This is a genomic window from Silicimonas lutimaris (genome assembly GCF_047314965.1).
GTDB lineage: Bacteria > Pseudomonadota > Alphaproteobacteria > Rhodobacterales > Rhodobacteraceae > JAVJUV01.
Genome location: NZ_JBLBVK010000051.1, coordinates 1 through 111,462, shown reverse-complemented (window position 1 = coordinate 111,462; position 111,462 = coordinate 1). Strand labels below are relative to the sequence as shown.

At 60.7% G+C, this 111,462-nt stretch carries 107 protein-coding genes, 2 tRNA genes, 1 pseudogene and 1 riboswitch (1 of these 111 only partly in view); of the genes and pseudogenes, 62 read left to right on the top strand and 48 right to left on the bottom strand.

Annotated features, from left to right (window positions below; genetic code table 11):
* The 9 genes from ACKLNI_RS12820 to ACKLNI_RS12780 form a co-directional block, all read left to right on the top strand.
* On the top strand, positions 1-440 hold the 3' portion of the coding sequence (locus tag ACKLNI_RS12820) for a threonine/serine dehydratase (RefSeq protein ID WP_413719470.1). The gene continues 484 nt to the left of window position 1, outside the view; 440 of the gene's 924 nt are visible here — the last part of the coding sequence; the start codon falls outside the window, past its left edge; the stop codon is at positions 438-440.
* 63 nt (positions 441-503) lie between these two features.
* Entirely contained in the window at positions 504-1,331 is an 828-nt protein-coding gene (dapD, locus tag ACKLNI_RS12815; RefSeq protein WP_413719469.1) for a 2,3,4,5-tetrahydropyridine-2,6-dicarboxylate N-succinyltransferase, read from the top strand.
* Between the two features lie 81 nt (positions 1,332-1,412).
* Entirely contained in the window at positions 1,413-1,760 is a 348-nt protein-coding gene (locus tag ACKLNI_RS12810) for a hypothetical protein (RefSeq protein WP_413719468.1), read from the top strand.
* A complete protein-coding gene (locus tag ACKLNI_RS12805) occupies positions 1,757-2,392 on the top strand; it encodes an HAD hydrolase-like protein (protein WP_413719467.1) in 636 nt (211 codons plus the stop codon). The genes ACKLNI_RS12810 and ACKLNI_RS12805 overlap by 4 nt, the downstream gene beginning before the upstream one ends.
* 40 nt (positions 2,393-2,432) lie before the next feature.
* Positions 2,433-3,578 (top strand): succinyl-diaminopimelate desuccinylase, encoded by a 1,146-nt coding sequence (gene dapE, locus ACKLNI_RS12800; RefSeq protein ID WP_413719466.1) that lies wholly within the window; start codon positions 2,433-2,435, stop codon positions 3,576-3,578.
* A complete protein-coding gene (locus ACKLNI_RS12795) occupies positions 3,575-3,988 on the top strand; it encodes a GNAT family N-acetyltransferase (protein WP_413719465.1) in 414 nt (137 codons plus the stop codon). Before dapE ends, ACKLNI_RS12795 begins: the two co-directional genes overlap by 4 nt.
* 20 nt (positions 3,989-4,008) lie before the next feature.
* A complete protein-coding gene (locus ACKLNI_RS12790; protein WP_413719548.1) occupies positions 4,009-4,563 on the top strand; it encodes a TIGR04282 family arsenosugar biosynthesis glycosyltransferase in 555 nt (184 codons plus the stop codon).
* Positions 4,564-4,782: 219 nt separating this feature from the next.
* Positions 4,783-7,038: a ribonuclease R gene (gene rnr, locus ACKLNI_RS12785; protein ID WP_413719464.1), complete on the top strand. Its 2,256-nt coding sequence runs from the start codon at positions 4,783-4,785 to the stop codon at positions 7,036-7,038.
* A gap of 97 nt (positions 7,039-7,135) precedes the next feature.
* Positions 7,136-8,395, top strand: coding sequence for a lytic murein transglycosylase (locus tag ACKLNI_RS12780; protein WP_413719463.1), 1,260 nt, complete (start codon positions 7,136-7,138; stop codon positions 8,393-8,395).
* A gap of 19 nt (positions 8,396-8,414) precedes the next feature.
* On the opposite strand, the gene ACKLNI_RS12775 is transcribed toward ACKLNI_RS12780, so the two are convergent.
* On the bottom strand, positions 8,415-8,987 hold the full coding sequence (locus ACKLNI_RS12775; RefSeq protein WP_413719462.1) for a DNA-3-methyladenine glycosylase I: 573 nt from the start codon (positions 8,985-8,987) through the stop codon (positions 8,415-8,417).
* 302 nt (positions 8,988-9,289) lie between these two features.
* Between ACKLNI_RS12775 and ACKLNI_RS12770 the strand changes: the two genes are divergently transcribed.
* On the top strand, positions 9,290-10,225 hold the full coding sequence (locus ACKLNI_RS12770) for a transferrin-binding protein-like solute binding protein (RefSeq protein ID WP_413719461.1): 936 nt from the start codon (positions 9,290-9,292) through the stop codon (positions 10,223-10,225).
* 10 nt (positions 10,226-10,235) lie between these two features.
* Here the strand turns inward: ACKLNI_RS12770 and ACKLNI_RS12765 are convergent, their stop codons facing one another.
* From ACKLNI_RS12765 to ACKLNI_RS12735, 7 genes are all read right to left on the bottom strand, one after another.
* The gene (locus ACKLNI_RS12765) at positions 10,236-10,946 is read right to left on the bottom strand and encodes a DUF4386 domain-containing protein (protein ID WP_413719460.1); all 711 of its coding nucleotides are present in this window, start codon (positions 10,944-10,946) and stop codon (positions 10,236-10,238) included.
* Positions 10,947-11,067: 121 nt separating this feature from the next.
* The gene (locus tag ACKLNI_RS12760) at positions 11,068-14,220 is read right to left on the bottom strand and encodes an error-prone DNA polymerase (protein ID WP_413719459.1); all 3,153 of its coding nucleotides are present in this window, start codon (positions 14,218-14,220) and stop codon (positions 11,068-11,070) included.
* A gap of 419 nt (positions 14,221-14,639) precedes the next feature.
* Positions 14,640-15,116, bottom strand: coding sequence for a hypothetical protein (locus ACKLNI_RS12755; protein WP_413719458.1), 477 nt, complete (start codon positions 15,114-15,116; stop codon positions 14,640-14,642).
* Positions 15,113-15,586: an RNA pyrophosphohydrolase gene (locus tag ACKLNI_RS12750; protein ID WP_413719457.1), complete on the bottom strand. Its 474-nt coding sequence runs from the start codon at positions 15,584-15,586 to the stop codon at positions 15,113-15,115. Before ACKLNI_RS12750 ends, ACKLNI_RS12755 begins: the two co-directional genes overlap by 4 nt.
* A gap of 74 nt (positions 15,587-15,660) precedes the next feature.
* Positions 15,661-16,347: an EI24 domain-containing protein gene (locus ACKLNI_RS12745; protein WP_413719456.1), complete on the bottom strand. Its 687-nt coding sequence runs from the start codon at positions 16,345-16,347 to the stop codon at positions 15,661-15,663.
* A complete protein-coding gene (locus ACKLNI_RS12740) occupies positions 16,344-16,922 on the bottom strand; it encodes a nitroreductase family protein (RefSeq protein WP_413719455.1) in 579 nt (192 codons plus the stop codon). The genes ACKLNI_RS12745 and ACKLNI_RS12740 overlap by 4 nt, the downstream gene beginning before the upstream one ends.
* A 67-nt stretch (positions 16,923-16,989) precedes the next feature.
* The gene (locus ACKLNI_RS12735; protein ID WP_413719454.1) at positions 16,990-18,090 is read right to left on the bottom strand and encodes a class II histone deacetylase; all 1,101 of its coding nucleotides are present in this window, start codon (positions 18,088-18,090) and stop codon (positions 16,990-16,992) included.
* 30 nt (positions 18,091-18,120) lie between these two features.
* On the opposite strand from ACKLNI_RS12735, the gene ACKLNI_RS12730 reads away from it, so the two are divergent.
* Complete coding sequence (locus ACKLNI_RS12730; protein ID WP_413719453.1) at positions 18,121-18,369, top strand: DUF167 domain-containing protein; 249 nt, start codon at positions 18,121-18,123, stop codon at positions 18,367-18,369.
* Positions 18,370-18,436: 67 nt separating this feature from the next.
* Here ACKLNI_RS12730 and arsB read toward each other — a convergent pair whose 3' ends face one another.
* From arsB to ACKLNI_RS12715, 3 genes are read right to left on the bottom strand one after another with little or no spacing between them, the layout of a single operon-like run.
* Positions 18,437-19,444 carry an ACR3 family arsenite efflux transporter gene (gene arsB / locus ACKLNI_RS12725; protein ID WP_413719452.1) on the bottom strand — a complete coding sequence of 336 codons (1,008 nt, stop codon included), beginning with the start codon at positions 19,442-19,444 and terminating at the stop codon, positions 18,437-18,439.
* A 17-nt stretch (positions 19,445-19,461) separates the two neighbouring features.
* On the bottom strand, positions 19,462-20,253 hold the full coding sequence (gene trpA / locus ACKLNI_RS12720; protein ID WP_413719451.1) for a tryptophan synthase subunit alpha: 792 nt from the start codon (positions 20,251-20,253) through the stop codon (positions 19,462-19,464).
* 54 nt (positions 20,254-20,307) lie between these two features.
* A complete protein-coding gene (locus ACKLNI_RS12715; RefSeq protein WP_413719450.1) occupies positions 20,308-20,982 on the bottom strand; it encodes an SDR family NAD(P)-dependent oxidoreductase in 675 nt (224 codons plus the stop codon).
* Positions 20,983-21,080: 98 nt separating this feature from the next.
* Here ACKLNI_RS12715 and ACKLNI_RS12710 point away from each other — a divergent pair, with 98 nt between their 5' ends.
* The 4 genes from ACKLNI_RS12710 to ychF all read left to right on the top strand — a co-directional run bounded on the left by ACKLNI_RS12710 (position 21,081) and on the right by ychF (position 23,960).
* Positions 21,081-21,290: a hypothetical protein gene (locus ACKLNI_RS12710; protein ID WP_413719449.1), complete on the top strand. Its 210-nt coding sequence runs from the start codon at positions 21,081-21,083 to the stop codon at positions 21,288-21,290.
* Between the two features lie 48 nt (positions 21,291-21,338).
* The gene (locus tag ACKLNI_RS12705) at positions 21,339-21,500 is read left to right on the top strand and encodes a hypothetical protein (protein ID WP_413719448.1); all 162 of its coding nucleotides are present in this window, start codon (positions 21,339-21,341) and stop codon (positions 21,498-21,500) included.
* A 71-nt stretch (positions 21,501-21,571) separates the two neighbouring features.
* Complete coding sequence (locus tag ACKLNI_RS12700) at positions 21,572-22,792, top strand: DEAD/DEAH box helicase (RefSeq protein ID WP_413719447.1); 1,221 nt, start codon at positions 21,572-21,574, stop codon at positions 22,790-22,792.
* 70 nt (positions 22,793-22,862) lie between these two features.
* Complete coding sequence (gene ychF, locus ACKLNI_RS12695; RefSeq protein WP_413719446.1) at positions 22,863-23,960, top strand: redox-regulated ATPase YchF; 1,098 nt, start codon at positions 22,863-22,865, stop codon at positions 23,958-23,960.
* Between the two features lie 63 nt (positions 23,961-24,023).
* Here ychF and ACKLNI_RS12690 read toward each other — a convergent pair whose 3' ends face one another.
* Positions 24,024-24,401: a hypothetical protein gene (locus tag ACKLNI_RS12690; RefSeq protein ID WP_413719445.1), complete on the bottom strand. Its 378-nt coding sequence runs from the start codon at positions 24,399-24,401 to the stop codon at positions 24,024-24,026.
* 474 nt (positions 24,402-24,875) lie between these two features.
* On the opposite strand from ACKLNI_RS12690, the gene ACKLNI_RS12685 reads away from it, so the two are divergent.
* From ACKLNI_RS12685 to ACKLNI_RS12670, 3 genes and pseudogenes are all read left to right on the top strand, one after another.
* A tRNA-Ser gene (locus tag ACKLNI_RS12685) sits at positions 24,876-24,965 on the top strand.
* A 400-nt stretch (positions 24,966-25,365) separates the two neighbouring features.
* Positions 25,366-26,074 (top strand): annotated as a pseudogene (locus ACKLNI_RS21360) (IS6 family transposase).
* Positions 26,075-26,392: 318 nt separating this feature from the next.
* Entirely contained in the window at positions 26,393-27,391 is a 999-nt protein-coding gene (locus ACKLNI_RS12670) for a LacI family DNA-binding transcriptional regulator (RefSeq protein WP_413719442.1), read from the top strand.
* Between the two features lie 42 nt (positions 27,392-27,433).
* Here the strand turns inward: ACKLNI_RS12670 and ACKLNI_RS12665 are convergent, their stop codons facing one another.
* The 3 genes from ACKLNI_RS12665 to ACKLNI_RS12655 are packed head-to-tail and all read right to left on the bottom strand — an operon-like array spanning position 27,434 to position 30,596.
* Positions 27,434-28,567: a Gfo/Idh/MocA family protein gene (locus ACKLNI_RS12665; RefSeq protein WP_413719441.1), complete on the bottom strand. Its 1,134-nt coding sequence runs from the start codon at positions 28,565-28,567 to the stop codon at positions 27,434-27,436.
* A 12-nt stretch (positions 28,568-28,579) separates the two neighbouring features.
* Positions 28,580-29,473 (bottom strand): TIM barrel protein, encoded by an 894-nt coding sequence (locus tag ACKLNI_RS12660; RefSeq protein ID WP_413719440.1) that lies wholly within the window; start codon positions 29,471-29,473, stop codon positions 28,580-28,582.
* Positions 29,474-29,492: 19 nt separating this feature from the next.
* Positions 29,493-30,596, bottom strand: a complete 1,104-nt coding sequence (locus ACKLNI_RS12655) for a Gfo/Idh/MocA family protein (protein ID WP_413719439.1) — start codon at positions 30,594-30,596, stop codon at positions 29,493-29,495.
* Between the two features lie 124 nt (positions 30,597-30,720).
* Here ACKLNI_RS12655 and iolD point away from each other — a divergent pair, with 124 nt between their 5' ends.
* From iolD to ACKLNI_RS12630, 5 genes are all read left to right on the top strand, one after another.
* Positions 30,721-32,586, top strand: a complete 1,866-nt coding sequence (gene iolD / locus ACKLNI_RS12650) for a 3D-(3,5/4)-trihydroxycyclohexane-1,2-dione acylhydrolase (decyclizing) (RefSeq protein WP_413719438.1) — start codon at positions 30,721-30,723, stop codon at positions 32,584-32,586.
* Positions 32,586-33,566, top strand: coding sequence for a 5-dehydro-2-deoxygluconokinase (iolC, locus tag ACKLNI_RS12645; protein WP_413719437.1), 981 nt, complete (start codon positions 32,586-32,588; stop codon positions 33,564-33,566). Before iolD ends, iolC begins: the two co-directional genes overlap by 1 nt.
* A 12-nt stretch (positions 33,567-33,578) precedes the next feature.
* Complete coding sequence (locus ACKLNI_RS12640; RefSeq protein ID WP_413719436.1) at positions 33,579-34,436, top strand: 5-deoxy-glucuronate isomerase; 858 nt, start codon at positions 33,579-33,581, stop codon at positions 34,434-34,436.
* The gene (locus tag ACKLNI_RS12635; RefSeq protein WP_413719435.1) at positions 34,433-35,263 is read left to right on the top strand and encodes a class II fructose-bisphosphate aldolase; all 831 of its coding nucleotides are present in this window, start codon (positions 34,433-34,435) and stop codon (positions 35,261-35,263) included. Before ACKLNI_RS12640 ends, ACKLNI_RS12635 begins: the two co-directional genes overlap by 4 nt.
* A gap of 289 nt (positions 35,264-35,552) precedes the next feature.
* Positions 35,553-36,575, top strand: coding sequence for an aspartate-semialdehyde dehydrogenase (locus ACKLNI_RS12630; protein ID WP_413719434.1), 1,023 nt, complete (start codon positions 35,553-35,555; stop codon positions 36,573-36,575).
* Between the two features lie 107 nt (positions 36,576-36,682).
* On the opposite strand, the gene ACKLNI_RS12625 is transcribed toward ACKLNI_RS12630, so the two are convergent.
* The 4 genes from ACKLNI_RS12625 to ACKLNI_RS12610 form a co-directional block, all read right to left on the bottom strand.
* Positions 36,683-37,027 (bottom strand): hypothetical protein, encoded by a 345-nt coding sequence (locus ACKLNI_RS12625; protein ID WP_413719433.1) that lies wholly within the window; start codon positions 37,025-37,027, stop codon positions 36,683-36,685.
* A 363-nt stretch (positions 37,028-37,390) separates the two neighbouring features.
* Positions 37,391-37,702: a P-II family nitrogen regulator gene (locus tag ACKLNI_RS12620; protein WP_413719432.1), complete on the bottom strand. Its 312-nt coding sequence runs from the start codon at positions 37,700-37,702 to the stop codon at positions 37,391-37,393.
* Positions 37,703-37,706: 4 nt separating this feature from the next.
* Positions 37,707-38,684 carry a sodium-dependent bicarbonate transport family permease gene (locus ACKLNI_RS12615; RefSeq protein WP_413719431.1) on the bottom strand — a complete coding sequence of 326 codons (978 nt, stop codon included), beginning with the start codon at positions 38,682-38,684 and terminating at the stop codon, positions 37,707-37,709.
* Between the two features lie 20 nt (positions 38,685-38,704).
* The gene (locus ACKLNI_RS12610; protein WP_413719430.1) at positions 38,705-39,355 is read right to left on the bottom strand and encodes a carbonic anhydrase; all 651 of its coding nucleotides are present in this window, start codon (positions 39,353-39,355) and stop codon (positions 38,705-38,707) included.
* Positions 39,356-39,467: 112 nt separating this feature from the next.
* Here ACKLNI_RS12610 and ACKLNI_RS12605 point away from each other — a divergent pair, with 112 nt between their 5' ends.
* The 3 genes from ACKLNI_RS12605 (at position 39,468) to ACKLNI_RS12595 (ending at position 42,158) form a co-directional block, all read left to right on the top strand.
* Positions 39,468-39,854, top strand: coding sequence for a hypothetical protein (locus tag ACKLNI_RS12605; protein WP_413719429.1), 387 nt, complete (start codon positions 39,468-39,470; stop codon positions 39,852-39,854).
* 73 nt (positions 39,855-39,927) lie between these two features.
* Positions 39,928-41,313 carry a leucyl aminopeptidase family protein gene (locus tag ACKLNI_RS12600; RefSeq protein WP_413719428.1) on the top strand — a complete coding sequence of 462 codons (1,386 nt, stop codon included), beginning with the start codon at positions 39,928-39,930 and terminating at the stop codon, positions 41,311-41,313.
* Entirely contained in the window at positions 41,310-42,158 is an 849-nt protein-coding gene (locus ACKLNI_RS12595) for a C40 family peptidase (RefSeq protein ID WP_413719427.1), read from the top strand. Before ACKLNI_RS12600 ends, ACKLNI_RS12595 begins: the two co-directional genes overlap by 4 nt.
* A gap of 33 nt (positions 42,159-42,191) precedes the next feature.
* On the opposite strand, the gene ACKLNI_RS12590 is transcribed toward ACKLNI_RS12595, so the two are convergent.
* Entirely contained in the window at positions 42,192-42,539 is a 348-nt protein-coding gene (locus ACKLNI_RS12590) for a DUF2794 domain-containing protein (protein WP_413719426.1), read from the bottom strand.
* Positions 42,540-42,870: 331 nt separating this feature from the next.
* Between ACKLNI_RS12590 and ACKLNI_RS12585 the strand changes: the two genes are divergently transcribed.
* Positions 42,871-43,749 (top strand): S-methyl-5'-thioadenosine phosphorylase, encoded by an 879-nt coding sequence (locus tag ACKLNI_RS12585; protein ID WP_413719425.1) that lies wholly within the window; start codon positions 42,871-42,873, stop codon positions 43,747-43,749.
* On the opposite strand, the gene ACKLNI_RS12580 is transcribed toward ACKLNI_RS12585, so the two are convergent.
* Positions 43,746-44,381: a DsbA family protein gene (locus ACKLNI_RS12580; protein WP_413719424.1), complete on the bottom strand. Its 636-nt coding sequence runs from the start codon at positions 44,379-44,381 to the stop codon at positions 43,746-43,748. The genes ACKLNI_RS12585 and ACKLNI_RS12580 overlap by 4 nt on opposite strands.
* Before the next feature lie 163 nt (positions 44,382-44,544).
* On the opposite strand from ACKLNI_RS12580, the gene ACKLNI_RS12575 reads away from it, so the two are divergent.
* The 8 genes from ACKLNI_RS12575 to ACKLNI_RS12540 all read left to right on the top strand — a co-directional run bounded on the left by ACKLNI_RS12575 (position 44,545) and on the right by ACKLNI_RS12540 (position 52,113).
* A complete protein-coding gene (locus ACKLNI_RS12575; protein WP_413719423.1) occupies positions 44,545-45,087 on the top strand; it encodes an adenine phosphoribosyltransferase in 543 nt (180 codons plus the stop codon).
* A 311-nt stretch (positions 45,088-45,398) separates the two neighbouring features.
* Positions 45,399-46,805: a 3-isopropylmalate dehydratase large subunit gene (leuC, locus tag ACKLNI_RS12570; protein WP_413719422.1), complete on the top strand. Its 1,407-nt coding sequence runs from the start codon at positions 45,399-45,401 to the stop codon at positions 46,803-46,805.
* Entirely contained in the window at positions 46,805-47,413 is a 609-nt protein-coding gene (gene leuD, locus ACKLNI_RS12565) for a 3-isopropylmalate dehydratase small subunit (protein ID WP_413719421.1), read from the top strand. The genes leuC and leuD overlap by 1 nt, the downstream gene beginning before the upstream one ends.
* 356 nt (positions 47,414-47,769) lie before the next feature.
* Positions 47,770-48,498: a hypothetical protein gene (locus ACKLNI_RS12560; RefSeq protein WP_413719420.1), complete on the top strand. Its 729-nt coding sequence runs from the start codon at positions 47,770-47,772 to the stop codon at positions 48,496-48,498.
* Between the two features lie 98 nt (positions 48,499-48,596).
* A complete protein-coding gene (locus ACKLNI_RS12555; protein WP_413719419.1) occupies positions 48,597-49,553 on the top strand; it encodes an endonuclease/exonuclease/phosphatase family protein in 957 nt (318 codons plus the stop codon).
* A 288-nt stretch (positions 49,554-49,841) separates the two neighbouring features.
* Complete coding sequence (gene leuB, locus ACKLNI_RS12550; RefSeq protein ID WP_413719418.1) at positions 49,842-50,948, top strand: 3-isopropylmalate dehydrogenase; 1,107 nt, start codon at positions 49,842-49,844, stop codon at positions 50,946-50,948.
* Positions 50,949-51,017: 69 nt separating this feature from the next.
* Positions 51,018-52,022, top strand: a complete 1,005-nt coding sequence (locus ACKLNI_RS12545) for a DMT family transporter (RefSeq protein WP_413719417.1) — start codon at positions 51,018-51,020, stop codon at positions 52,020-52,022.
* Positions 52,023-52,036: 14 nt separating this feature from the next.
* Positions 52,037-52,113, top strand: a tRNA-Pro gene (locus ACKLNI_RS12540).
* A 148-nt stretch (positions 52,114-52,261) separates the two neighbouring features.
* Here ACKLNI_RS12540 and ACKLNI_RS12535 read toward each other — a convergent pair.
* The 6 genes from ACKLNI_RS12535 to ACKLNI_RS12510 form a co-directional block, all read right to left on the bottom strand.
* The gene (locus tag ACKLNI_RS12535) at positions 52,262-53,965 is read right to left on the bottom strand and encodes a thiamine pyrophosphate-binding protein (protein ID WP_413719416.1); all 1,704 of its coding nucleotides are present in this window, start codon (positions 53,963-53,965) and stop codon (positions 52,262-52,264) included.
* A gap of 255 nt (positions 53,966-54,220) precedes the next feature.
* The gene (locus tag ACKLNI_RS12530) at positions 54,221-54,664 is read right to left on the bottom strand and encodes a hypothetical protein (protein WP_413719415.1); all 444 of its coding nucleotides are present in this window, start codon (positions 54,662-54,664) and stop codon (positions 54,221-54,223) included.
* Entirely contained in the window at positions 54,654-55,898 is a 1,245-nt protein-coding gene (locus tag ACKLNI_RS12525) for an agmatinase family protein (RefSeq protein ID WP_413719414.1), read from the bottom strand. The genes ACKLNI_RS12530 and ACKLNI_RS12525 overlap by 11 nt, the downstream gene beginning before the upstream one ends.
* Complete coding sequence (locus ACKLNI_RS12520; protein WP_413719413.1) at positions 55,879-56,646, bottom strand: ATP-binding cassette domain-containing protein; 768 nt, start codon at positions 56,644-56,646, stop codon at positions 55,879-55,881. The genes ACKLNI_RS12525 and ACKLNI_RS12520 overlap by 20 nt, the downstream gene beginning before the upstream one ends.
* The gene (locus ACKLNI_RS12515) at positions 56,643-57,455 is read right to left on the bottom strand and encodes an ABC transporter permease (protein ID WP_413719412.1); all 813 of its coding nucleotides are present in this window, start codon (positions 57,453-57,455) and stop codon (positions 56,643-56,645) included. The genes ACKLNI_RS12520 and ACKLNI_RS12515 overlap by 4 nt, the downstream gene beginning before the upstream one ends.
* Before the next feature lie 25 nt (positions 57,456-57,480).
* On the bottom strand, positions 57,481-58,539 hold the full coding sequence (locus tag ACKLNI_RS12510; RefSeq protein WP_413719411.1) for a putative urea ABC transporter substrate-binding protein: 1,059 nt from the start codon (positions 58,537-58,539) through the stop codon (positions 57,481-57,483).
* A 92-nt stretch (positions 58,540-58,631) separates the two neighbouring features.
* Positions 58,632-58,745: riboswitch (guanidine-I (ykkC/yxkD leader) on the bottom strand.
* 160 nt (positions 58,746-58,905) lie between these two features.
* On the opposite strand from ACKLNI_RS12510, the gene ACKLNI_RS12505 reads away from it, so the two are divergent.
* Positions 58,906-59,106, top strand: coding sequence for a hypothetical protein (locus tag ACKLNI_RS12505; protein WP_413719410.1), 201 nt, complete (start codon positions 58,906-58,908; stop codon positions 59,104-59,106).
* Here ACKLNI_RS12505 and ACKLNI_RS12500 read toward each other — a convergent pair whose 3' ends face one another.
* Positions 59,107-60,273, bottom strand: coding sequence for a cation:proton antiporter (locus tag ACKLNI_RS12500; protein ID WP_413719409.1), 1,167 nt, complete (start codon positions 60,271-60,273; stop codon positions 59,107-59,109).
* A 131-nt stretch (positions 60,274-60,404) separates the two neighbouring features.
* On the opposite strand from ACKLNI_RS12500, the gene cueR reads away from it, so the two are divergent.
* On the top strand, positions 60,405-60,797 hold the full coding sequence (cueR, locus tag ACKLNI_RS12495; RefSeq protein WP_413719408.1) for a Cu(I)-responsive transcriptional regulator: 393 nt from the start codon (positions 60,405-60,407) through the stop codon (positions 60,795-60,797).
* A 9-nt stretch (positions 60,798-60,806) separates the two neighbouring features.
* Here cueR and ACKLNI_RS12490 read toward each other — a convergent pair whose 3' ends face one another.
* From ACKLNI_RS12490 to ACKLNI_RS12460, 7 genes are all read right to left on the bottom strand, one after another.
* The gene (locus tag ACKLNI_RS12490) at positions 60,807-61,985 is read right to left on the bottom strand and encodes an ABC transporter permease (RefSeq protein WP_413719407.1); all 1,179 of its coding nucleotides are present in this window, start codon (positions 61,983-61,985) and stop codon (positions 60,807-60,809) included.
* 3 nt (positions 61,986-61,988) lie between these two features.
* Positions 61,989-63,656 (bottom strand): ABC transporter permease, encoded by a 1,668-nt coding sequence (locus tag ACKLNI_RS12485; RefSeq protein ID WP_413719406.1) that lies wholly within the window; start codon positions 63,654-63,656, stop codon positions 61,989-61,991.
* Between the two features lie 128 nt (positions 63,657-63,784).
* Positions 63,785-64,879, bottom strand: coding sequence for an extracellular solute-binding protein (locus ACKLNI_RS12480; RefSeq protein ID WP_413719405.1), 1,095 nt, complete (start codon positions 64,877-64,879; stop codon positions 63,785-63,787).
* A gap of 116 nt (positions 64,880-64,995) precedes the next feature.
* Positions 64,996-66,087: an ABC transporter ATP-binding protein gene (locus tag ACKLNI_RS12475; RefSeq protein WP_413719404.1), complete on the bottom strand. Its 1,092-nt coding sequence runs from the start codon at positions 66,085-66,087 to the stop codon at positions 64,996-64,998.
* Positions 66,088-66,219: 132 nt separating this feature from the next.
* Complete coding sequence (locus tag ACKLNI_RS12470) at positions 66,220-66,936, bottom strand: maleate cis-trans isomerase family protein (RefSeq protein WP_413719403.1); 717 nt, start codon at positions 66,934-66,936, stop codon at positions 66,220-66,222.
* A complete protein-coding gene (locus ACKLNI_RS12465) occupies positions 66,933-68,075 on the bottom strand; it encodes a M24 family metallopeptidase (protein ID WP_413719402.1) in 1,143 nt (380 codons plus the stop codon). Before ACKLNI_RS12465 ends, ACKLNI_RS12470 begins: the two co-directional genes overlap by 4 nt.
* Positions 68,072-69,115, bottom strand: a complete 1,044-nt coding sequence (locus ACKLNI_RS12460; protein ID WP_413719401.1) for a pyridoxal-phosphate dependent enzyme — start codon at positions 69,113-69,115, stop codon at positions 68,072-68,074. Before ACKLNI_RS12460 ends, ACKLNI_RS12465 begins: the two co-directional genes overlap by 4 nt.
* A gap of 75 nt (positions 69,116-69,190) precedes the next feature.
* Here ACKLNI_RS12460 and ACKLNI_RS12455 point away from each other — a divergent pair, with 75 nt between their 5' ends.
* Positions 69,191-70,375, top strand: coding sequence for a M24 family metallopeptidase (locus ACKLNI_RS12455; RefSeq protein ID WP_413719400.1), 1,185 nt, complete (start codon positions 69,191-69,193; stop codon positions 70,373-70,375).
* On the opposite strand, the gene ACKLNI_RS12450 is transcribed toward ACKLNI_RS12455, so the two are convergent.
* Positions 70,372-71,217 (bottom strand): urea carboxylase-associated family protein, encoded by an 846-nt coding sequence (locus ACKLNI_RS12450; RefSeq protein WP_413719399.1) that lies wholly within the window; start codon positions 71,215-71,217, stop codon positions 70,372-70,374. The genes ACKLNI_RS12455 and ACKLNI_RS12450 overlap by 4 nt on opposite strands.
* A gap of 14 nt (positions 71,218-71,231) precedes the next feature.
* The gene (argE, locus tag ACKLNI_RS12445) at positions 71,232-72,398 is read right to left on the bottom strand and encodes an acetylornithine deacetylase (protein ID WP_413719398.1); all 1,167 of its coding nucleotides are present in this window, start codon (positions 72,396-72,398) and stop codon (positions 71,232-71,234) included.
* A 187-nt stretch (positions 72,399-72,585) separates the two neighbouring features.
* Here argE and eutB point away from each other — a divergent pair, with 187 nt between their 5' ends.
* The 3 genes from eutB (at position 72,586) to ACKLNI_RS12430 (ending at position 76,136) form a co-directional block, all read left to right on the top strand.
* The gene (gene eutB, locus ACKLNI_RS12440; RefSeq protein WP_413719397.1) at positions 72,586-73,590 is read left to right on the top strand and encodes a hydroxyectoine utilization dehydratase EutB; all 1,005 of its coding nucleotides are present in this window, start codon (positions 72,586-72,588) and stop codon (positions 73,588-73,590) included.
* On the top strand, positions 73,580-74,566 hold the full coding sequence (locus ACKLNI_RS12435; protein ID WP_413719396.1) for a cyclodeaminase: 987 nt from the start codon (positions 73,580-73,582) through the stop codon (positions 74,564-74,566). Before eutB ends, ACKLNI_RS12435 begins: the two co-directional genes overlap by 11 nt.
* A 199-nt stretch (positions 74,567-74,765) precedes the next feature.
* Positions 74,766-76,136 carry an aminotransferase class III-fold pyridoxal phosphate-dependent enzyme gene (locus ACKLNI_RS12430; RefSeq protein WP_413719395.1) on the top strand — a complete coding sequence of 457 codons (1,371 nt, stop codon included), beginning with the start codon at positions 74,766-74,768 and terminating at the stop codon, positions 76,134-76,136.
* Positions 76,137-76,172: 36 nt separating this feature from the next.
* On the opposite strand, the gene ACKLNI_RS12425 is transcribed toward ACKLNI_RS12430, so the two are convergent.
* The 3 genes from ACKLNI_RS12425 to ACKLNI_RS12415 form a co-directional block, all read right to left on the bottom strand.
* Positions 76,173-77,375, bottom strand: a complete 1,203-nt coding sequence (locus tag ACKLNI_RS12425; RefSeq protein ID WP_413719394.1) for a M24 family metallopeptidase — start codon at positions 77,373-77,375, stop codon at positions 76,173-76,175.
* Positions 77,376-77,566: 191 nt separating this feature from the next.
* Positions 77,567-78,385, bottom strand: coding sequence for a phytanoyl-CoA dioxygenase family protein (locus tag ACKLNI_RS12420; protein WP_413719393.1), 819 nt, complete (start codon positions 78,383-78,385; stop codon positions 77,567-77,569).
* Between the two features lie 85 nt (positions 78,386-78,470).
* A complete protein-coding gene (locus ACKLNI_RS12415; protein ID WP_413719392.1) occupies positions 78,471-78,821 on the bottom strand; it encodes a hypothetical protein in 351 nt (116 codons plus the stop codon).
* A gap of 139 nt (positions 78,822-78,960) precedes the next feature.
* On the opposite strand from ACKLNI_RS12415, the gene ppsA reads away from it, so the two are divergent.
* Positions 78,961-81,345: a phosphoenolpyruvate synthase gene (ppsA, locus tag ACKLNI_RS12410; RefSeq protein WP_413719391.1), complete on the top strand. Its 2,385-nt coding sequence runs from the start codon at positions 78,961-78,963 to the stop codon at positions 81,343-81,345.
* 15 nt (positions 81,346-81,360) lie between these two features.
* Here the strand turns inward: ppsA and ACKLNI_RS12405 are convergent, their stop codons facing one another.
* The 3 genes from ACKLNI_RS12405 to ACKLNI_RS12395 form a co-directional block, all read right to left on the bottom strand.
* Entirely contained in the window at positions 81,361-81,777 is a 417-nt protein-coding gene (locus tag ACKLNI_RS12405; RefSeq protein WP_413719390.1) for a VOC family protein, read from the bottom strand.
* A 48-nt stretch (positions 81,778-81,825) separates the two neighbouring features.
* A complete protein-coding gene (locus tag ACKLNI_RS12400) occupies positions 81,826-82,602 on the bottom strand; it encodes an SDR family oxidoreductase (RefSeq protein WP_413719389.1) in 777 nt (258 codons plus the stop codon).
* Positions 82,603-82,796: 194 nt separating this feature from the next.
* Entirely contained in the window at positions 82,797-83,228 is a 432-nt protein-coding gene (locus ACKLNI_RS12395; protein WP_413719388.1) for a hypothetical protein, read from the bottom strand.
* A 297-nt stretch (positions 83,229-83,525) separates the two neighbouring features.
* Here ACKLNI_RS12395 and atpD point away from each other — a divergent pair, with 297 nt between their 5' ends.
* From atpD to ACKLNI_RS12350, 9 genes are all read left to right on the top strand, one after another.
* Positions 83,526-84,929: a F0F1 ATP synthase subunit beta gene (gene atpD, locus ACKLNI_RS12390; RefSeq protein WP_413719387.1), complete on the top strand. Its 1,404-nt coding sequence runs from the start codon at positions 83,526-83,528 to the stop codon at positions 84,927-84,929.
* Entirely contained in the window at positions 84,919-85,311 is a 393-nt protein-coding gene (locus tag ACKLNI_RS12385; RefSeq protein ID WP_413719386.1) for a F0F1 ATP synthase subunit epsilon, read from the top strand. Before atpD ends, ACKLNI_RS12385 begins: the two co-directional genes overlap by 11 nt.
* Complete coding sequence (locus ACKLNI_RS12380; RefSeq protein WP_413719385.1) at positions 85,308-85,598, top strand: AtpZ/AtpI family protein; 291 nt, start codon at positions 85,308-85,310, stop codon at positions 85,596-85,598. Before ACKLNI_RS12385 ends, ACKLNI_RS12380 begins: the two co-directional genes overlap by 4 nt.
* Positions 85,599-85,748: 150 nt before the next feature.
* Entirely contained in the window at positions 85,749-86,048 is a 300-nt protein-coding gene (locus ACKLNI_RS12375) for an N-ATPase subunit AtpR (protein WP_413719384.1), read from the top strand.
* The gene (locus tag ACKLNI_RS12370) at positions 86,039-86,752 is read left to right on the top strand and encodes a F0F1 ATP synthase subunit A (protein WP_413719383.1); all 714 of its coding nucleotides are present in this window, start codon (positions 86,039-86,041) and stop codon (positions 86,750-86,752) included. Before ACKLNI_RS12375 ends, ACKLNI_RS12370 begins: the two co-directional genes overlap by 10 nt.
* A 2-nt stretch (positions 86,753-86,754) precedes the next feature.
* A complete protein-coding gene (locus ACKLNI_RS12365; RefSeq protein ID WP_413719382.1) occupies positions 86,755-87,033 on the top strand; it encodes a F0F1 ATP synthase subunit C in 279 nt (92 codons plus the stop codon).
* A 4-nt stretch (positions 87,034-87,037) separates the two neighbouring features.
* The gene (locus ACKLNI_RS12360; RefSeq protein ID WP_413719381.1) at positions 87,038-87,853 is read left to right on the top strand and encodes a F0F1 ATP synthase subunit B family protein; all 816 of its coding nucleotides are present in this window, start codon (positions 87,038-87,040) and stop codon (positions 87,851-87,853) included.
* A complete protein-coding gene (locus ACKLNI_RS12355) occupies positions 87,850-89,382 on the top strand; it encodes an alternate F1F0 ATPase, F1 subunit alpha (RefSeq protein ID WP_413719380.1) in 1,533 nt (510 codons plus the stop codon). The genes ACKLNI_RS12360 and ACKLNI_RS12355 overlap by 4 nt, the downstream gene beginning before the upstream one ends.
* Positions 89,369-90,253 (top strand): F0F1 ATP synthase subunit gamma, encoded by an 885-nt coding sequence (locus tag ACKLNI_RS12350; RefSeq protein ID WP_413719379.1) that lies wholly within the window; start codon positions 89,369-89,371, stop codon positions 90,251-90,253. Before ACKLNI_RS12355 ends, ACKLNI_RS12350 begins: the two co-directional genes overlap by 14 nt.
* 20 nt (positions 90,254-90,273) lie before the next feature.
* On the opposite strand, the gene ACKLNI_RS12345 is transcribed toward ACKLNI_RS12350, so the two are convergent.
* Positions 90,274-92,136 carry a PHA/PHB synthase family protein gene (locus ACKLNI_RS12345; protein WP_413719378.1) on the bottom strand — a complete coding sequence of 621 codons (1,863 nt, stop codon included), beginning with the start codon at positions 92,134-92,136 and terminating at the stop codon, positions 90,274-90,276.
* A gap of 299 nt (positions 92,137-92,435) precedes the next feature.
* Between ACKLNI_RS12345 and ACKLNI_RS12340 the strand changes: the two genes are divergently transcribed.
* The 11 genes from ACKLNI_RS12340 to ACKLNI_RS12290 all read left to right on the top strand — a co-directional run bounded on the left by ACKLNI_RS12340 (position 92,436) and on the right by ACKLNI_RS12290 (position 106,016).
* The gene (locus ACKLNI_RS12340; protein ID WP_413719377.1) at positions 92,436-93,407 is read left to right on the top strand and encodes an efflux RND transporter periplasmic adaptor subunit; all 972 of its coding nucleotides are present in this window, start codon (positions 92,436-92,438) and stop codon (positions 93,405-93,407) included.
* Positions 93,400-96,621 (top strand): efflux RND transporter permease subunit, encoded by a 3,222-nt coding sequence (locus ACKLNI_RS12335; RefSeq protein WP_413719376.1) that lies wholly within the window; start codon positions 93,400-93,402, stop codon positions 96,619-96,621. Before ACKLNI_RS12340 ends, ACKLNI_RS12335 begins: the two co-directional genes overlap by 8 nt.
* A gap of 264 nt (positions 96,622-96,885) precedes the next feature.
* A complete protein-coding gene (locus ACKLNI_RS12330; RefSeq protein ID WP_413719375.1) occupies positions 96,886-97,917 on the top strand; it encodes a LacI family DNA-binding transcriptional regulator in 1,032 nt (343 codons plus the stop codon).
* A gap of 88 nt (positions 97,918-98,005) precedes the next feature.
* Entirely contained in the window at positions 98,006-99,307 is a 1,302-nt protein-coding gene (locus tag ACKLNI_RS12325; protein WP_413719374.1) for an ABC transporter substrate-binding protein, read from the top strand.
* Positions 99,308-99,428: 121 nt separating this feature from the next.
* On the top strand, positions 99,429-100,298 hold the full coding sequence (locus ACKLNI_RS12320; RefSeq protein ID WP_413719373.1) for a carbohydrate ABC transporter permease: 870 nt from the start codon (positions 99,429-99,431) through the stop codon (positions 100,296-100,298).
* A 12-nt stretch (positions 100,299-100,310) separates the two neighbouring features.
* On the top strand, positions 100,311-101,141 hold the full coding sequence (locus tag ACKLNI_RS12315) for a carbohydrate ABC transporter permease (protein ID WP_413719372.1): 831 nt from the start codon (positions 100,311-100,313) through the stop codon (positions 101,139-101,141).
* 10 nt (positions 101,142-101,151) lie between these two features.
* On the top strand, positions 101,152-102,156 hold the full coding sequence (locus ACKLNI_RS12310; protein ID WP_413719371.1) for an ABC transporter ATP-binding protein: 1,005 nt from the start codon (positions 101,152-101,154) through the stop codon (positions 102,154-102,156).
* Positions 102,153-102,926: an L-iditol 2-dehydrogenase gene (locus ACKLNI_RS12305; protein WP_413719370.1), complete on the top strand. Its 774-nt coding sequence runs from the start codon at positions 102,153-102,155 to the stop codon at positions 102,924-102,926. The genes ACKLNI_RS12310 and ACKLNI_RS12305 overlap by 4 nt, the downstream gene beginning before the upstream one ends.
* The gene (locus ACKLNI_RS12300) at positions 102,926-104,392 is read left to right on the top strand and encodes a mannitol dehydrogenase family protein (protein WP_413719369.1); all 1,467 of its coding nucleotides are present in this window, start codon (positions 102,926-102,928) and stop codon (positions 104,390-104,392) included. Before ACKLNI_RS12305 ends, ACKLNI_RS12300 begins: the two co-directional genes overlap by 1 nt.
* Positions 104,393-104,490: 98 nt before the next feature.
* Positions 104,491-105,144 (top strand): nucleoside/nucleotide kinase family protein, encoded by a 654-nt coding sequence (locus tag ACKLNI_RS12295; RefSeq protein ID WP_413719368.1) that lies wholly within the window; start codon positions 104,491-104,493, stop codon positions 105,142-105,144.
* Positions 105,057-106,016 carry an IS481 family transposase gene (locus ACKLNI_RS12290; RefSeq protein ID WP_413719367.1) on the top strand — a complete coding sequence of 320 codons (960 nt, stop codon included), beginning with the start codon at positions 105,057-105,059 and terminating at the stop codon, positions 106,014-106,016. Before ACKLNI_RS12295 ends, ACKLNI_RS12290 begins: the two co-directional genes overlap by 88 nt.
* Before the next feature lie 156 nt (positions 106,017-106,172).
* Here ACKLNI_RS12290 and ACKLNI_RS12285 read toward each other — a convergent pair whose 3' ends face one another.
* The 4 genes from ACKLNI_RS12285 to ACKLNI_RS12270 form a co-directional block, all read right to left on the bottom strand.
* Positions 106,173-108,062, bottom strand: a complete 1,890-nt coding sequence (locus ACKLNI_RS12285; RefSeq protein WP_413719366.1) for a bifunctional sugar phosphate isomerase/epimerase/4-hydroxyphenylpyruvate dioxygenase family protein — start codon at positions 108,060-108,062, stop codon at positions 106,173-106,175.
* A gap of 260 nt (positions 108,063-108,322) precedes the next feature.
* Positions 108,323-109,213, bottom strand: a complete 891-nt coding sequence (locus ACKLNI_RS12280; RefSeq protein WP_413719365.1) for a sugar nucleotidyltransferase — start codon at positions 109,211-109,213, stop codon at positions 108,323-108,325.
* A 56-nt stretch (positions 109,214-109,269) separates the two neighbouring features.
* On the bottom strand, positions 109,270-109,911 hold the full coding sequence (locus tag ACKLNI_RS12275) for a sugar transferase (protein WP_413719364.1): 642 nt from the start codon (positions 109,909-109,911) through the stop codon (positions 109,270-109,272).
* A gap of 27 nt (positions 109,912-109,938) precedes the next feature.
* The gene (locus ACKLNI_RS12270; RefSeq protein ID WP_413719363.1) at positions 109,939-111,207 is read right to left on the bottom strand and encodes a P-loop NTPase family protein; all 1,269 of its coding nucleotides are present in this window, start codon (positions 111,205-111,207) and stop codon (positions 109,939-109,941) included.
* Positions 111,208-111,462: the final 255 nt, after the last annotated feature.

Below are 111,462 nucleotides of genomic sequence, written 5' to 3'. Positions count from 1 at the left end.
GGCTCGACGGCGTCGATACCGTGCTGATCGCCGTCGGCGGGGGCGGGCTGATCGGCGGCGCGCTCCTGTGGCTGCAAGGGCGGCGCAAGGTCGTTGCCGTCGAGCCTGAATCCTGCGCGACGCTCGGCGCCGCGCGAAAGGCGGGCCAGCCCGTCGATATCGAGGTCGGCGGCATTGCGGCGAATGCCCTTGGCGCGAAACGCATCGGGTCGATCTGCTTCGACCTCGCACAGCGTTTCGATACGCCGGTCGTTACCGTCACCGATGACGCGATCGAGGCCGCGCAACACCGGCTTTGGCAGGGTCTCCGGCAATGGGTCGAGCCGGCCGGCGCGACGGCTCTCGCTGCGCTCGCAAGCGGGGCCTACACCCCCGAACCCGGCGAACGTGTCGCGGTCCTGGTCTGCGGGGCAAATCCGGCGCCCGGACCGTTCGACTGATTGCCCTGACGCACCAAGGGCGCTATGTGCGCGGGGAACGACCCCGAGGGAAGGATACCAGCCATGTCGAACGCCCAGCTTGAAGCAGCCATCGAAGCCGCGTGGGAAACCCGCGATCAGATCACGCCCGCCACCAAGGGCGAGGCCCGCGAGGCGATCGAGGACACGCTGAAAGCGCTCGATTCCGGCTCGCTCCGCGTGGCCGTTCGGCAGGACGACGGCGCCTGGCATGTCAACCAGTGGGCCAAGAAGGCGGTTCTGCTCGGCTTCCGGCTCAAGGACATGGAAAAGCAGTCCGGTGGACCTCAGGGCAGCGACTGGTGGGACAAGGTGGACTCCAAGTTCGAGGGCTGGAAGAAGAAGGATTGGAAAAAGGCCGGCTTCCGCGCCGTTCCCAACTGTATCGTGCGCCGCTCGGCCTATATCGCGCCGGGCGTGGTGCTGATGCCCTCCTTCGTCAACCTCGGCGCTTATGTCGACAGCGGCACCATGGTGGACACCTGGGCTACCGTCGGGTCCTGCGCGCAGATCGGAAAGAACGTCCACCTCTCCGGCGGCGTCGGCATCGGCGGCGTGCTGGAGCCGATGCAGGCGGGTCCGACGATCATCGAGGACAATTGTTTCATCGGCGCCCGCTCCGAAGTGGTCGAAGGCTGCATCGTCCGCGAAGGCTCGGTTCTCGGCATGGGCGTCTTCATCGGCAAGTCCACCAAGATCGTCGACCGCGAAACCGGCGAGGTCATGTACGGCGAGGTGCCGCCCTATTCGGTGGTGGTCGCGGGCTCGATGCCTTCCAAGAACGGAATCAACCTCTACTGCGCCGTGATCGTGAAGCGCGTCGACGAGAAAACCCGCTCCAAGACCGGGATCAACGAGCTTCTCCGCGACTAGGCGGCCGGCGTTCCGGGCTTTCCGCCACTCGACCGCGGGTCGATATAGACTTCGTCCGCGCCGGGGCATATGGCCTTGGCCATGACGAACGAAAAGACAAAACGCCCGCAACGGGTCTTTACCCTGCTCGTGCAGGTCGGTCGCAAACCGGATGACGGATTGCCCGACGGCGCGACCGGGGCCGGATTGCTCTGCTACTCCAGCGGCGTGGACGAGGCCGAAGCTGTGCGCGAAACCGTCAAGATCCTGAAAGAGGCCGGTCTCGCGCCGCTCGATGTCTCAGGCTACGGCACGCTCGAGGACCGTGAGAAGCTCGGGCACGAGATCGGCGAGGAGGAGCGCGAACTTATGGACCGCGCGCTGGCCGACAACGCCGTCATTGTCGCCGAGATGACCCCTTTCTATGGCGAAGAGGACGACGAGGCATGACAGCGGTCTTTCTTGATCTCGACGGCACGCTCATGGATTCGCGTCCCGGCATCCTGGCTTCGCTGGGCCACGCGTTTTCCAGCAATGGCCGCGATGACTTGGCCCGATCCGATCTCACATGGATGATCGGCCCGCCGTTCGTCGACTCCTTCGCGAAGATCGGCATCACAGATCCCGACCCGGTGCTCGCCGCCTACCGCAGCCATTACAAGGCCACCGGCATGTACGACGCTCAGGTCTACGAGGGCGTTCACGATGCGCTTGACGCTCTGATCGCGGCCGGGTTCCGGCTCTACCTCGCCACCGCCAAGCCGCATGACTACGCCCGGCTGATCACCGCCCATTTCGGCCTTGCTCCCAAGATGGTCGCCGAATTCGGCCCCGAGCTCGATGGCACCAACAACTGGAAGGGCGATCTTCTCCGCCATGCTCTGGCTACCACCGGCGAAGACCCGGCCCGCGCCGTCATGGTTGGAGACCGCCACCATGACCACGCGGCGGCGGCCGAGGTGGGCATGGCCTCTATCGCGGTGCGCTGGGGCTATGGCCAGCCCGACGAATGGGAGACGGCTCACAGCATCATCGATCACCCGCGGTCCCTGCCCGAGGCCATCGCGGCACTGGGCTTCTAGCCCCGTTGCAGAGGCCCTCGCGGCACGCTAGCACGGGGGCATGACAATCGACGCCGCAGAACTCACCGCCCGCCTCGTGCAATGCGCCTCCGTCACTCCCGAGGAAGGCGGCGCGATCCGGCTGCTCGAACGGATGCTCTCCGAGGCCGGGTTCGAAACCCACCGCGCAGACCGGGGCGGGGTGGCGAACCTCATCGCGCGGTGGGGCGAAAAAGGCCATCCCCGGACCTTCGGTTTCAACGGCCATACCGATGTCGTACCCGTGGGTAACCCGGCGGACTGGAGCGCCGACCCATTCGGCGCCGAGATCCGCGACGGCTGGATGTACGGGCGCGGCACGACCGACATGAAATCCGGCGTCGCCGCCTTTGTGGCCGCCGCCATCGAAAAGGTCCGGCAAGCGCCGCCCGACGGAGCGATCCTGATCACCGTCACCGGCGACGAAGAGGGAGACGCCACCGACGGCACGACCGCGATCCTCGACTGGATGGCGGCGCACGGAGAGGCGATGACCGCCTGCCTCGTCGGCGAGCCCACATGCCCCGACACCCTCGGCGACATGATCAAGATAGGCCGCCGCGGCTCGATGACGGCATTCTTCACCGCGACCGGCATCCAGGGCCACGCCGCCTATCCGCACAGGGCAAAGAACCCGGTGCCCGTACTGGCCCGCCTGATCGATCGCCTGGCCTCGGCGACGCTGGACGAAGGCACCGCGCATTTCGACCCCTCGACGCTGGCCGTCACCACCTTCGACACCGGGAACCCCGCGACCAACGTGATTCCCGCGAGCTGCCGCGCCACCGTGAATATCCGCTTCAACGATACCCATACCTCGGCGCTTCTGACCGAGTGGATGGCGGGCGAGGCCGCGCGTCTGGCCGAAGAAACCGGCGTTACCATCGACATGACCACCAAGGTATCGGGCGAAAGCTTCCTCACGCCTCCCGGTCCGCTCTCCGACTTGGTCGCGGCGGCTGTCCGGGCGGAGACAGGCGTCACGCCCGAGCTTTCGACGTCGGGCGGCACTTCCGACGCGCGCTTCATCCGGTCCCATTGCCCGGTGGTGGAATTCGGCCTTGTCGGCCAGACCATGCACCAGGTCGACGAACGCGTCGAAGTCGCGCAGGTGCACGCGCTCAAGAAAATCTATCGGCGTATCCTCGACGACTGGTTCGAGGGATGACCATCTCGGTGACCGACGATCTTGAGACGGTTCTCGCGATCCGCCGCACCGTTTTCATCGAGGAGCAGGGCGTCACCGTCGAGGACGAGGTCGACGGGAAGGACCCTCATGCGATCCACCTTATTGCCACGTCGAATGGCAACGCGGTCGGCACAGCCCGCCTTCTGATGTCGGGCAAGGTCGGCAAGATCGGCCGCGTCGCGGTCCTTAAAGAGGCGCGCGGCACTGGGCTTGGCAAGGCGCTGGTGCTCTTCGCGGTCGAGGAACTTTCCCGTCGCTGCGCCGCCCGTGCGATGCTTGGCGCCCAGACTCACGCCATCGGGTTCTGCGAGGCGCTGGGCTTTTCCGTCTACGGCCCCGAGTTTCTCGACGCGGGCATCCCGCATCGGGAGATGGTGCGCGAATTGTGAGACGCCCGACCCTGATCGTCATGGTCAAGGAGCCGCGCCCAGGCCGGGTGAAAACGCGTCTCGGAGCCGAAATCGGAATGACCGAGGCCGCCTGCTGGTTTCGCCGGCACGCGCTGTCGCTTCTGCGCCGCCTGCGCGATCCGCGCTGGGACATCGTTCTTTCCGTTTCCCCGGACCGCGAAGGACTGGCCAGCCGTGTCTGGCCCTCCGACCTGCCGCGCCTTGCGCAGGGGCGGGGCGATCTGGGCCAGCGCATGGCACGCGCGTTGGGTGCCTTGCCCGGTCCGGCTCTTCTGGTCGGTGCCGATATTCCCGGTATCGAAAAGGTTCATATCGTGCGCGCATTCCGGGCGCTGGGCCACGCGCCATCCGTCATCGGACCCGCCGCCGACGGCGGCTTCTGGCTGGTCGGTCTGCGCCATCCCGGCCAGCAGCCAGCCGGAATCTTCGCGCCTGTGCGCTGGTCACACCCTGACACGCTGGCCGATGCGCTGCCCACCCTGCCGCAGCCGGTGGCGCTGATCGACGAACTCAGCGATGTGGACACGGCGCGCGACCTCGCCAAGGGACGTTAACGCTCTGGTCACAAAACGGGCGTTCGCCGAGTTCACCCGCGAATCCGCTGACGCTTTGCCATACGGAACGCATACACAACGCATACGGAACGCCGACAGCGCCTTGTGTCCAAAATCTGAGGAAATGAACGAAACAGCCCGAGTCGCGGAGTTTCAGCGTTCGCGCCCCACCGAACGTTGCATCTTCAAAGCTCCGGCGGCGCGTGATAGCGCGGAGATATGGCTCGTATCCCTTCCAGAGACGAGATCCTCGAATGGATCTCCGAGAATCCCTCCCAGACGTCGAAGCGCGACATCGCGAAGGCGTTCGGCATCAAGGGATCCGACAGGATCGAGTTGAAACGCATCCTGCGCGACCTCGAAGCCGATGGCCATCTCGAGAAGCGCCGGAAGACCTACCGCGATCCCGACCGCCTCCCACCCGTCTCGGTTCTGCTGGTGACCGGTCCCAACCGCGACGGAGACCTCTTCGCGCGCCCGCTGGAGTGGCAGGGCGAAAGCCCCGAGCCGGTGGTCCTTGTCATCCCGCGCGAGTCCGATCCGGCGCTGGGCGAAGGCGACCGCATCCTCGCTCGCGTGACGCTGGTCAAGGCCGAGGACCACGCCTACGAGGCACGCCTGATCCGCCGCATCGGAACCAACCCACGGAAAATACTGGGTGTTTTTCGAAAGTCCGCTGAGGGCGGCCGCATCCTGCCCATCGACAAGGGCGTCGATCGCGAATGGCGCGTGGCCCCGGACGCGACTCATGGCGCGAAGGATGGCGAACTGGTCGAGGCCGAGCAATCCGGCCCCAAGGACCGCATGGGCCTGCCGCGCGCGCGGATCGTCACGCGCCTTGGCGATCCCTCCCAGCCAAAGGCCGTCAGCCTGATCGCGATCCACCAGCACGGCATTCCCGACGACTTCCCGGACGCCGCCATCGCCGAAGCCGACGCCATGACGCCAGCGGGCCTTTCGGGCCGCGAAGACCTGCGCGACATGCCGCTGCTGACGATCGACCCCTCGGATGCGCGGGACCATGACGACGCATGTTTTGCCCACGCCGACGACGATCCGAAGAACAAGGGTGGCCATGTCATCTGGGTCGCCATCGCCGATGTCGCTCATTATGTCACGCCGGGAAGCGCGCTGGATCGCGAGGCGTGGAATCGCGGCAACTCCACCTATTTTCCCGACCGCGTCGTGCCCATGCTGCCCGACCGTCTGTCGGGCGATCTCTGCTCCCTCCACGAAGGCGTGCCAAGGGCCTGCGTCGCCGTCCGGATGCAGATCGATGCCCATGGAAACAAGGTCTCTCACCGCTTCGTGCGCGGTCTCATGCGCTCGGTCGCCTCGCTCGACTACGAGGAAGTCCAGGCCGCCGTCGATGGCGCGCCCAACGACCGGACCGCCCCGCTGCTGGACGATGTGCTGAAGCCGCTCTTCGACGCCTACGAGGCGCTGAAACAGGCCCGCAACGCCCGCCAACCTCTCGATCTTGATCTGCCCGAACGCCGTATCGTCCTCGATGACGAAGGCAAGGTCCGCTCCGTCGCGTTCAAGGACAGGCTCGACGCCCACCGTCTGATCGAAGAGTTCATGATCCTCGCCAACGTCGCCGCCGCCGAAACCTTGGGGGCCAAGCGCCAGCCGCTCCTTTACAGGGTCCACGAGGAACCCGCGCCCGAGAAGCTCGATGCACTGCGGGAAACCGCGCAATCGGCCGGGCTGGTCCTTGCCAAGGGCCAGGTCCTCAAGACCGGCCATCTGAACCGCCTGCTTGCCCAGTCCGAAGGCACCGACTATGACGAACTGATCAACATGGCGACGCTGCGCGCCATGACGCAAGCCTATTACGCACCGGAGAATTTCGGTCATTTCGGACTTGCTTTGAAGGCCTATGCACACTTCACCTCCCCAATCCGCCGATATTCCGACCTTGTCGTACACCGCGCGCTGATCAGGGGGCATGGCTGGGGCGATGACGGCCTTTCCCTGGAAGAGATCGAGCGTCTGGACGCCACCGGCGAACACATCTCCGAGACCGAGCGCCGGTCGATGGCGGCTGAACGGGACACCACCGACCGTTATCTTGCGGCCTATCTCTCCGAGCGGGTAGGCACCGAGCTGACGGGCCGTATCTCTGGCATCCAACGCTTCGGCGCCTTCGTGAGACTGGACGAAACCGGGGCCGACGGTCTCATTCCCGTCCGTACGATCGGCAGCGAGTACTTCCATTTCGATGCGGACAGCCAGACCCTGATGGGGGCCGATACCGGTCTGACGCTTGGACTGGGCCAGAAGGTTACCGTTCGCCTGACCGAGGCGGTACCCGTGACGGGCGGCTTGATGCTGGAACTTCTGGAGGTCGGCGGCGGTACGATTCCTCAGGGCCGAAAGGGTGCGCGCGGCCGGCCTGTCCGGCGAAAGATCGCTAAGTCGAAGAAGAAGGTCCAGAAGGTCAAACGCAAGGTGACGCGTAACCGGCGCTAGTAACCGGCAAGGCGTCGCGCACAACTCTGAAGTGACTTCCTGAGCGTTGCGAATCCGGTTAGCCTGTATTTGAGCAGACTAAAAAAACAGGTGTCCCATGCGATCAGTCAAGGTCGCGCTTCTGGGGCTCTTACTGGTAATGGCAGGCCCTGCCAGTTCAGCGCCCGAAGTGTCGAATCCCCCGAAACCCAGGCCATCGGAGGAGGGTTCCATCATGCTGGCCCAGTCTTCGACTTCCAACCTTGCCTTCGCGCGGTGGATCGACGGCTTCCGGTCGCGCGCCCGCGCCGCCGGTATCCGCGACAGCGTGTTCAACGCCGCCTTTCAGGGGGTTCGCTACAATACCGACGTGATCCAGAAGGACCGGAATCAATCCGAGTTCACCAAGCAGATCTGGGAGTACCTCGACAGCGCCGCCTCGGAAACGCGGGTCAAGAACGGCCGCGAGGCGCTGCGGAAGAACAAGCGCGTGCTGGCTGAGATCGAGTCGCGCTATGGCGTCGAAGCCGAAGTCGTGACCGCGATCTGGGGGCTTGAAAGTGCCTACGGCACGTATCGTGGCGACCGGCCGCTGATCGAGTCGCTCGCGACGCTGGCCTTCGATGGCCGGCGCGGGCGCTTTTTTGAGCAGCAGTTGATCGCGGCTCTCAAGATCATACAGTCTGGCGATGTCGCGCCGTCGCGGATGACGGGCAGTTGGGCCGGCGCGATGGGCCATACCCAGTTCATCCCGACCTCGTACCTGTCCTATGCGGTCGATTTCCGAGGCGACGGCAAGCGCGACATCTGGTCGGACGATCCGACCGACGCGCTGGCCTCGACAGCCGCCTATCTGAACCGGTTCGGCTGGCGCAAGGGTCAGCCATGGGGCGTCGAAGTGGCGCTACCGCGCGGCTTCGACTTTCGCCAGACCGGTGAGCGCATCAAGAAAAGCCCGTCCGAATGGGCGGCGATGGGCGTTCGGGACGTAAACGGTCGGCAAGTGCCGAACCACGGTCCGGCGTCGATCCTTTTGCCCGCCGGCGCTCAGGGCGCGGCATTCATGATTTTCAACAATTTCCATGTGATCGAGCGGTACAACACGGCGGATGCCTATGTGATCGGCGTAGGTCACCTGTCGGATCGGATCAGCGGCGCCGGGCCTTTGAAATCAGGCTGGCCACGCGACGACCGCAACCTCAGGTTCGTGGAAAAACAGGAGATGCAGCGCCTCCTGACAGCGCGTGGTTTCAACACCGAGGGCGTGGACGGCATAATCGGACCGAACACGATTCAGGCGATCCGGCGGTTCCAGGCCTCGGTCGGGATGACCCCGGATGGTTACGCCAGTTACGAGATCCTGCGACGCCTGCGGTGAACACTGGGACAATCGCCTGCTAGGCACCGTGGCGCCAGCAGCCCTTCCAGTGGTCGTTCACAATGCCCACGGCCTGCAGATAGGCGTAGATGATCGTCGTGCCCACGAAACTCATGCCGCGTTTCTTCAGGTCCTTCGAAATGGCATCCGACAGTGCTGTCGACGCGGGGATGTCCTCAGGACTATCCCAATGCCCGACGATCGGCCGACCATTCACATGCGCCCATAACCAGTTCGAGAAACTGCCGAACTCCTCTTGCATCGCCAGATACACCCGCGCGTTGCTGCGTGCCGCTGGAACCTTCTGCCGGTGCCGCACGATCCCTGGGTTCTGCAACGCGGCTTGCAGCTCGGCATCGCTCATCTCCGCGACGCGCCCGATGTCGAAGCCGTGGTAGACTTCCCGGTATCCCTCGCGCTTGTTCAGGATGGTTTCCCAGGAGAGACCGGCATGCGCGCCTTCGAGGATCAGCATCTCGAATAACGTCCTGTCGTCGTTCACCGGCACGCCCCACTCCGTATCGTGATAGACGGCATAACGCTCTGAATGCGAACCGAAACAGCGTATCTTGTCGTCGACCGGATGAGTCATTTCACCAATCTAGCCCGAGGCATCTTCAGGGTCGATACACACTACTGACATCTTGTGGCAGCAGCTTTGAAATCAGGGTCTGGATGTCGTCGAAGGGGGGGCCGAAATGAGAATGCTGTGTTGCGGTTTTGTCTACAATTCGCCGACTCGTGAAACGCCCTTTTGCGAAGGCCGGGGATTTCGTGATTTAGTCACGCGCAAGTCATCCGGGACCAAAAAAGAAGCGAAGCAGACCGATGAAACTATCTGGCATAATCGCATTCCTGTCAGCTACGGCGCTTGGCGCGTGCTCCGCAAACTCTGTGTTATTGGGAGCGCCGGAGCCGCTGTTCATCGGTACCCGTGACGCGAGCAATTCCGCGAACGGGCAGCCATTCGCGGTTTCGGATTCGGTTCTTGAAGATCTCGAGGAAGCGGGGACGATCAAGGTCAAGGTCGTGCGGGCATTGACTGATTGGGATTCAGGGGCGACGAGGCTGCAGATCTCTAGCGAGACCTTAACTCTGGCCTCCGGGGATTTCTCCGATAATCTCAGCAGTATCACGCTTACCCTAGGTGGGAAAACTCTGATATTCGACGAAGGTTCCACGCCCGTTTCCACGAACCCGTCCAACAGTTGGTTTTCCTATCTGAACACGGGCGGCCCCATAAATACTGTCTATATCACTAGTGAGGTGTCGGCAACGGGAGCGGTCTACGCCTATGAAGACGCAGAGAACCCGGCCCTGACCGGCGAATTCGACACCGAGGCATTCTTCGCCTTCGGGTTCGAGACCGACCCGGACGAGATCGCCGTACTTGTGGGGACGGCAATCTATTCAGGTGATTTTGCGGGCTATGGTCAGGTCATCGATCCTTCGACAGGTGATGTGATCCTGAGCGAACGAGAATTTTCAGGAACGATAACTCTGACGGCTGAATTCGGCGCGACCACCCCTGATGTCAGCGGCGATCTCGATGGAAACATCAACTATGCCGATGGCTCCTTCACCGACTTCACGGCCTCGTTCTCCGCGCCGATCGAAGGTAATGGGTTCGCAGGCTCTCTTGATAACATGACCTGCGCCGATGCGGTTTGCCTGTCCGATTCCGAATTGGCGGGCGCGTTCTACGGCACCGACGCCCTCGAAAGCAGCGGCCTTCTCGGCATGAATGTTAGAGTCATTCCTGACGCGGATGACGAATACCAATTCATTTCTGGCGGTGGGTTCACCGCAACCCGGCCCTCGCAGCCTTAGGTCCGCCTTATCAGGCAGCGGCGGGCCGCGCCGGCCCCCGCAGCAGCAGCCAAAAGGCAAAGCCCACTTCCGATATCGTCACGATGACAAGAAGGGCGACACGCACCTGGCCAAGGGCGGCCGCTTCAGGGAAAGCGAAGGCATGGGCGCTATCCAGAAGATATCCCATGCCGCCCAACATCAGGCCATAACCAAGCAGCTTTGGATACTGTCCCGAGGCCACGATCAGCCGACCAAGGATCAAGAGATGGATGGTGAAGAAGATCTGCCAAATCCAGACGCCAGCGTCGTGGATCGTCAGCATGAGGTAGGCGAGTGCGTAACGCTGTTCTTCTTCGAATGCCGAGAAGGGCGACGATGGCTCGGCCAATGCCACAAGCCCAGCATGGAAGAACAACATCGCGGCCATAACCGCGACCATGGCAAACCGGGCCAGCGCGGCCGAGAGCGACAACGCCGCGTGAACGTGGCGGAACATGAGAAACAGCATCGCCGTGACCATCACCTCGGCGGCCATCATCACGATGTCACCTCCGATACCGGCCAGGAATAGCCCTCGATGCGTCGCGATCATCTCAAGTGTCGCGGCAGGATCGCCTGGCACATGCAGCACGCTGGGCACGTAGGCGATCGCGAAACCGCCCGAGACGGCGATGGTCAGGTAAAAGGCGCCCGCCCAGGCGGCGAAAGCGCGCGATTGGGGATCGTTCGGGAAGTGCATGGGATGCTCCTTTCTGGCGCGTCATTTGGCTTGGCCGTTCGATACGCGGTTTCGGATATCGAAAGAATTGTCTGAATCCGTACTCGATCCATGCAGAAACGCATGGATCGGAAAGGCTGCGTCAGGTGCGCGAATGATCGCGCCGCATGGCTCCGTGGGACTCCGGTCCCCAGACGTCGGTGCGGATCAGGCCGCGTGCGCGCTCCAGCCCCTTGCCCGTGGGCGCGCCCTCGACCTGAACGATGGGCGCCATCCCCGGTGTCAGCCTGTGACGCAGAAAGGCCATCGGATGCGCACGGAGCGTCAGGCGCATGGCGACGAAATCCTCGACCACATGCTCGCCCTCCGTCATCTCGGGCAGAAGGGCCGCAGGTTCGACGATGCCTTCGCCATCCATGTCGCCGGCGAAAAGCGGCAGTGGCCTGGCGGCCCCGATCGCGGCGGCGGCCCAAAGGGCATCGCGGCGGCTCAGCCCCAGCGAGGCAAACACATCCGCCTCGGCCAGCATCCGGAGCAGCCGCGGCTCCACCCCCGCGCGGCGCCAGACGTCCTCGACGCTCAGATAGCCGTTGCCGCGTGCGGCGGCGATCCATGTCGCCTCTTCCTCGCGCATCGACTTGATCTGCCGGAACCCAAGCCTCAGGGCCAGCCCGCCCTTGCCGTCGGGCTCCATCGTGCAGTCCCAGGTCGAGGCGTTGATGTCGGGCGGGCGCACCTCGACCCCGTGCTCGCGCGCGTCGCGCACGATCTGGGCCGGCGCATAGAACCCCATGGGCTGCGAGTTCAGAAGCGCGCAGGCGAAGATGCCGGGATGATGGCATTTCAGCCAGGACGATGCATAGACCAGCAGCGCGAAACTGGCGGCATGGCTCTCGGGAAACCCGTAGGAGCCGAAGCCTTCGATCTGGCTGAAACACCGCTCGGCGAAGTCGCGCTCATAGCCGTTGTCATGCATGCCCTTCAGGAAACGGGTCCGGAACTCGCTGACGTTGCCGTGCTTCTTGAAGGTCGCGAGCGACCGGCGCAGGCGGTCGGCCTCTTCGGGGGTGAAGCCCGCCCCAACGATGGCGATCTGCATCGCCTGCTCCTGGAACAATGGCACCCCCAGTGTCTTGCCCAGCACCCGGCCCAACTCGTCCGAGGGGAACGACACCTCCTCCTCGCCATTCCGGCGGCGCAGGTAGGGATGCACCATGTCGCCCTGGATGGGACCAGGCCGGATGATCGCCGTCTCGATCACCAGGTCATAGAAACAGCGCGGCTTCATCCGGGGCAGAAAGTTCATCTGCGCCCGACTTTCCACCTGGAACACGCCCAGAGAGTCGGCCTTGCATAGCATGTCATAGACGCGCGGATCCTCGGGCGGCAGCGTTGCCAGCGTATACTCCGTCTGGTGATGCCGTCGGATCAGGTCAAAGGCCTTGCGGATGCAACTGAGCATCCCCAGCGCCAGAACATCGACCTTAAGGATGCCCAGCGTGTCGATGTCGTCCTTGTCCCAGCAGATGACCGTGCGGTCCTCCATCGTTGCGTTCTCGATCGGTACCAGCTCGTCCAGCCGCCCCTCGGTGATCACGAAGCCGCCGACGTGCTGGCTCAGATGCCGGGGAAAGCCCTGGATCTCGAAGATCAAGTCCAGCGTCTGGCGCAATCGCCGGTCGGTCGGGTCCAGCCCGATCTCGCGAAGCTGCTGTTCGGCCATGCCGGAGGTGTCGAAGAACCCCCAAAGCTGGGACGAGATCGCGCCGATTGTGTCCTCGGAAAGGCCCATCACCTTACCCACCTCGCGGATCGCCCGCTTGCCGCGATAATGGATCACCGTGGCGCAAAGACCCGCCCGGTGACGGCCATAACGCTCGTAGATGTGCTGGATTACCTCCTCGCGTCGCTCATGCTCGAAATCGACGTCTATATCGGGCGGCTCGTCGCGCGCCTCGGAGACGAACCGCTCGAAGACCATGGTGCCGATCTCGGGCGAAACGCTGGTGACGCCCAGGCAATAGCAGACCACCGAGTTCGCCGCGCTACCGCGCCCCTGGCAGAGGATGTTGCGCGCTCGGGCAAAGGCCACCACGTCGCGGACGGTCAGGAAATAGGGCTCGTAGTTCAGCTTGGCAATGAGCCGCAGCTCGTGCTCCAGAAGCTTTTTCACATGATCCGGCGAACCCGATGGATAACGCCATTTAAGCCCTTCATATGCCAGCCGCCGCAATCGCTCTTCCGCCGTTTCGCCCTTGGCGATTTCGGACGGATATTCATAGCGCAGTTCTTCCAGCGAGAAACGCAGGCTCTGGGCCAGCGCCGCCGCGCGGTCTACCGCATCTGCATGAGAACCCAGAAGGCGCCGCATCTCGTCTTCCGACCGAAGCCGCTGTTCGGCGTTCGCCAATGCGGCGCGGCCCAGATCATCGACCTTCACGCCGGTACGGATCGCGGTCAAAACATCGCCCAGCTTGCGGCGCGATCCGTGATGCATGCGGGGCGAGGCCGAGGCGACGGTGGGAACCTTCAGCCGCTCCGCCAGCCGGGCCAGGGCGTCGAACCGCTCGGCATCCCGCCCGTCATAGACAGGCGCCATCAGCAGGTGGCAATCCGATCCAAAGCGGCGCGTCAGCCGGTCCGCCTGTTTCAGCCATTGATCTGCACCGCCCTCTGCCGTGCCGCCCTGTGGCGGGTGCAGTACAAGCGCCAGCCCCTCGCCGAACTCGATCAGGTCCTCCAGCCGTAACAGGCAGGATCCCTTTTCCGCCCGCAGCCGCCCGCGCGAGATCAGGCGGCAGAGCCGTCCCCATCCGGCGCGGTCGCGGGGCAGGGCGGTCGCGGTAAACCCCGTGTCCAGTACGATCCGGGCCGCTGGCAGCAGCCGGGGCACGTTCAGTATGGCCGCGCTTGCATCCATCGGGGGCGGTGTTACCCGGGTCTCGAACGCGGCCTTCGGCCCGTCCATGAAGTCGTCAGTTTCCTCCGGCGACAGTGTGCTGTTCTTCCGCCGTGCCGTCCCGCCGGGATAGCTCTCGTGCACCGGAGGAAGCGGTGCCCAGCCAGCCAGGGGCGCAGGCGGTCCGATTTTTTCGGTTTCCTGCAATTCCCTGACCTGCCGGGCGATCTCCTTCCTCCGCGCATACGCCCGCACGATGCCTGCAACCGAGTTCTCGTCGGCGATCGCAAGCGCATCCAGCCCCAGAAGCGCGGCCCGATCCACGTATTCCTCGGGATGGGACGCTCCGGTCAGGAACGTGAAATTCGACGTGATATCCAGTTCGGCGAAAGCCAAGTAGATGGGTTCCCTCGGTGTGCAGGTACATCGTCCACGACTCGATGAGGTGACAGAATATTCACGTTTTGTTCTATTTTCCAGCAGAAGCTGCGATTGGTTCTTCACGCAAGGCGCCCGGGATTCACGATGCGCTCACGCAGACTTTCCCCAGGTGATTGCGCTGTGTCACCCAGTAGGCCAGTTTCATTCCAGCGGCGCTGGTTCGCCGATGTCGGAAAGACCTTTTGAGCTCGCTAACTGGTGGTGGATCATTCTTCGCCTAATGGCACCCACTGGTCGGCATCAGCGAAAAATGACGAGTGACACAGTTCAAGTCAGGGGCGCAAGACGAACGAGTGGTTGGGTGCGATCACGCCTCAACAAGGTCCGGAATGGGAGCCAATGTCCCCATTCACTTTCCTCCATTCCGGACCATACTAGTCGCGTTGGCACTTGCCGGAGCGATGACAAGCCAGAAGCGCCTTCAGGTCCGCCTGCTTCAAGGGTATCGAATTCCCGCCGCAGGGTCCGATCTCCAGAACCGGAACATCGTCGGTGAGTCGCAACGCGCCGAGGATGTCGCGGTCGGTGACCGGGTCGCCGCACCAGACCGACAGGCAAGTTACGCTGACATCCACGTCACCGTCGAAGGCCTGGCTGAAATCCTCTTCGCCCAGAAGATGGCCTGTAATGCGAACGCGCGTAATGGCGGTCTCGCTCTCTGAAAGCGTGCCATTTTTCGGAATCTCAGGGATGGTAATCGGCTTCGCCGGGTCGAGTCGCCCCTTCACGATGACGAATCGCTCATCGCTCTCGGTCGCCTGCGAGTAGAGCCGAACCGCATCAGGAGGAAGGCAGGACAAGGCGTTCGCCGGTGACGCCAGAAATGAAAGCAGCGCGATCCGGCGGATCATGGGGCAAGACGGTCCCGGAACGCGTCAATGACCCGTTGGTAGACCTGACGCTTGAATGGCACGATATGCTCCAGAACCTCGTCCGGGTTTGACCAGCGCCAGCGGGTGAATTCCTTGTGATGGCGCGCGATGTCGATATCGGCATCTTCGCCACGGAAGCGCAGTAGAAACCACTTCTGCTCCTGCCCGCGATACCGGCCTTTCCAGACCTTCCCAAGCAGATGCTCCGGCAGGTCGTACCTGATCCAGTCGCCGGTCTCCGCTTCGACGGAAACCAGCGTCTCCGACACGCCTGTTTCCTCCTCAAGCTCCCGCAAAGCGGCGATCCGAGGGCTCTCTCCCTCGTCAATCCCGCCCTGCGGCATCTGCCACGCGCCCGGCGTGTCGGCGCGTTCACCCGTAAAAACAAGGCCATCAGCGTTGGCGAGCACGACGCCGACACAGGGGCGATAGGGAAGATCCGTGTTCATGGGCTGCATCCTAGAGCGTCGCTGCAATAAGTTTAAGAGGTGCCGCGGTCCTTCATTATCTGGCGGAACTCAGGCTAGGTCCGCGCTTCCAGTCGATGGAACAAATGCGTGAAGGCCGCCACGCCCACGATCGGTACCAGAAGGTTCAGAATTGGAACGGTCAACGGCACGGCCATCAAGGCTCCCGCGGCCCATATCGTCGTGAAGTTCCGCTTGTAGGCCGTCTTTGCGCCCATGCGGCCCAGCCGACGCACCGCGATCATCCGGTAGTATTCCCGGCCCAGAAGAAAGCCGTTCAGGCCGTAGAAGACAAACGGAGCAAGAGGCGTGAAATAAAGAACCAGGGCGGCGATGTTCGCAATGATGATGACGCCCAGGAAGCCCATCGATTCCCGGATGTTCTCTCCCAACGGGATGCGTGGCGCAGGGGGCAGCGACGGATAATGCCTCTCTTCAACGGCGTCGGCCACGTCATCGAGAAACAGACCTGTAAACGCCGACGCGACCGGCACCATCAGGAACACGGAGAGAACCAGCATCAGGAGCACCGAGCCCCAAGAAAGCAGGGCCTCGACGAAACAGATTTCCCCAACCCACGGCAGGCTGAAACAATCGGGAAGCAGCCACTGAACGCCTTGGAATATGATGAAATACGCCGCCAGCAAGAGAGCCAGCGTCAGCCCCACACCCTGGATCAGCACCCAGCGAAACCGCGGATCGCCCAGCTGCCCGATGGCGGCGAGGAACGACGCAGGGATCATGCCTCGATCCATTCGGTGATGCTGTCCATATCGGGCCGAGGCCGCTCCGGAGGCGCGCTTGTCTCGGTGCCGATATGGATGAAGCCTGCGATCCATTCGTGTGGCATCAGGCCAAGGTTCTGTTCTCGCCACGACGCATCGTGGCTGGCCCACCCCGAAAGCCAGTTGGCGCCCCATCCCGCAGCGAGCGCAGCGTTCAAAAGTTGCATGCACACTGCGCCCGTAGACAAAGTCTGTTCGATCTCCGGGATTTTTTGCGACGGCTTAGGGCTGGCGATCACCGCGACGGCCAGTTCGGCATCCGCGAACTGGGAGACTGCCTTGTCGATCTTCTCCGGCTCAATGCCCAGCCGCGCGCCCGTCGACGGTATCGACTTCGCCAAGCGGCCCATTGCGCTCTTGCCAAGCACGATGAACCGCCACGGCTCCAGCTTGCCATGATCCGGGCAGCGTGCTGCGACAGTCAGCAGGCGTTCCACCTCGTCACGCGATGGCACGGGACCGGTCAGCGTCTTTGCAGGTCGGGATCGCCGTTGCTCAAGAAATCTCAGCGCCGAAGGATTGGGATCAGGCATGCTGCCTCCACGTCTATTCTCTGCCAGCTAGCTAAGGCATCGCCAACCCCATTTCCAGAGATCGCGGCTACATCGCTACCGCCATCTCGCCCAGCATGTCATCCAGCCATCGGTCGAACGCCTTGCCCGGCTGCCGTTTTGCCAACGTATCAGCAAAAGGATCGACGGCCCGAATGACACTGCCGGACATTTCCTCCAGTACGGCATGGCCGAGGAATGGCACATGCATCTCGGAGTATCCGCCCTCATGCACCATCACCAAGCGCCCCTTGCAGACGTCGTTCGACAGCGCCATCACGGCGCGGGTCATTTCGCGGAAGGTCTCTTGCATCGCCAGCATCCGGCCCAGCGGGTCGAAGGCGCCGGCATCGAACCCGCAGGCCACGATGATCGCATCCGGCCGGAACGCTCGGATTGCGGGCAAGGCAAGCCGGTCCAATGCCATAAGATAGCCGCGATGCCCTGTTCCGGGCGGCAGTGGCACGTTCAGGTTCGCCCCCGTGCCGCGTCCGGTGCCGCGGTCGGCGAAATCGCCGGTGTCCAGAGGATAATTCCGCTCCTGGTGCAACGACACCGTCAACACGTCGTCCCGTCCATAAAAGATTGCCTCGGTCCCGTTCCCGTGATGCACGTCCCAGTCCAGTACCGCGATGCGTTCCGCCTTGCCCTCGGCCAGCGCGGCTTCGATGGCGATGGCGATGTTCGCCAAGAGGCAGAACCCGTTCTGCCATTCGGGCAGGCAGTGATGTCCCGGCGGACGCGAGAGCGCGTAGGCATTGGCAGTCGCACCCTCCAGAACCGAGAACAGCGCGCCTTTCGCAAGGCCCGCCGAGACCTTCGCGATCTCATAGCCGTCGGGCCCATAGGGTGCTCGAAGGCCCGTTTCGCCGCCGCCCGCCTTGGCGATGGCGCGAAATTCAGACAGGAAACCCTCGGGGTGTATGCGCCTCAGGTCCTCCTCGGTTGCTGGTTCCGAGCTACGGGTCGTCAGTTCCGCCCAAAGTCCGCTGACATGCAGCAAGTTCTTAAGCCGTCGTTTGGTCTCCGGGTTTTCCGGCAATCCGCCCGAGGAGGCCGGCTGCACCATGCCACCAACGGGGGCCATGAAGCTGTAGTTGCCGCCCGAGTGCCAGAAACACCGTTCGTCCCAGAAAAACCCCGTCGCCATGTGCGCCTCCCCAATTTACTCTTGGCCACCATGACCGACCTTTCCGACAGGGTGAAGCCCGGCGCGACGATTGCCGTGCGCGCGACACCGAAAGCCTCGCGTGACCGGATCGACGACGGTATCGATCCGCTGCGCGCCTACGTCACCGCGCCGCCAGAAGATGGCAAGGCGAACGAGGCGATCCGACGCCTGCTGGCCAAATCGCTCGGCATCGCGAAGTCCCGGCTCACTCTCGTCCGGGGTCAGAGCGCGCGCGACAAGGTGTTCCGAATCGACTGATCCTTCCTCTTGGCGAAAATACTTCGGGGGTTCGAGGGCAGAGACCCCGAGGGATAAGGTTCATGCCTCAGCTGAAGTGGTTCCGAGTCCTGTTCGCAAATGCCACCAGCGAGAGCATGACCGGCACCTCGACCAGAACGCCCACGACGGTGGCCAGCGCTGCGCCCGAGTTGAGTCCGAACAGGCTGATCGCAACTGCGACGGCAAGTTCGAAGAAGTTCGATGTTCCGATCAGCGCGCAGGGTGCTGCGATCCTGTGCGGAACCTTCATCGCGAAGGCGGCCGCATAGGCCAATGCGAAAATCCCGTAGCTTTGGATCAGGATCGGAACGGCGATCAGGAGAATGATGAGCGGCCGTTCAAGGATGGTTTGTCCCTGGAACCCGAACAGGATCACGACAGTCACGATCAGGCCGAGAACCGAGAATGGCTTGGCCTTGCCCCGGAACGCTTCGATTGCGGGAGGAGTCCCCAGCCGTCTCCGCGTGGCAATCCCGGCGACCAGCGGCAAGGCGACGAACAGGGCCACGGACAGCACCAGCGTCTCCCACGGAACCTCGATGTCGGTCACGCCCAGCAGCACGGCGACGATGGGCGCGAAGGCGAAGACCATGACCAGGTCGTTCACCGAGACCTGCACCAGCGTATAATTCTCGTCCCCGCGAGTTAGTTGCGACCAGACAAAGACCATCGCCGTGCAGGGCGCCGCACCCAAGAGGATCAGCCCCGCGATATACATCTGGGCGTCGTCCGGCGCGATCAGATCTGCGAAGACCACGTCGAAGAACAGGACCGCCAGGGCGGCCATCGTGAAGGGCTTGATCAGCCAGTTCACCACCAAAGTGATCGCCAGACCTTTGGGCTGGCGAAAGACACCACCCAGCGAGCCGGGATCGACGCCAACCATCATCGGATAGACCATGGCCCATATCAGGACGGCGACGACAATGTTGACCTTCGCGATCTCGGCCGCTGCCGCCAGTTCGACCAATCCGGGAAACAGGTTTCCGATCGCGATTCCTGCCGCCATGGCAAGGGCGACCCAAAGCGAAAGGTAGCGTTCGAAAATACTCATGCCCGATGGCCTTGCGTTCAGGCCGAATGCGCTCCGTCGGCCAGTCCCTTTACGAAGGCGCAGACCTCCGCTGGTGAGAGGCCGTCGGCGATCTTCTCGACGATGGCTGAACCCACGACGGCGCCGTCCGCCACGCTGGCGATCTCGCGTGCAGCCTCGGGCGTCTTGATTCCAAAGCCGACGATGACGGGCAGATTGCCTGCCGCCTTGATCCGGGCAACTTCCGGTCCGACTTCGCCCGCAACAGCATTGGCGGCGCCGGTGATGCCGGTGATCGAGACGTAATAGACGAACCCGGACGTGTTCTGCATCACTTTGGGGAGACGACGGTCGTCTGTCGTCGGAGTGGCCAGCCGGATGAAGTTCAATCCGGCTTTCTGCGCCGGGATACAAAGCTCTTCGTCCTCTTCCGGCGGCAGGTCCACGACGATCAGACCATCGATCCCTGCCTGTTTGGCGTCGACGAGAAAACGGTCGACGCCGTAAGAATAGATCGGGTTGTAGTAGCCCATCATCACGATCGGAGTGGTGTCGTCACCCTTACGGAACTCCCGCGCCATTTGCAGCGTTTTCGGAAGCGTCTGTCCCGCCTCCAATGCGCGCTGTCCGGCCAGCTGGATCGTAGGGCCGTCTGCCATCGGGTCGGTGAAGGGCAGGCCCATCTCGATGATATCCACACCGGAGCCGGGCAGGCCCTTGATGATCTCCAGTGACCTCGCATAGTCCGGGTCGCCCGCCATCACGTAAGAGACGAACGCCTTCCGGCCCTCGGCCTTCAGCGCGGCGAATTTCGCTTCGATACGGGTCATGGCAGCCTCACCGGTTTGGTTCGACGCCCCATCTGCACCAAGCGGCGGGCAAGATCAATCACCGCCGTCGAAAACCCGTTCCGCCGTCCACTCTGCACGAGGGGCGGTGTGGGCTTGCCAGAAGACCTCAGCGATCCTTGCCGGATCGAACCGGGTGCCTCCCTTGATTGCCCCGTTTATGGTAATTGTTCCAAAGTTGATGCCCCGCTCGTGAAAGGCAGGCGCGGCGGCCAGAGCTAGACCTCTCAATGCCACTTTCGCCGTGGCCAGTGCTGGGGCCGCGCCCTGCTGTTCGGGCACCAGTGCCATGCGGCTTCCAGTCCAAAGGATTGTGCCACGACCCGCTGCCTCCATCGCGGGCAGAACGGCCTGCGCCCCTGTCAGCGCAGCCCCCGGGCCAAGAGCCAGTTCGCTCAACATGACCTTAGGGTCCAGTTCGGGTGCCTTGGCTGCGATCCAGCGGCTGACGTTGTGGATGAAGACGGAAGGCGGCCCCATGGTCGCCATCACCCGGTCCATCGCTGCGCGAAATTCGTCAAGATCAGTGCCATCCGCCGAGAAGCCCTCGACGCGCCGTCCGCTCTCTGCCTCGATCTTGCCGGCGAGTTTGGCCAGCCGGTCGCCATCACGCGCCAGCAGCGCCACGTCGCATCCTCCGGCAGCAAAGCGTCGCGCCAGCGCCTGCCCTAGGTTCGGGCCCACGCCCAGAATGATCGCCAAGTCCGCCATTGTCTTCCTTCGGTTCGGTACTGTGCAGACACTAGCGGCAGATGTATGATTGTCGACACCACTGGACAGAAGGCCAAGCCTGCCCCACATATTTGGCCATGAATTACATTGTCGCGCTTTTGCTGCCCCCCATTTCGATCATCGCCGCCGGACGCCCGTTCCTCGGCGTGGTCGTCTTCATGATCTGGATTCCGGCGCTCCTTTTTTCGGGCGGGCTGACCCATCCAATGTTCATCCTGTTGGCCTGGTTCATCATCTTCCAGGCACGTGAGGACAAACGCGAACGCGCCTACCGCAACGGCGATTGACCGTTTCGCCAATAGCAGCCAAAGGGCAATGTTCTTGACTTATCGACGATGACCGGCGATAGGCGCTGCAACGTCGACGTTCTGCCGCGTGAGCAGAGGGTTCGAAGAGACCCGAAGCGCGAACGTTATTCGACAGTTTCCCACATCACGCAGGGAATGACGCGACCGGCAGCGGGCCACGAGGGCCTGACCGTCGCGCACCTGAGATAAACCCGCGCATCGCAAGCCCGCGATGCGGGGAACCGATTCATCCGGTCAAGAGCACCGGAGAAAGACCGAATATGACTTTTGAGACCATGGGCCTTGCGCCCCGACTGACGGCCCGTCTGGCCGAACAGAACATTACCACCGCCACGCCGATCCAGACCGAGGCCATTCCTCACGCCATGAAAGGCCGCGACGTGATGGGCCTTGCCCAGACCGGGACCGGCAAAACCCTGGCATTCGGATTGCCCTTGGTTCACACGCTGAACGCGCGGGGCGTCAAGCCTGCGCCGCGTCATGCACACGGCCTGATCCTGGCGCCGACCCGCGAACTGGCACGGCAGATCTTCGACACGATGGTTGGCCTCACACGCGGTTCGCACATGAAGGTGGCGCTGGTCGTCGGCGGCGGATCGATCAACCGCCAGGTCGAAACCATGAAACGCGGCTCCGACCTGCTGATCGCAACGCCCGGCCGCCTGATCGACCTGCTGGACCGCAAGGCCGTTCAGCTTGGCGCAACCCGCTTCCTCGTCCTCGACGAGGCCGACCAGATGCTTGACATGGGTTTCATTCATGCGCTGAGGCAGATCGCGCCCCTTCTGCCGAAAGAACGTCAGACGATGCTGTTCTCGGCCACGATGCCCAAACTGATGGCGGATCTCTCACGCGACTACCTGAAAGATCCCGTTCGCGTGGAAGTCGCGCGGCCGGGTGTCGCTGCGGACAAGATCGACCAGTCGGTGTATTTCGTGGCGCAGCCCGACAAACTAGGACTCCTGTCCAAGCTTTTGTCGCAGAAGGGCAATGCACGCTCGCTGGTCTTCGCCCGTACCAAGCACGGCGCCGAGCGACTCATGAAGCAGCTCGAGAAAGACGGCTTCAACGCCGGCTCGATCCACGGCAACAAAAGCCAGGGCCAGCGTGACCGGGCGCTGAAGGCGCTGAAGACCGGGGAGATCGACGTTCTGGTGGCTACGGATGTTGCTGCCCGTGGGATCGATATCGATGGCATAAGCCATGTCTACAATTTCGACCTGCCAAACGTTGCTGAGAACTACGTCCACCGCATCGGCCGCACGGCGCGCGCCGGGGCATCGGGTCGTGCGATCGCGTTCTGCTCGTCTGAAGAAACCTCGGAACTGCGCGCCATCCAGAAGCTCCTCGGGGCCGACATTGCCGTTGCCGGAGGCACGCCTTGGGAGGCATTGCGCGCACCCTCGAAAACTACCCGGCCGCAAAAGTCGCGCCGGCGGAGCGGAAACAGAGGCGGCAAGCAGATGAAACGGGCGGCCTAGTCCCGTTGCGGGGACTTGCCCCCCAACGGTACGGACGATACAGGCTCCGTGCTAATCAAGGGAGCGGCCAATGGGCTTCAAGACCGGAATCGTCGGATTGCCGAACGTCGGGAAATCGACGCTGTTCAACGCGCTGACACGCACGGCGGCTGCGCAGGCCGCCAACTTTCCCTTCTGCACCATCGAACCCAATGTGGGCGAGGTGGCGGTGCCCGATGCCCGGTTGAAGAAACTCGCCGAGATCGCGGGCTCGAAACAAGTGATCCCGACGCGCATGACTTTCGTCGATATCGCAGGCCTGGTGAAAGGCGCGTCAAGGGGCGAGGGTCTTGGCAACCAGTTCCTCGCCAACATCCGCGAATGCGACGCCATCGCTCATGTGGTGCGTTGCTTCGAGGATGGTGACGTGACCCATGTCGAGGGCCGGGTCGATCCCATTGCCGATGCCGAGACGATCGAGACGGAACTCATGCTCGCCGATCTCGAATCTATCGAGAAGCGGCTCCAGAATCTCGTTCGTAAGGTGCGCGGCGGTGACAAGGAGGCCGTCGCCCAGGAGCGTCTCCTGAAACAGGCGCGGGAGGCGCTGGAGCACGGTCGCCCAGCCCGTACAATCGAGGTGGCGGACGAAGACCGCAAGGCATGGGGCATGCTTCAGCTTCTGACGTCCAAGCCCGTGCTCTACGTCTGCAACGTCGCTGAAGACGAGGCGGCCACGGGCAATGCGCATTCCGAGCGCGTGGCCCAGATGGCAGCAGAGCAGGGGGCGGCCAGTGTCGTGATCTCAGCGAGGATCGAGGAGGAGATCAGCCAGCTCGACCCGGAAGAGGCCGAGATGTTCCTGGAAGAACTTGGGCTTGAAGAAGCGGGTCTCGACCGGCTGATCCGCGCGGGGTACCAGCTTCTCGGTCTGCAGACCTATTTCACCGCCGGCCCGAAAGAGGCCCGTGCCTGGACGATCGCCAAGGGCACGCTGGCCCCTCAGGCCGCAGGCGTCATCCATGGCGATTTCGAAAAGGGCTTCATCCGCGCCGAGACCATCGCTTACGACGACTACGTTGCACTGGGCGGCGAGCAGGGAGCGAAGGAAGCGGGCAAGATGCGCGCCGAAGGCAAGACCTACATGGTCAAGGACGGCGATGTCCTGCATTTCCTGCACTCGGCCTGATCCGCGACCCAGGGGTCAGACAAATTGCCGCCGGTCAGCGCCCTGACCGGCGGCGCATTAAACTCAGAAGGCGTTCTTCACCGCGTTCGCGAGGAACAAGAGCACTCCGACGAAGATCAGCAACTCCGCAATCGGCGCTATCGGGAACATGCTGGCCTCGGTGATCGATCCCGCGAGAAGCAGGAACAACATCACCAGCAGCACAGCTGACGGCACGATGTGCAGCCAGAAATGGTAGCCTGCCAGCTTGCTTTCGCCCATTGCCGGATAGCTCCGGTAGGTCAGAGCGAAAACCATTGGCAACACAAACCCAAGAAGGTTCAGGTGAGCGTGCAGCGGTGCGAAGTCGTGTTTGCCGCTGGCACCCATATGAATTCCGAACCCGATACCGATCACAAGAAAGACCGTGCCCGCAAGCACGAAACTGCGTGAAATGTTCATGATTGTCTTCCCATCCCTTGGTGCCGGTATTCCGGTCACCTGCCCAAAATAGCATCAATTTTCAGGATGGGTGGAAATTGTTGATCTTTTCGAATGGGATGCCTGGAACAAAAAAGCCTAAGCCTCCTTTCTGTTCAGACGACTTATCCGCGACTTGTCGTCACCGGGCCGCACCAGACGCTTGAAGCGCTCGCCAATCGTCTCTGGGACCTGTCAGGTCTTTTGGATCAGCGGTTCACTGATCCTTCACGACAACACGTGAACGCCTTGCCATGACAGCCCGAACGGAGTGTCGGCCCTGCATTCCAACCCAAGCCAGGCCTTTTGGTGCTCGCTTCGTCACGTGGAACAGTTAGCGACGATGCCGAAATAAGCCATTTCCTGGCAACGCGATTCCTAGAAGACATGTCCAACGATTGCAAAGGCTCAGCTTTTTCCTTGCCGTGCCCCGCCACCTTCGCTAGACCCGCCAACGGAGACGTGGCCGAGTGGTCGAAGGCGCTCCCCTGCTAAGGGAGTAGACGGGAAACCGTCTCGAGGGTTCGAATCCCTTCGTCTCCGCCACCACATAATGCATTGATTTTTAATTGCTTCATGTCTCTGGTATTGTGGCTTTTTTCCCGCGGATTGCGTGATCCGATGCCCTTAGAGACTTGAAGTTGCAGATTAAATAGCTGCGTAAAGCGGCCCGAGTCTCTGTTTAGCTTTTGGCGCGATGCGGTTATCGGGTGCGGCTTCAGGCGTTGCACTTGACTTCTGGCGGTTTCGAAGCAGGCGAAAGCCTCGTCGCGCGACTGCATCCGAATATTCTTGTCGACATATGTGATGCCAGGTCGTGGGGAACCGGTAAAACGGGATGCCAGGAGATCGGCCTGCATCTGCTTCACCCTGCGGCGTGACATGCGGGGCACTTTCAAAAGAACGTGGATTGAGCGGCTATAGGGTGGTTTCGTAAACGTCCGGCATGTCCAAGCGCGTCCCTTTCAAGTTCCTCAAGACCAGTCCCGAGATCATCCGTCTTGCGGTAATCTTCCACGTCCGTTCCCCGCTTTCGCTTCGCGACGTCGACGACCTGCTGCACGAACGGAGCGTCGATGTGAGCCACGAAACGACCCGTTATTCGCGGCATCGACTGGGGCCGATGTCCGTCTCCGCGGTGCGCAAGCGAAGCATCCAGGGCGTGACTCAAGCGAGTGGCGTTGGCACCGCGACGAGACGTCCGTGAAGGTCCACGGCAAACCGCACCACTTTTGGCGGGCTGTTGATCACGAAGGCGAAATGCCGGTGAGATTCGTTACCAAGACACGGGACAGGAAGGCCGCGTTGAAATTCCTTAAGAAAGCAATGCATAAGCATGGTCTCCTTGAGACCGTCGTCACTGATAAGCTCCGGTTCTATGGTGCCCCCCTTGAAGCACCCGGGTGCGGAGATGCGGCAGTAGAACGGGCCGCTTAGTAAACAATCGAGCCGAGAACTGACATCTCCCCACCCGACGACGGAAGAGGGCGATGCTTTGGTTCCGGCGCTTGCGAAGTCTTCAGAAATTCGCCGCCGGCCGCACCACTGTCTCGAACCATTTTTTCACCCAGGAACGCGGCCCCTCAGGTAGCGCTCCTTTCAAGGTCAACGGGACCGCCGCTTTTGCTGAATGGCGCGGTCACTGCGCGGCATAAGGGACAGCCATACGGCCCTTGGTGAGACTGGTTCGAATTTGTCTGCCAGCACCCGCACGCGCGTTTATGCGCCACGTGAAGTTGTCTGTCCGCTCAGACCCGGCGTGGCACGGCATAGTCAGCGACAGACCAGAGTTCTCTCCTCAGGCAGAGCGCGCATAGAGGTCGAGTGAGGTCCTCATTCTCGCATCAGTAGTATTTGCCCGCGCAATTTTTTGCAACCGATTGCAAAAACGTTTGGCAGAGATCTTGCTAGGACAAGTCTGTGGGTCGATTATTGTGGATGCGAGTACGGAGACATGTATTGGTCGGGAATAGATGGCGGTAACACTCAAAGAAGTGGCAGAACGTGCCGGGGTTTCACGGTCGGCCGTTTCCCGCACTTTTACCGAAGGCGCCTCCGTTTCTGAAAAAATGCGTCGCAAGGTCGAGAAGGCGGCGAAGGAGCTAGGCTATAGTCCGAATGCCCTTGCTTCGTCGCTTACGACAGGGCGGACAAAGCTGATCGGCCTTGTGTCCAACAACTTTCACAACCCAATTTTTCTCGAGGTTTTCGACCTTTTCACTCGCGGGTTGCAAGATCGCGGCCTGAGACCGCTTCTGGTAAATCTATCAGATGAATCCCAGCCAGAGCAGTCAATTCGGATGCTACAGCAGTATTCTGTCGATGGTGTTGTGGTTGCTTCGTCTACCCTGCCACCAGATTTTGCTAGCGCCTTCCGGGACGCCGGCGTGCCGGTGGTACACGCGTTCGGGCGGTACTCATCTTCGCCCTGCGTCCATGTTGTCGGCATCGACAACAAGGCAGCAGGCCAAATGGCGGCTCGCACACTAATTGAACATGGCTACACTGACATCGGTTTCATGGGAGGGCCACAAAGTGCGACTTCCACCCAGGATCGCTATACTGGGTTCATGTCCGAAGTTGCTGCGCACTCTGGAGTCAAAGCAAGTTGTTCATTCGCATCGGCGTATTCATTCAACGCCGGTCGCCGCGAGATGTTGCGGCTGCTAAAGGGCCGTGCTGCACAAGCGTATTTCTGCGGTGACGACGTACTGTCGATCGGCGCGCTTTCCGCCGTGGCCGACAGCGGGTTTTCGTGCCCGAAGGACGTGGGAATAATCGGACTCAACGATATGGAAATGGCGCGTTGGGAAAACATCAACCTGACCACAATACACCAACCGATCCGAGAGATCGTATCGTCATCGATCGAGCTTATGGTAGGACTTCTCGCCGAGCCTGACCGCAGACCGGAAACCCGGATCTATTCCTGTTCGGTTGTCGAGCGGGGAACGCTTAGACCCATGCCCTGAGTCTTGCGGCGGCCCGGCAATGACGGCCCGCCGCGAAACGCTTTAACGGAACATGGGCGGGCGAGCGTCTTTCCAGTTCCCGCCGTCTTTTGCAGAAGCAACAGCTGCGAAAACCGCGGCCATCGACCGGACGCCGTCGGACGCGTTCGGCAAGCCATCACGTACCTCGCCTCGAATAGCATCGGACAGGTCGCAATAGATATTCGCTACAGCCAGTGGGAAGCCCTCCGGATGAGCAATAGCCACGCGGGAAAGGCGCTGTGCGTCGTTGTGCAGGCCCGCTTCACCCTTCTCGATGATCTGAGTGCGGCCGCCGACCGGCGTATAGATCAACTGGTTGGGCTGTTCGGAGGCCCATCGCAATCCGCCGGTTTCTCCGAAGATCTGAATCTCGAAACCGTGCTGTCGTCCGATGGCGACCGAGGAAGTCCAGAGTCGCCCGACCGTGCCGCCAGCCATGCGAAAATTCACCATAGCGTCGTCCTCCAGAACGCGGCTCGCAATTGTCGAGGCAAAATCCGCCGACAGGCGTTCAACCTCATCGTCGCAAATAAAGCTTGCCATATGCAGCGCATGGATTCCGCAATCGGCGAACTGCCCTGATATGCCAGCCATGGTTGGATCGTAACGCCAGCGCACTCGTGGGTTGTCGGCATCGGTTGCATCGCCGTGGTGACCATGACTGAATGCTGTAACCACGAGGCGCACCTTGCCGATCTCGCCTGCGCGCACCATGGCGCGGGCCTGCCGTACCATCGGATAGGCAGAGTAGCAGTAGTTCACCGCACATATCTTGCCGGATTTTTCCGCCACGCGAACGATCTCTTCGCCCTCTTCGACGGTCATGGTCATCGGCTTTTCACACAGCACGTTGAATCCCGCTTCGAGAAAGGCCTTCGTGATCTCGAAATGCGTGGCGTTAGGCGTCGCGACGGTGACAAGGTCTATCCGATCCGCTCTGTCTTTCTCTCCATCAAGCATCTCGGTCCAGTCGCCATAGGCGCGATCTTCCGCAATCCCCAGCTTTTGCGCATAGGCACGCCCGACCTCGGGGCGATGGTCCAAGGCTCCTGCTGCGAACTCGAAGTGCCCATCCGCCAAGGCACCTAGTCGGTGAGCAGGGCCGATCTGGCTGCCTTCGCCGCCGCCGACCATACCCCATTTCAGTTTCGTCATGATTCTGTGTCCCTATTTGAAACCAATAGACTCGAGGTATTCGCGGTTGGCTCGCGCGTCCTCCTCGGGAGCGACGTCGAGTGTCGGGTCGCAATCTTGTTCGACAGTGCACCACCCCTTGAAGCCCGCGTCGAGCAGAACCTGCCGAACAGCCGGGAAGTCCACATCGCCTTGGCCCAGATTGCAGAATATTCCCTGGCCGCAGGCATCATAGAAGCCAGTGCGGTTTGCGATGACGCTTTCCTTCACCTTCGGGTCTATGTCTTTAAAGTGCATGTAAGAAATCCGTCCAACGTGGCGCTCCATGAACTCCACCGGATCGAACCCTGCGTAGGAGTGGTGCCCGGTGTCGAAGCAGATTTTCAAAATCTTTTCATCGACCTCGCTTAGAAGGCGTTCGATCTCGGGCTCGAAATCCATGAAGCCGGCGGCATGGGCATGGATGCCAACAGTCAGGCCGTATTCCTCGGAGCCGATACGGGCACTTTCCGCAATCCGGTCTCGATAAGTGGCCCATTCTCCCGAATCCATCTGTTCGGCTTCTGAGGCCCGACCTGCAGTAGGAGCCCGGCGCGGCGAGATCGAGTCGATCAGTACGAGATGCTCTGCGCCATGAGCCTTGAGCGCGCGCGCGGTTCTGTGCGTAGCATCAAGCACGTCGTCCCATGCGCTTGGATCATGATAGGGGCGAAACACCACTCCGCCGATCAACTGCAACCCATGTTCAGATAGTGCTTCGGACAGGATCGCCGGGTCTTCCGGCATGAAACCAACAGGACCGAGCTCGATGCCCTTATAGCCTGCCGCAGCGCACTCCTTGAGAACGGTTCGCCATGCAGGATTTCGCGGATCGTCTGCAAACTCGACCCCCCACGAGCATGGCGCGTTACCAATTCGAATTGTCATGGATTCTCGTCTCCGAACCTCAGAAGTCCCGAATGTCAGTCCAAATGCCGCTGTCAGCCGAGGCCAGAGTCGCTGCGATTACCCGGTTGACCTCGTATCCATCCCGAAAGGTCGGCCAGACCGGGGCGCCTGTCTCGATAGCGCGCAGAAAGTCGCGCGCTTCGATGATGATCTGATCCTGGTAGCCAGTACCATGCCCCGGACCCTGGCAGAACGGTTCATAGTCCGGATGTGCCGGGCCGGTCAGGATCTTGCGAAATCCACGTTCGGCTTCACGACCCTCCGCCCGGTAGAGCCAGATTGCGTTCTGATCTTCCTGATCGAACCGGATCGCCCCCTTTGTTCCGGATATATCGTAAGCGTATCCCATCTTCCGCCCTGTCGCGATGCGCGAAAAATACATATGCCCCATCGCCCCGTTTTCGAACCGGCACATCATCTGCCCGTGATCGTCGTTGGTTACGCGGCCACCGGGGCGGCTTTTGTGGACCGTTTCGTAAGACCCCATCACGCGCGTGATGGGTCCTATCAGCGCAAGTGCCGCGTTGATCATATGCGGGGCAAGGTCACCCATCGTTCCGTTCGCCATGCCCTCTGTTCGCCATGAAGCAGGAGTCTCGGGATCAGCGTAGAAGTCTTCCGTATGTTCGCCACGAAACCAGGTGATATCGCCGATTTCCCCGTCTGCGATCATTTGCCGTGCGAACTGGCTGGCGGGGGTGCGGATGTAATTGAACCCGACCATGTTGGCGACGCCGGAGGCTTCGGCTGCCGCAACCATTGCCGCGCTGTCATCAATCGAAGCACCCATGGGCTTTTCACAGAAAACTGGCTTCCCCAGAGCAAGGGCGGCTTCCGCGATGTCGCGGTGAATTTCTTGTGGTGTCGCGATTACAATGGCGTCGACCTCCGGGTCCTTCACGAGCGTGCGCCAATCGTGCGTGGAGCGATGGAAACCGTATGCTGCGCGGTAACGTTCGGCGCTTTCGGGGGACGATGCACAGATCATCTCAAGTCTTGGGCGCAAACCGGTATTGAAAACCGCGCCAACGGCGGACATGGCGACGGAATGAGCCTTTCCCATGTAGCCGCCACCCAGGATACCGATCCGGATCTGTGACATCCTAGACGCTCCGACTTTGAAATACGATTTGCAACCGGTTGCAAAAAAAGTATCGTGGGAATCGAAGCCTCGCAAGCTGCATTTCGCCAGCGATGAAAAATTCCACAGGGAGGGCTAGCATCGAATGTCATATGACGAGACCATCACTCTGACGACCGCCCAGGCGATCATCCGGTGGCTTTCCAACCAGTTTATCGAGATCGATGGCGAGGAAATGCGCCTTTGTGGCGGAGGCTTTGGAATCTTTGGCCACGGCAACGTTACCTGCCTCGGGGAGGCGCTGAATCAGTTTCGTGCGGAGCTTCCTCTTTATCGCGGTCAGAACGAGCAAAGCATGGGATTCGCCGCAGCGGGCTACGCCAAGCAATGGCTACGTCAGCGCTTCATGTTCTGCACGGCTAGCGCCGGTCCGGGAACCGCTAACCTGTTGACTGCAGCCGGCTTGGCACATGCCAACCGATTGCCGATGCTGATGCTCTGCGGCGATACCTTCATCACGCGGCTGCCGGATCCTGTGCTGCAGCAGATGGAGAACTTCAACGATCCGACTTTCGGGGTAAACGACGCATTCAAGCCGGTCAGTCGGTACTGGGATCGAATTTGCCACCCGGCGCAGATCATCCAATCGCTTCCCGCCGCGATCGCTACGATGCTTGATCCGGCGGATTGCGGGCCGGCGTTCATTGGCTTGCCTCAGGATGTTCAGGGCTGGACTTATGATTATCCAGTGAAGTTCTTCGAACGGAAGGTACACCGCATCCGCCGCCAGTCCCCAGATGCAGATGAGATTTCTGAGGCGGCTTCTGCTCTCAGCGCCGCAGTGCGACCAATGATCATAGCTGGCGGCGGGGTGCAATATTCCCGTGCCGTCGAGGAGCTCACCGCTTTCGCCGAAGCCCATAATATCCCGGTGGTCGAGACTATCGCTGGACGGGCCAATATGCTGGCCACGCATCCGCTCAATGTTGGACCGATTGGGGTCACTGGTTCGAACAGCGCAAACGCTTTAGCCGAGAAGGCAGACCTTATCTTGGCGGTCGGAACGCGGCTGCAGGATTTTACTACAGGCTCTTGGACCGCATTCGCAAAAGATGCTCAGATCGTTTCTATCAACGCCGCGCGCCACGACGCAGGCAAGCACATGTCGCTGCCCGTCGTGGGAGACGCGAAGCTTTCTTTGCGGGCTTTGACGGGGGCGTTGGACTACAGGGCTCCTGCCGATTGGGTAGCCTTCGCTCAAGAGGAGCGACGCAAATGGGATGCTTATGTTGCCGACAACGTGTCCTATGGAAACCGACCGAATTCCTATGCCCAAGCCATCGGCGTCGTAAACGCGCTATGCGACCCGCGCGATAGGATAGTCGCTGCCGCCGGCGGTCTGCCTGCAGAGGTCACGGCTAACTGGCGCACACTCGATATCGGGACCGTGGATGTGGAGTTCGGCTTCTCATGTATGGGTTACGAGATCGCAGGGGCCTGGGGCGCACGAATCGCGCAGGCCGAACGTGAGCCATCTCAGGACACGATCACGTTCTGCGGCGACGGGTCCTACATGATGCTGAACTCGGACATCTATTCGTCGGTCTTGTCGGGAAAGAAGATGATCGTCCTGATACTGGACAATGGTGGCTTCGCAGTCATCAATAAACTGCAGAACAATACAGGCAACGACAGTTTCAACAATCTCCTGAAAGACTGCCCGACGATCCCGGTACCCTTCGCGGTCGATTTTACGGCTCACGCCGCGGCCATGGGCGCTGCAGCAGAAAAGGTATCCAACCCGACAGAGTTGGGAGACGCATTCAAGCGCGCGAAGGCTTCCGACAAGACGTATGTCATCGTTATGGACGTCGACCCGTACCAAGGTTGGACGGCCGAGGGGCACGCCTGGTGGGAAGTCGGGACGCCCCACGTGACCGAAAGCGAAAATGTTCGTCGTGCGCACGAAGAGTGGGAGTCTTCCCGAAACAAACAGCGGCGAGGCGTTTAATGTCGCGGCTCATGCACGGTATCGGGAAGGGACGCTTTGCGGTCTTCGGACGCGCTGGGATGGACATGTTCGCCGATCCGCCTGGCACGAAGGCCGAGCGTGCCGAAACCTTCCGCGCGGATTTGGGCGGATCATCCGCCAATATCTGCGCGGGGCTTTGCAAGCTCGGGATGGCGTCGGCGCTCGTGACATCGGTCAGCGACGACAATGTTGGCCGGTTCTGCATCAACAAGCTGAAGGACTACGGCGTCGACACGCGCTATGTCAAAAGCCTTGGCGGAGAATATCGAGTATCATTGGCTGTGTACGAAAGCACGATGGAGGATTTCCAACTGTGCATATACCGCAACAACGCGGTCGATTTTCAGGTCACGGAAGCAGATGTCGATCGCGTGGATTACGGTGAGTTCGGAGCACTGATCACTGCAGGAACCGTTTTTGCCGCCGAGCCATCGCGCAGTTCCACATTCCGCGCCTTCGAGAATGCGCGAAAAGCAGGGCTGCCCGTGATCTTCGACATTGACTATCGCCCCTATAGCTGGCCTTCGGCGGAGTTGGCCTCTGAAGTGCTCTCGCGCGCGGGCGAGGAAAGCGACCTGATAGTCGGAAACGACGAAGAGTTCGGCTTCATGGCCGGCAGTATCGAAAAGGGTCTCGAAAAGGCTCGAGAACTTGCCGCCCGCGGCAAGATGGTGATCTACAAGATGGGGCAGCAAGGCGCCATAACGCTGGTCGAGGGTGACGAGTTTCGCACCGGAATCTATCCGGTGACCGCCGTTAAGCCCAATGGAGCAGGCGATAGCTTTCTGGCCGGTCTTCTGGCGTCAATCGCGACAGGACATGATCTTCGGACAGCGGTGTTGCGTGGGTCGGCATGTGCGTCGATCGTTGTGTCCAAACCGGGTTGCGCCGGAGCCATGCCGACAACGACAGAGCTTGATGCCTTCTTGGCAAGCTATCACGGCCCAACCCAGATATGAGAGGAGACGCCGATGCATATCGCGCCACATGATAACCAGAACAAACCGATTGTTGACGTCGACAACGCACTCGTGCCTTTGAACTATTTCAACATCGTCAAGCTCTCCAAGGGCGATGTCTTCGAATATACGGTGCCTGGCTACGAAACCTGCGTGGTGCCGGCGACCGGAACCGTAGATCTCGACATAGAGGGTGCGGTTTTCGCGCGCTTGGGCAACCGCGGTGTGGATGTCTGGGATGGCGAGCCAGAGGGCGTTTACGCGCCTGTTGGCGCCAAGGTGCGGATCACTTGCATTTCGGACAAGACCGAGACCTTCATCGCCGGGGCAAGATTCGATAAGGTTCTCGAGCCTTTCGACGTGCGCTCGGCAGATCTCGATGTCGTGCAATATGGTTCTGACGACACGAAGACCCACCGCAAGATCAAGCACATCCTGGGCGCAAACCATCACGACAAAGTTGGGAGGTTGCTGGTTTCAGAACTGTTTACAGTGGGTCAGGGCGGCTGGTCCGGATTTCCGAGCCACAAGCACGACACTGACCGCAAGGACGATCAAGGCGAAATTATCGAGACCCGCCATGACGAAACCTACAATTTCCGCTTTCGGCCGGACTACGGATCCGGCTTGCAGATGCTGCAACGGGAAGACAACAAACCGGGTGACGCTTATCATGTCATGAACGGGTCCACGATTCTTTTGGACAAAGGATACCATCCCTGCGCGGCCTTGCCGGGCTACGAGATGTACTACTTCACGATCCTCGGAGGCCTCAGCCAACGTAGCCTCAAGCAGTATTTCCAACCTACGCATGCCGAACAGTTGCATACGATTCCAGGCATTTTGGACATGGTGGCAAAGTTCAAATGACCCTCGCGACACTTTCCGAGGTACTGCAACCTGCGTTGCGCGACGGCCATGCCGTTGCCGGACTGGTGACGTTGGGATGGGAGGACATGCGGGCCTATGTGGCCGCGGCCGAAGCCGAGAACGTGCCGGTAATCCTGCAAGCCGGACCCTCCTGCCGGGAGTATACACCGCTGCCTATCCTGGGGCAGATGTTCCGGTATCTAGCTGAAGGGGCTTCGGTTCCGGTCGTTGCGCATCTGGATCACGGTTACAGCATCGAGGACTGCCGTATCGCGATCGACAGCGGCTTTACCTCGGTCATGTTCGACGGATCGCGAAAGACGCTTGAAGACAATATCAAGGAAACCGCTACCATTGTCGAAATTGCTCATTCCGTGGGCGTGTCCTGCGAAGGCGAAATTGGCTTTGTCGGCTATTCCGGCGGCGAGGACTCCGCGGGAACCGACCCCGAGGAAGCGGCACGGTTTGCGCGTGAAACAGGTGTAGATGCCATGGCGATTTCAGTGGGGAATGTCCACTTGCAGCGCGACAAAGTGGGTGGGCTCGACGAGGCTCGGATAAGGGCCATTGAGGCGGTGACTTCCGTTCCACTGGTGATCCACGGAGGCTCCGGCGTGCCGCTTGACCAGCGCAGCGCTCTCGCCAGGAATTCAAATATTTGCAAGTTCAATATCGGCACGGAGTTGCGGATGGCCTTCGGTCAGGCCCTGCGCGAAGCCGTAAACCGAGATCCATCCCGATTTGACCGTGTCCAAATTTTGAAAGAAACGCACGATCCGCTTGTGGCAGCGACTCGCCACGTTCTTCAGGCATTCAAGGGCTTATAGCGCATCGCAGGTGGGCAGTCCTGGCTGCGCGCTCAAGGCAGAGGCATGCGCGCCCATCGCGACAGACAAGGTCGACGACATGCGGAGTGTCCCGGTGACCGCTCGAAAAGCACTCCCTCTGCGAACCCTACGCAGCCGCATATTGCTTTGAAGAAAAAATTGCGCAGGCCAGCGCTTATGAAAAGGTGCAGGCTGACCAATTCGATCCAGTCCAAGCCGACACGGTTTCGCTTTCCTCTTCCAAAAAGCCGCGCTATACGCGCGCGTCCCTAATCCATAGGAGGTCGAAGTGGGCTATCGCGTCGCTGTCGCCGGCGCCACGGGCAATGTGGGCCGCGAAATGCTGAACATTCTGGCCGAGCGCCAGTTTCCTGCCGATGAAGTTGTGGCGCTTGCCTCGCGCAAGTCGCTGGGAACCGAGGTGAGCTATGGCGATAAGACACTGAAGACCAAAGACCTCGACACATTCGATTTCACCGGCTTCGATATTGCACTTTTTGCCATCGGCTCCGATGCCACCAAGATTTACGCCCCCAAGGCCGCGAAGGCCGGTTGCGTAGTCATCGATAACTCGTCGCTCTATCGCTACGACCCGGACATTCCGTTGATCGTGCCCGAGGTGAACCCGGATGCGATCGAGGCGGTGAAGAACCGCAATATCATTGCGAATCCGAACTGCTCGACGGCACAGATGGTCGTTGCGCTGAAACCCCTGCATGACCGGGCAAAGATCAAGCGAGTTGTCGTCAGCACCTACCAGTCGGTTTCTGGCGCCGGTAAGGATGGCATGGACGAACTTTGGGACCAGACTAAGGGAATGTACGTGCCCGGTCAGGAGCGTGAACCCAAGAAGTTCCAGAAGCAGATCGCTTTCAATGTCATTCCGCATATCGACGTCTTCATGGAAGATGGTTCGACCAAGGAAGAGTGGAAGATGGTTGCCGAGACCAAAAAGATTGTGGATCCCTCGATCAAGGTCACGGCGACTTGCGTACGGGTGCCGGTATTTGTCGGACACTCCGAGGCAATCAATATCGAGACCGAAGAGTTTCTGGATGAGAATGAAGCCAGGGATATTCTTCGCGAAAGTCCGGGCATCATGGTCATCGATAAGCGGGAAGCAGGCGGCTATGCCACCCCGGTGGAGTGCGTCGGAGATTATGCGACGTTCATCAGCCGGATCCGGCAGGATTCGACGATCGATAACGGACTCAACTTTTGGTGTGTGAGCGACAACCTGCGTAAGGGTGCGGCTTTGAACGCTGTGCAAATCGCTGAGCTTCTTGGCAACCGGGTGCTGCAAAAGGCCTGATTCTGAGAGAATCAACTGACAAGAAGGGCCGCTCCCACGGAGTGGCCCTTTTCTATTGTCTTGAGTTTTGGAAAAAGCGAGCGACATTTGGATCGGATTGTTTTCCGTTACGAAATGCGTTTTTTTTGGACCTTAATTTTTTCGGCCCCCTCGCATGGTTGGAGGCGAGTTGGTCCCGGGCAACCGAGGGCAAGAAAATAAGGCGGAAATTCGGCGAAATCTTGTGACAGTCCATAGTTCTGGCCTGCACCCGCCACATTCAGGCCACATTTCAGCAACATTCTTGCCACATTTCGCCTCAAGATTGTGTTTCGAAAGGCCCGTGAATTCAGGATGCGCACGATGAAGACCATCATTGCAACCACCGCAGGAACATCGCTCGGAAGGATGATCTCCACGGTTGGCGTCTCTGCATCGACGACCCCTGAAATTGCAAATCTGGATGCGACCATGAAGGCAAGTGTTCTGATCTTTGAGTCAACTTCGAATGATGGTTCCGCACCTCAACACCGCGGAGGTTTAGTTGCGCACCACGCAACGGATGCAACCGATCGTAGTGAGACTAGCAAGGTCTCGGGTGTCTTTATCTATTCGCCTCGGCTCTGAGCTAGGCGATTTGTTGTTGTAACAAGTACTGAGGAGAGCGTCTTATGACCTTTGCCCGTTTTTCGAAGCAGTCGAATGCCAAATCAGCTTTCGTAACAGTCTCCAAGCTGGTGGTTGAGCGCGCTACCGTTTCGGTTCGTACTTCGCGCGAAGACGCGGTCCCGGTTTTCCGTTCAGTCCGCTCCCGTCCGCTGACACGCCACAGTTAACTAGAACCGTTCGGCGCGCAGTACACCGGCGTCTGTTACCGACACGACGCCGATGTGACGCTCCACGACCGCGAAAGCGGCGTCAAGCAATGGGTCCAAGCGGTCGGGGCGAATGAGGCAAACGACCGCGACCATTCCCGATGCCCGGGAAACCTCGGCGTCACGGCTCCATTGGCCCGAACGGCCGGAGCCACCCAAGACGGGCAGTATCGTGTACCCGGTTACTCCGGCACCGCGCAGCGCGTCAGTCAGTCGCCGTGCCAGCGCTGCTTCGATGATGATCTCGACGCGTTTTGCCTCGTGCATTTTCATGAGATCAGCCTCCGACGAATGATCCGGCAAGTGCGGCATAAAGCGGTATGCCGATAGTTAGGTTGAAGGGAAAAGTAACGCCCAGGGAAAGTGTCAGGTAGATTGATGGGCGTGCCTCGGGCAGGGCGACACGCATAGCGGCAGGTACCGCGATATAGGAGGCTGACGCCGACAACGTCATCAGTAGGGCCGCGCCGCCTGTCGAAAGGCCGATTGCGAGTGCCGCAAGAAGCCCTACCAAACTGCCGACGAGCGGCATGACAATGCCGAATATGACCGCGCCGAAGCCCAAGTCCTTCCTACTGTCTCGCAGCCCCCGTCCTGCAACCAGGCCCATATCAAGCAGAAACAGGCACAACACTCCCTGGAATGGAGCAACAATGAAGGGCGCAATTTTTTCCAGACCTTTGTCTCCTGTGATTACGCCTATCAGGAAGGAGCCAACCAGCAAAACGATGGAACCGTTGAATAGGATCTCCCGGTAGAGGCCGGCATCGACATTGGCATTTCCGTTCCCACGCGACACCAGCCAAAGCGCCGAGAGGATCGCAGGCGCCTCCATGACGGCGGCAACTGCGACCATGTAACCTTCGGGGTCGAGACCGCGCCCCTCGAGCACTGATGTTGCCGCTACGAAAGTCACGATCGAGATCGATCCATAGTGGGCGGCGACAGCGGCGCGCTCGACCAAGTCAAGTGGCGTTAATATTCGCAGCAGGTAGAATGCGATGAACGGTAAAATGAAGGACAAAAGCAGGCCTGCCATGATCGTCGCGACAAGTGTCCCGTCAATCCCGTGCGCCGCGACGCCTGCGCCGCCCTTGAAGCCGATTGCGAAGAGAAGATAGATAGACATCCCCTTCGCAACGGCCTCTGGGATCGTCAGATCGGATCTTGCAAGGGCTGCAACAACGCCAAGGACGAAGGACAGAATGATCGGCGAGATCAGGTTGGTCGCGGCAAGAGATAGAATTTCACCCATACTGCCGCCGTATATCCGTTTTAGACCGGTTGGAAAGAGCGGGTTGCCGGATCGAACTGGAACAACGCGCCTTCGGCCAGATCGGTCCATAACCCATGAAGGGTCAGCGAGTCGTTGTCTACCGCTTCCCGCACGAATGGGAACGTTACCAGATTCTTGAGCGAGACCAGAACGGCCTCCTGCTCCAGCGCCCTTATCTGCTCTGCATCATCTCCCTTGTCGGACACGCGCTCATATCCCGGGCGCAGAATATCCATCCAGCGTCCAACGAAACTCGACGCTTGCTCCAGTTCCGGGGCCTTGCCGGAACACATCGCATGGCAACCGGCGACACCTCCGCATTGCGAGTGCCCGACGACCATCAAGTGCGCAATCTTGAGCGACGTGACGGCGTATTCGATCGCTGCGGATGTGCCGTGGTGGTCACCGTCGGGTGCGTATGGCGGGATAAGGTTGGCGATGTTCCGGTGGATGAAGAACTCTCCGGCGTCTGCCTCGAAAAGCGAAGTCATATTCACGCGGCTGTCGCAGCACGCCACAATCATCGCGCGCGGTCTCTGTCCGTCTTCGGCCAAACGGCGATACCAGACATGATTTTCGTTATAGGTCGTGGCTTTCCAGCCATGGTATCGCTTGACCAGATGCCCGGGCAGCGGGCGTATGTGCTTCATCGGCATGTGAAATTCTCGTCAAATTTCCCGCATTTTCCAAACCTGTATCAAGCATTTCTTCGCGGGTGGCAATTATCGAGGTGACGTTCTTTCTGAGGGGAAAGGGGTTTCAATGCTGTTGGGAGAAGTTGTCTTCCTGCATCCGATCGAGTCGATTTCGCTTGATACGGGCGCGTTTCAAACGTCGGTTTTTCAGTCGGGAGCTTCAAACGCTCTGGCATACGCAGACGATCTTTTCGAAGACTTCATCGTTTGTTTGTCTGCGGTCGAGGCTTCATGGTCCGCGGGTGAATTCGACCGATTGTCCAGCCAAGCTGAAATGATGGTGGCATTGTCTGAAAACCTGGGTTTGACACAAAGTGCTTTGGTCGCACGACACCTGACGATGCTGATCGGAAGCCGAGACGAAGTGGCCCTCGCGGCGGTCGTATCACGCGCAGTTCGGGTCGGGGAAGCATCACTGGCCTCGGTGCTGGAATTTGCGTATCGCCGGATTTGACTTCTCCTTAGGGCATTTCCCCCGACACCGGCTTGTCTTAGGTTCCTGACGAACGCTTTGGGAGAGGCAAGTCGTGAAAAGTCTGAAATTCGCCGCCGATGACGGGTCTGCGAGGCCACTTCATCTTGTGACCAAAGAAGATCTCGCGGTCTTCCTCACAGTTCTGGACCCCGCCGCCCGGGCGTGGGTCGAAGCCTCGGGCTTTGGTGCAAAGTCGGGTGAGATCGTCCTGATCCCCGCGGCGGGCGGCCAGATCGCCGCCGCGGCCGGAGGATTGGGAGGGCGAAGCGATCGTCTCCGCAAGAGGTTTATCGTGGCTTCCCTGAGGGGCAAGTTGCCAGAAGGTCTTTGGCGCCTCGAAACCGAGCTAATGGATGAAGACCTTGGCGAGGCCGCGCTAGGCTGGTTGCTGGCTGGTTACAAGTTCGACCGCTATTCATCCTCTTCTGACGCAAGAGCCGATCTTATTGCGCCCGCTGACATCCACTTTTCAAGGCTGGAGACAATTGCCGCCGGTGAGGCGTTGGTGCGCGACTTGATCAATACTCCCGCCTCAGACATGGGGCCGGACGAACTGGAGCAGGCCACTCGTGATCTTGCGGGCAGGTTCGGGGCGGAAGTTTCAGTCGTTTCGGGTGACGCGCTCTTGGGGGCGAATCTACCCATGATACACGCCGTCGGTCGAGCCAGTCCGCGTGTGCCGCGGTTGATCGATATGACTTGGGGGAAGGCTGGCCCGGCAGTTACTCTGGTTGGAAAAGGGGTCTGCTTCGATACTGGTGGCCTGAATCTCAAGCCCGCCACATCGATGGGCCTGATGAAAAAGGACATGGGTGGAGCGGCGAACGTACTTGGCCTTGCCTACATGCTGATGGAATCTAATGCGGCCCTAAGGCTGCGAGTCTTGGTTCCTGCGGTCGAGAACAGCGTTTCGGGTGCGTCTTTCCGCCCAGGAGATATCCTGACCAGCCGAAAAGGATTGACGGTCGAGATCAACAACACGGATGCCGAAGGGCGGTTGGTTCTGGCGGATGCGTTGGCGATGGCCGACGAAGCGAAACCGAACCTGATTGTCTCGATGGCTACGCTGACCGGCGCGGCGCGGGTGGCCGTCGGGCCGGACCTTGCGCCCTATTACACCGATAGTGATGCAGACGCCGCAGCGCTCGAGGCGGCAGCGCGCGATGTGCGCGACCCAGTCTGGCGCATGCCATTTTGGAATCCCTATGAGTCGATGATCGAACCCGGCATTGCTGACCTCGACAATGCTCCTTCTGGAGGTTTCGCGGGTTCGATAACCGCGGCTCTCTTTCTGCGACGCTTTGTGACCGACACATCGCGTTACATGCACTTCGACATCTACGGATGGACGCCTAAATCTGAGCCAGGACGACCCAAGGGCGGTGCTGGACAGGGCATACGAGCCTTGTTCGAGGCGTTGCCAGGGATGCTGGCGTGACGGACAGGCGGCTTCTGGCCTTCAGCGGGCGTGTGGCTGACCAAAGTTTGCGCGGCAAAGTCGAGGCCGAAGACTATGTGACGCCCCAACGAATGGGCCTTTTGTGCGGCCAATGGCTACACGATCAGCCGAACGGAGCAATCAACCGAGAACTTCTTTTCGGGGACGCATTCGACGTTATCGAGCGGCGCGGCGAATGGGCCTTTGGACGGTCCGCCAAGGACGGCTATTGTGGCTGGGTCGAGATAAATCGGCTTGGTGCATGGCATGCGCCGACGCACAGAATTGCGGTTAGGACGACGTGGGGCTATGCAAAGCCTGATTTCAAGATCCCACGCTCGCTCCCAATTCACATGGCATCCGGCGTTCACGTCCTTTCCCGTCTTGGCGGATGGGCAGAGATCGCGATTTCCGATGGTTCGCTCTGGGTGCCGGGGCAGCATTTGACCGAGGTTCCACTCGATCCCGTGGATGTTGCCCGTGCCTTCCTGGGCACACCCTATGTGTGGGCTGGAAATTCCGGCTTTGGGGTCGATTGTTCCGGACTCGTGCAGTTAGCCATGCACGCAAGCGGACTTGCGTGTGCCCCAGACAGCGATCTGCAATCGGCCATGCCAGGTGAACACCTTTCGGAAAGCCAGCGTTTCGAACCCGGCGACCTGATATTCTGGAGGGGCCACGTCGGGATGGCCGCGGGGTCTGAGATGATAATCCATGCCAACGCTTTTCATATGATGGTCGTCGAGGAACCCATTGTCGTCGCTATCGCCCGCATCGCGACCACTGATACCGGACCTGTTACCCTTCGGCTCAGACCCGAACGGCGCCCCATGCCCGCAATTTGATCGGATCGTTTCTTCTGTCGTCCGAGAGCTATTTTACTCGACGGCCCGGATCAGCTTGCGTTCGAGCACGCGCAGAACAGTCCTCAGGTCGTGCCCGCGCTTCAGGATCTGTCCGTCCATTCCGATCACGGCGTACATGCCCTGACGGCCTCGCAGTTTGGGCCGTTTCTCGATCCGGTAGATCGGGTGTTCGGCCGCGCGGCGAAAGATCGAGAAGATGGCGACATCCCTGAGAAACGACATGCCGTAGTCGCGCCACTCGCCGGCAGCAACCATGCGGCCATAAACTCCAAGAATTACAGATAGTTCCGCGCGATCAAAGGCAACCTGCTCCGGCAATTGCGGTGAAGTCGGGAAAGGTGTCGGTGGCTGAACCGTCATGCCTTCAAGTTGACAGCGCCGGGAACTCGAATCAAGCCCCGCCGCATCTTCGCCACGAAATTACCTTGGCACGGACCGACAAGCCCCGTCTTCTTGCCCAAGTTCAGATGCAGAAAGAGATTGTAGCGAAAAGACGCTATCCCCGGTGTCGCGGATTAACAGCCCCCACCCAGCCTGCGGCACCGGGGAACCCCTTCACGGGGTCGAGGGACAAAAGCCCCTGCCGAAACGGCGGGGGTTTTCTCTTTTCAGAGCTTCTTTGGCTGCCCGCAAGATGCCTTGCCAATTTCCGCATCGCCGGTAGGGTCAACCCGGAAACCGGAGAGTGACGATGGCAGCAAAGACAATGATCGGTGTGATCGGTGGAAGCGGAGTCTATGAAATTGACGGGCTGGAAGGGGCGGAATGGGTCACGGTGGACAGCCCGTGGGGAACGCCTTCGGATCAAATTCTGACGGGCTCTCTGAATAGCGTCAGCATGGCGTTTCTGCCCCGGCACGGTCGCGGTCACATTCATTCACCCTCGACAGTTCCCTATCGCGCAAATATCGACGCATTGAAGCGCCTCGGCGTGACAGACATCGTCAGCGTGTCAGCTTGTGGCTCTTTCCGCGAGGAAATGGCGCCAGGTGATTTCGTGATTGTAGATCAGTTCATTGACCGCACCTTTGCCAGGGAGAAGTCCTTCTTTGGAACAGGCTTCGTTGCGCACGTCAGCGTGGCACATCCGACCTGCCCAAGATTGGGGGATGCCTGTGAGATGGCAGCAAAAGATGCCGGTGTCACTGTGCACAGAGGTGGTACCTATCTTGCCATGGAAGGGCCGCAGTTCTCTTCGCTGGCTGAGTCGAAGATGTATCGCGACGTTTGGAAATGTGATGTGATCGGCATGACGAACATGCCGGAAGCCAAGCTCGCCCGCGAAGCCGAGCTGTGTTACGCGAGTGTCGCGATGATAACCGACTACGATAGCTGGCATCCGGATCACGGCGAGGTCGATGTCGCCGAGATCATCGCCACGTTGATGGGTAACGCGGAGAAGGCGCGCTCTCTGGTATCGCGTCTTCCCGGACTTCTTGGCGCTAGGCGTGTACCCTGTCCGCATGGGTGTGATCGAGCTCTCGAATACGCGATCCTCACAGTGCCGGAAAAAAGGGATCCTGCAATGTTGGCAAAACTTGACGCGGTGGCCGGTCGGATTCTCCTCTAACAGCTGACCGGGCGTCGTTCGGCCTCCAATGCGATCAGCCGGTCAAGCATCTTTGCTGGGATGTCTCCAATGACCAGCGTTCGGCCAATAGTCAGGGCCGGAATTCCATAAATCCCCAAGGTCTCGGCGGCCTGTTTCGCCAGTTCCAAGCGGAATTCGATTTCAGGGCTTTCGATGTCGGCTCCCAGTCGGTCGAAATCAACGCCGCTTGCTTTCGAAAGCCGTCCCAAAAGCTGGGGTGCAAATCCGATTTCCCAGATTGCAGCACGAAACTCTCGCTCTCGTCCCTGCAACTCGGCGGCAATTATCGCTTTTGCTGCTAACAGTGAGTCGCTCCCCAGAAGCGGTAAGTGAAGCGTTGTTGGCTTGAGCTTGTCAGCGCGAGTTGCGAGTTTGGTCTCTAGGCTGCGGCAATTAGGGCAATTCACATCGGTGAAATAAGCGACCGGCAAGCTCTTCTGATGGTTTGGATATAGCACGTCGCAGAGTTCGGGCGGTGAAAGTGGCTCTGGCCGAGTTTCAGCTCCCATACCGAGAAAGACAGCTCCCGTGGCGCCGCCAGTCAAATTAGAAATTCCGCGGAAAGACAGCTGGCGCCAGCCTGGCAAACCCGGAATCTCGCTGAATTCCAATGCTCGCGGTCGACGGATCCAAAGTTGCCAGCCCCCGGCAACGATCCCTAGGCCTAGGGCTAGGCGCAACAGGTCGCGCCGTGATGTGCTCTTGCGTCCCAAGTGCCTTGCCTTCCCGGATAGCAGCCGATGATATGCCTGCGAGACAGAAATAGGGCTTGCCATGGAAAATCGGAATAAGACCGTCAGGGACTATATTCGAACCATCGTGGATTTTCCGCATGAAGGAATCATGTTCCGCGATGTTACTACGCTTTTCGCGGATGCTCGCGGTTTCCGCATTTGCATCGATCAGCTCCTTCACCCTTATGCAGGTGAGCGCATCGACAAGGTGGTCGGACTGGAAGCGCGAGGCTTCATCATCGGCGGCGCGATAGCGCACCAATTGTCCGTCGGATTCGTTCCGATCCGGAAGAAGGGAAAGTTGCCAGGCGCGACAATAAGCCAGGAATACAAACTGGAATACGGCGAGGCGATTATGGAGGTCCATGATGATGCCATCCAGCCAGGTGAAAAGGTTCTGGTGGTTGATGACCTTCTGGCGACAGGGGGAACCTGCGAGGCAGGCATCAAGCTGATCGAGCGGATGGGAGGCGACATCGTTGGCTGTGCTTTCATCGTTGATCTGCCGGAACTGGGCGGCCGCAAAAAGCTGGAAGCCCTGGGAATGGATGTTCATACGCTTTGCGAATTTGAGGGCGGCTGACGTTGCGATTTTTAACACAACTTTAGCAATCGGTTTGTATGCGGGGTCCATGGTCTGCGGATCATGTGTCCCTAACAAGTTTCGACGCCTCGCGGAACGGCGGGGCGTCGCGTTTTCAAACGGATTCCTTGTTATGTGCTTCGCTCGGGTGTATCTGACCGTTCATGACTCGTTTTTTCGACATGGATGACCGCGCTCGCCTGCCTTGGCGCTTTTTCGGCGCGACGATGACGGTGCTGGCACGACTTGCCTGACCGGCTATCCGCGCATGCATGCGCAATAAACTTCCATGTCAGTCAGGGATCCATGAAATGACAAAAGCCCGTACGCTCTACGATAAGATTTGGGATGAGCACGTAGCCTATGAAGCTGAAGACGGCACCTGCCATCTGTATATTGATCGCCACCTTGTCCACGAAGTGACCAGCCCGCAGGCCTTCGAAGGTCTGCGAATGACCGGACGTACGGTGCGCGCGCCCGACAAGACCATTGCCGTTCCGGACCACAACGTTCCCACGACTCCCGGACGGGAGAACCCCGCGAACATGACCGAAGACAGCGCCATCCAGGTCGCGGCGCTGGACAAGAACGCGAAGGACTTCGGCATCCACTACTACCCGGTGACCGATATCCGGCAGGGCATTGTGCACATAGTCGGTCCTGAGCAGGGATGGACGCTGCCGGGGATGACCGTCGTATGCGGCGATAGCCATACGGCGACGCACGGCGCATTCGGCGCACTCGCCCATGGGATCGGAACTTCTGAGGTCGAGCATGTTTTGGCTACTCAGACGCTGATCCAGAAGAAGTCCAAGAACATGAAGGTCGAGATCACAGGCAAGCTTCGCCCCGGTGTGACCGCCAAGGACATCACGCTTTCGGTGATCGGGGCCACCGGCACCGCGGGTGGCACTGGCTATGTCATCGAATACTGCGGCGAAGCCATTCGCGATCTGTCCATGGAAGGCCGGATGACGGTCTGCAACATGGCGATCGAAGGCGGCGCGCGTGCCGGTCTGATCGCTCCGGATGAAAAGACCTTCGAGTACGTCAAGGGCCGTCCTCATGCGCCCAAGGGTGCACAGTGGGAAGCGGCGATGGCTTGGTGGAAAACGCTCTATTCCGACGATGACGCTCATTGGGACAAGGTTGTCACGATCAAGGGCGAGGATATCGCGCCTGTTGTCACTTGGGGCACGAGCCCCGAGGATGTCTTGCCGATTACAGCCAATGTGCCTGCGCCCGAGGACTTCAAGGGTGGCAAAGTGGGGGCAGCGCAACGGTCTCTCGAGTATATGGGCCTGAAGCCCGGCCAGAAGCTGACCGATATCGCGATCGACACGGTCTTTATCGGCTCATGCACCAACGGCCGCATCGAAGACCTGCGCGCCGCTGCTGAGGTTGTCAAAGGCAAGAAAATTGCGGTGAAGCGCGCAATGGTCGTGCCCGGATCGGGACTTGTGCGCGCGCAGGCCGAGGAAGAGGGACTGGCAGATATCTTCCGAGACGCGGGCTTTGAATGGCGCCTTGCCGGTTGCTCTATGTGTCTCGCAATGAACCCCGACCAACTCGCACCGGAAGAACGCTGCGCTTCTACGTCGAACCGGAACTTCGAGGGACGCCAGGGTTACAAGGGGCGGACGCACTTGATGTCCCCGGCGATGGCGGCGGCTGCGGCTGTGACCGGTCGCCTGACTGATGTGCGGGAGATGATGTAATGGAAAAGTTCACAACACTCACTGGGGTCGCGGCTCCGATGCCGTTGGTCAACATCGATACCGACATGATCATCCCCAAGCAGTTTCTGAAGACCATCAAGCGCACCGGCTTGGGAGTGAATCTCTTCGACGAGATGCGCTACGATCGCGATGGCAACGAGATCGAAGATTTCATCCTGAACCAGCCAGCCTACCGCGAGGCCGAGATCCTTGTGGCAGGCGACAATTTTGGATGTGGTTCAAGCCGCGAGCATGCTCCCTGGGCTCTTCTGGACTTCGGTATTCGCTGCGTCATTTCGACAAGTTTCGCCGATATCTTTTACAACAACTGCTTCAAGAACGGCATATTGCCCGTCGTCCTTGCGCCTGAGCAGGTGGAAGTCCTCATGAAGGACGCCGAAAAGGGTTCGAATGCCCGGATAACGGTGGATCTCGACGCTCAGACCGTTACGTCCTCCGACGGGGATGTATTCTCGTTTGAGGTGGATGCTTTCAAGAAGCACTGCCTTCTGAATGGACTCGATGATATCGGCCTCACGTTGGAGAACGCCTCTTCGGCGATCGACGCCTTTGAAAGGAAATCAGCACAAGCGCGGCCTTGGGTCTGATTGAGGCCTGACACACAATATCTAGGGCCAATCCTCGGATTGGCCCTTTTTCGTTTCACATTTGATGCATTGTCGCACCAATCCCACCACGAAATCGCCCAGAAATTCATTCAGTTTTCAGAGGTTCTTGCTGGAGTGTCTGAAAGAAGGCAGAAATTGGGCAAAACTATGGCAAACCGTCGCTTAGGGCGGACAGAGGCAGATCAACGGCGTGCTATTGCGCGCCGTTCAAAGGGGCAGGTGCAGTGATATCGCGGCTAAGCGGCGCGGCCTTTCGCGCATTCCTCGTCGTTATAATGATCGTGACGCCATCCATGCTTTTGCCTGGAACGTCTTCGGATGCTGCCCAGATTGTAATGTTGGTCGCAATCTTCGCAGCAGCCTTGACGTTCTTCGAGTATGCATCCTCATACCCCGGCCTTGTCGAGTTTCGCGATGCTCCACCGTTCAACCGTATCCGCTTCGGGTCGCTTTTACTTACGGTGGTATGCCTCTCGCTGATGCTTCAGGGTAGCATGGCTCCCACGGCTTTGTCGGCGTTTGTGGGAAAAATTGGCTCGGTTGTCGGGCAAGTGATCGATTTTCCATATTCCCCTGTGCGCCTTGTCGTTCTGATGCTGCCATCAGAAGCGCCGATTTCTCACATCCGACTTGTGCGCGACACGGCCGGAATCGCCTATTTCATCTCACTGTTTACGCTGGCGCTATTCGTGGTTTTGCAGCGTGTGCAGCGCTGGCCAACGCGGGCCGGCACTTTCAATGTCTGGGTCAACCTGCCCACGTTCGATCCTACCGCTGGCGGCGATGTCGTCGAACGGTTGGAACGGGACGCGCGATTTAACATCGCTTTAGGGTTTCTTCTGCCATTCCTGACACCTGCGGTGATCAAGTCAGCAACGTCTCTTTTCGGCGCGGTCACACTTGAAAACCCGCACACCTTGATCTGGACGGTGGCAGCTTGGGCGTTTCTTCCGGCATCTCTCTTCATGCGTGGCATCGCAATGGCTCGTATCGCGGCACTCATCACCGAGAAGCGAAAGCTGTCGTCTCAAGACGAAGGAAATGGTGGGCTTCTGCCGGTCTGATCTTCTCGGTTATTTCGGGTGCGCCGGGATGTGCCGAAGAGACACTGAGAATTGCGTTCTTCCACACCGAGTTATCGCGCGACGGCCCCGGGCTTCTTTTGCGGGACAGTTTGACGGATCAGGATCCACAAATTCTGGCGTTCTCTAGGGTGGTTCATGAGGCCAACCCCGATGTTCTTGTGTTGGCAGGAATTGATTGGGACTTGAAAGGTCATGCGCTGGCGGCATTGGCTGATCGGATCGGAGAGTACCCGTACCGCTTTAGCGCGCGACCAAACCGAGGGATCGATAGCGGGTTGGATCTGAACGGCAACGGTCGCTGGGGTGAGCCCGACGATGCCTTTGGTTTTGGCGAGTTTGGTGGGCAGGAGGGGCTGGCTGTTCTCTCGCGGCTACCTTTCGATCGCGAAGGCTGGCGCGATTTTTCGCTTCTGGACTGGCGCAATCTGCCCGAAGCACTGCTGTTGCCCGGTGAAGGCCCGGCGGGGCGTCTGAGCACAACGGCTCATTGGGACTTGCCGGTGATTTTGCCAGACGGCGAATTGCTCAATCTTCTGATGTGGCACGCTACGCCGCCTGTTTTCGATGGGCCGGAAGATCGTAACGGAAGGCGAAATCACGACGAAACCGCATTCTGGCTGAGCTATTTGAACGGTGCCTTTGGAAGACCGCCCCGGCTGTTCATTCTGCTGGGCGCTGCAAACCTTGATCCCGAGGATAGCGGCGGGCGACCCGAGGCTCTGATAGCTCTTCTTTCGGATCCGCGTATCACAGATGTTGCGCCCAGGAGCGAAGGTTCTGTCGCGACCAGTGTCCGGGACGCCGGCGCAAACGTGTTCCAAGCCGGCGATCACTCGCTGGATACAGTGGATTGGCCAGATGATCCCGGGCAGCCTGGAAATCTTCGCGTTGATTATATCCTGCCTTCATCAAACCTTGCGGTTACTGCGGCAGGCGTGTTCTGGCCCGAACCGGGTGCGCCGATAACAAGTGATGTCGAGCGGGCGTCCCGGCATCGGCTGGTCTGGGTGGACATCCTTTTGGGAACCGAGTGAAGGTGGAAGCCGATTTACTGATGTATTCTAGATGTTCTCGAAACCGGCGCTCTCTAGCCGATCGGGATTTCGGGGTGCCAAGGCAAAGATGTCTCCCCGCACATAGTCGCTGGAGAGGGAGCCGTTCCCCAATAATGGCGAAACCGTAGGTTTCGATGCTCAAGTGACCTTCAGTTGCGGACTTCAAGCTTCTCACAGGGTGACTTCGGCTTTCTGCCGCGCCGTCTTCTTGACGCTCCGGAAGCCGCAGGGTAGGGCGCAACCAACCAGATTGCGGAGACTCATCACATGACCAACCCCTCGCTTCTCATTCTTCCCGGCGACGGCATCGGCCCCGAGGTAATGGCCGAAGTTCGCAAGATTATCGATTGGTTCGGTGCAAGACGCGGTCTCGCTTTCGATGTCAGCGAAGACCTCGTTGGTGGAGCAGCTTACGATGCGCATGGCACTCCACTGACTGATGAAACGATGGCGAAGGCGCAGGAAGTCGATGCCGTGCTTTTGGGTGCGGTCGGTGGTCCGAAATACGATACCCTGGACTTCAGCGTGAAGCCCGAGCGTGGTTTGCTGCGCCTCCGCAAGGAAATGGATCTTTATGCAAACCTGCGTCCTGCGCAATGTTTCGACGCGCTGGCCGAGTTCTCCTCCCTGAAGCCCGATGTTGTCAGTGGACTGGACATCATGATCGTTCGCGAATTGACCAGCGGAGTCTACTTTGGCGAGCCTCGTGGAATCATCAGGGAAGGCAATGAGCGGGTTGGCATCAACACGCAACGCTACACCGAAAGCGAGATTGCCCGCGTCGCACGTTCGGCATTCGAACTGGCACGGAAGAGGTCGAACAAGTTGTGTTCGATGGAAAAGGCCAACGTGATGGAGTCGGGCGTTCTTTGGCGCGATGTCGTGACGGAAGTTCACGCTGCCGAGTATCCGGATGTGAAATTGAGCCACATGTACGCAGATGCGGGCGCCATGCAATTGACCCGCTGGCCCAAGCAATTCGACGTAATCGTCACCGATAACCTGTTTGGCGATCTGCTGTCGGACCTGGCTGCGATGCTGACTGGTTCATTGGGCATGCTGCCATCTGCAAGTCTGGGCGCCCCCATGGCAAACGGCCGCCCCAAAGCGCTCTATGAGCCGGTGCATGGCTCTGCTCCCGATATCGCGGGAACAGGAAAGGCCAACCCCATCGCCTGTATTCTCAGCTTTGCGATGGCGCTCCGCTACAGCTTTGACAAGGGCGATGAGGCGACGCGCCTGGAAGAGGCCGTGAACGCAGTGCTGGCAGATGGGCTTCGGACCGCCGACCTTCTGGGCCAGGACGGTGTGGAACCAGTCTCGACCAGCCAAATGGGCGACGCGATCGTGGCCAAGCTGGACGCCAGTCTCTGAGGCAGTTCGCGGGTTGACAGCAGGTGCAGCGCGGCGTTTTGTTGCGCCGCGCTTCCAGTCCGCTCGCAAATGCATATTGAACGATCAAATCTTTCCGGCGTTCTCTTTTCGCTGACAAGCTTCGCCGTATTTGCGAGCCATGATGCCGTCATCAAGCATCTGGGCGGCACGTATATGCCGTTTCAGATTCTATTCTTCAGCGTGCTTCTTGGTTTTCCGTTGGTGACCTTGATGCTGATGCGGGACCGGCAGGCAAGCACGTTACTTCCCGTTCACCCCTGGTGGGTTGCCGCCCGCACCGGTGCGGGCGTAGTGACGGGCGCAGCCGCTTTTTATTCCTTCACTGTGCTTCCCTTGGCTCAGGTCTATGCGTTTTTATTTGCTGCACCCCTTCTGATCACCGTCCTGTCCATTCCGATTCTTGGTGAACGCGTCGGCATTCATCGCTGGAGCGCAGTCGTGCTTGGACTCATCGGCGTTCTGATCGTTCTGCGGCCTGGCACAACGGAGATTTCTTTGGGTCACATCGCGGCGATTGTAGCGGCGACAGGTAGCGCACTTGTTTCGGTCATCACTCGCAAGATCGGGAACGACGAGAGAACCGCGGTGCTGATGCTGTATCCGATGATGGCGAATTTCGTCCTGATGGGGGCAGCAATGCCTTTTGTTTACAAGCCCATGCCCGTTGAACATTTTGGCTTGCTGGCAGTGATGTCAGCGCTGGGCTTCATGGGGGGCGCATTGATGATTGCGGCCTACCGCCGGGGCGATGCGGCTATCGTGGCACCAATGCAGTATTCGCAGATTCTCTGGGCAGCCTTGTTCGGGTTTTTCCTTTTCGACGAGTTTCCCGACCTCTTCACCTGGGTTGGCGCGACAATTATCATTCTTTCCGGAATCTACGTTGTATTGAGGGAAACGCTCTCCGGGCGGTCCGAGAACCGTCCGGTAACGCGCGCAAGATCGCGATCGGAGACGCCAGCGACACCCAGCATTGCGGCCATGCTGCGAGCTAGGTCCGACCGTGTGCTTCCCGGACATGAAGCCCTTGCAAAACACCGCGAAGCCAAGTAATCCGCGCGGACGGTCGGAGTGTAGCTCAGCCTGGTAGAGCACTGTCTTCGGGAGGCAGGGGTCGGAGGTTCGAATCCTCTCACTCCGACCAATAATCAAATTGCAATGGATCGGGGTCTGCGTAACGTCGGCAAGGCGTCGGCAAAACGTATGGCAAGTTGTCGGGCACAGCCCGTCCCATAGCCGATGACCGCGCAATTCGAGCAAACCGCCGCCGTGAGTTCAGGCGATACGCGTCTTTACGCGATCCACTCGCTGACGGGTGCTTTGGCTTCGTTGAGCGGCTGGCTGATGATGTCGACCAGCGAGGGGCCGGGATGGTCGATGGCTGCCTTGAGCGCGGCGTTCAGATCATCGGGGTTCGTCACCTTCCAGGCCTTCACGCCAAAAGCCTCGGCGACCGCAGCATGGTCGGTCCGGTCGAAGTCCACCGAGAAATACCGGCCGCCGAACGCCGTCTTCTGGCCCGCCTTGATCCAGCCGTACACCGAGTTCGAGAAGACAATGAACGTGATCGGCAGGCCAAGGCGCGCCACGGTCTCGAGTTCGCCGCAGGTAAAGCCGAAGCTGCCGTCGCCCATCAACGAGACGACCTTTCGGCCCGGCGCGCCCACCGCAGCGCCCACCGACGCGGACATTGCATAACCGAGTGCGCCATGCGCACGGTTGGACCAGAGCGAGCGGCCCGTCGTCCGAAGCTCGTAAAAAGCAGAGATGTAGGGACAGGGTGTACCCGGATCTCCGACGACAATCGCATCATCATCCAGCAGACGGCGAAGCGTGGCAATCGTGCGCTCCGGCCGGATCGGGGCATCGTCGCTGTTGGCGAGATGATCGAAGGCCGCCCATTTCCGCGACTTCGGGTCTTCTATCGCCTTTGCGCCGCCAAAGGTCTTGCGGTCGGCTCTTCCTGCGAGTTCTGTCTCTATGGCCTGAAGCGCGAGGCGGGCATCCGAGACGACGCCGACTTCGGTGCGATAGGAGGCGCCGATCACTTCCGGGTCACTGTCGATGTGGACGATCCGGGTGCCCTTGGCTGGATAGCGCCAGAGTTCCGTGGTGACGGAACCGGCCCTGCAGCCGATGAAAACGACGAGGTCGGCCGCCTGCACGATTTCCCGCGTCTCCGGTAAGCCGCCGTTCGATCCGACGACGCCGATGCAGTTCGGGTGCGTCTCAGGGATGGTGCCCTGACCGGAAATCGTCGTGGCGACCGCAATATCGAGAGTTTCCACGAGGGATCGGAAGTCGGCTTCGCCGCGAGACAGGATCACACCGCCACCGACAATGATCACGGGGAACCTTGCGGACAGAATGGCGTCGACCGCTGCCGCGATGACCTCCGGGTCGGGACCGGCGGGGTAGGCGGGAAATGTCTGGTGCTTTGGATCCGCCCAGATCGTATCCGGGTCGGCCTGACCGCGCTGGACATCGATGGGAAGGCCCAGATGCGCCGATCCGGGTCGACCGGTTGTCATCTTCCGGAACGCTGTGCGAACCGTGTCCGGAATCGCGTCGGCATGCTGGATGACGGCGTTGAACTTGGTCAGAGGGCGCATCAGCCCTTCCTGATCAAGCTCGGTTAGCGGGTAGTGGCCTTTGGAGCGGGTGCCGACATCCGACGTGATGGCAAGGACCGGGATCGAGCTTTCGTTTGCCTCGACCAGACCCGGGAGGATGTAGGTTGCGCCGCCGCCCGAGGGCCCTTCGCAAATACCAGGCCTGCCGGTGACGCGGGCGTACCCATCGGCCATGTAAGCCGCCGAGCGTTCGTCACGGGTGAGGATGTGGTCGATGTTGTGATCAAGCTGATAGAGCGCATCATAAAAGGGAAGCGATGTGTCGCCGCAAAGGCCGAAGATATGGCGGACGCCGTGGGCCTCGAGCATGCGGACCATCGCCTCTGCGCCAGTCATCGTGTTGCGTGTATTGCCAGCCGTCATCGCTCGATCTCCCTTATCCTGCCGGACCTTAGGCGCCCTTCCGCCCAAGGCGCAAGCGCCTAGCATTTTCGGTCTATGGTTCATCGCCGTTCCCCGCCGATCTCTATGACTGATCGCGCGGCCGGTTTCGCTGCCGGGCGCAGGCACGGCGCGGAACAGCCGGCAGAATTGACCTGGCGGCTGGCACATTTACCACGACCGTGATCCCACGGGACACGGTCGTGGCCTTGTTGTGTCTGGCAGGGTGAACGCTGCTTAAGTGTGTTGGCGTTCCGCGATGAAGTTGCGGATATCGACGGTTTCCTTCGCGTCCATCGATACATAGACCAGCGACATGTTCGTCCGTTCCTGGACCATCGATCCGGGGTAGGGAAGATGACTGAGTTCACGCGACCCGAAGGAAGGTGAGGCGGTTCCGACCTGCCAGTCGGTTTTCAGTTCGACATCCACCAGCTTCAGCGCTGTCTCGCCGCCTTTGCCCGGTTTCTCGAAGGGTACGCCTGCGAGACGAAGGTAGGCCGTTTTGTCGGCGGCATGGACGAAGCCGTCGATGAACTGCGTGGCGAGCACCTGCAATTCAGCGGCTTCATCTTCGGGCTTGAGATGGCTGTGCAGGTGATCCGGGTCGTGGCTGTGGTTGTGATCGTGCGGGTGGTGATGGTGGTGGCCGATGTGGCCGTTCACGATGTCATGTGGCATTGGACCACCTCTTTCCCTCGAATTCGCCATGCGGGATCGTGACGGGCTTGTCGATATGGGCCTTGTGCTTGCCGAGATTGCCCGAGGCCACGAGTGAACCGAGGACATCGACGATCACTCGTGTGCCCATCAGGGCGGTGATGTCGGAGGTGTCGTAAGGCGGAGAAACCTCGACCAGTTCCATTCCGCAGATACCTTCGGCGGCGACCTTGGACGCCAGGGCCAGGGCCTCGCGCGGCAGGAAGCCACCCGGCTCGGGCCAGCCAGTGCCGGGGACGAACCCGCAATCGATGCTGTCGATGTCGAAGGACATATAGACCATGTCCACGCCGTCCCAGGCCATCTCCAGCGCCATCTCGGCGGTCTTGTCGATGCCCATGCGTTCCATGTCGGACATGGTAATGATGTTGGTTTCACGCTCGCGCGCCACCTTCACCGCCTCGCGCGGGACCTGCCAGCCGCCGATACCGACCTGAACGAGGTTCTTCGCGGGGACGTTCGGCAGGTTCGTCGAATGGAACCAGGGCGTCGTGTGCATCCGCTCGTCGAGATCCTTTTCCTGGATGTCCGCGTGGCGGTCGAAATGGACGATACCGATCTTCTTCGATGTACACTCGGCGATCCCGCGCACGCAAGGAAAGCCGATGGAATGGTCGCCGCCGATCATGATCGGCAGGGAGCCGGAACTGAACACATGGGAGACCGCGCGGCTGATCTGGTCGAAGCTTTTCTCGATGTTGGCGGGGATCGTGAAGACGTCGCCGGCGTCGCAAAGCGTCATCTGCTCGCGCAGATCGACGCCCATCTCGTAGTTGTAGGGCGTGTAGAGCGCGCTGATCTTGCGCACGCCCTGCGGTCCGAACCGCGTGCCGGGACGGTAGGTGGTACCGCCGTCGAACGGGATGCCGAGAACGGTGGCGTCATAGTCCTTTACCTCGGTCACGTCCTCGGCATAGGGCGCTTTCAGGAAGGTGTTGATGCCGGCGTAATGGGGCAGTTCTCCGCGTGCGAAGGTGGGGATCGACTTGTCTTCGATCGAGTCCGCGCCGGTCAGGCCCATGCGCAGCGCCCAGCGGCGCTCCTCATCCCAGCGTCCCTCGGGCAGATCGGCTTCGGCCCTCATCGCGCGCCAGCCCTGCAGCTTGGTGAGGTCGGGGTGGTGATTGCGGCGTTCATCGCGCAGCTGATCTTTCGGGTGGTGCGACCGCGTGCGGTCAGGTGGGGCGAAGAACATGCGTTTCCTCCATGATACGCTGGAACGGGATGCCGCCGTCGCGGGCATCGAAATCGTAGGTGATGGTGGCGCCATAGGCGTTGGGGTCCGTGGGATCCCAACGCGGCTTGTCGAAGACCAGGACGCGGTCGCCAAGCTTGAAGCCTTCGGCCAGATCGTGGGTAACCATGAAGACCGTCATGCCGGTCTCGGCGCGCAACTCTGACAGGAAGTCGTGCATTGCCAGCCGGGTGCCCGGGTCAAGTGCGCCGAAGGGCTCGTCCAGAAGCAGGATTCGTGGCTTTGCGGTTAGAGCCTGCCCGATGGCCAGCCGCTGCTGCATGCCGCCCGACAGTGTTGCCGGATACTGATCGGCCACGTGGTCGAGGCCGATGCGGGCAAGCGTTTGGTCGGCGCGTTGGCGCGCCTCGCGCTTTTCTGCCCCGCCAAAGCCACCCCAGCGGGTGCGGAAACTTTCACCGGCCACGATGTTTTCGCGCACGGTCATGTGGGGAAAGACCGAGTAACGCTGGAAGACGACGCCCCGATCCAGGCCCGGCTCTTGCGCGGGTTCGGCGCCGGCGACGCGAATCTCGCCTTTGGTCGGACGTTCCTGTGCCAGAAGAAGCCGCAGGAATGTGGACTTTCCGCATCCCGATGCGCCGACGATCGAGATGAACTCGCCTTCCTGGACGGTGACATTCACACGCTCCAGAATTGGGCGGTTCCCGTAGGACTGGAATATATTCTCGGCGGTGACGAAGCTCACAGGCTTGCCTCCGTCCAGGGGAACAGGCGACGCGACAGCCAGCGGAGCGCCAGGTCCATCAGGAAGGCCAGAAGCGTGATCCAGAGCACATAGGTCAGGATCACGTCCATCGCGAGGAAGCGTCGGACAAGGAAGATGCGATAGCCAAGCCCCTGTTCGGCGGCAATGGCCTCGGCCGCGATAAGGAACAGCCAGGCGGGTCCGAGCGAGAGGCGTATCGCCTGGATCAGTCGGGGCAGAAGTTGCGGCAGGGCGACGCGCAGGGCGATCACGGGGGAGGAGGCGCCGAGGGTCTCGGCCTTTACGATCATCTCGCGCGGGATTTCCATCACCCGAGCCGAAAGGTCCCGAATTAGGAAAGGCAGGATGCCGACCACGATAAGCACGACCTTCGAGGTCTCTCCCAGTCCGAAGACGATGAAGAGGATCGGCAGAACCGCCAGCGGCGGGATCATCGAGACAACCGCCACGAATCCGGCGAGCGTTGCGCGGACATGGGGCAGCAGCCCGATCAGGAGACCGATCACCGTGGCCAGTGCGGCCGAGATCCCGACACCCAGCGCAAGCCGCATCAGACTGGCGGCCGTGTCGTGCCAGAGCAGTATCTTCTCCGACCGTCGGTCTGGTTCGGTGAACAATCGCTCTGCCGTGGCGGCGATGGTCGAGGGGGCGGGCAGGAGTTTGTCCTGCGGGTTCGCCGCAAGCCGGATTTCCGAGCCGATCGCATAGGCCAGAAAGACCGCCAGGAAGGGCAGGGCGACAAGCGCCGCCCGCACCACGGCGCTTGGATGCCGGTTGATCAGCCGCATGGAGCCGCCCCCTCGGGATGCAGGATCAGAGCGCGCCGTCTGCGGCCATCTGCATGTAGGTCGTATCGAAGCGGAACTTCACGTTGTTCGGGTCGCCCGTCGTCGAGCCGTCGGGATAGGCCACACCTACGAAGTCGGCCGATGGTGCGCCTTCGCCCAGAATGCCTTTGTCGAACAGGAATTCGGCCACATTCACCATGGTCGCCGGCAATTCGGCACCTTCGGTGAAGTCGACCGCATCCGCGGGAGCATAGAACATCTCGGTCGAGGCAAGTTGCGCCTTGTAGCCGTCGAGATCGGTTCCGGACGCAATGGCCATCGCCGTCAGTACTTCCTCGTCACCGGCGGCCATGAGCCCCATAACCTCGTACCATGCACCCACCAGCGCCTTGCCGAAATCGGGGTTCGCTTCGAGCGTTTCGGTGTTTACCACCATCAGATCGATGATCTCGCCGGGAATGTTGGAGCTGTCGAAAAGCTTGTTGGCGCTGGGGTCTTCCAGGATGGTCGAGACCAGCGGGTTCCAGGTCACGACGGCCTCGACGTCATCGGTCGCGAAGGCGGCGATCATGTCGGCATCCGATGTATTGATGACGCTGGCAAGATCGCTTTCCTTCAGTCCGACGCTGTCGAGCGCGCGGGCCAGCAGGTAGTGCGACACCGACAGCTCGACCAAGTTCACCGGCTTGCCAGCCAGATCCGCCAGCGCCCCGTCGCCCTTAAGGATGACGGCGTCATTGCCGTTCGAGAAGTCGCCGACGATCAAGGCGGTTGTGTCGACGCCGCCACCCGAGGGGATGGACAGGGTGTCCATGTTCGTGGCCGAAACGCCGTCGAATGCGCCTGCGGTGTACTGGTTAATGGATTCGACGTAGTCGTTGATCTGCACGATCTCGACGTCGATGCCGTATTTGTCGGCCCATTTGTCCATGATGCCCGACTCTTCCAGATAGCCCCAGGGCATCCAGCCGACATAGATCGACCATGCGACACGGAACTCGGTCTTTTCCTGTGCGAGGGCAGGGGCCGCTACGCCGATTGAAAGCGCGGCCACACCTGCGGCGAGGTGACGAAGAACTTGCATGGGATTACCCCCTTGTGCGGCGTTCCGCCTTGCCGGGAATATGGGGGGCCGAGGCGGAACTGGAGAGGTCGGCCGTATCCCCAAATGCAGTGCTCTCCCGGGATTTTTTCCCGCCGTGTACCGAATGGAATTTGCCAGTTCGGCGACGTCTCTCGGACCAGACCCTCAGGGAGGAGGAAGGAGGCGGAACCCTAGACGCCCTGCTGAACTTCAGCATGCGCCCGGGGCCTTTTAGGACACAGAACTTCGCCCGATCTGGATGCGTCATCCAGCTTCATTGATCGAATATTGTGCGAAACCAACTGCCGATGATGAATTTTAAAGCATTTCCTTTGCTGCGCGCCCTGCTCCAAGAGAGGATGCAGCATGGAACTGCCTGTCGCCTCTCAGTGGTGCGGAGTGGAATCGGTCGATGACCGGATCCTCTGCTTCACCGAACCTCATGTGCATCCGATCTTCTCGGCCAACACTTTCATGGTGCAGGAACGCGTCAACGGCCTGTTTCGCCGCTGGCTTGAAGGTTTCATTCCAGAGGGAGTGACATTGAGTTGGGCCAGCCCTTGCTGATTATTCCTTTTGGCGCGTGGCGTTGTCTCGCCGGATGGCAGCCATTGTGGCGGGCGGTCCAGCCAGCTCGAAGACAACCGTGCTTGCGATCGTCAGTGCCATGATCGTGTCGGACCAGTGCGGCAGGGCATCCCCTGCAACAAGCGCCATGCCGACGGCCACACCGGCCTGCGGCAACAGGGCGGGGCCGTAGAGCCGCCCCTGCGACGCCGGAACGGAGGCGATCTTTGCGCCCACCAGACCGCCCAGGATTCGGGCGACGATCCGCAAGATCATGTAAAGACCGCCGACCCATCCAATCGCTTTCAGGGCGTCGATTTCCAGCGAAGCCCCAGCCAGAAGGAAGAACAGGATCATGAATGGCCACTGAAGATGCTCGATCTCGTGAAAGGCACGATCGTGATGGCGCGCAAGATTCGCGATGACCGCGCCCGCCGTCATCGCGGTGATCAGGAAAGACACTTCGAACCAAAGTGCCAGTCCCGATGACAGGAATACGAGACCGATCGCCTCTGCCTGAAGCGGCTCGCCCGGGCTGATCCGGCCGGTAAGGTAGGCGGCGGGAATGCCGATCAGCAGGCCAAGTACGACCGCGCCACCCAGATCGGCAAATGCGCCCGTCGCCACGCTGGCCCAGCCGTCGTTGTGACCAGCGAGAACGAGCATGACGCTGAAACCGATCAGGCCCCAGGCATCGTCGATAGCGACGATGCCCTTCAGCGTATCGGTAAACCCATTGCTGACGCCGGATTGACGAATGACGTCTGTCATCGCAGCAGGCGCCGTTGCCGTTGCGATGGCTGCAAGGATCAGCGCCAGCCCGGGCGCGACGCCCACCAGGTAAAGGCCGATGGAGACGATAACGATCGTGGACGAGGCGACGGCCAGCGAGATCGCGAGTATCGCTCGCCCATGTCTGGCAAGATTTTCCCAGGTAAGAGAACTGCCCAGCAGAAATGCGACCATTGTAAGGGCCACGATCGACAGGATATCGAACCAGCCGTTCATTTCTTCGGGCAGCAACTTCAGACCGGATTGGCCGGTGATGAGGCCCAGCACCAAGAGCATGGTTACACGCGGCAGTCGTGTGACGCTGCCGATTTGGTCGGCGGCCAGTCCAAAGAGGAACAGAACACCGAGCGTGATGAGGAGGGTCGACAGTTCCATGGGGAGAAGAATCATACGCGACTGCCTCACGTTCCTTGATCGGAATCATATACGTCGAGGATTATCGCGCCGCTCCAGCTCTTGACCTTCCTGTAGCCGGAACCTTTATGGTGTGGTTAGGAGGGTCTGAAATGAACATCGGAGATGTGGCAGAAGCCAGCGGCTTGCCGGCAAAAACCATTCGCTATTACGAGGACATCGGCCTCGTTCGCCCCGCGAGAAGCGACAACGGGTATCGGAGCTTCAGGGACTCTGATGTCCACAAGCTGATCTTTCTCAGTCGTGCACGCTCGCTCGGCTTCACCATCGATGACTGCCGCACGTTGCTATCGCTCTACGAGGACAGGGCGCGTGCGAGTGCCGACGTCAAGGCCTTGGCACAGGAACATCTGGCGGAGATCGAGAAAAAGATCGCCGAGTTGCAGAGCCTTCGTGCCACCCTGAGCCGGCTGGTTTCCAGTTGCTACGGTGATGACAGGCCGGACTGCCCCATACTGGATGGGCTGGCAGGCGATACAGACTGAGCCGGAACTTTAGCTGGGTGACATTCCCCGCAGCCGTTCGGAGCGCCGCCGCAGGAGTTCGACTGTGGTCAGCAGGGCGATGGAAATCGCCACCAGAATTGTCGCCACGGCCAAGATCGTCGGGCTGATCTGTTCCCGCAGACCGGTGAACATTTGCCACGGCAGGGTCTTCTGTCCGGCCGACCCGACAAACAGCACGACGACCACCTCGTCGAACGAAGTGATGAAGGCAAAAAGTCCGCCCGAGATCACCCCCGGCAGGATCAGCGGCATCTGGATGCGGAAGAAGGTCGTCACCGGGTTTGCACCCATGTTCGCCGCCGCGCGTGTCAGCGACCGGTCGAAGCCGACCAGCGTGGCCGTCACCGTGATGATCACGAAGGGGATGCCCAGTGCCGCATGCGCCAGCACGACCCCGAAATACGTGCCCTGCAACCCGATGCGGGAGTAGAAGAAGTACATGCCCGCAGCCGAGATGATGAGGGGCACGATCATCGGCGAAATCAGGACCGCCATGATGGCACGCCGGAACGGCACGTGAGACTGAGACAGTCCGATCGCGGCAAGCGTGCCGAAACTGACGGACAGCAACGTGGCCGCAGGTGCGATTGTGACGGAGTTCCACAGTGCCTTCTGCCAGTCGGAGTTGGTCAGGAAATCACGGTAGTGCTTGAGCGAATAACCCTCCGGATCGAGTCGCAGCATTTCGGGCGTGAAGGTGAAGAAATCCTCGGCATTGAACGAAAGGGGCATGACGACGATGATCGGGGTGATCAGGAAGACAAAGATCGCTCCGCAGATTACGCGGAAACCATAGTGCCAGAGGACCTGCCTTGGAGTCAGGTACGGCACCAGCTTGGCGCGGTAGCGGCCTTCGTAGAGCCACCAGATGAACCAGCCGAAGAACCACCCGAAGGCGGCACCAATGATGCCGGCGGAAATCCCTCCGATCAAAAACCCGGCAACCGCGAACAGGGCGATGAGCCCCCAGCGTGTCGCCGGTTCGTTCTTGATCACCTGCGTTGCGACAAAAGCCAGCGCGCCAAGTATCGCCGCTCCGAGGATCACGCCCATGATGCCGGAGCCCTGAGCTGTTCCGACGAACAGCCCGGCGATTGCACCGGCAATTGCGGTCCCGGTGACATAGACACTGGCGGGTTTGCGCGAAATGGGTGTCAGTGCGACCATGGCTCAGCCCCCCAGCTTGACGTTGTCGATGCCGACGATCTTGTCATAGGCCCAGTACAGCCCGAGGACGACGACCAGAAGGATCGTTCCAAGCGCTGCCGCCAGTCCCCAGTTCAGAGATGACGAGATATGGTAGGCGATCCGGTTCGAGATGAAGACACCCGTGGTGCCGCCGACGATCTCGGGCGTAATGTAGTAGCCGATCGACAGGATGAAGACGAGGATCGAGCCGGCGCCAATGCCCGGAACGGACTGCGGGAAGTAGACCCGCCAGAACGCGGTCCAGTCCTTTGCCCCGAGTGATTTTGCAGCGCGCATGTAGCTTGGCGGGATCGTCTGCATCACCGAGTAAAGCGGCAGGATCATGAACGGCAGAAGGATATGCGTCATCGCCACGATGGTGCCGAACTGGTTGTTGATCATGACCAGTCGCGCATCGTCGGCCACCAGCCCCAGCCAGACCAGCACGTCGTTTATGACGCCCTGCTGCTGCAACATCACCTTCCACGCCGAAGTCCGAACCAGAAGCGAAGTCCAGAAGGGTAGGAGAACGAGGATCATCAGCAGGTTCGCTGTTCGCGTCGGCAGGTTCGCCAGTATCCAGGCAACCGGATACCCGAGGAGAATACAGCTGAAGGTAATCACGAGCGACATGAACAGCGTGCGCCCGAAAAGCTTCATGTAGATCTGCTCGTTATCGGGCCGCGCCTGGACGCCTTCATAGGACTTCTCGAGGTCAACCGCGTTCAGGAAGTAGCCCGGCGTGTAGGACGGGGAGTAGAGCTTTATGGTGCGCCAGACATCCAGATCGGCCCAGTCCTTCTCGATCGCGAGGAACCCGTCCTTGAAGCCGACGGTATCAAACCCGGGTGCTGCGGCCGCTGCGGCGGCCAGTTCCGTGGCGCCCGGTCCGTTGTAGCCCGAGACATCCGCTCCGCCTTTAAGGTCGGCGTGCAGGGCCAGATAGACCATCGACCAGGGGTCTTCCTTGTAGAGCTTGTCCTGTTCTTCCACCTGGACGAATTGCGCAAACGCCTGGTACGCCTCGGAGGTCTTCGGCAGCGTGTCCGCAATTCCGTCGCGCATTTCGAAGCGCGGTTGTTCGGTCCCGGACTTGGTGTCCCAGTCCTTTGCCGCGGCGACCCAGCTGTCCGAGCCCATCAGCTCGGCCCAGTTCTCGCCCTTCTTCCAGAAGCCATCCAGGTCTTCGAACTGGTCCTGATAGACCTCTCCGATATCGTCGAGACCGCGACCGGATTTGCGGAACAGCGACGAAACGCCCGTCAGTTCATAGTTAAGTCGTGTGCCAAGCCGGGTGTGCAGTTTTCTTTCGGCAGCAATGAAAAGATCATAGTAGGCCGCCTCGTAGACATCCTCGCCCGGCGGCTCGTCTCCGGCTTCGTCCCAGTTCTGGAGGGCCACAACGGTGCGGGGCATCGTCTCTGATACGATCTGGTTCTCGACAGACCTGAACAGCATGTCGACGATCGGAGCGATAAAGGTCACCAGCACGAAGATCAGCAATGGTGCAATCAACATGAGCGCGCGCATCTTCTGCATGCGTAATGCGCGGTTCAGGCTTTTCTTCAGAGGTGTTCCGTCCGCGGCCAATACCGGTCCGGTCGAACCGTTTCCCTGATTGCCTGCGTTTGTGCTTGCGACGTCGCTCATACGGTCCCTCCACCGGATCGGCTGACTTTGTCTGTGCCTAGCGCGTCTGCTTGACCCAGCGTGCACAGCCGTATTCTTGTTTGGCTCGGGGCAGAAATATCTGCCCCGAACCTTTTTTCATCAGATGCTTACTGCGCCAGCCAGGCCTGGAACTTCGCGTCGATATCGTCGCGGTAGTCGGCCCAGAACTCGAAGTTGTATAGTAGGGTGTTCTTGGCGTTCTCCGGATCGGTGGGCATGTGTGGCGCCATATCGATCCCCAACTCTTCATGTTTGCCGACGAGCGGTGCCGAAGAGGCGCGTGCCGGACCGTACGAGATGTACTTGGCCTGATCCGCCAGACGCTGCGTGTCGGTCCCGAAGTAGACAAAGTCCAGAACGCGCTCGAGGCGCTCTTCCGAGAGGCCTTCGGGAATGATCCAGCCATCCAGATCGAAGACCTGCATATCCCAGAGCATGCCAACGGGTTGGTTCTGCTCTTCGATCACGCTGAAGAGACGACCGTTGTAGGTCGAGCCCATGACGATTTCGCCATCGGCCAGAAGCTGCGGCGTGTCGGCGCCGGCTGACCACCAGATGACCTCGTCCTTGATCGTGCCCAGCTTGGCCAGAGCACGCTCCTGTCCCTCCTCGGTGGCAAGAACGTCATAGATGTCGTCCTTGGCGACGCCATCGCAGTACAGCGCCCATTCCACGTTGTTGATCGGACGCTTCTCCAGCGCGCGCTTGCCCGGATAGGCTTCGAGGTCGAAGACTGCGCAGATGTCCGTCGGCGGGGTGTCACCGACCATGTCGGTGCGATAGCCAAATGTGGTCGAGTAGACGATCTGCGGGATAAAGCAATCGGACACCAGAAGATCGCCGAAATCGTCCTCGGCCGATGTTCCGTCTGGGGCCGGAGCCAGGTGCTCGTCCGGGTCGATCTCCATCGCGAGACCTTCGTCGCAGAGCCGCATGGCATCTGCAGCAACGACGTCGACGAGATCCCAGGTGATGTTGCCGGCCTCGTTCATCGCACGCAGTTTGGCGACGGCTTCGGCGGAGCTTTCGTCCCATACGACGCTGACGCCGGGATTACTGGCGATGTAAGGTTCGACATACGCGTTCAGCTGCGATTTCTGATACGCGCCTCCCCAGGAAACGAAGGTCATTTCCTGGGCGGTTGCAGCCCCGGCTACAGCGGTGAGTGCGCTAGCAGCAAGCAGTTTTGCAGTTAGTTTCATGTAGTACTCCCATTTTCTCCCGTCTTCGCTCTCTCTTGGTTCGGCTGCGGGATATACCGTTCCACTATGAAATCGCCCGGGATGACCGCACGATCGTTTCTCACCCGCACCGGCGCCTAAGCGTCCAGTGCGCGGCAATCTTCGGGCAGCCAGCCAATCTCGACCTCGCTGCCAGGTGTCAGTCTGACGGTATCGGGCGCGTTCCGTGTCTTAACGATGAAGTCGTCGCGCCCGGCGACCTTCAGACGTGTCCGGAAAATGTCGCCCATGTAGATGAACTCCACCACTTCCGCCTTCAGAGTATGGGCATCCTGATGCAGACGCGCCTTGTTCGTCTCGACCCTTTCGGGGCGGATCGAAACCTTTGTTTTCTCTCCTGGCTGGCTGACATTTATGGGTTTGGCGTCGATTTCCTCGCCGCTGTCGAGAGTGACCACACAGCGGTCCCCGTCTACGGATTTGACGACACCGTCCAGCGTGTTGTTCTCGCCGATGAATTGCGCGACGAAGGAGTTCTGGGGCGCTTCATAAAGTTCGTCAGGGGGGGCAATCTGCTGGATGCGCCCGTCATCGAACACGGCCACCCTGTCGGACATGGTCAGGGCTTCGGTCTGATCGTGGGTCACGTAGACGGTCGTAATGCCCAGATTGTGCGCCAGGCGCGTGATCTCGAACTGCATGTGTTCGCGCAACTGCTTGTCCAGAGCACCAAGGGGTTCGTCCATCAGAACAAGCTCGGGCTCGAAAACCAGAGCGCGTGCCAGTGCAATCCGCTGTTGCTGGCCACCCGATAGTTGAGCGGGCCGGCGTCCGCCGAAGGCACCCATCTGCACCATGTCCAGCGCGCGCTTGACCTTCTCTTCCCGCGCAGCCTTGCCCATCTTTCGGACTTCCAGCGGAAAGCTGAGGTTCTCCGCCACGGTCATGTGGGGGAAAAGCGCGTAGTTCTGAAAAACCATGCCAATTCCCCGCTTGTGCGGGGGGATGTTGTTGATCGGTTGCCCGTCCAGCAGGATTTCCCCATGCGTGGCGGTCTCGAAGCCAGCCAGCATCATGAGGCAGGTGGTTTTTCCCGACCCCGAGGGTCCAAGCATCGTGAGAAATTCGCCCTTGGGCATCGCCAAGTTCAGGTCTTTGACGACCAGCGTTTCTCCATCGTAACTCTTCTGCACACGTTGAAATTCGACGAAATTTGCTTCGTTCGACATATCCGGTCCAGACCCCCTGTCTGTGTTCTTGGTCGACGTTTGGAACGCCGTTTGTTTGGGCAGTAAACATGCCGGCCTGCGTGACTTCAACACCCAGTAACCGACTTGAGGTCAATCATTTGATTTTTATGATCAAATTTTGGGTTGGCGGCTTGATGCAAGCGTGCGCAGATGCCAGGTCAGCGCGGAATTAGATGATATGACAGGCTTTTTCAGTCGCTTCTCGATAATTTCCGCGGCTTCCAGAGTGCGCAGATTCGTACAACTGAGAAACACTGCATCGACGCCATCACTCGCTCCTAGGTGTAGTGCTGCGTCGACCACCGACTGGCAGGATATCCGGGTGACCAGATGTTCGTCTGCTACGCCGAAGCTTCCGAAAACCGGCATGTCGATACCATCTTGGGCAAAAGCCGAAAGCAACGGCGTGACGACCTCCTCGACATAGGGCGACACCAGCGCAAACCGGGAAACCCCAAGTGCCGAGGCACATGCAACCGTCGCGCGGATCGGATTGGTGACGGCTTCCGTATTGCAGCCTGCTCGAACCAGTCTTTCGACCTCGTCCGAACCTATGACCGAACTCGCCGACGTGCAGGCATAGCCCACTGCGCTGAACCGACATGGCGGTAGAAGGGTGGCCGCCGCCGTGAGGTCGCCCTCCATCCGGGCGAGATTGGCTCGGGTCACGCTTGGCGCGCTTGGTATGCGAGAGATGTAAAGCGGATTGGGGATATCCGCGGCTGCTTGCCGGAACTCGGGTTCAAGCGTTTCATCCGCCTGAAGGACGATCAAACCGATGGCGGGATTTGCCTCCTCGGGATCAAAGCTGCAGCTTAGATTGATCACAGCACAACCGCCTCTCGCGCCGCGACGGGAGTGAGATACCGGGCGCCTGTCGTGGTAATCGCGATATTCTCTTCATGAACGATGATGCCGCCGGAGGTCTCAACTCCGGGTTCCAGCGTTAGAACCATCCCGGCTTCCAAAATCGTTTGATCCGATGGGATCAGGGAGGGCCATTCCGTCAGTGACATGCCAAGGCCGTGCCCCAGCCGCCCCGCGTCCGTTTCACCCCCCAGAACGGATGCCATGACCGCATGAAGGTCGGCGGCTGTGATTCCGGGCCTCGCCGTCTCGAAAGCCTTTGCGGTCGCGTCGATCAGGCGAGCGTGGGCATCGCGCGTTTCCTGTGCTGGGGGTCCGATCGACCAGTTGCGATCGAAGTCGCAGAAGTAGCCGTCCCAGACCAATCCAGTATCCAGCATCAGCACGTCTCCCCGGGCCAGAGGGCGCTGTGTGGCAGGCGATATCACGTCGTCATAGCCTCCCGGTCCCGCGCCGCCGGCGAGATAGGGCAGCCAGTCCGCGCCTTCCTCAAGGCACAGCATCTGGAACTTGCGGAAAACCTCGTCCAGCGGCCTCCCCTCGGCGGCAATCTCAGGCGCGCGGGCAAAGGCGCGTCCCGCTATGCTGCAGGCGGTCTCGATCTTGGCGATTTCCGCGTCACTTTTCACAAGGCGCAAAGTTCGCAGGATGCCCTTGTCTCCCACAAGGAGACGGTCGGGAAGCAGGCGCCTGAGCCGTTCGAAATCCCCAAGCGGCATGCGCAGATGGGTCTCGTGGCCGTCGGGCACGCCAATTCTCTCTCCTTTCGGCACCAGTTCCGCCAGCGTGTCGGCCAGCAGCGTGACTCCGTCATCCGTCAGATCCGGCGCGGACCATGTGCGGATATCGCGCACCCCGGCCCGGGCCATCAACGATGCGCCGATGGAGGGGATTACCGCGACCGGAGCACCGGACGCGGGAACGATCAGAAACCAAGGCCGAGTGGGGCTTTCCCAAAAGCGGGTCAGAAAACCGGTGAAGTAGCGGACCTCGGGTTCGGTTGTCAGCAGAAGCGCGCCCAGACCTTTGGAGGCCATTGCGTTCTGCGCACGGGACAGGCGGTTTGCGAACTCCGCTTGCGTAAACCCACGTTCCGTCATTCTGCCTGCTCGGAAAGAAAGGCGAGAATGCGCGAACCGGGGCCGATGCCGCAAAGCGCCCGTGCGTCGTCCAGCAATGCGGCGGCGGCACCCGCGCCGCCCGAAGCGGTGGTCCCGAACCCCGCAGCGGCCAGCCTCGGCAATACGCGTTCCACCTCGGCGTCGGTCAAGGTCAGGAAAGCGTCGGCGTCACGGGCAAGCCCGTTGAGCGCGATCAGCGACGGTTCCTTGCAATCGAGGCGGCCCATGATGCTGTCCGGCCCGTCGGCGAACACGGCCTTTCCGGCGCGTATGCTGGCCTGAAGGGCCGGCGCGGCCTCGGGTTCCACGACGATAACCCGGGGTGCATTGCCCCAGACCTTGCGGACATATGCCGCAACGGCGCCCGCCAGACCTCCGACGCCGGCCTGAAGCAGGACATGGGTCGGCACCTTGGGAACCTGTCGTGCCGCTTCGGCGGCCATGGCAAGATAGCCTTCCATGAGGCGGTGCGGAATTTCCGTGTACCCGGCCCAGGAACTGTCGGAGAGGAGAATGCCTTCGCCAGCTTCGGCGGCCTTCGATGCGGCCGCCATCGAGGCAGCGTAGTCGCGACCTTTCCGGCGCACTTCGGCTCCCTTTTCCTGCAGGCGGCGTGCAAACACCTCGGGCACGGTCTCGGCGATATACACAACGGAGCGCGCGCCGAAGATGCCTGCGCCCGCTGCAACCGACATTCCGTGATTGCCGGCGCTGGCGGTGATATAGGTGCGGCCCGCCAATGTGGATGGTCCGGGCTCATCGGACGTGGCGGCGGCGTCGCAAGCGATCACATAGGCGGCTCCCAGAGCCTTGAACGAGCCAAGGCCCATGCGTGCGCGTTCGTCCTTAAGCCAGAGCTTTGCGCCAGGAACAAGGTTCTCCGATTGGTGCAAAGGGGTTTCCTTCGCCGCGGGGCAGCGGGCCAGCAAACGCTCGACCGCACCTTCGTCAGTCGAAGGATAGGGCGCTTCGGGCGCCAGCGGACCCGCGGCGCGAAATGGGTTGTCGAGTATCTCCATGCGAACAGCTTGCACGAATTCGCCTTGACCCGCAAAGGCCGGTTTCATCTTCTCCGAACAAAAGGGAGAACTATCATGCCGCATCACGACCCAGCCTTCACACGGGCCGAATACGACCGTCGTATCGCCAAGACGCGCAAGGCGATGGACGCAGCGGGGATCGACGTTCTCTTCGTCGAAGACCCGTCGAACATGGCGTGGCTGACGGGCTATGACGGGTGGTCCTTCTACGTTCATCAGGGCGTGATCCTGCCGCAGGACGGCGATCCGGTCTGGTGGGGGCGCAACCAGGATGCCAACGGCGCAAGGCGCACGGTCTGGATGGCCGAGGATCGCATCCACGGCTACGCCGACACCTTCGTGCAGAATCCGGCGGCGCACCCGATGGAGGATCTCTCACGCATTCTCCGGGAACTCGGTCACGAGACGTCGAGGATCGGTGTCGAGATGGACAACTATTATTACTCCGCCAAGGCTCATCAGACTCTTGTAAGCCAGCTTCCGGGCGCACGTTTCGTCGATGCGACGGCACTGGTGAACTGGCAACGCGCGGTCAAGTCGGGCGAGGAAATCACGCTTATGCGCAAGGCGGCGCGCATCGTCGAAAAGGTCATGGACGGCGTAATCGAGCGGATCGAGCCGGGCCTGCGCAAGAACGACCTGGTGGCCGAGATTTTGCGCGACGCCGTGCGCGGAGTTGGCGACGACTGGGGTGACTATGCCGCGATCGTGCCCTTGCTGCCTTCGGGAACAGACGCTGCCGCGCCACACCTGACTTGGGATGGACGACCCTTTCGCAAGGGTGAATGCACTTTCTTCGAACTCGCTGGCTGCTATCGCCGATACCACACCCCATTCTGCCGTTCGGTCTTTCTTGGTGATCCGCCCGCGTTCCTCAAGACTGCGGAAGCGGCGCTGGTCGAGGGGCTGGAGGCCGGGCTGGATGCTGCCCGTGCCGGCAACAGGGCAAGCGACATAGCGGCGGCTCTGGCGCGTCCGCTTGAAAAAGCGGGGATCGAGCGGGGGGCCCGCTGCGGTTATCCGATCGGCCTGTCCTATCCGCCGGATTGGGGGGAGCGCACGATCAGTCTGCGCGTCGAGGACGACACGGTCCTGGAGCCCGGCATGACCTTCCATTTCATGCCCGGTCTCTGGATGGACGACTGGGGAATGGAGATTACCGAGTCCATCCTGATCACCGAGAACGGTCCGGCGGAGTGTTTCTGCGACCGACCGCGCAAGATGTTCGTCAAGCCCTAGGTCCCGTGCGTCCGGTCATATCCTGACGGTTCAGGCGGCACATGCGCTGCCCGGGCGGCATCGCCCGGGTCCCAGATTTCGATCAGGAGCGGATGGCAATTCGCGGTGTCCGACGAGTGTTCGGACGAGCAATCGCCGCCGGGACAGGCCGACAGGCCCACGATCAGGTCGATCTCGGCGAAGAACTCGATGAAGTCGCCGGGCCTGACGGGGCTGGCTTTCATGAAGTACTGGCCGGTGTCGCGGGTGAAACCCGTGCACATGAACACGTTCATCACGTCGTGAACATGGCCTTCCGCCTCGGCCAGCGGCAGGCCCGTGTGGGCGGCGAGCGCGCGTGTCAGGTTCGAATGGCAGCAATAGTGGTAGTCATGCCCGGACAGAAGCCGCCCTGTATATGGGTCGCAGCGGGTTCCGATCACGTCATGCACACCGCCGCCGAATTCGTCGAACCCATACCAACCCAGCGTATCTTCGGTGATTGTGGCCATCGGGCGCAGGTAGGGAAAACTGGACCAAAGCCGGTCACCCTGATCCAGGTGCGAGCCGTGAAGCGCGCGTGTCTTGCCCGAATAGAACCGCTCGCCAAGGTTGCCTGCGTTCCAGAGGTTCAGGTCTCCAACCTGCGCCCCCTCGATCGAGACAATCCGGAAGAACGCTCCGGCAGGTACGTATATGCATCCCCCATCCCGCGGCGCCACGCGAAGCGACCCGGCGGCGGTGGCGTCTTTGCGGAGCGCGCGAAGCGCGGCCAAGTCCACGTGCGGCAGGGTATCCGGGGGGTAGCAGATGACGGGAGGCACGGCGCGCCGTGCTTCGGCATCCTTCGGGGTGGTGGCCATTCTGCCCTCCTCGTTCACGTCACGAATTCCCTGAGGCGCGCGAGCATCGAAAGACAGGCCTCCATCTGCGATATCTCGATGAATTCGTCCGGCTTGTGCGCCTGTTCGATCGAGCCCGGCCCGCACACGACGCAGTCGAGACCCAATTCCTGGAACAGCCCGGCCTCGGTGCCGAAAGCGACGATGCCTGTTGCATTGCCCCCTGTCAGCGCGGTTGCAAGATCGACTGCCCGGCAACCCTCGCGCGGCTCCAGCCCGGCGATCTCGGCGATCGTGTGCCGCGCGATGCATGCGTCCGGGCTGACGGCCCGCATCTCCGGTTCCAGCGCTTCGGCCGCGAAGCGATCGACCGCCTGCTTCACGTAGTCCGCGTCGCCGGGCGCGACAGGCCGCATTTCCCATTCCACCTCGGCATGACCGGCAATGACGTTCCGGGCATTCCCGGCCTGGATGCGGCCGACATTCACCGTGGTCCATGGTGGCGTGAAGGGGCTGCCGGCGGGCGCCCTTTCGCGCAATTCCGCCGCCAGTTCCATCAGCCGTCCGACATAGCGGGTCGCGAAAATGGCCGCGTTCACTCCAAGGTCGGGGGCCGAACCGTGGCCTTCGGCGCCACGCAGTTCGGTCGTGTATTCGAAACAGCCCTTGTGGCCGTTGACGATCTGCATCGACGTGGGCTCTCCGATGATCGCGATTGCAGGCTTGACCGGCCCGGACCTCAGGATCTCGACAAGGGATTGCGCGCCCAGACAGCCGGTCTCCTCGTCATGGGTCAAAGCGATATGCACCGGACGCGTCACGTTCCAGTCCGCGATCTCGGGCGCAAGCGCCAGAACGCAGGCAATGAACCCCTTCATGTCGCAACTGCCGCGGCCGTAAAGCCGCCCGTCGCGCTCGGACAGTTCGAAAGGATCGCTGATCCATTCCGACGGATCGGCGGGCACGACGTCCGTGTGCCCTGAGAGTACGATCCCGCCATCGCCGTCCGGACCGAACGTGGCAAACAGGTTCGCCTTCTGTCCGGTGTCATCGGCGTGTATGTCGACCCGCGCGCCAAGCTCGGTCAAGAGCGAGGTCGCCCAGACAATCAGTTCCAGATTGCTGTCGGACGACACCGTCGGAAAGGCAATGAGTTCCGCCAGACGCGACTTCGCCCGCTCAAGGCGATCTGCACCGTTCAAGTCCAACTTTCCCTCCCGAAGGAACTGTCCTTCTCCCTGCGCATCTATCATGCCTGCCCTGGCTGAAAAATCCGAAACCGACGCATTGGCTTGACGAACCGAAGCCATAGAGCCCATCACAGGGCATGGCACGATACGATAAGCGGTGCGGTTATTGCGCTGTCTGCCATGGGGCAGTTGCGCAGGCATGACCGATTTCACCCTCTCCCATATCCGTGAGGCCGCGGGGCGGATCGCCGGAGTCGCTGACGCAACCCCGCTCGTACCTTCTGCGCTTTCCGCGAGGTTCGGCCACGAGGTCCTGCTGAAACTCGAGATCGCTCAGCCCATTGGCGCCTTCAAGCTGCGCGGTGCACTCTCGGCGATTGCTGCCCTGCCCGCGGACACGGTTGGCGTTACATGTTGCTCCACCGGCAACCATGGGCGTGGTGTGGCCTACGCGGCACGGGCGCGCCGGATGCAGGCCGTGATCTGCATGTCGCGCCTTGCCCCCGAGGCCAAGGTCGCGGGTGTCCGCGCCCTTGGTGCCGAGGTTCGCATCATCGGCGACAGCCAGGACGAGGCACAGGCCGAGGCCGAACGCCTTGCGCGAGAAGAGGGTCTCGTCGACATCTCGCCGTTTGACGATCCGCTTGTCGTGGCCGGGCAGGGCACAATCGGCCTCGAGCTGGTTGAAAGTCGACCTGACCTGACCGCTATCCTCGTTCCTTTGTCGGGAGGTGGATTGGCGGGTGGCGTCGCATTCGCTGCCAAGGCCCTGAACCCGGCGATCCGTGTTGTCGGGATAACGATGGATCGGGGCGCGGCCATGCACGCTTCGCTTCGTGCCGGATACCCGGTCGAGGTGGAAGAGGTGCCAAGTCTTGCCGACAGCCTCGGCGGTGGCATCGGTCTTGCCAACAGGCTCTCGTTTCCTCTCTGCCGCGATCATCTGGACGAGACGATCCTTGTGACCGAGGCCGATATCTATCGCGCGATGCAAGCGCTCTATTACGAGGACCGGATCGTCTGCGAGGGCGCCTCGTCGGTAGGCATCGCCGCCATGCTGACAGGAAAGTTCAAGGCGGAAGGTACGACGGCCACGATAATAACCGGGCGCAACCTCGACATGACCCAGCATGCGGCAATCATGACCGGGCAGGACATCATCTTGGGCGACGTCACCGTGAAAGGGGAAAGTTATGGCGCATGACATCACCGTTCTCACCGAAAAGGAGTTGCGCGCCGCGGTGCCGCTGGACCTGACCGCCATCGACGTCACCGAGCGCGCTTTCGCGGCCTTGGGCGGAGAAGGTGTCGTGATGCCGCCGATCATGTCGATGGAACTGCCAGGCACCCATGATGAGGTCGATGTGAAGACCGCTTACCTGCCGGGCTTTCCCTCTTTTGCGATCAAGGTCAGCACGGGCTTTTACGGAAATGCGGCGCTGGGCCTTTCCAGTCTGAACGGGTTGATGACGCTTTTCTCGACCCGGACGGGGCTGGTCGAAGCCCTTCTTCTGGACAATGGTTACCTGACCGACATCCGAACAGCTGCTGCGGGCGCGGTTGCGGCGCGTCATTTGGCGCCGGCACAGGTCGAGTGCGCGGGCGTTTTGGGCACCGGACTGCAGTCGCGCCTGCAACTGCAGGCGCTGCACGCTGTCCGCCCGTTCCGGAGGGCAATGGTCTGGGGGCGGTCGCATGACAGGGCGCAGGCCTGCGCCGCGGATCTTGCCCAAGCACTCGGTGTCGAAGTCACCGCCGAAACCGATCCGGCTTTGGTTGTTCGGTCTTCACAGGTCGTCGTTACGACCACGCCGTCGCGTGCGCCCATTCTTCGGGCCGAGTGGCTGCATCCGGGCCTGCACATCACGGCGATGGGATCGGACGCGCCGGAAAAGAACGAACTGGAGCCAGCGGTCTTGGCACGCGCCGACCTTTGCGCGGTCGACCGGATCAGCCAATGCGCGTCCCTTGGTGAGTTGCGCACCGCCTTGGCCGGAGGCGCACTTGCCGAAACGGACGTGATCGAGCTGGGTCGGATCGTCACAGGTTCCAGTCCCGGGCGCACCAGTGCAGCCCAGATCACGGTCTGCGACCTGACCGGTACCGGCGCGCAGGATACCGCCATCGCCAACCATGCCCGCGACGTACTGGATGGCGCCGGCACGATCGTACGGGCCTAGGCGGTTTTCTCGCGGCCGAGAATCCGGTATTGAACCGCTATCCCACGCAATAAAGGCATCGCGCGCTGCTGCCTGGGTGTCCGGAGCCTCTGGCGCCTGACCATCCTCCCGCCTTTGGCGGCAGCGAAAGGATTGCGTGCAGACGGTTCCCATCAAGACGAAACCACGCGGCGCGATGCCGTTGAAAAAGGTGAGACCAATGCTGAAGAACGACCAACTGGACCAGTGGGACCGCGACAACTTCTTTCACCCTTCCACCCATCTTGCCCAGCACGCTCGGGGCGAGACCCCGACGCAGATCATCCGCACAGGTTCGGGTGTCTTCATCGAGGACCGCAACGGTGCCAAACTGCTGGATGCCTTTGCCGGGCTTTACTGCGTCAATGTCGGCTATGGCCGAACCGAGATCTCGGACGCCATCGCTCGGCAGGCGCACGAATTGGCCTATTATCATGCCTATGTCGGCCACGGCACCGAGGCGTCGATCACTCTGGCCAAGATGGTGCTGGACCGTGCGCCCGAGGGGATGTCGAAGGTCTATTTCGGACTGGGCGGTTCGGACGCGAACGAGACCAACATCAAGCTGGTCTGGTACATGAACAACATTCTCGGCCAGCCCGCGAAGAAGAAAATCATTTCGCGCTGGCGCGGGTATCACGGCTCGGGCCTGATGTCGGGATCGCTGACCGGGCTCTGCTTGTTTCACAAGGCCTTCGACCTGCCGCTTGTACCGATCCTGCACACCGAAGCTCCGTATTATCTGCGGCGTCCGGATGCGGACATGACGGAGCGCGAGTTCTCGGCATGGTGCGCGGCGGAACTGGAGAACTTGATCCAGTCGGAAGGCCCTGACACGATCGCCGCCTTCATCGCCGAGCCGGTTCTGGGCACCGGCGGCATCGTCCCGCCGCCCGACGGCTATTGGGAGGCGATACAGGAGGTGCTTCAGCGCCACGACATCCTGCTGATCGCGGACGAGGTGGTGACCGGCTTCGGGCGTCTGGGCTCCATGTTCGGCTCGACCCACTACGGCCTTCGCCCCGACATCATCACTATCGCCAAGGGCCTGACCTCCGCCTATGCGCCCCTGTCGGGCTCGATCCTGTCCGAGAGGGTCTGGAAGGTGCTGGAGCAGGGCACGGACGAGCTTGGACCCATCGGGCACGGCTGGACCTATTCCGCGCACCCGATCGGGGCGGCGGCTGGTGTGGCCAATCTCGAACTGATCGACACTCTGGGTCTGGTCCAAAACGCAGGCTCCACGGGTGCCTATCTGCTGGCGCGCTTGCGCGAAACGCTGGCTGATCACCCCAAGGTCGCCGAGATACGCGGCGAGGGAATGCTGGCTGCAGTCGAATTCGCAGAAGACCCGGGCGCACGCAGGTTCTTCGATCCGGTGGGAAAGGTTGCGGGTGCCATCGCAGCCGCTGCACGCCGCAGAGGCATGATCGTTCGCGCCATGCCGCAGGGCGACATCATCGGCATGGCGCCGCCGTTGTGCCTCAGCCGGGATGAGGCCGATACGATCGCGGTCACTCTGCGCGAGGCCGTGAACGAGGTATTCGCCTGAGGGCAGGGGGCGCGGCTTGGACCGCGCCCCACGTCATCAGCCGACCACGTTGAAGTCCGGCCCGTAGGGATAGCCGGTGATGTCCTCGTTGCCGTCCTCGGTGATGACTAGGATGTCATGCTCGCGGTAGCCACCCGCGCCGGGCTGGCCTTCGGGGATCGTCAGCATCGGCTCCATCGAGATCACCATGCCTGGCTCGAGGACCGTATCGATGTCCTCTCGCAGCTCCAGCCCGGCTTCGCGGCCATAGTAGTGCGACAGGACGCCGAACGAGTGGCCATAGCCGAAGGTCCGGTACTGCAGCAGGTCGCGCTCGGCGAAGAACTCGTTGATTTTCGCCGTCACGTCCGCGCAGCTGGCGCCCGGCTTGAGTAGCGAGATGCCCAGCTCATGCGCCGCGACGTTGGCCTCCCAGATCGCCAGCGAGGCCGCATCGACCTCTTCCACGAAGAGAGTGCGCTCCAGCGCCGTGTAATAACCCGAGATCATCGGGAAAGTGTTCAGGCTGAGGATATCGCCGCGTTCTAGGACGCGCGCCGTCACCGGGTTATGCGCACCGTCGGTGTTGATGCCCGACTGGAACCAGACCCATGTGTCGCGGTATTCGGCATCGGGAAAGCGCTTGGCGATTTCCAGTTCCATCGCGTCGCGGCCTGCCATCGCGATGTCGATCTCGCGCGCGCCCGCACGGATCGCCTCGCGGATGGCATAACCGCCGACATCGGCGACTTCCGCTCCGTGCCGGATCAGAGCAACCTCGGCCGGGGATTTGTGCATCCGCTGCCGCATGGTCATCGGGGCGATGTCGCGTACTCCGGCCGGTGCCAGGAAGCTCTCCATGAGGTCGCGCTGGGCGAGGGTCATGTGGTCTCCCTCGAACCCGATGATCTTGCCTTTGCCGGTGACAGACAGGATCGCGCGCCAGTAGTTGTTCCGCTGCCAGTCGGTATAGGTGATGTTGTCGCCATGGCAGCGCCGCCAAGGCTGTGCGGCGTCGATGCCCGCGCTGATCGTGACGCTTTCGCTGGCGGTTACGACGAGACCGTAAGGGCGGCCGAACGAACAGTAGAGAAAGCCGGAGTAGTAAGCGATGTTGTGCATCGAGGTGAAGACGCAGGCATCGACACCGGCTTCGGCCATGATCTGGCGGAGACCGGCAAGCCGAGCCTCGTACTCGGATGCGTCGAACGGCAGAACGCGGTCGCCCTGCCGGAAACGGTAGAAATCGGGACGGGTCATCGGAACGCTCCATTTCGAAGTCGTCTGCCACGTTGCGCCGGGTCCATCCTGCGCCGTGACAGCGATCAGAATTCATCCCGGCGTTCAGGACAGTTCACTTCGGGGCGACGCGAAATCCGCGTTGGCGACGCCATCGCCGGCCCGATTTCGCCAATGCACCAGAACCGGCTTTCGGACAAGAGGATTTCGCGTCAGGCGATCGGTGGCTCGGGTGGCGTCGAGGGCCAGGGATAGCGAAAGCCAAGAAGCTGGCGCATCTCGGGCGAGGCGGTTTCCAGGAACGTGGGATCGAGTCCGGTCAGCATGTCCTCGATCGGTTTCACGAACTTGGGCAGAAACTCGACCAGAAGCCCGATGCGCCCGGCATCGCTGTTGTTCGGCATCGCGCAGTGCCAGGCTGCCCCGAAGAACAGAACGACATCGCCGGGCTCGCCCGTCAGCCGGATACAGTTCCCGAAGAAGTCGTCGGCCTCGTCCGGATAGCGCAGCGTTTTTTGCGATCCCGGAGCCAGCGCCGTGGCGCCGTTTTCTTCCGTGAACGGGTCTATCAGCACCACCGCCTGGGCGTTCAGCGGAAAGCTTGCATTGGTCCGCATCGGAAAGGTCTGGGACCGGTAGAAATCCCAATAGGGATAGTCGATATGCGGCTCCTGTCCGCCAAAGCCAGGCATGATGCGCGAAGCGCAAAGGCTGCCCATCACGAATTCCGAACCAAGAAAGGCCTGCATTGCTTCGAAGATCATCGGATCCTCGACCAGATGCGCGATGTCGTGGTCAAGAGCGACAAGATCCCGGAACCAGACACGGCGTTGCAAAAGCGCGTCCGCACCGCTCTGATTGAAATGCGATCCCGTTTCGGTCACGGCGTCCGTCGCGGCGACAATCCTTTCGTGGATCCTGGCGATCCTTGCCTTTTCGAAAACATCCTTGAGGACCAGCGCACCGACTCCGTCAAGCAACTCTTCAGCCGCTTCGCAGGGATCGAAGCTCTCTCGCGTCATCACCTTCATGCCAGCCCCCGTCTGTCGCGGCGTAGAGATATCTCCGTCTCGACCTAGCGTTACTCAGAGCGGAAACTGGCGCAAGGTGTGTCGTTCATCTTCGGGATTGTGCGAGCGCTTTCAGCAAGGCGGCGAGCAGGGCATGGGACAGCGTCGGCCCGTTTCCGGTGCCGACATACGGGTCGTTGTCCCGGATATCCGATTGCCTCAGACTGCAGACCCAATGGCCATTGGGTTGGCTTGCCGTCCCTTTCATGTTCACGCTCCAGCCGGGCAGAACCTGGCGGATCGCGTCAAGCGCAGCGTCCGTCGACTCAATATCGCACTCGGGGCTCAGCGTGCAGCCCGCATCTTTCAGCGCCGTTCTGGAGCGCTCCGTCAATTCGTCGCCAAGTTCCAGAGCCGCTTCCACCTCTTGCGCTAGTTCTGCAAGCTTTTGATCCATGAGTAACTCCATCCGGGATCCGTAATTCGGAATCATCCTGTTCCGGAGCTCCCCTCCGCGCCTTGACCGAAATCAACGAAGAACGCGCTGCCTTGGCTAGGCTGCGCTGGAAATCAATTTGGGAACGAGGAGCCACAGCATGGCCAGTGTCGGTGAAGTGATCTTTTTCGAGAACTTGCGTCGTGGTGACGTCGCCCTGGTAGGCGGAAAGAACTCGTCTCTGGGGGAGATGGTCCAGGAACTGAACCAGCTGGGCATCTCGGTTCCGCCCGGCTTTGCGACCACCGCCAGCGCTTTCCGGCGCTTCATCGAGGCGAACGGGCTGGGGGACCTGATCGCAAAGACGATGAAGGATCTCGATTCCGGGAAGATCAGCCTGCAACAGTCCGGCGACAGGATCAGGACAGCGATTGCCTCGGGCGACTGGCCCTCGGAGACCGCCGAAGAAATCCGGAATGCCTACCGGGAGCTGTCGCGCAGGGCAGGCAAGGATGCGCTGTCGGTTGCGGTCCGGTCCAGCGCAACGGCAGAGGATTTGCCCGATGCCAGCTTTGCCGGTCAGCAGGAAACATTCCTGAACATCGTCGGCGAAGACGCGCTGCTGAAAGCGTGCCGAGATTGCTATGCCTCGCTCTTTACCGACCGGGCGATCAGCTATCGAAACGCCAAGGGTTTTGATCACCTCGACGTTGCGCTGTCGGTGGGCGTTCAGCAGATGGTGCGTTCCGATATCGGTGGCTCCGGCGTCATGTTCTCGATCGACACCGAGTCCGGCTTCGACAAGGTCGTGCTGATCAATGCGGCCTGGGGCTTGGGTGAGAACGTGGTGCAGGGCGCCGTTACCCCGGACGAGTTTCAGGTCTACAAGCCGTTCCTCGACGACAAGACCCTGCGTCCGATCCTGGAGCGCAAGCTGGGCGCGAAAGAGAAGAAGATGATCTATGGCGGTGCTTCCGACGCTGCGCCGGTCAGGAACGTTCCGACGTCGCGGGCCGAGCGGGAAAGCTTCGTGCTGTCCGATGACGAGGTGATGGAACTGGCACGACAGGCCGCGCTGATCGAGCGGCACTACGGCCTTCCGATGGATATGGAGTGGGCGAAGGATGGGGAAACGGGTGATCTCTTCATCGTCCAGGCGCGCCCGGAAACCGTCCAATCGCATTTGCGCGGCGCGGCACTCAGGAGCTTTTCGATCGGCACCCATGGCAGGAAGCTGACCACGGGTCTCAGCGTGGGCGAGCAGATCGCGACCGGAACGGTTTGCCTGATCGAAAGCGCTGCGGATATCGACCGGTTCATCGATGGGGCTGTCCTTGTCACGTCGACGACGGACCCCGACTGGGTGCCGGTCATGAAGCGCGCCTCTGCCATCGTTACCGACCACGGCGGAAGGACCAGCCATGCCGCCATCGTCAGCCGTGAACTTGGTGTTCCCGCGATTGTCGGCTGCGGAAATGCCACGCATATCCTGCATGACCAGCAGGAGATCACGGTCTGCTGCGCCGAAGGCGACGAGGGTTTCGTCTATGAAGGGATCGGCGAGTATACGGTCGAGGATCTCGACCTGGAACACGTGCCCGAGACCCGCACCAAGGTCATGCTGAACCTCGCCAATCCCTCGACCGCGTCGCGTTGGTGGCGACTGCCCAGCGATGGAGTTGGGCTGGCAAGGATGGAGTTCGTGATCTCGAACACCATCCGGATTCACCCCGAAGCGCTGATCCATCTGGACGAACTGCGGGATGAGGACGTGAAAGCCCGGATCAAGGACCTGACTGCGGGATATCCCGACAAGAAGGAGTATTTCGTCGACAAGCTGTGCCGGGGACTGTCGCGAATAGCTGCCGTGTGTCACCCGCACCCGATGATCCTGCGCCTGAGCGACTTCAAGACGAACGAGTATGCCGATCTGATCGGCGGAGAAGGCTTCGAGCCCAACGAAGAGAACCCGATGATCGGATGGCGCGGCGCGTCGAGATATTACGATCTGGCCTACAGCGATGGGTTCAAACTTGAATGCCAGGCGATCCGCCGTCTGCGCGAGGAGATGGGGTTCCGGAACGTCCGGGTGATGGTGCCTTTCTGCCGGACCCCCGAAGAAGCCGACCGCGTTCTTGCCGTCATGGCCGGAGAGGGCCTGAAACGCGGAGAGAACGGTCTCGAGGTTTATGTGATGTGCGAAGTTCCATCGAATGTGATCCTTGCCGAGGAGTTCGCAAAGAGGTTCGACGGGTTCTCCATCGGCTCGAACGATCTGACCCAGCTGACCCTCGGGATCGACCGCGACAGCGATCGGCTGTCATCGCTGTTCAACGAGCGCGATCCCGCGGTGGTCTGGATGATCAAGACGGCGATCGAAAAGGCGCATGCGTCTGGTGCCAAGATCGGATTGTGCGGACAGGCGCCGTCGAACTATCCCGATTTCGCCCGTGTACTGGTCTCGGCCGGGATCGACTCGATCTCCGTCACTCCGGACAGTTTCCTTGCAGTGAAACAGCATGTGGCCGCGGCAGAGAAGGACTGACGCCAAACCGCGGTTTCAATCCACTTGCTGGTGGACCTCGATGATGTTGCCTTCGGGGTCCATGAAGAAGACCTGGTGCCAGGATTTGGCGAACGCGGTCCCGTAATCCGAATACGGGATGCCGTGGTCGTCGAGGAGCTTGAGGAATGCCGCGATGTCATCGGTGCGGAACGCGATATGCCCGCGATCCACCGGGTTGATCACCTGACCATTGCGGAAAGCGACCCCGATATCCCGCTCGGCCAGATGCATCTGCATCTTGCCCTCGGTGGCAAAGCGGATCTTGCCTGAGTATCCGCCCTCGGCGGTTTCCTCGGTCCGTGGGAAATTCTCCTGCGGAACATCGTCGAGTCCCAGCACATTCGTGTAGAAATCGTGCATCCGATCGACATCCTTCGAGACGAAGTTGATGTGGTGAAATTCGAGCTTCATGTCGATTTTGCCCTTGTCAGCCCTTTGGGCCCGTTCAGTGACTGCCAGTCAGGCAAGCATCTTGGTGTCGCCGTCGACCGCGATGGCCTGTCCCGAGATCGTGCGACCCCGGGGGCTGGCCAGGAAAAGCACCTGGTCGGCCAATTGCCGCGCCGTCACGTACTCGCGGATGGATGTGTAGGAGAATGCCGCGGCCTCTGTCTCGGAGAAGGTCCGGCCCAGACGTTGCGCCTTTGCCTCAAGAACCCGGCGCTGGCGGTCACCGGCAACGATGCCGGGCAGAATCGCATTCACCCGCACGCCGTCTTCGCCCAATTCGATGGCCAGCGACTTTGTCAGACCGATCACGCCCCATTTCGCAGCCGCATAGGCAGATCGCATCGCGAAGCCAAGTTTTCCGGCGGCGGAGGAAAAGTTGATCATCGAGCCGTTGTCGCTCTTGCGCAGCAACGGCGCGGCGAGGCGGGCAAAGTTGTACTGGCCGGTCAGGCAGACTTCCAGGCAGCGGTCCCAATCCTCGGGGGCAGTGTCTTCGATCCGGGCGGTCGCACCGGCGATGCCGGCGTTGTTCACCAGGCAGTCCAGTCCGCCCATCTCGTCCGTGGCCTTCGAAAAGAACGCGGCGACGGCCCGCCGATCGGTCACATCACAAACCTCGGCCCTGATATTCGGGTCGGAAGCCGCAAGCGCAGAGACCGCAGCGGCATCCATATCGCAGATCCAGACACGCGCGCCTTCCTCGACAAAAGCCCGTGCCACTTCCAGGCCGATACCCGCTGCGCCCGCGGTAACGATGACACGGCTCCCGTTCAGGTTCAGATCCATTCCACGCTCCTCCAGCGACACTTCATTGGCCCGAGGCCATTCTGTACGCAAATATCGCTGGCATGGCGAGCCATTCGCAGGACGTGTTTCAGTCGGGGACGATCCTACGCCCCCGACCACAGAAACAGCCAAGCAGGGTGCACAGAAGCAAACGCTTCAAGCGCTTGTTGGGCTACGCAATAAGTTGGCGGCGCTCACACCGGTGTTGCATGCTTCGCCTTGGCCGCCGACTTCACGCGTTTCTCGACTTCCTTGATGCCTTCCTTGCTGGCCTCTGCCTCGGCATTCGCAAACTGGCTGGCGCAATTGGAGTAGAGATCGGCAAGCTCCTGCATATCCTCTGCCAGCCTCTGGAAGGATTCCTGCTGCCAAGCCAGGATCGATCGCATCGATGCCGCCCCATCCGTGCCGTTCCCGTTCACCGTGCGCACGATGTCGAGGGCCGATCTCGCGGCTTCGTGGCGACGCTCAAACCACGCCTTTGAAAAGGATTCGGTGGCGTCTAGGATGTTTTCCTGCGCCTTCCAGAACTGTTCCATCTGAGGCGCAATCATCGGATTAGCCGCGTACATGCCGCGCACCTGCTCCATGATTTCGCCCAAAGCGGTATTTGACTCTCTTGCCATCCCGACTCTCCCATTTTCTGTTTCGAATTGACGTAATTAAAGCAGGTATTGCGTCGTGCTGCTTTAATCTCGGTCAAGTTTCGGAACCACCACCCAAGCATTCATCGATGCTGCCCGAGGGAGGGTCCGGAGACTTCCGATGCCCGTTCGGCACGAGGCGACCCATTTGACCTGAATTAAAGCAAGTGGATGCATCGAGACCCTAGAATGTAACGATGCGCATCTCGGTTCAAGTTGCGCATGTGCGCATTGCGCGAGTGGGCAAGCCTCGGAACCGGGAGGGAGGAGAGCTTCGATATGGAGCACCGCGACACCGATATCGGCCACATCGTTTCGATCGAAGGTGGCATCGTCGATATCCGGTTTCCGGAGGGGCGGCTTCCGTCGATCTCTTCACGGCTCCTGACACTTTCGGAACCGGAAATCTCGATCGAGGTCGCATCGCTGCCATCGAGTGATACGGTTCGCGGGCTGGTGCTGAATCCTACGCCCGATCTGCGGCTGGGGCTTGCCGTGCGGGACACGGGCCAGGCGATCACCGTTCCCGTTGGCGATGCGCTTCTGGGACGCATGTTCAACCTCTTCGGCGATCCCATCGACGGGGGCGAGTTGTTGGATGACATGCGCCGCAAGCCCATTCTGCGCGATCCGGTGCCTCTGTCGCGCCGCCGGGTCGAAAGCGCGCTGTTCGAGACCGGCATCAAGGCCATCGATCTGCTCAGCCCGATCGAGCGCGGCGACAAAGCCGGGCTGTTCGGCGGCGCCGGTGTTGGAAAGACCGTGCTGATCACTGAAATGATCCACAACATGGTGGCCGAATACCATGGGGTGAGCCTGTTTTGCGGGATCGGCGAGCGATGCCGCGAGGCCGAGGAACTTTACCGCGAAATGCGCGATGCAGGGGTTCTTGAAAACACCGTCATGGTCTTCGGCCAGATGAACGAGAGCCCCGGCGTGCGTTTTCGCGTGGGGCATGCTGCGCTGACCATGGCCGAGTACTTCCGGGACGAACGGCGGCGCGATGTTCTGGTCCTGATCGACAACATCTTCCGCTTCGTGCAGGCGGGCGCCGAGGTTTCCGGCCTGCTGGGAAGAATACCCAGCAGGGTCGGCTACCAGCCGACACTGGGTACGGAGCTTGCCGATCTGGAGGAGCGCATCTGCTCGACCGAGCAGGGAGCGATGACCTCGATCCAGGCGGTCTACGTCCCGGCCGACGACCTGACCGATCCGGCAGCCACGCATACCTTCGCTCACCTTTCCGCGTCGATCGTCCTGTCGCGCAAGAAGGCATCAGAAGGACTCTATCCCGCGATCGATCCGCTGCGTTCGTTTTCCAGGCTACTGACACCCGGCGCAGTCAGCGAACAGCACTACCGGGTGGCCCGCGACGTGCGCAATACGCTGTCCGAATACGAAGACCTGAAAGACATAATCGCGATGCTGGGCTTCGAGGAACTTTCGGAGAAAGACCGGGCCACCGTCCGGCAGGCGCGGCAGCTTGAGCGCTTCCTGACGCAGCCTTTCTTCTCCACCGAGGCCATGACCGGAAACAAGGGGCGCTTCGTGCCTCTCGAAGAAACCCTCACCAGTTGCCGCCGTATCCTCTCGGGCGAGTTCCGATACCGTGATGAATCCGATTTCTACATGATCGGCGGCGTGGACGATTTGCCCGCCAGGGAGGCGACCAATGCGGCTTGAAGTGATCACGCCAGAAAAGGTCATCCTGGATGTTCGGGTTGAGAGGATTCTGGCAGAGGCTCCGGATGGGCATTTCGGCATGCTGCCGAACCACGGCGATTTCGTCACCGAGCTCGCTCCGGGAATACTCGTGTATCAGCTGTCGGAAGGCGACGAGCGTTTCGTCGCGCTGCATTCGGGAACACTTGTCAAATGTGGACCCTTGGTGCGCGTCGCCGTTCGCAAGGCCATCGAGGGAGACGATCTCGCGGCGCTCCGGGAGCGTGTCGAGGAAGAGTTCCGTCAACAGGACGAGGATGAACGTGCGGCCCGCGCGGCGCTTGCGCTGCTCGAGGCAAGCATGATCCGCCGGTTCCGCGATCTGGAAAGCCTGAGCCAATGATCGACGACAAGCAGGACGAGACCGAGACGATTGCCCGCAAGGCGCTTCGAATGGAGCAGAGCCGGAAGCGCCGGACCCTGAGCGCGTGGCTCGGGCTGGGCATGTTCGGGATGGTCGGCTGGTCGGTTGCCGTGCCGGTGATCGTCGGCGTCGCCCTGGGTATGTGGATTGATGCGCGGTGGCCCGGAGAGACGTCCTGGACGCTGTCGCTTCTTCTTGGCGGCTTCGCCGTGGGGTGTCTGAATGCGTGGTACTGGGTCCAGAGGGAGGGGCGGGGCGATGAATGATCCAGTCTTTCTCCCGACGTCCCGGCCGGCCCGGAACATCTTTCGCCCTGTGCAAATTGGTTCCCAGAAACGCTCGGCTCCGGCCGGTCTTCGCGCCTACCCCGGAGTGTCCTGGAGTTTAGCTCTGACGCAAGGAAAGGATCGGTCGATATGACGGAAATCCCGATCATGTGGGGTGTGGCCGTCCTGATCGGTGCCGGCTTCGGCGCGCTCTATCTCGCGCTCCTCTGGGTAGGCGTGCGCGCCCTTGCCGGCCCCCGCCCTGCGCTGGCCTTTGTCGGCGCTGCAGTTGCGCGATTGGCCCTGGTCCTTTGCGCATTTTTCGCCTGGCAGCTGGTGTCTGGGCAAGCCGGCACGCTTTTCGCCGGTCTTGCCGGGTTCGTCGCCATTCGCCTGGCCTCCACAAGGGCGGTCGATCTTCGCAGGAAGGAGAACCGTTTATGGAAATAAGCCCCGACAGCTGGATCATCTACGACTGGGGTGGTTGGCGCCTCACGGCAACCGCCGTCTTCACCTGGGTCGTCATGGCCATTCTGGTTTTCGGTTCGTGGGCCGTTACCGCGCGCCTGAGCGAAGGCGAGAAGGTGTCGCGCTGGCAAGTCATGCTGGAAGTGATCGTCGCCCAAATCCGAGAACAGATCGGCGAGGTCGGCGCCGAGAATCCGGATCGCTATCTGCCCTTTATAGGAACCCTGTTCCTGTTCATAGCGACCGCCAACATCCTGAGCGTTGTTCCCGGCTATCAGCCGCCTACCGGTTCGCTGTCGACAACAGCAGCGCTGGCGATCTGCGTTCTGATCGCCGTGCCGGTCTTCTCTATCTCCAGTCGCGGGTTCAGAGGGTACCTTCGGACCTACCTTCGTCCCACGCCCCTGATGCTGCCGTTCAACCTGATCAGCGAAGCATCACGCACCCTGGCGTTGGCGATCCGCCTTTACGGCAACGTGATGAGCGGCACCATCATCGTTGGCATTCTGATCAGCATTGCCCCGTTCTTCTTCCCGATTCTGCTTCAGATGCTCGGGCTGCTGACCGGGCTTATCCAGGCGTATATCTTCGCCATTCTCGCAATGGTCTACATCGCCTCGGCCAGCCGTGTTCACGCCGCGGCCGCCGGCGAGGACCAGATTTTATCAGACAACCAAGGAGACTGACCATGGACCCAGCCATATGGATCGCCGGGATATCGATCGTGACTGCGGGGCTGACCATTGCCATCGGTTCGCTCGGCCCCGCCTTTGCCGAAGGTCGCGCCGCATCGCAGGCGCTTCAGGCGCTGGCGCAGCAGCCTGACGCGGCAAATACCATCACGCGCACGCTCTTCGTCAGTCTCGCGATGATCGAATCCACCGCGATCTACTGTTTCGTGGTGTCGATGATCCTGATCTTTGCGAACCCGTTCGTCGAACTCGTGACGCAGACCGCCGGGGGGTAAAACCGTGCAGATCGACTGGCTGACGGTCACAGCGCAGATCATCAACTTTCTGGTCCTCGTATGGCTGCTGAAGCGCTTCCTGTACGAGCCGATCAACAGCGCCATGCGCCGCCGCGAGTTAGGGATCGCGGAACGTATGTCGGAAGCGAAAGCTGCGCGCGAGGTCGCCGAGAGCGAAGCGGAGGCGCTAAAGCGGAAGTCCGAGGAATTGGAAGCCAGCAAGGAAGAGATCCTGGCGGCGGCGCAACGACAGGCGGCGGAATTGCGCGCGCAACTTGAGGCCGAGATTCGTGAAGAAATGGAAGAGAAGCGCCATGCCTGGCACGAACATCTGGCCGAGGAGCGTGAGGATTTCATTTCCTCGCTGAGGCGGCAGGCCGGTCAGAAAATTCTGCAGATCACCGAGCGCGTCCTCGCCGAATACGCGGAGAGTGAACTGTCCGAACAGGTGGTCGCCAACTTCACCAGACGGCTGAAGACACTCGCGCCCCAGACACGGGAAAAGATGGCCGCCGCCGCGGCGCGCGGCGGTGCCGTGGCCATTGTCCATACGGGGGCCGCCATCGACGGCGCGGGAAAGTCGAGGATCACAAGAGCGATCCATGATGTCCTGTCCACAACCATCGACGTCGAGTACCACGAGGATCCAACGATGGTGCTGGGCGTTCGTCTCTCCATCGGCGACCAGACCGCGGAATGGTCCGCGGTGCGCTACCTCGAGCGATTGGGGGTCGAGCTTGGCGAGATCATCGAGGCGGGAAGCCGATCCGCGGCCTCGTCGCGCGCTGCCTCGGAAAACCAGCGTTCGGGTATCGCATGACGGTAACCGACGAGATTCCCCGCGACTTTTTCGCACCGCTCGACGAGGCCCTTGCACGCGTCTCGCCCGAGATCGACGCTGCCGAGACGGCCCGCATTCTTTCCGTCGGAAACGGCATTGCCCAGGTGGCCGGGTTCACGGATCTGCATGCAGACGAGTTGCTGGAGTTCCCGGACGGCGTGGTCGGGATCGCGTCCAGCCTGAAGCCGGGGAGGATCGGCGTTATCGTTCTGGGGAACACCGACCGTCTTCGGCCCGGAGACCGGCTGCGGCGCACGGGTCGGGTGGTGGATGTCCCGGTGGGTGAAGCGCTTCTGGGGCGCGTGGTGGATGCTCTGGGTCGTCCCATAGACGGCGGCAGCAGGATCGAGGCCGAGGAGCGTCGGCCAATCGAACGCCCGGCGCCGCCGATCATGCATCGCGATCCTGTCGACACACCGCTTCAGACCGGGATCAAGGCCGTCGACGCCGCCATTCCCATCGGCCGTGGTCAGCGCGAGTTGATTATCGGAGACCGCCAGACCGGCAAGACCGCCATCGCCGTCGATACGATCCTGAACCAGAAGGATAGTGGTGTCCTGTCCATCTATTGCGCCATCGGCCAGCGCGGTTCAGCTGTGGCTTCGGTCATAAAGAGCCTGCGCGAGGGCGGCGCTCTGGAGCGGAGCATAGTAGTGGTCGCCGGAGGTGATGATGCGCCCGGGCTGCAGTTCGTCGCGCCCTATGCCGCCACGACCATGGCCGAGCATTTCGTGGCGAAGGGTCGGGACGTGCTGATCGTCTATGACGACCTCACGCGCCATGCACGGGCCTACAGGGAGCTGTCTCTGCTTTTGCGTCGCCCGCCGGGTCGCGAAGCCTATCCCGGTGATATCTTCTACATTCACTCGCGGCTGCTGGAGCGCGCGACGCATCTGCGCAATGAACATGGCGGCGGCTCTTTGACGGCGCTGCCCGTGGTCGAGACACAGGCACAGAATATCTCGGCCTTCATCCCGACGAACCTCATCTCGATCACTGACGGTCAGATCTATCTTTCTCCCGACCTGTTCGAAAAGGGACATCTGCCTGCCATCGACATCGGCACTTCGGTCAGCCGCGTCGGCGGCAAGGCGCAACTGCCCGCTTTCCAGGCCGTCGCCGGTAGTCTCCGGCTGACCTATTCGCAGTTCGAGGAACTGGAAAGCTTCGCCCGCTTTGGCACCCAGCTTGATGAAGAGACCAGGCGCAAACTCACCCGTGGGCAACGCGTCCGCGCAGTGCTGACCCAGAAGGAACAGGATCACTTCTCGGCCCCCGAGCAGATCGCCGTTCTGCTTGCCGCCACCGAAGGTCTGCTGGACGAGGTCGAGCCTGACGATGTCGTTCGTGCCGAAGAGATTCTGCGTCGCGCGGTGCGGCGGGATCTGCAGAATATCGCGGCCGAAATCGAGTCTGGCGCGCCCCTGACGAAAGAACGCCGGCAATCGCTTGTCGAGGGGCTGCGCGTCGCGCTCGCGCGGGAGGACGGCGCACATGGAAACGCTTGAGACTCTCTCCGAACTTCTCGAGACGACCGGCGATATCCAGTCCATCGTTCGAACGATGAAGTCGCTGTCCGCGGTCAGCATCCGCCAATACGAACAGGCCGAAAAGGCGATCGCAGGCTATGAAAAGACGATCGACCTTGGTTTTTCCGCTCTCCTGCAAGATCGTCGCGCGCGCGGGCTTCCATTGCCCATGACGATCGACGCCACATCGCAGGCCGAGGTTCTGATCGTGGTTGGATCAGACCGTGGTCTCTGCGGGCGCTACAACGAGATCGTCGCACGTTTCGCGGAAGAGAACCTGGATGATGGAACCGCCGTCCTTGCAGTGATTGGCGCACGAACAGCCGCTCGTTTGGAGGCGGTTGGTCGGAACCCCGACCGGCTCTTTCTTCAGCCGGGTTCGGTCGCGGGCCTGGGAAGTCTCGTACAATCGGTGATCGTGGAGATCGAGCGATGGACACGGGGGCCGGGGGTCGGGCGTGTCCGGTTGATCTACAACCGGCGTGAAGGGCGGTCGCTTGCCGTACCGGTCGAGCGGGTTCTTCTCCCCATACCCGACACGTATCTTGCCGGGCGTGTTGCTGCAGGCTGGCCAGGGCCGGGGTTGCCCTTTTTCCGGATGGAACCCGAGAGGCTTCTGTCGTGGCTTGTGCGCCAGAGGCTGTTCGTCGTTCTGTACCAGGCTCTGGCAGAGGCTTTCTCAAGCGAGCATGCGACACGGCTTGCGGCGATGCAGAGCGCCGAGCGTAACATTCGGGAACGGCGCGAAGACCTGAACGCGGCCTATCGTCGGAAACGGCAGGAAACGATAACGCGCGAGTTGCTCGATCTCGTCTCCGGCTTTGAAGCGGTCACCGGTTCGCCCGAGTAGGGCAGGACAGGCAAACCGGGTTACTTCTGAAACACGTAGGACCCCGGAGCATCCTCTGTCGCCCGGTAAGGCGAACGGCCGCTGCCGCCCAAACGGGGCGGCGGGGTCTCGCCGCTTGAATGCCCGCTCAGCCAATCTGAGAGAGCCGGCCACCATGATCCATCGTGCCGCTCGGCCGCGGATTGCCATGCATCCGGCGCAAGATACCTGTCCGAGTCCTCGGAGGTTCGAATCCGGAACTCCCGCCCCTCGTGGCCCGGTTCGCTGACGATCCCGGCATTGTGCCCGCCGTTCGTCAGGACGAACGTCACCTGGGTATCCGCCAGCAGATGCAGTTTGTACACCGACTGCCACGGCGCGACATGGTCAGACGTCGTCGCGACGCAGAAGATCGGAACCTCGATATCGCTGATCGTGACGGGTTTTCCGCCAATCCGGTATTTTCCTTCGGCAAGTTCGTTGCCGAGAAAAATCTTGCGCAGGTATTCGCTGTGCATCTTGTAGGGCATCCGGGTTGCGTCGGCGTTCCATGCCATCAGGTCGAACATCTCGGGGCGCCGGCCCATCAGGTACTCGTGGACATAGCGCGACCAGATCAGGTCCGCCGAGCGCAAGAGTTGAAACGCTCCGGCCATCTGCTTGGTGTCCAGATAGCCCTGATCCCACATCATGTTCTCAAGGAACGCGACCTCACTTTCGCTGATGAAAAGCTGCAACTCGCCTGGGTCCTCGAAATCGGTCTGCGTCGCCAAAAGCGTCAACGTCGCAAGCCTACCGTCGCCGTCGCGCGCCATTTGCGCGGCCTTGGCAGCAATCAAGGTTCCACCCAGGCAGTAACCTATCCCGTGTATCTTTTGATCCTTGGTGATCGATGTCGCTGCATCGACGGCCTCGGAGACCGCATCGAAATAATCGCTCATGCCAATATCGCGATCCTCGGCGGTCGGATTGCGCCAGGACATCATGAAGACGGTGAAGCCCTGCCCGACAAGGAACTTCACAAGCGAATTGTGAGGGCTGAGATCAAGTATGTAGTATTTCATGATCCATGCCGGGACGATCAGGATGGGCTCTGCCTTCACTTTGGTGGTCTCTGGCGCGTACTGGATCAGCTCGAAAAGATGGTTCCGGTAGACGACCTTGCCGGGGGTCGCCGCAACATCGCGTCCCGGCAGATAGTTTTCCGTTCCGACCGGCAATTTGCCCGACACCGCGCGTTCCCAGTCTTCCAGGAAATTCTGGAATCCCCGAACGAAATTGGCGCCGCCTTCGCGGATGGCCGCTTCTGCGACTTCCGGGTTGGTCGCCACGAAATTCGAGGGCGAGATCAGGTCAAGCATCTGTCGGGTGATGAACGAGACGACCTGCTCTTCGTGTTGGCTGACACCGTCGATATCGGCGGCGGCGTTGTACCACCATTGCTGAGTCAGAAGGAAATTCTGGTAGATCAGGTTATAGGGCCATTGCCGCCAGCCCTCGTGATCGAACCTGTGATCGTGGGGAAGCGGCTCGATGCAGGGTTCGGTCTCCGAATTGCGCGCGAGGGAGCCTGCGTAGATGCCAAGGCGCATCGCCTTGCGCGCGGCCTTTTCCATCAGCTGTATCTGCTTTCCCGGGTTTCCCATCAAATGGATCCACCAGGAAAAGAACGTCGAGGCCACGCCGTAGGGTGATACGCCGAGCGTGAACCGGGCAAGATGCGCGTTCGCCGCCCGGTCGAGGCTCTTTGTACTGTACCGGTCAGGCGGTTCGAGCAGAGACCTGTTCACAAATTCCGGTGGCTCGGCTCCAAGACCCAAGCGCATGTCGTCCGGGGCGGGGATGTTTTCCTTTGCCGCGCGATTATCCGAATCCCGCCGGGTTTTAGCTTTCCTGCCAGTCATCGCGGACCCTCTTCGTACCTGCGCCGAGGCGCGCCAGTGTCGCCGTTTCGAGCCCATCCACAGCAGGGCCGTACCCCGAAAGGCTTGGAGTCATCTTGTATGGCGGGTCCGGGCGCGACTTGCATAAGCTTACTATACCGGCCGCGAACGCTACGCGAATTGATGCGCGTCAAGGGTTTGCAGTTCGTGAACCGGCCCCAGGCGGTTTCAGGGCGGGCTTGCGGTAAATCAAAGTGGTCCTGCGGCGCGTGGGATAGCAGGAAACCCGTTCGCATCGAAACACAGGGTTGATATTGCCAATGGCACGCCTCCTTCTGGCGCTAGTCTTCGTTTCTCTCGCGGCGACAGCCAAAGCGGAAACGATCGAAATCACACCTCGCACCGTGACGGAGTGGAAACTTGTCTATGGACAGGTCGAAACCCGCGATCGTGTCCCGGCGCGTGCGCGCATCGGCGGCACGATCATCGAACTCGACGTCACCGAGGGCGACGATGTCGCCTCGGGGGGGCGGGTTGCCGTCATCGAGGACACCAAGCTGAATTTCCAGATCGACGCGCTCGACGCGCGTCTCGAAGCCTTGGCGTCCCGCCTCGAAACGGCTCGCTCGGAACTTGCGAGGGGAGAGCAACTGATCGAGCGCGGCGTGATCACCAGCCAGCGGTTCGAGGAGTTGCAGACCACGGTCAGTGTCATCGAAGGCGAGATCTCCGGGCTTGAAGCCGAGCGTCTCGTCGTCGAGCGGCAGATCGAGGAGGGAACTGTCCTGTCGCCTGAAAGCGGGATCGTGCTTTCGGTCCCGGTGTCCGTCGGTTCCGTGGTCGGACCGGGTGAGGCGATTGCGGTGATCGGCGGCGGCGGTGTCTACCTGCGCCTGGCTGTTCCCGAGCGGCACGCCACCGACCTGTCGGAAGGCGATGTCATCGAAATAGGCGCTGCCGGAGAAGTCCGGCAAGGCACGCTTGCCAAGCTCTATCCGCAAATCGAAGGTGGGCGCGTGCAGGCAGATGTCGAGGTTGAGGGGCTGAACCCGAATTTCATCGGGCGCCGCGTGCCTGTGCGCCTGCCGGTGGGCGAGCGGCAGGCCATTCTCTTGCCCGATGACGCTCTTTCGCGGCATGGGGGCCTGGATTTCGTGACTGTCGAGGCAGGCGGCGCGCGTGTCGAGCGCGTGGTGGTGCCTGGTGGCTTGGTCCGTCTCGAGGGCGAAGCATGGCGCGAAATCCTCACCGGACTCAGCGTCGGCGATCAGGTGGTTGTCGGCAATGAGTGACACTCAACACGAAGCATCCGAGAACCTCGGAATCGCGGGACGGCTGACGCGGGCCTTCCTTACGTCACCCCTGACACCGCTGATACTGCTGGCTTCGCTTGCCGTGGGCCTGATCGCGCTGGCAAGCCTGCCGCGCGAGGAAGAGCCGCAGATCACCGTTCCGTTGGTCGATATCCATGTCCAGGCGCACGGGCTCCGCGCGGAGGATGCCGCCAAGCTGGTAACCGAACCGCTTGAGACCACCGTCAAGGGCATTGACGAGGTCGAGCACGTCTACTCCGACACGCGCGACGACTCCGTCATGGTCACGGCTCGTTTCCAGGTCGGCGTTTCCGCCGACACCGCCATCCTTCGGGTGCGCGACAAGATCCTCGCGAATATCGACCGGATTCCGGTCGGTATTCCCGAGCCGCTGGTCGTCGGACGCGGCATCAACGATGTTGCGATCGTCGCTCTCACGTTCAGTCCCGCCGAAGACCATCCCGACATTGCCGCCGCCGATCTGACGCGCATCGTCCGCGAGGTCGAGGTGCGCCTGGCCAGGATCGAAAACGTGGGTCTCACGTATATCATCGGGGAAGAAACCGAGGCACTTCGCATTGCTCCCGACCCCGAGCGTCTGGCACTTTACGGCATCACGCTCCAGCAACTGGCCGGCAAGGTCCGTGGCGCGAACAGCGCCGCACCCGTCGGAGACCTGCGACAGGACGGCCAGCAGGTCGCCCTCGTCATCGGCGAAACGCTCAACACGCCCGAGGACATCGGCAACCTTGAACTGACGGCCCGCGATGGCCGGACGGTCTATGTACGCGATGTCGCCGATGTCGGCTTTGTCTCGGGCATGGACGAACGCCACGTCGCCACCCTTCATCGTGGCGAAAACGGCACCATCGTCCGACATCCTGCCGTCACGCTTGCAATCGCGAAAAGGGCCGGAGCGAATGCCGTTCTCGTGGCCGAGGAGATCCTTCACAAGGTCCACGAGATGGAGGGCCAGATCATTCCCGGAAGCGTCGAGGTCGAGGTGACACGCGACTATGGCGAGACCGCGGACGAGAAGGCGAACGAGCTTCTGTTCCATCTCGCGCTTGCAACCGTTTCAATCGTCGTGCTGGTGCTTGTCGCCATCGGATGGCGCGAAGCGCTCGTGGTCGCCATCGTCATCCCGGTGACGATCCTGCTGACGCTCTTCGCGGCCTGGATCATGGGGTACACGCTGAACCGCGTTTCGCTGTTCGCGCTGATTTTCTCCATCGGTATCCTCGTCGACGACGCCATCGTGGTGATCGAGAACATTGCCCGCCACTGGGGGATGAAGAAGGAGGGCGAAAGCCGGTTCTCCGCGGCGGTCACGGCCGTGGCCGAGGTGGGCAATCCCACGATCGTGGCGACGCTGACCGTCGTGGTCGCGCTTCTGCCGATGCTCTTCGTTTCGGGCTTGATGGGTCCCTACATGAGCCCGATCCCTGCGAATGCGTCGGCAGCGATGATTTTCTCCTTCTTCGTCGCGGTCATGATCACACCGTGGCTGATGCTCAAGATCGCCGGGCGCGCCTCTGCGCACCATGACGAGGGCGAGGGCAGCTTCCCCGGTGGACGGCTGGGACGGCTCTATGCCGCGGTCGCGCGGCCGATCCTTGCCGGCAAGGGAAGCAGCCTCGTCTTCCTGCTTGTGGTCGCAGCCCTGTCCTTCGGTTCGCTGGCGATGCTCTACACGAAGGATGTAACGGTCAAACTCCTGCCTTTCGACAACAAGTCGGAACTCTCGATCGTCATCGATCTTCCGGAGGGATTTTCGGTCGAGGACACCGACGCAATCGCGCAGCAGGCTGCGCGCATCGCGATGGAACTGCCCGAGGTCCACTCGGCGCAGACGCATGCAGGGACCGCATCGGCTTTCAACTTCAATGGGCTCGTTCGCCACTACTTCCTGCGCCAGAATCCCGAGATGGGCGATGTACAGCTGAACCTCGAAGCCAAACATCATCGCGAAAGAACCAGCCACGAGATCGCACTTGATCTGAGGGCCAGGCTTGCCGTGCTCGACTTGCCCGAGGGGACGGTCCTCAAGGTCGTCGAGCCGCCGCCGGGGCCGCCGGTCATCTCGACGCTCCTCGCCGAGATCTATGGTCCTGACGCCGAGACCCGCCGGGATGTGGCCGCCAAGGTTCGCACTGCGTTCGACGACGTGCCCTTCATCGTCGACGTCGACGATAGCTATGGTGTCCGTCCGCCCAGGTTGAGGGCGCGGCTCCAGCCATCCGACCTTGATTTCTACCGCGTGCAAGAAGCCGATGTGTTGCAAACCTTGCAGCTTCTGAATGGCTCCGTCACCGTGGGTTATTCCCATCGGGGCGAGGGGCGACACCCCATCCCGATCGTGATGTCCCGCGACAAGACACAGCGCGTCATGGACGCAACGGCTCTCTCCACACCCGTGCCTGCAAACGCCCTGCCGGGTGGGCGCGGCGTGGTCGAACTCGGCGACCTCGTCGAGATCATCGAAGAAAGCGCGTCCTACCCGATATTCCGGCACAACGGCTATGACGTGATCATGGTGACGGGCGAACTGGCCGGAGCCTTCGAAGCGCCTCTCTACGGGATGGTCGAAGTGGCTGAGCGGCTGGACGGCATGAGCTGGCCCGAGGGCGTCAAGCCCGAAATCCGGCTGAACGGTCAGCCAGAGTCGACAGAAACACCGGTTCTACTCTGGGACGGCGAGTGGGAAGTCACCTGGGTCACGTTCCGCGACATGGGAGCGGCCTTCGCCGTGGCGCTTCTTGGAATCTACATCCTTGTCGTGGCACAGTTCGGAAGCTTCCGGCTGCCGCTTGTGGTGCTGACGCCGGTTCCGCTGACGTTTCTCGGAATCATGATTGGGCATTGGCTGTTCGACGCGCCATTCTCGGCCACCTCGATGATCGGTTTCATCGCACTTGCGGGCATCATCGTCCGGAACTCGATCCTGCTGGTTGACTTCATCCGCCACGCCGATCCCGGCAATGCGGTGACCACCGAGATACTGATCGAGGCCGGCGCCACACGGTTCAAACCGATTCTTCTGACGGCGCTCGCTGCAATGATCGGAGCGGCCGTGATCCTGGTGGACCCGATCTTCCAGGGGCTCGCCATATCTCTGCTTTTCGGTCTTCTGTCTTCGACCACCCTGACCGTTCTGGTGATTCCGGCGATCTACCGGATCGCCAAGACTTAGGTCAAAAATGCCCGCCTTATAACGGTACCGTCCGATCCTTGCGGCAAGCATCGGACGGCATCGGCTGGAGCTTGGGAGGCGCGCCGTTGCCGATTGCGGAATGGGCCATGCTCGGCCTTAGTCCTTGACGCGTGTAAACACAAATTCCTAACGTGGGCAAAAAAATTTGCGTGGCAAATTTTTTATGACCATCTTCGTCGAAACGAGATGGTGCCAACTGCCTGACGGTGTTGTGTGCAGTCCAAAGTGTTGAGGAAATCGAAGATGCAAGAAAAAAAGATACGCAACATGGAGGAGTTCGCGGCAGCGGTCGGTGTCTCGAGGCCGACGGTGTCGAAGTACTTCAATGATCCCGGCAGCGTGAAGACCTCGACGCGCGCCCGGATCGAGGATGCGCTCGAAAAGTACGACTATCGCCCGAACATCTTCGCGATGAACCAGAACCGCCGGCTCACGAAAAACGTCGGTGTTGTGGTCCCTTACCTGGCGGACCCGACCTTTGGCGAAATCGCCCGGACTCTGGAGCGTCGCTGCATCGAGGCTGGTTTTCGGGTTTCGCTGTTCAGCGCCCATGGTGAACAAAAGCTCGAAAACGAGATACTGGACAACCTGCGGTCCCTGAAACCCGCCGGTGTACTGCTTTCCCCACTCGGACGCCTTTCCGATCGTGATCAGCTGAAGCGCTTCTGCAATGATGTGCCTACGGTAATTTTTGATAGAAATATCAGGAATATAGGGGAGGCGTTCGTTGGTTCGGACAACAGAAGCTTCGTGTCCCAAAGCGTCGAATACCTGACACGTTCCGGGGAGCCTCCCTGCTTTTTCGAGATGCGCAACCCGACCAATCCGAACTCGCTTGCGCGGCGCAGGAACTATGTCGAGACGATGGAGACGCTTGGACTCGAGCCAATGATCGTGCAGGTCGACGGCGAGGGCTGGAACCTTGAAGAGATCGGTTACGAAGGTGGAATGCGCGCACTGAAGGAGCGGTCGCTTCCAAGCGAAACGATTCTCTGCAGTAACGACCGACTTGCGATCGGATTCCTCGCCGCCTGCTATGAGCGCGGGCTGCGAGTCGGGCGGGGCAGCGGCACTGCCATGCGAGTCGCCGGACACGACGATCATCCGTTCTCGCGCTTTACCAGCCCCTCGCTCACAACCGTGGGCCATGACTACGAAACGGTTTCGGATCTTGCGGTTGAGACATTGCTCAGGCTCATCGACGAAGAGGGACGCTTTGAAAACAGGACCGAGTCACTCGTTCCCGCGCGTCTTGTTCTTCGCATGTCCGCCTAGCAAAAAGTATCCGCGCGTAAAAAAATATATTGACTGGCGCGCTGGTTTCCTGTTCTTTGCGGCATGCACTTCACTAGGGAGGATTGAGATGCAATTCACCAAGACGGCATTTGCCGCTTCCGTTCTTGCGCTTATGGCAGGCGGAGCTTTTGCCGAAACCATCACCATTGCTACCGTCAACAACGGCGACATGATCCGTATGCAGGGCTACACGGATGATTTCACCGCCAAGACCGGTCACACCGTCGAGTGGGTTACCCTGGAAGAGAACGTTCTCCGTCAGCGCGTCACCACCGACATCACGACCAAGGGCGGTCAGTTCGACATCATGACCATCGGCATGTACGAAACCCCGATCTGGGGTGCCAACGGCTGGCTGGTTCCGCTGGACGGCCTCTCGGCCGAGTACGATGTCGACGACATCCTGCCCGCGATGCGCGGCGGCCTGAGCCACGACGGCACGCTCTACGCAGCTCCGTTCTACGGCGAGTCGTCCATGGTCATGTACCGCACCGACCTTATGGAAAAGGCCGGTTTGGAAATGCCTGCTGCCCCGACTTGGGAATTCATCCGTGAAGCCGCGGCTGCGATGGATGATCCAGCGAATGACATCAACGGCGTCTGTCTGCGTGGCAAGGCCGGCTGGGGTGAGGGTGGCGCTTTCATCACGGTCACTGCCAATTCGTTCGGTGCGCGTTGGTTCGACGAGGAGTGGAATGCTCAGTTCGATCAACCCGAGTGGAAAGAAGCGCTGACCTTCTTCGTCAACCTCATGAACGACTACGGCCCGCAGGGCTATGCTACCAACGGTTTCAACGAAAACCTGTCGCTGTTCCAGCAGGGCAAGTGCGGCATGTGGATCGACGCCACGGTTGCAGCGTCCTTCGTGACCAATCCGAACGACTCGACCGTTGCCGACAGCGTCGGCTTCGCTCTGGCGCCGGACAATGGTCTCGGCAAGCGCTCGAACTGGCTCTGGGCATGGGCTCTGGCCATCCCGGCCGGTACTGCAAAAGCTGATGCCGCGAAGCAGTTCATTGAGTGGGCGACGTCGAAGGATTACATCGAGCTCGTCGCCGCGAAGGAAGGCTGGGCGAACGTTCCGCCGGGTGCGCGTACTTCGCTGTACGAAACGCCAGAGTACCAGGAAGTTCCGTTCGCGAAAATGACGCTCGATTCAATTAACGCGGCCGATCCTACGAACCCGACCGTTAAGCCGGTTCCCTACGTTGGTATTCAGTTCGTCGCTATCCCGGAGTTTGCCGGCATCGCGACGGAAGTCAGCCAGGAGTTCTCGGCAGTCTACGCTGGTCAGCAGTCGGTAGACGAGGCGCTCGCCAAAGCGCAGGCGATCACCAACGACGCCATGGAAGCGGCGGGCTACCGCTAAGGCTTCCTCCCAGGACCGGAGGGCGGCGCAATCTGTCGCCCTCCGGCTCTTAAAATGCGTACAGTCCAAGTAAAGTCGGTATGAACCGGGCCATTGTGCCCGATGTCAGAGGATTTGCGTCATGGCGACCCAACATTCCCGATCCGCAGCCCGGTTGATGATGGCCCCAGCGGTTATCCTGCTCCTCGGCTGGATGCTGGTCCCCCTCACAATGACACTCTGGTTTTCGTTCCGGCGCTTCATGCCGAACCGACCGGACATCGAGCCAGGCTGGGTTGGCTTCGAAAACTACGTACGGTTCGTGTCATCCAGTTCGTTCTGGCCAAGTGTTCAGACGACCCTGGTCATTGTCGGTGGCGTGCTGTTCATCACCATCGTTCTCGGTGTCCTGCTTGCGATGCTGCTCGATCAGCCGATGTGGGGCCAGGGCGTTGTCCGTATCCTCGTCATCGCACCGTTCTTTGTCATGCCGACCGTGTCGGCGCTGGTCTGGAAGAATATCTTCATGGACCCGATCAACGGTCTTTTCGCACATCTCTGGCGCGCGTTCGGCGCAGAGCCGGTCGTGTGGTTGAGCGACGTGCCAATCCTGTCGATCATCATGATCGTCTCCTGGCAGTGGCTCCCATTTGCGACCCTGATCCTCCTGACCGCCATTCAGTCGCTCGACAGCGAGCAGTTGGAAGCGGCCGAGATGGATGGCGCGCCGATGCTGTCCCGCTTCGGATACATCATCCTGCCGCACCTCAGCCGGGCGATCACCATCGTGATCCTGATCCAGACGATCTTTCTGCTTTCGATCTTCGCGGAGATTTTCGTGACCACCGGTGGCGCGTTCGGCACCCGGACCCTGACGTACCTGATCTTCCAGCGCGTGCTGGAAAGCCAGAACGTGGGACTCGGATCTGCAGGCGGTGTCTATGCAATCATTCTCGCCAACATCGTTGCCATCTTCCTGATGCGCATCGTCGGCAAGAACCTGGACGCGTGAGGAGATAGAACCATGGCCCGCGCAGTCACGACACAACGCAAGACCATCAACACCATCGTCGCCTGGGGGATCGGCCTGCTGATCTTCTTCCCGATCCTCTGGACGATCCTGACCAGCTTCAAGACCGAAGCCCAGGCGATCAACGACCCGCCGCTGTTCCTGTTCTTCGACTGGACGCTGGAAAACTACGCAGTGGTGCAGGAGCGCTCGAACTACATGCGCTTCCTCTGGAACTCCGTGATCATCGCCGGCGGCTCCACGATCCTCGGTATCATCATCGCGGTGCCTGCGGCTTGGTCCATGGCCTTCGTTCCGTCGCATCGCACCAAGGACATTCTGCTCTGGATGCTGTCGACCAAGATGCTTCCCGCGGTGGGTGTTCTGTATCCGATCTATCTTCTTTTCATCAAACTCGGGCTGCTGGATAGCCGGACCGGCTTGGTGATCGTGATGATGCTGATCAACCTGCCGATCATCGTCTGGATGCTCTATACCTACTTCCGTGAAATTCCCGGCGAAATCCTTGAGGCCGCCCGGATGGACGGTGCGTCACTGAAGGAAGAGATCATTTACGTTCTCACACCGATGGCTATTCCCGGCATTGCATCGACTTTGCTCCTGAACTTCATCTTGGCCTGGAACGAAGCTTTCTGGACGCTGAATCTGACGGCTGCGAAGGCAGCCCCGTTGACAGCCTTCATCGCAAGCTACTCAAGCCCGGAAGGTCTTTTCTACGCCAAGCTCAGCGCGGCTTCGACAATGGCGATTGCGCCGGTACTTATCCTTGGCTGGTTCAGCCAGAAACAATTGGTCCGCGGCCTGACCTTCGGCGCGGTTAAGTGAGGGGAACGACATGGGACGCATCGTACTCGAAAAAGTGAAGAAGAGTTTCGGCGAAGTCACCGTCATTCCGCCGCTCGATCTGGAGATCAACGATGGCGAGTTCGTCGTGTTCGTCGGACCCTCGGGTTGCGGCAAGTCGACGTTGCTTCGGCTGATTGCTGGTCTGGAAGACGTCTCCGAGGGCACGATCCGGATCGACGGTCAGGATGCCACGGAAGTGCCGCCCGCGAAGCGCGGTCTCGCCATGGTGTTCCAGTCATATGCGCTCTATCCGCATATGAGCGTACGCAAGAACATCGCGTTCCCACTGCGCATGGCCAAGCTGGATCAGGCGGAAATCGACAAGCGCGTCAACAACGCTGCTTCGGTTCTGAACCTGTCGGACTATCTCGACCGGCGCCCGGGCCAACTGTCGGGCGGTCAGCGTCAGCGTGTCGCCATCGGTCGCGCAATTGTTCGTGAACCAGCCGCGTTCCTGTTCGACGAACCGCTGTCGAACCTCGATGCCGCCCTCCGGGTGGGTATGCGGCTTGAGATCAGCGAACTGCACAAGCGTCTGAAAACCACTATGATTTACGTGACACACGATCAGGTAGAAGCCATGACAATGGCCGACAAGATCGTTGTTCTCCGGGCGGGCCATATCGAGCAGGTAGGTTCTCCGCTGGAACTGTACCGTGAGCCGCGCAACCTGTTTGTTGCAGGCTTCATCGGATCACCCAAGATGAACTTCATCGAGGGTGCCGAAGCTCAGAAGCATGGGGCGCATACCCTGGGCATCCGTCCCGAGCACATCGACGTCGTTACCGAAGGCGGCATGTGGCAGGGAACGGTCGGCGTTGCCGAACACCTGGGGTCCGACACCTTCTTCCATATCAACGATACGGGATTGGGCACCACGCTTACTGTGCGCGCGCCGGGCGAAGTCAACTTCACCCATGGCGATCGCATTCAGCTCAGCCCGCGGGAAGATCAGTTTCAGCGGTTCGACAAGCAGGGCCTGCGCATCGCATGAAACGGCTTGACGGCAAGACCGCGCTGATCACCGGCGCGGCCAGGGGCATCGGGCTGTCTTTCGCACAGGCTTACGTGCGCGAAGGAGCCCGTGTCGCAATTGCCGACATCAACATCGAGCGTGCGCGTCAAGCGGCGACGACCATCGGCGAAGCCGCCGTCGCGGTCGAAATGGACGTGACGAGCCAGGACAGCATCGACGCGGCCGTGGCTGAAACCGTTGCCACGCATGGGCACATAGACATCCTGATCAACAACGCGGCGCTTTTCACGGCGGCCCCCATCGTTGAAATCACCCGCCAGGATTACTCACGTGTCTTTGACATCAACGTAGCTGGCACACTGTTCACACTTCAGGCCGTGGCCAGGCACATGATCGAGCGTGACAAGGGCGGGAAGATCATCAATATGGCCAGCCAGGCGGGCCGGCGCGGCGAGGCTCTCGTGGCTGTTTATTGCGCAACAAAAGCTGCGGTCATCAGCCTGACCCAATCTGCCGGTCTCGATCTGATCAAGCACGGGATCAACGTCAATGCGATCGCGCCTGGCGTCGTCGATGGGGAACATTGGGACGGGGTCGATGCCTTTTTCGCCAAGTACGAAAACAAGGCGCCGGGCCAGAAGAAAAGGGAAGTCGGCGAGAGCGTCCCATTTGGCCGCATGGGCACTGCCGAGGATCTGACCGGGATGGCGATTTTTCTGGCCAGTGACGAGGCCGATTACATCGTCGCTCAAACCTACAATGTCGACGGCGGGAACTGGATGAGTTGATGAAACTGTCGAACGCAACCCTTGATCAGATACCGGAAGGTATCAGCGCACCGACATATGATCGCGGACAACTGTCGGCAGGAATCGTGCATATCGGACTCGGTAATTTCCACCGGGCCCACCAATCCTGGTATCTGCACCGTTTGATGCAGCAGGGGCTTGCGCTGGACTGGGCCATAATCGGTGCCGGTGTCCGACAGTTCGACGCTGCCCAGCGGGAAAGACTCCTGGCTCAGGACTGCCTCACAACTCTTATCGAGCTTGATCCTTCCGGCACCTCCGCCGAGATCGTCGGCTCCATGATCGACTATCTCCCGATCGAGGAGGCCAATGGTTCGCTGATCGCGAAAATGGCTGAGCCGGAAATCCGCATCGTTGCCCTGACCGTGACCGAGGGCGGGTACTATATCGACCCTGTGACCAAAGGCTTCGACGCCGCTCACCCCGACATCCAGCACGACGCCGCCAACCCCGATCGGCCTCGCACGGCCTTCGGTGCCATGGTTGCGGCTCTGAAGCTGCGGCGGGAACGCGGTATCGGCCCCTTCACCGGACAAAGCTGCGACAACCTGCAAGGCAACGGCGCGATCCTCCGCCAGACCGTCGTATCGCTTGCCAAGCTAAGCGACCCCGACCTCGCTTCTTGGATCGATCAGAACTGCAGTTTCCCCAATTCGATGGTCGATTGCATTGTGCCGGCCACCGGTCCCAAGGAACTGGAATTGGTGCGGACCTTCGGCATCGAGGATGATGCGCCGGTCACTCACGAAAACTATCGCCAATGGGTGATCGAGGACGATTTCTGCGCGGGTCGGCCTGACTGGAACCTCTCGGGCGCGATCTTCTCGGACCGGGTGCACGATTTCGAAGCGATGAAGATCCGGATCCTGAATGGTGGCCATCAGGTCATTGCAAATCCGGGTGAAGTGCTCTCTGTCGAAACGATTTCGGAATGCATTCTCCATCCTTTGATCAATGGCCTTTTCCGCAAGGTGGAGCGCGAGGAGATCGCCCCTCACGTCACGCCTGTGCCAGGGATGACGCCGGAAGCCTACATCGATCTGATCGAGAAGCGCTTTTCCAACCCTGCCATTATCGATACGACGCGTCGCGTGGCGTTTGATGGTTCATCACGCCACACGGGTTTCATCCTGCCTATCGTGCGCGATGGGCTCGCGGCGAACAAACCTGTCGAAGGTCTCGCTCTGGTCGAGGCGGCTTGGGCTCGCATGTGCGAGGGTACCCGCGAGGATGGCACGCAGATCGCGCCGAACGACCCTTTCTGGGACGAACGCACGGCGGCTGCGAAGGCGGCGCGCGCGCGGCCGGCCGCATGGCTGGAGCAGAGCCAGATCTACGGAGATCTTGCCGACAACCCGCGCTTCTCCCAAGCCTTCGAAAAATGGCTGCGGATGATCTGGGATGAAGGTCTGGAAGCAGCGTTGAAGGCCTACGCTGCGGATTGATCGTCCATGATGCCTGCGCTCCTGGCGTTAAAAGAAGGGATGCCAGAATTCCTCATCAGGGCGCTTGTTGAACCGTCACCATATCGAAAACGGCTCCTGTGGCCAAAGGAAGTCACGTGCAAGGTGGTTTGATCCCGTTCGCGGCCAAAACGATCCGCGAAAAATTCAGAGCGGGAAGCCGCCTCGTCGTAGCTGTCGGCGGTCCTCCGGCCTCAGGGAAAACCGCTTTTTCAGAGGCGCTCGTCAAATCCCTGAACGACAATCCCGAGAAGCCGATCCAGTCTTGCTTGGTGTCCATTGACGGGTTCCGGCTGGACACTTCACAGTTCGAAAGCCTTGGCATTCTGCCTCACTGGGGCGCTAAGCGCTCCTTCGACTTCGATGGCATCCGAAACCTGCTGGAAGGTATCCGGGTCTCCCGTAGTCCTGTCTTCTACCCCGTTTACGATCGTACGAAAGAGCGTGCGGTGCCCGGGGCAGGGGTAGTGTCGCCGGAAACGGACATTGTGATCGTCAAGGGCAACTACCTCTTGCTGGACGACCAACCTTGGATCGAATTGGAAACCCTTTTCGATCTGGAGTTCTTCCTCGATACACCCATGCCTAGGTGTTTGATCCCATGGTTTGATGGTGCGATCCATTCGGTGGAATGGAAGGACGCCTTATGGGACAGGTACGTCATGGCTGCGCCACGACCACGCACGCCATCAGAGCAGCAATACAGCGATCGCAAGCTTCGAACGCGGAGTTGAGCCGGGAGCTCGGGATCAATCCGAAGACAGTCGCAAAGTGGCGGAAGCGGCAGTCGGTCGAGGATCGCAAGACCGGACCGAGGGAGCCACGCTCGAGCGTTCTCAGCGAGGAAGACGAGGCCGTCATTGTCGCCTTCCGTCGCCATACGCTACTGCCGCTGGACGATTGCCTCTACGCTTTGCAGCCGACAATTCCGCACCTCACGCGGTCTTCCTTGCATCGCTGTCTACAGCGACATGGCATCTCGCGGCTGCCGGATATGGACGGCGACAAGCCCAAGAGGCAGAAGTTCAAGCGCTACCCGATCGGCTTCTTTCACATCGACATCGCCGAGTTGCGGACAGCCGAAGGCAAGCTCTATCTCTTCGTGGCCATTGACCGAACGAGCAAGTTCGCCGTTGCGCAACTGGTCGAGAAGGCAGACAGGAAGACGGCTTGGGAGTTCCTGGAGCTTCTCCTAGACGCCGTCCCCTACCGTATCCACACGATCCTGACCGACAACGGCATCCAGTTTGCCGAACAGCCGCGAAACCGGAACACGATCATCTCTCGGCCAATGCGGTTCGACATGATCTGCGAGGCGAACGGGATCGAGCATCGGCTGACCAAGCCGAACCATCCGTGGACCAATGGCCAGGTCGAGCGGATGAACCGCACGATTAAGGACGCGACCGTCAAAAGGTACCACTACGACAGCCACGAACAACTACGCAGCCACCTCCCGGATTTCCTCGATGCCTACAACTTCGCGCGCCGTCTCAAGACCCTCAGCGGTCTCACACCATACGAGTACATCTGCAAAATCTGGACTTCAGAGCCGGATCGATTCATCCTCGACCCGATCCACCAGATGCCGGGACTGAACACCTAGGATCGAGAGGCGTCTGATCGAACGCTGGTGGGTTCGCGAAAAGTGCCCGATCGCGGCTTCGAGGCATGCTCTATCTGGCGATATCCCGAACGCAGAGTTGATACTGGGCAGAATCCGCCGCTCCTCCAATTTGGTCTTCCTGCCGGCGGAATAGCTCTATCGCCCCGGCATGCCCTTTGGCCCCATGAGCCGCTTCTGCGCTGCTATTCTGAAGGGAGCGTTAGGCGCGCCATATCCGTCATATCCCCCGACTCTCTGAACGACCTCGAAGAAAAGGCCCCCGGCGAAGGGCGGGCTGTAGAACTGGTAGAATCCGCCATTCGCATCTTCATCGTACAGGATATTGAGCGATTGCATCTCCGCCAGCGTCTCGGGCTCCAGCGAAAACCTTGCGCGCAGATCGGCATAGTAGTTTCCGGGCATATCCAGTGCCGCGAACCCAAGCTTGGCCATCGTGCGCGCTGTGAGGAAGATGTCGTCCGTCGCGAAGGCAACGTGCTGCACGGCGCCGCCGAAACTGTCGGCCAGAAAACGTCCTGCCAGCGTGCGATGCGTCTCCGCTCCGTTGAGCGTGATCCTGACAGAGCTGTCCGCCGTGCGCAGCGCCTGGCTCCGCACCAGCCCGTCTGGATCGATTACATCGACCATCGGTGCGCGCGACATCTCGAAGAGGGATGTATAGAACAGCGACCAACTCAACATCTCGTCGTAGTTCATGGTTTCCGCGACATGATCGATGCGGACAAGACCCGTGTCTTGGTTCGGAGCATCTTCTTTCGCGCGGAACTCTACCGACCAGACATCGTCCAGCCCGCTCACGCCATCGATGAAATGCAGAAGGCTTCCACCGATGCTTCGGATCGCGGGAATCTCCAGTTCTCCGGGACCGACCGGCTGGTTGAACGGCTTCGCTCCCAAGGCAAGCGCACGCCTGACGGTGGCTTCGGCGCTGTCGACTCGCAAGCCGACATCGCAAATCGAAGTGCCGTGCATTGCATAGGAAGAACTGGCGAAGCCCGAAGTCTCGGTATTCAGGATGATCCGGATATCGCCCTGCTGCCAAAGCGCGACGTTTTTTGAGATATGGTCGCCGATATGAGAGAAGCCCATAGTTTTCAGCAGGTTGACAAGCGCCTTCCCATCCTCAAGCCGAGTTGCGAACTCGATGAATTCAACCCATTCGGCCATGATGCGCTTGGGCAGGTCCGGCACCTCGATGCGAATATCCGGCTCTCTCCGGCGGACATCGTCCATCAATGCGACAAGCGATCTGTAGCCATCACGGGCCAGACCTTCCGGCCTGCCGCCCCGGAACTGATCGTTGAAGATCTCCAGGCTGATCGGGCCGTCATATCCCGTCGCGGCCACCGCCCGCATGAAGTCCGTCACCGCAAGGTCGCCCTCGCCGGGCATGTTCCGGAAATGGCGCGACCAGTACAGCAGATCCATCTCGATCAGCGGCGCGTCCGCAAGTTGGACAAAGAAGATCTTGTCCCCTGGAATGCGCCGGATCGTGTCCGGATCGATCTTGCGCGCAAGCGTATGAAAGCTGTCGACGATCAGTCCGATATTCGGGTGGTCGGCCCGTCGCACGATTTCCCACGCGTCACGGTGATCGTTGACGTGGCGCCCCCAGGCGAGCGCTTCATATCCAACCCGAAGACCGCGCTCCGCGGCGATCGCCCCAAGTTCGGCAAAGTCGTCGGCCGCGCGGTCGATCCCGCCGAGCGCCGCGGGGTGGACCGATGAACAGACGAGGATCAGGTCGGTTTCCAGTTCGGCCATCGTGTCGAACTTGTACCTGGCGCGATCGAAGGCTTTGTCCCGCAAGTCGCCGCTCAGTCCCTCGAAGTCGCGGAAAGGTTGGAAGAGCGTGATCTCCAGACCGCAGTCGCGGATCATCCGTCCGATGTCGCGCGGCGTGCCTTCCTCCGCGATGAAATCCTGTTCGAATATCTCGATTCCGTCAAAACCGGCCTTTGCGATCGCATCCAGTTTTTCGCGGAAATTTCCCGAGATCGATACCGTGGCGATGGATGTCTTCATGGAGCGTCTTCCTTCTCAGCCCCACGGATCGCGCATTGGCTTCTACGCTCGTTCCTAGGTTGCTCCAGACCAATCATACCCCGGCATAGTTCAGACGGCCAGCCAGAGAACTTCGATGGGCTCACTGGGGACGCTGGGAAGAAAAGGACGCGTTGTTCCTTCCGTCCGATGCTTGCCTACTGTTGCTCGCGCAAACAAGGTCGGCCGCTGTGAAGCGGCCAACCGGACGTCTCGGAAAAGCGCTTCGCGCCTTACGGAAATCAAGCCGCTTCGGGTTGGCGGATGGCACGTTCGACCAGTGTGCCAAGCATGGACGCATACGCGGTCTTCCCGAGATGCTGGATGGCCTTCGCGACCGCCTCGCCGCTGCTCCATCCGCGCCGGAACGCGGCCTCGTCCGGGGAGCCGAAAAGCTCTCCGCCTTTCTGCAGCCTCTGAACGGCCTGGCTGGCCTCCAGAAGCGCGTCATGTGTCCCTGCATCGTACCATTCGATCTCCGCGCCCAGACGCTCAACGGTCAGCGTGCCTTCGGCGAGGTAGGTTTCCAGTAGCGACACGATTTCCAGTTCACCGCGCTCGGATGGCCGCAACCCGTGCGCCCTGCGCGGCGCATCGCCGTCAAGGAAGTACAGGCCGGTGATGGCGCTGTTGGATGGCGGGTTGGTGGGCTTTTCGACAATCTGGGTCACTCGGTTTCCCGTGAACCCGGCCACCCCGTAGCGTTCGGGATCGCTGACCTCGCATGTGAATATCGTCCCTCCGCTGCAAGGCAGACTCCTCGCAATGAGGCGCTGCTGAAGCCCATGACCTAGGAAAAGATTGTCCCCGAGAACAAGCGCAGACGGATGCCCGTTAAGGAACTCTTCCGCCAGAATGTAGGCATGCGCGATGCCGTCTGCCGAAGGCTGCACGATCCATTCGAACTGCACGCCCCACTGACTGCCGTCCCGGAGCACTCTCTGGAAAAGCGCCTGATCCTCGGGTGTGGTGATGACGGCGATCTCGCGAATCCCGGCTTGCATCAACACGCTCAGGGAATAGTAGACCATCGGTTTGTCATAGACCGGGAGAAGCGGTTTGCTGACGCTGTAAGTCGCCGGTCTCAGACGCGTTCCCTTGCCGCCAGCAAGAATTATTCCTTTGCGATACATGGCTTCATTGTCCCGTTTTGATGTATGAGTAAGAGAAGAGTGAACTTGTACGCGTCTTAGTACGCACCTTTGCCGCCCACGACCGCGCGGAATGTGCGCAGCAGGATCATGGCATCGGTCATCACCGAAACGCGCCGGACATAGTCGAGGTCGAGAGCGATCATCTCGTCGAACCCGATGTCCGCACGGCCGGAGACCTGCCAGGGTCCCGTGATGCCGGGCAGGACATTGTGACGGCGGTGGGCATGCTCAGGAAATGCGGCGACCTCGTTGAGCAGCGCCGGGCGCGGCCCGACCAGCGACATGTCCCCCTTGAGCACGTTGATCAATTGCGGAAGTTCGTCGAGCGACCAGCGCCGCAGGATACGTCCCACCCGCGTGACCCGCGGATCGTCCTTGACCTTGACGCAAATGCCTTCCCGGTCGCTGAGTTTTTCGATCTCGGCCCGGCGCTGCTCCGCGTTCTGGTACATGGACCTGAACTTGATCATGCCGAAGGTGCGGCCGTCCCGGCCGACGCGGGTTTGCACGAAGAACACCGGCCCCGGTGACGTCATCGCAATCGAGGCACAGATCACGACGAAAGCTGGCCAGATCGCGAGAAGGATGAGCAAGGTTAGCAAGACGTCCAGGGAACGCTTCATGCCGGTAGCCGGAATTCGGACGCTGGCGTTCGTGGTGTCGACGGTCATGGACATGAGTTGGTCTCCAGGGATCACGTGAAATCAGGTGCGGACGGCCAGCCAGGGGTCGCTGGAAAGCGCATTCCGCATTGCGGCGACGCTTCCGTTGCGCGGCAGGCCATGAAGGCGGTCGATCTGGCCGAAAACATCGGCCTTCCTGTCGGATGGATTGAGCGCGAGAACTCCAACATCGGCATTCGACAGGATGAACTGGGCGGACAGGCGATCCTGAATGCTGCCTGCAGACACGATGACCACGTCGAAGGATTTCGAGATCTTTTCGACTGCGGCGCGTACCATCGGCGCGGAAACCGTGCGGTCATCCAGCAGTCCTTCAGTGCCTGCGGGAAGCTCCCAAAGCCCATCCGTGTCCGCGTCGCGCAACGGCTGTACGGTGGCGCCAGTCAAAAGATCCCGCCAGCCGGCCTGCGACGGATCGCTGGCGGGTTTTCCGATGTCCGCGTCAATGAACAGGGTTTTCATGCGCGCCCGGGCGAAACTCCGCGCCAAGGCACGTGCGAATTCCGTCGTCTCGCCGGGACGGGCGCGTGTGAGTGCAATGACAGGGGCGTTGCCCACAAGCCGGGGTTTCTTCAGACTCTGCAGCTGCAGCTCGTTGCGCAGCAGATCGGCCGCATGCGGGTCTGCCTCGTCGGCGTCGGACACCTGCTGCACTGGCAGGCGATTCTCAACGGGAACCAGGGTTTCGGCATAGCGGACTCTACGCTCGGAAAGTCCCAGCCCCAGTGCGAGGAACAGTGCAAGACCCGCTCCACCCATCATCCCGCCGGCCATCAGGAGCTTTCGCGTATCTTCGACAGGCTCCACGGGCAGAGATGGCGGAGACATCACGACGGCATAGCCCGGAAGTGCACGCCCGAATTCCAGCCGGATGACCTCCAGCGCGCGACGTGTCTCCTCGAGAAGCCCCTCGGCTTCTTCGATCTCGTTTTCGATACGGTCCAGCTCGATGCGTCTGCGGTTCAGATCCCGCGCTTCGCGGCGCGCTGTCTCAAGCTGCACGTTGACCTTGTCGAAGACCGATTTGATCTCGGCCAATGTCGTCTCGTCGCTGCCTTCGCTTGCATCGGTAAGCGCGCCAGTCTGGCCAAGGACACGGATCTGCTCCCTGCGGTCCGCCATCGCCTGCTCGATCACGGCGATTTCTTCCAGCTTTGACTGCTCTTTGCGCTGGAAGCGCAGGTTGTCGTGCCCGATGTAATCGGTGCGCATACCGGCGAGCTCGCTCATCAGCTTGGCACGCTCGAAATTCAGATCGGCCATCGCGCGATCCAACAGCGTCGCGCGCATGATTTCCTGGTCCGACGTATCCGCAGAAGACGTCCCGCTATTGGCTTCGAGCGTGGCAAGGGTAGCGGCGACCTCGGATTTCCGGGCAGCCAGCGCGTCGATCTGCGCGATCTTTTCTGTCCTTCCCCCCTAGAACTGGGCCATTACTTTGGCCGCGAGAGGGGGATTGGGCATGGCGAGGAAGCGACATTCAGACGAAGACATCTTGAAGCTGCTGCGTGAGATTGAGCTGAAGCTGACGGCTGGTGGTGATGT

Bases quoted from the DNA above. Each gene is read 5' to 3' on its own strand.
- ACKLNI_RS12310 (WP_413719371.1), top strand. From the start codon at position 101,152: ATGGGACGCATCGTACTCGAAAAAGTGAAGAAGAGTTTCGGCGAAGTC.
- ACKLNI_RS12615 (WP_413719431.1), bottom strand. From the start codon at position 38,684: ATGGGTGAAATTCTATCTCTTGCCGCGACCAACCTGATCTCGCCGATC.
- dapE (WP_413719466.1), top strand. From the start codon at position 2,433: ATGACAATCGACGCCGCAGAACTCACCGCCCGCCTCGTGCAATGCGCC.
- ACKLNI_RS12355 (WP_413719380.1), top strand. From the start codon at position 87,850: ATGACGGTAACCGACGAGATTCCCCGCGACTTTTTCGCACCGCTCGAC.
- ACKLNI_RS12805 (WP_413719467.1), top strand. From the start codon at position 1,757: ATGACAGCGGTCTTTCTTGATCTCGACGGCACGCTCATGGATTCGCGT.
- ACKLNI_RS12795 (WP_413719465.1), top strand. From the start codon at position 3,575: ATGACCATCTCGGTGACCGACGATCTTGAGACGGTTCTCGCGATCCGC.
- ACKLNI_RS12400 (WP_413719389.1), bottom strand. From the start codon at position 82,602: ATGGATCTGAACCTGAACGGGAGCCGTGTCATCGTTACCGCGGGCGCA.
- ACKLNI_RS12755 (WP_413719458.1), bottom strand. From the start codon at position 15,116: ATGATCCGCCGGATCGCGCTGCTTTCATTTCTGGCGTCACCGGCGAAC.
- ACKLNI_RS12395 (WP_413719388.1), bottom strand. From the start codon at position 83,228: ATGGCAAGAGAGTCAAATACCGCTTTGGGCGAAATCATGGAGCAGGTG.
- ACKLNI_RS12625 (WP_413719433.1), bottom strand. From the start codon at position 37,027: ATGGTCGCATCCAGATTTGCAATTTCAGGGGTCGTCGATGCAGAGACG.
- ACKLNI_RS12290 (WP_413719367.1), top strand. From the start codon at position 105,057: ATGGGACAGGTACGTCATGGCTGCGCCACGACCACGCACGCCATCAGA.
- ACKLNI_RS12690 (WP_413719445.1), bottom strand. From the start codon at position 24,401: ATGAACATTTCACGCAGTTTCGTGCTTGCGGGCACGGTCTTTCTTGTG.
- ACKLNI_RS12700 (WP_413719447.1), top strand. From the start codon at position 21,572: ATGACTTTTGAGACCATGGGCCTTGCGCCCCGACTGACGGCCCGTCTG.
- ACKLNI_RS12435 (WP_413719396.1), top strand. From the start codon at position 73,580: ATGGCGCATGACATCACCGTTCTCACCGAAAAGGAGTTGCGCGCCGCG.
- ACKLNI_RS12370 (WP_413719383.1), top strand. From the start codon at position 86,039: ATGGAAATAAGCCCCGACAGCTGGATCATCTACGACTGGGGTGGTTGG.
- ACKLNI_RS12605 (WP_413719429.1), top strand. From the start codon at position 39,468: ATGCTGTTGGGAGAAGTTGTCTTCCTGCATCCGATCGAGTCGATTTCG.
- rnr (WP_413719464.1), top strand. From the start codon at position 4,783: ATGGCTCGTATCCCTTCCAGAGACGAGATCCTCGAATGGATCTCCGAG.
- ACKLNI_RS12485 (WP_413719406.1), bottom strand. From the start codon at position 63,656: ATGAGCGACGTCGCAAGCACAAACGCAGGCAATCAGGGAAACGGTTCG.
- ACKLNI_RS12780 (WP_413719463.1), top strand. From the start codon at position 7,136: ATGCGATCAGTCAAGGTCGCGCTTCTGGGGCTCTTACTGGTAATGGCA.
- ppsA (WP_413719391.1), top strand. From the start codon at position 78,961: ATGGCCAGTGTCGGTGAAGTGATCTTTTTCGAGAACTTGCGTCGTGGT.
- ACKLNI_RS12475 (WP_413719404.1), bottom strand. From the start codon at position 66,087: ATGTCGAACGAAGCAAATTTCGTCGAATTTCAACGTGTGCAGAAGAGT.
- trpA (WP_413719451.1), bottom strand. From the start codon at position 20,253: ATGACCCGTATCGAAGCGAAATTCGCCGCGCTGAAGGCCGAGGGCCGG.
- ACKLNI_RS12365 (WP_413719382.1), top strand. From the start codon at position 86,755: ATGGACCCAGCCATATGGATCGCCGGGATATCGATCGTGACTGCGGGG.
- ACKLNI_RS12660 (WP_413719440.1), bottom strand. From the start codon at position 29,473: ATGACAATTCGAATTGGTAACGCGCCATGCTCGTGGGGGGTCGAGTTT.
- iolD (WP_413719438.1), top strand. From the start codon at position 30,721: ATGTCATATGACGAGACCATCACTCTGACGACCGCCCAGGCGATCATC.
- leuC (WP_413719422.1), top strand. From the start codon at position 45,399: ATGACAAAAGCCCGTACGCTCTACGATAAGATTTGGGATGAGCACGTA.
- ACKLNI_RS12525 (WP_413719414.1), bottom strand. From the start codon at position 55,898: ATGTTCTTCGCCCCACCTGACCGCACGCGGTCGCACCACCCGAAAGAT.
- ACKLNI_RS12575 (WP_413719423.1), top strand. From the start codon at position 44,545: ATGGAAAATCGGAATAAGACCGTCAGGGACTATATTCGAACCATCGTG.
- ACKLNI_RS12740 (WP_413719455.1), bottom strand. From the start codon at position 16,922: ATGCCTGATCCCAATCCTTCGGCGCTGAGATTTCTTGAGCAACGGCGA.
- ACKLNI_RS12315 (WP_413719372.1), top strand. From the start codon at position 100,311: ATGGCCCGCGCAGTCACGACACAACGCAAGACCATCAACACCATCGTC.
- ACKLNI_RS12340 (WP_413719377.1), top strand. From the start codon at position 92,436: ATGGCACGCCTCCTTCTGGCGCTAGTCTTCGTTTCTCTCGCGGCGACA.
- iolC (WP_413719437.1), top strand. From the start codon at position 32,586: ATGTCGCGGCTCATGCACGGTATCGGGAAGGGACGCTTTGCGGTCTTC.
- dapD (WP_413719469.1), top strand. From the start codon at position 504: ATGTCGAACGCCCAGCTTGAAGCAGCCATCGAAGCCGCGTGGGAAACC.
- ACKLNI_RS12735 (WP_413719454.1), bottom strand. From the start codon at position 18,090: ATGGCGACGGGGTTTTTCTGGGACGAACGGTGTTTCTGGCACTCGGGC.
- ACKLNI_RS12670 (WP_413719442.1), top strand. From the start codon at position 26,393: ATGGCGGTAACACTCAAAGAAGTGGCAGAACGTGCCGGGGTTTCACGG.
- ACKLNI_RS12610 (WP_413719430.1), bottom strand. From the start codon at position 39,355: ATGAAGCACATACGCCCGCTGCCCGGGCATCTGGTCAAGCGATACCAT.
- ACKLNI_RS12665 (WP_413719441.1), bottom strand. From the start codon at position 28,567: ATGACGAAACTGAAATGGGGTATGGTCGGCGGCGGCGAAGGCAGCCAG.
- cueR (WP_413719408.1), top strand. From the start codon at position 60,405: ATGAACATCGGAGATGTGGCAGAAGCCAGCGGCTTGCCGGCAAAAACC.
- ACKLNI_RS12345 (WP_413719378.1), bottom strand. From the start codon at position 92,136: ATGACTGGCAGGAAAGCTAAAACCCGGCGGGATTCGGATAATCGCGCG.
- atpD (WP_413719387.1), top strand. From the start codon at position 83,526: ATGGAGCACCGCGACACCGATATCGGCCACATCGTTTCGATCGAAGGT.
- ACKLNI_RS12375 (WP_413719384.1), top strand. From the start codon at position 85,749: ATGACGGAAATCCCGATCATGTGGGGTGTGGCCGTCCTGATCGGTGCC.
- ACKLNI_RS12330 (WP_413719375.1), top strand. From the start codon at position 96,886: ATGCAAGAAAAAAAGATACGCAACATGGAGGAGTTCGCGGCAGCGGTC.
- ACKLNI_RS12480 (WP_413719405.1), bottom strand. From the start codon at position 64,879: ATGAAACTAACTGCAAAACTGCTTGCTGCTAGCGCACTCACCGCTGTA.
- ACKLNI_RS12455 (WP_413719400.1), top strand. From the start codon at position 69,191: ATGCCGCATCACGACCCAGCCTTCACACGGGCCGAATACGACCGTCGT.
- ACKLNI_RS12305 (WP_413719370.1), top strand. From the start codon at position 102,153: ATGAAACGGCTTGACGGCAAGACCGCGCTGATCACCGGCGCGGCCAGG.
- ACKLNI_RS12810 (WP_413719468.1), top strand. From the start codon at position 1,413: ATGACGAACGAAAAGACAAAACGCCCGCAACGGGTCTTTACCCTGCTC.
- ACKLNI_RS12405 (WP_413719390.1), bottom strand. From the start codon at position 81,777: ATGAAGCTCGAATTTCACCACATCAACTTCGTCTCGAAGGATGTCGAT.
- ACKLNI_RS12320 (WP_413719373.1), top strand. From the start codon at position 99,429: ATGGCGACCCAACATTCCCGATCCGCAGCCCGGTTGATGATGGCCCCA.
- ACKLNI_RS12585 (WP_413719425.1), top strand. From the start codon at position 42,871: ATGGCAGCAAAGACAATGATCGGTGTGATCGGTGGAAGCGGAGTCTAT.
- ACKLNI_RS12460 (WP_413719401.1), bottom strand. From the start codon at position 69,115: ATGGAGATACTCGACAACCCATTTCGCGCCGCGGGTCCGCTGGCGCCC.
- ACKLNI_RS12530 (WP_413719415.1), bottom strand. From the start codon at position 54,664: ATGCCACATGACATCGTGAACGGCCACATCGGCCACCACCATCACCAC.
- ACKLNI_RS12300 (WP_413719369.1), top strand. From the start codon at position 102,926: ATGAAACTGTCGAACGCAACCCTTGATCAGATACCGGAAGGTATCAGC.
- ACKLNI_RS12280 (WP_413719365.1), bottom strand. From the start codon at position 109,213: ATGTATCGCAAAGGAATAATTCTTGCTGGCGGCAAGGGAACGCGTCTG.
- ACKLNI_RS12275 (WP_413719364.1), bottom strand. From the start codon at position 109,911: ATGTCCATGACCGTCGACACCACGAACGCCAGCGTCCGAATTCCGGCT.
- ychF (WP_413719446.1), top strand. From the start codon at position 22,863: ATGGGCTTCAAGACCGGAATCGTCGGATTGCCGAACGTCGGGAAATCG.
- leuB (WP_413719418.1), top strand. From the start codon at position 49,842: ATGACCAACCCCTCGCTTCTCATTCTTCCCGGCGACGGCATCGGCCCC.
- ACKLNI_RS12710 (WP_413719449.1), top strand. From the start codon at position 21,081: ATGAATTACATTGTCGCGCTTTTGCTGCCCCCCATTTCGATCATCGCC.
- ACKLNI_RS12545 (WP_413719417.1), top strand. From the start codon at position 51,018: ATGCATATTGAACGATCAAATCTTTCCGGCGTTCTCTTTTCGCTGACA.
- ACKLNI_RS12730 (WP_413719453.1), top strand. From the start codon at position 18,121: ATGACCGACCTTTCCGACAGGGTGAAGCCCGGCGCGACGATTGCCGTG.
- ACKLNI_RS12590 (WP_413719426.1), bottom strand. From the start codon at position 42,539: ATGACGGTTCAGCCACCGACACCTTTCCCGACTTCACCGCAATTGCCG.
- ACKLNI_RS12385 (WP_413719386.1), top strand. From the start codon at position 84,919: ATGCGGCTTGAAGTGATCACGCCAGAAAAGGTCATCCTGGATGTTCGG.
- ACKLNI_RS12750 (WP_413719457.1), bottom strand. From the start codon at position 15,586: ATGAACACGGATCTTCCCTATCGCCCCTGTGTCGGCGTCGTGCTCGCC.
- ACKLNI_RS12450 (WP_413719399.1), bottom strand. From the start codon at position 71,217: ATGGCCACCACCCCGAAGGATGCCGAAGCACGGCGCGCCGTGCCTCCC.
- ACKLNI_RS12425 (WP_413719394.1), bottom strand. From the start codon at position 77,375: ATGACCCGTCCCGATTTCTACCGTTTCCGGCAGGGCGACCGCGTTCTG.
- ACKLNI_RS12560 (WP_413719420.1), top strand. From the start codon at position 47,770: ATGTTGGTCGCAATCTTCGCAGCAGCCTTGACGTTCTTCGAGTATGCA.
- ACKLNI_RS12420 (WP_413719393.1), bottom strand. From the start codon at position 78,385: ATGAAGGTGATGACGCGAGAGAGCTTCGATCCCTGCGAAGCGGCTGAA.
- ACKLNI_RS12490 (WP_413719407.1), bottom strand. From the start codon at position 61,985: ATGGTCGCACTGACACCCATTTCGCGCAAACCCGCCAGTGTCTATGTC.
- eutB (WP_413719397.1), top strand. From the start codon at position 72,586: ATGACCGATTTCACCCTCTCCCATATCCGTGAGGCCGCGGGGCGGATC.
- ACKLNI_RS12620 (WP_413719432.1), bottom strand. From the start codon at position 37,702: ATGAAAATGCACGAGGCAAAACGCGTCGAGATCATCATCGAAGCAGCG.
- ACKLNI_RS12655 (WP_413719439.1), bottom strand. From the start codon at position 30,596: ATGTCACAGATCCGGATCGGTATCCTGGGTGGCGGCTACATGGGAAAG.
- ACKLNI_RS12350 (WP_413719379.1), top strand. From the start codon at position 89,369: ATGGAAACGCTTGAGACTCTCTCCGAACTTCTCGAGACGACCGGCGAT.
- ACKLNI_RS12430 (WP_413719395.1), top strand. From the start codon at position 74,766: ATGCTGAAGAACGACCAACTGGACCAGTGGGACCGCGACAACTTCTTT.
- ACKLNI_RS12415 (WP_413719392.1), bottom strand. From the start codon at position 78,821: ATGGATCAAAAGCTTGCAGAACTAGCGCAAGAGGTGGAAGCGGCTCTG.
- ACKLNI_RS12790 (WP_413719548.1), top strand. From the start codon at position 4,009: ATGGTCAAGGAGCCGCGCCCAGGCCGGGTGAAAACGCGTCTCGGAGCC.
- ACKLNI_RS12705 (WP_413719448.1), top strand. From the start codon at position 21,339: ATGACCGGCGATAGGCGCTGCAACGTCGACGTTCTGCCGCGTGAGCAG.
- ACKLNI_RS12715 (WP_413719450.1), bottom strand. From the start codon at position 20,982: ATGGCGGACTTGGCGATCATTCTGGGCGTGGGCCCGAACCTAGGGCAG.
- ACKLNI_RS12765 (WP_413719460.1), bottom strand. From the start codon at position 10,946: ATGCACTTCCCGAACGATCCCCAATCGCGCGCTTTCGCCGCCTGGGCG.
- ACKLNI_RS12635 (WP_413719435.1), top strand. From the start codon at position 34,433: ATGACCCTCGCGACACTTTCCGAGGTACTGCAACCTGCGTTGCGCGAC.
- ACKLNI_RS12515 (WP_413719412.1), bottom strand. From the start codon at position 57,455: ATGCGGCTGATCAACCGGCATCCAAGCGCCGTGGTGCGGGCGGCGCTT.
- ACKLNI_RS12775 (WP_413719462.1), bottom strand. From the start codon at position 8,987: ATGACTCATCCGGTCGACGACAAGATACGCTGTTTCGGTTCGCATTCA.
- ACKLNI_RS12505 (WP_413719410.1), top strand. From the start codon at position 58,906: ATGGAACTGCCTGTCGCCTCTCAGTGGTGCGGAGTGGAATCGGTCGAT.
- ACKLNI_RS12535 (WP_413719416.1), bottom strand. From the start codon at position 53,965: ATGACGGCTGGCAATACACGCAACACGATGACTGGCGCAGAGGCGATG.
- ACKLNI_RS12335 (WP_413719376.1), top strand. From the start codon at position 93,400: ATGAGTGACACTCAACACGAAGCATCCGAGAACCTCGGAATCGCGGGA.
- ACKLNI_RS12325 (WP_413719374.1), top strand. From the start codon at position 98,006: ATGCAATTCACCAAGACGGCATTTGCCGCTTCCGTTCTTGCGCTTATG.
- leuD (WP_413719421.1), top strand. From the start codon at position 46,805: ATGGAAAAGTTCACAACACTCACTGGGGTCGCGGCTCCGATGCCGTTG.
- ACKLNI_RS12285 (WP_413719366.1), bottom strand. From the start codon at position 108,062: ATGAAGACATCCATCGCCACGGTATCGATCTCGGGAAATTTCCGCGAA.
- ACKLNI_RS12465 (WP_413719402.1), bottom strand. From the start codon at position 68,075: ATGACGGAACGTGGGTTTACGCAAGCGGAGTTCGCAAACCGCCTGTCC.
- arsB (WP_413719452.1), bottom strand. From the start codon at position 19,444: ATGAGTATTTTCGAACGCTACCTTTCGCTTTGGGTCGCCCTTGCCATG.
- ACKLNI_RS12745 (WP_413719456.1), bottom strand. From the start codon at position 16,347: ATGATCCCTGCGTCGTTCCTCGCCGCCATCGGGCAGCTGGGCGATCCG.
- ACKLNI_RS12510 (WP_413719411.1), bottom strand. From the start codon at position 58,539: ATGCAAGTTCTTCGTCACCTCGCCGCAGGTGTGGCCGCGCTTTCAATC.
- ACKLNI_RS12500 (WP_413719409.1), bottom strand. From the start codon at position 60,273: ATGGAACTGTCGACCCTCCTCATCACGCTCGGTGTTCTGTTCCTCTTT.
- ACKLNI_RS12270 (WP_413719363.1), bottom strand. From the start codon at position 111,207: ATGCGCGCGACGCTGTTGGATCGCGCGATGGCCGATCTGAATTTCGAG.
- ACKLNI_RS12640 (WP_413719436.1), top strand. From the start codon at position 33,579: ATGCATATCGCGCCACATGATAACCAGAACAAACCGATTGTTGACGTC.
- ACKLNI_RS12380 (WP_413719385.1), top strand. From the start codon at position 85,308: ATGATCGACGACAAGCAGGACGAGACCGAGACGATTGCCCGCAAGGCG.